Annotated in this window: 107 protein-coding genes and 1 tRNA gene (2 of these 108 only partly in view); 65 read left to right on the top strand and 43 right to left on the bottom strand. The window is 54.7% G+C overall.

Annotation, left to right across the window (positions count from 1 at the left end):
* The 6 genes from QLG09_RS07035 to ghrB all read left to right on the top strand — a co-directional run.
* Positions 1-636: the 3' portion of an OmpA family lipoprotein gene (locus QLG09_RS07035; protein WP_014168137.1), read on the top strand. It extends 27 nt beyond the left edge of the window; 636 of the gene's 663 nt are visible here — the last part of the coding sequence; its start codon lies off the left edge, out of view; its stop codon occupies positions 634-636.
* Positions 637-758: 122 nt separating this feature from the next.
* On the top strand, positions 759-1,775 hold the full coding sequence (locus QLG09_RS07030; protein ID WP_049023125.1) for a LacI family DNA-binding transcriptional regulator: 1,017 nt from the start codon (positions 759-761) through the stop codon (positions 1,773-1,775).
* A 103-nt stretch (positions 1,776-1,878) separates the two neighbouring features.
* On the top strand, positions 1,879-2,628 hold the full coding sequence (locus tag QLG09_RS07025; RefSeq protein ID WP_032679355.1) for a xylose isomerase: 750 nt from the start codon (positions 1,879-1,881) through the stop codon (positions 2,626-2,628).
* A 3-nt stretch (positions 2,629-2,631) separates the two neighbouring features.
* Entirely contained in the window at positions 2,632-3,570 is a 939-nt protein-coding gene (locus QLG09_RS07020) for a sugar kinase (RefSeq protein WP_014168134.1), read from the top strand.
* Between the two features lie 108 nt (positions 3,571-3,678).
* The gene (locus QLG09_RS07015) at positions 3,679-4,959 is read left to right on the top strand and encodes an MFS transporter (RefSeq protein ID WP_049023124.1); all 1,281 of its coding nucleotides are present in this window, start codon (positions 3,679-3,681) and stop codon (positions 4,957-4,959) included.
* A gap of 26 nt (positions 4,960-4,985) precedes the next feature.
* Positions 4,986-5,960: a glyoxylate/hydroxypyruvate reductase GhrB gene (gene ghrB / locus QLG09_RS07010; RefSeq protein ID WP_014168132.1), complete on the top strand. Its 975-nt coding sequence runs from the start codon at positions 4,986-4,988 to the stop codon at positions 5,958-5,960.
* A gap of 58 nt (positions 5,961-6,018) precedes the next feature.
* Here the strand turns inward: ghrB and cspA are convergent, their stop codons facing one another.
* Complete coding sequence (gene cspA, locus QLG09_RS07005) at positions 6,019-6,231, bottom strand: RNA chaperone/antiterminator CspA (RefSeq protein ID WP_014168131.1); 213 nt, start codon at positions 6,229-6,231, stop codon at positions 6,019-6,021.
* A 245-nt stretch (positions 6,232-6,476) separates the two neighbouring features.
* Complete coding sequence (locus QLG09_RS07000) at positions 6,477-7,187, bottom strand: DUF3053 domain-containing protein (protein WP_020882641.1); 711 nt, start codon at positions 7,185-7,187, stop codon at positions 6,477-6,479.
* A 331-nt stretch (positions 7,188-7,518) separates the two neighbouring features.
* Here QLG09_RS07000 and QLG09_RS06995 point away from each other — a divergent pair, with 331 nt between their 5' ends.
* Complete coding sequence (locus tag QLG09_RS06995; RefSeq protein ID WP_014168128.1) at positions 7,519-7,806, top strand: HTH-type transcriptional regulator; 288 nt, start codon at positions 7,519-7,521, stop codon at positions 7,804-7,806.
* A gap of 45 nt (positions 7,807-7,851) precedes the next feature.
* Here QLG09_RS06995 and QLG09_RS06990 read toward each other — a convergent pair whose 3' ends face one another.
* The 4 genes from QLG09_RS06990 to QLG09_RS06975 form a co-directional block, all read right to left on the bottom strand.
* On the bottom strand, positions 7,852-9,471 hold the full coding sequence (locus QLG09_RS06990) for an ABC-F family ATP-binding cassette domain-containing protein (protein WP_047954901.1): 1,620 nt from the start codon (positions 9,469-9,471) through the stop codon (positions 7,852-7,854).
* A 272-nt stretch (positions 9,472-9,743) separates the two neighbouring features.
* A complete protein-coding gene (glyS, locus tag QLG09_RS06985) occupies positions 9,744-11,813 on the bottom strand; it encodes a glycine--tRNA ligase subunit beta (protein ID WP_014168126.1) in 2,070 nt (689 codons plus the stop codon).
* Between the two features lie 9 nt (positions 11,814-11,822).
* Positions 11,823-12,734, bottom strand: a complete 912-nt coding sequence (gene glyQ, locus QLG09_RS06980) for a glycine--tRNA ligase subunit alpha (RefSeq protein ID WP_014168125.1) — start codon at positions 12,732-12,734, stop codon at positions 11,823-11,825.
* Positions 12,735-12,895: 161 nt separating this feature from the next.
* Complete coding sequence (locus QLG09_RS06975; protein ID WP_014168124.1) at positions 12,896-13,201, bottom strand: YsaB family lipoprotein; 306 nt, start codon at positions 13,199-13,201, stop codon at positions 12,896-12,898.
* 184 nt (positions 13,202-13,385) lie between these two features.
* Between QLG09_RS06975 and QLG09_RS06970 the strand changes: the two genes are divergently transcribed.
* Positions 13,386-14,381, top strand: coding sequence for an acyltransferase (locus QLG09_RS06970; RefSeq protein ID WP_014168123.1), 996 nt, complete (start codon positions 13,386-13,388; stop codon positions 14,379-14,381).
* Here QLG09_RS06970 and QLG09_RS06965 read toward each other — a convergent pair.
* From QLG09_RS06965 to xylA, 4 genes are all read right to left on the bottom strand, one after another.
* Positions 14,374-15,294, bottom strand: coding sequence for a helix-turn-helix domain-containing protein (locus tag QLG09_RS06965; RefSeq protein ID WP_282488788.1), 921 nt, complete (start codon positions 15,292-15,294; stop codon positions 14,374-14,376). The two genes, QLG09_RS06970 and QLG09_RS06965, sit on opposite strands and share 8 nt — an antisense overlap.
* Positions 15,294-15,833: an isochorismatase family protein gene (locus QLG09_RS06960; protein ID WP_047742815.1), complete on the bottom strand. Its 540-nt coding sequence runs from the start codon at positions 15,831-15,833 to the stop codon at positions 15,294-15,296. Before QLG09_RS06960 ends, QLG09_RS06965 begins: the two co-directional genes overlap by 1 nt.
* Before the next feature lie 103 nt (positions 15,834-15,936).
* Positions 15,937-17,391 (bottom strand): xylulokinase, encoded by a 1,455-nt coding sequence (gene xylB / locus QLG09_RS06955; protein WP_282488787.1) that lies wholly within the window; start codon positions 17,389-17,391, stop codon positions 15,937-15,939.
* A gap of 71 nt (positions 17,392-17,462) precedes the next feature.
* Positions 17,463-18,785 (bottom strand): xylose isomerase, encoded by a 1,323-nt coding sequence (xylA, locus tag QLG09_RS06950; RefSeq protein ID WP_086462926.1) that lies wholly within the window; start codon positions 18,783-18,785, stop codon positions 17,463-17,465.
* A gap of 371 nt (positions 18,786-19,156) precedes the next feature.
* Between xylA and xylF the strand changes: the two genes are divergently transcribed.
* From xylF to xylR, 4 genes are all read left to right on the top strand, one after another.
* Positions 19,157-20,149: a D-xylose ABC transporter substrate-binding protein gene (gene xylF / locus QLG09_RS06945; RefSeq protein WP_032679983.1), complete on the top strand. Its 993-nt coding sequence runs from the start codon at positions 19,157-19,159 to the stop codon at positions 20,147-20,149.
* A gap of 71 nt (positions 20,150-20,220) precedes the next feature.
* Positions 20,221-21,762, top strand: coding sequence for a xylose ABC transporter ATP-binding protein (locus tag QLG09_RS06940; RefSeq protein WP_079231518.1), 1,542 nt, complete (start codon positions 20,221-20,223; stop codon positions 21,760-21,762).
* A complete protein-coding gene (gene xylH, locus QLG09_RS06935; protein ID WP_014168116.1) occupies positions 21,740-22,921 on the top strand; it encodes a xylose ABC transporter permease XylH in 1,182 nt (393 codons plus the stop codon). The genes QLG09_RS06940 and xylH overlap by 23 nt, the downstream gene beginning before the upstream one ends.
* Before the next feature lie 33 nt (positions 22,922-22,954).
* Positions 22,955-24,133, top strand: coding sequence for a D-xylose utilization transcriptional activator XylR (xylR, locus tag QLG09_RS06930; RefSeq protein ID WP_020882649.1), 1,179 nt, complete (start codon positions 22,955-22,957; stop codon positions 24,131-24,133).
* Positions 24,134-24,180: 47 nt separating this feature from the next.
* On the opposite strand, the gene QLG09_RS06925 is transcribed toward xylR, so the two are convergent.
* Positions 24,181-25,005, bottom strand: a complete 825-nt coding sequence (locus QLG09_RS06925) for a protein bax (protein WP_020882650.1) — start codon at positions 25,003-25,005, stop codon at positions 24,181-24,183.
* Positions 25,006-25,319: 314 nt separating this feature from the next.
* On the opposite strand from QLG09_RS06925, the gene QLG09_RS06920 reads away from it, so the two are divergent.
* A complete protein-coding gene (locus tag QLG09_RS06920) occupies positions 25,320-27,350 on the top strand; it encodes an alpha-amylase (protein WP_049023119.1) in 2,031 nt (676 codons plus the stop codon).
* Between the two features lie 180 nt (positions 27,351-27,530).
* Positions 27,531-28,787 carry a valine--pyruvate transaminase gene (gene avtA, locus QLG09_RS06915; RefSeq protein ID WP_020882652.1) on the top strand — a complete coding sequence of 419 codons (1,257 nt, stop codon included), beginning with the start codon at positions 27,531-27,533 and terminating at the stop codon, positions 28,785-28,787.
* 4 nt (positions 28,788-28,791) lie between these two features.
* On the opposite strand, the gene QLG09_RS06910 is transcribed toward avtA, so the two are convergent.
* Positions 28,792-29,247: a 4Fe-4S binding protein gene (locus QLG09_RS06910; RefSeq protein WP_032679988.1), complete on the bottom strand. Its 456-nt coding sequence runs from the start codon at positions 29,245-29,247 to the stop codon at positions 28,792-28,794.
* Positions 29,248-29,250: 3 nt separating this feature from the next.
* Positions 29,251-30,069: an IclR family transcriptional regulator YiaJ gene (gene yiaJ / locus QLG09_RS06905; protein WP_020882654.1), complete on the bottom strand. Its 819-nt coding sequence runs from the start codon at positions 30,067-30,069 to the stop codon at positions 29,251-29,253.
* A 224-nt stretch (positions 30,070-30,293) separates the two neighbouring features.
* Here yiaJ and yiaK point away from each other — a divergent pair, with 224 nt between their 5' ends.
* Genes yiaK through araD form a run of 8 tightly spaced genes read left to right on the top strand, consistent with a single transcriptional unit; the run spans position 30,294 to position 37,843 of the window.
* Positions 30,294-31,292: a 3-dehydro-L-gulonate 2-dehydrogenase gene (gene yiaK, locus QLG09_RS06900; protein ID WP_014168108.1), complete on the top strand. Its 999-nt coding sequence runs from the start codon at positions 30,294-30,296 to the stop codon at positions 31,290-31,292.
* A 10-nt stretch (positions 31,293-31,302) separates the two neighbouring features.
* Positions 31,303-31,770 carry a YhcH/YjgK/YiaL family protein gene (locus QLG09_RS06895; protein WP_049023118.1) on the top strand — a complete coding sequence of 156 codons (468 nt, stop codon included), beginning with the start codon at positions 31,303-31,305 and terminating at the stop codon, positions 31,768-31,770.
* A 27-nt stretch (positions 31,771-31,797) separates the two neighbouring features.
* Positions 31,798-32,724 (top strand): DUF4862 family protein, encoded by a 927-nt coding sequence (locus QLG09_RS06890; RefSeq protein ID WP_047366260.1) that lies wholly within the window; start codon positions 31,798-31,800, stop codon positions 32,722-32,724.
* A gap of 43 nt (positions 32,725-32,767) precedes the next feature.
* Positions 32,768-34,087, top strand: a complete 1,320-nt coding sequence (locus QLG09_RS06885; RefSeq protein ID WP_014168105.1) for an MFS transporter — start codon at positions 32,768-32,770, stop codon at positions 34,085-34,087.
* A 48-nt stretch (positions 34,088-34,135) separates the two neighbouring features.
* Entirely contained in the window at positions 34,136-35,641 is a 1,506-nt protein-coding gene (locus QLG09_RS06880; RefSeq protein WP_049023117.1) for an FGGY-family carbohydrate kinase, read from the top strand.
* On the top strand, positions 35,638-36,312 hold the full coding sequence (ulaD, locus tag QLG09_RS06875; protein ID WP_014168103.1) for a 3-keto-L-gulonate-6-phosphate decarboxylase UlaD: 675 nt from the start codon (positions 35,638-35,640) through the stop codon (positions 36,310-36,312). The genes QLG09_RS06880 and ulaD overlap by 4 nt, the downstream gene beginning before the upstream one ends.
* Positions 36,294-37,154 (top strand): L-ribulose-5-phosphate 3-epimerase, encoded by an 861-nt coding sequence (locus QLG09_RS06870; protein ID WP_014168102.1) that lies wholly within the window; start codon positions 36,294-36,296, stop codon positions 37,152-37,154. Before ulaD ends, QLG09_RS06870 begins: the two co-directional genes overlap by 19 nt.
* Positions 37,148-37,843, top strand: a complete 696-nt coding sequence (gene araD / locus QLG09_RS06865; protein ID WP_032679343.1) for an L-ribulose-5-phosphate 4-epimerase — start codon at positions 37,148-37,150, stop codon at positions 37,841-37,843. Before QLG09_RS06870 ends, araD begins: the two co-directional genes overlap by 7 nt.
* Here araD and QLG09_RS06860 read toward each other — a convergent pair whose 3' ends face one another.
* Entirely contained in the window at positions 37,844-38,662 is an 819-nt protein-coding gene (locus QLG09_RS06860) for a helix-turn-helix domain-containing protein (protein WP_020882659.1), read from the bottom strand.
* Between the two features lie 224 nt (positions 38,663-38,886).
* Between QLG09_RS06860 and QLG09_RS06855 the strand changes: the two genes are divergently transcribed.
* Both QLG09_RS06855 and QLG09_RS06850 read left to right on the top strand, forming a co-directional pair.
* Positions 38,887-40,287 (top strand): MFS transporter, encoded by a 1,401-nt coding sequence (locus tag QLG09_RS06855; protein WP_049023116.1) that lies wholly within the window; start codon positions 38,887-38,889, stop codon positions 40,285-40,287.
* A 10-nt stretch (positions 40,288-40,297) separates the two neighbouring features.
* On the top strand, positions 40,298-42,253 hold the full coding sequence (locus tag QLG09_RS06850) for a glycoside hydrolase family 127 protein (RefSeq protein ID WP_020882661.1): 1,956 nt from the start codon (positions 40,298-40,300) through the stop codon (positions 42,251-42,253).
* 95 nt (positions 42,254-42,348) lie between these two features.
* Here QLG09_RS06850 and QLG09_RS06845 read toward each other — a convergent pair whose 3' ends face one another.
* Positions 42,349-43,089 carry a MipA/OmpV family protein gene (locus QLG09_RS06845; protein ID WP_014168097.1) on the bottom strand — a complete coding sequence of 247 codons (741 nt, stop codon included), beginning with the start codon at positions 43,087-43,089 and terminating at the stop codon, positions 42,349-42,351.
* Positions 43,090-43,206: 117 nt separating this feature from the next.
* Between QLG09_RS06845 and QLG09_RS06840 the strand changes: the two genes are divergently transcribed.
* The gene (locus QLG09_RS06840) at positions 43,207-44,172 is read left to right on the top strand and encodes a LysR family transcriptional regulator (protein WP_059305611.1); all 966 of its coding nucleotides are present in this window, start codon (positions 43,207-43,209) and stop codon (positions 44,170-44,172) included.
* Here QLG09_RS06840 and QLG09_RS06835 read toward each other — a convergent pair.
* The 6 genes from QLG09_RS06835 to QLG09_RS06810 all read right to left on the bottom strand — a co-directional run bounded on the left by QLG09_RS06835 (position 44,169) and on the right by QLG09_RS06810 (position 51,320).
* Positions 44,169-45,707: an aldehyde dehydrogenase family protein gene (locus tag QLG09_RS06835; protein ID WP_020882663.1), complete on the bottom strand. Its 1,539-nt coding sequence runs from the start codon at positions 45,705-45,707 to the stop codon at positions 44,169-44,171. The two genes, QLG09_RS06840 and QLG09_RS06835, sit on opposite strands and share 4 nt — an antisense overlap.
* Before the next feature lie 86 nt (positions 45,708-45,793).
* Positions 45,794-47,641, bottom strand: a complete 1,848-nt coding sequence (selB, locus tag QLG09_RS06830; protein WP_020882664.1) for a selenocysteine-specific translation elongation factor — start codon at positions 47,639-47,641, stop codon at positions 45,794-45,796.
* Complete coding sequence (selA, locus tag QLG09_RS06825) at positions 47,638-49,023, bottom strand: L-seryl-tRNA(Sec) selenium transferase (protein WP_020882665.1); 1,386 nt, start codon at positions 49,021-49,023, stop codon at positions 47,638-47,640. The genes selB and selA overlap by 4 nt, the downstream gene beginning before the upstream one ends.
* A gap of 103 nt (positions 49,024-49,126) precedes the next feature.
* Positions 49,127-49,735 (bottom strand): glutathione S-transferase, encoded by a 609-nt coding sequence (locus QLG09_RS06820; RefSeq protein WP_014168092.1) that lies wholly within the window; start codon positions 49,733-49,735, stop codon positions 49,127-49,129.
* Between the two features lie 89 nt (positions 49,736-49,824).
* Positions 49,825-50,961 (bottom strand): HlyD family secretion protein, encoded by a 1,137-nt coding sequence (locus QLG09_RS06815; RefSeq protein ID WP_014168091.1) that lies wholly within the window; start codon positions 50,959-50,961, stop codon positions 49,825-49,827.
* A 2-nt stretch (positions 50,962-50,963) separates the two neighbouring features.
* On the bottom strand, positions 50,964-51,320 hold the full coding sequence (locus QLG09_RS06810; RefSeq protein WP_014168090.1) for a DUF3302 domain-containing protein: 357 nt from the start codon (positions 51,318-51,320) through the stop codon (positions 50,964-50,966).
* Positions 51,321-51,975: 655 nt separating this feature from the next.
* On the opposite strand from QLG09_RS06810, the gene QLG09_RS06805 reads away from it, so the two are divergent.
* The 9 genes from QLG09_RS06805 (at position 51,976) to trmL (ending at position 62,075) form a co-directional block, all read left to right on the top strand.
* On the top strand, positions 51,976-53,883 hold the full coding sequence (locus QLG09_RS06805) for a PTS mannitol transporter subunit IICBA (protein WP_014168089.1): 1,908 nt from the start codon (positions 51,976-51,978) through the stop codon (positions 53,881-53,883).
* A 99-nt stretch (positions 53,884-53,982) separates the two neighbouring features.
* A complete protein-coding gene (gene mtlD, locus QLG09_RS06800) occupies positions 53,983-55,131 on the top strand; it encodes a mannitol-1-phosphate 5-dehydrogenase (protein ID WP_044858417.1) in 1,149 nt (382 codons plus the stop codon).
* Positions 55,131-55,718 (top strand): mannitol operon repressor MtlR, encoded by a 588-nt coding sequence (gene mtlR / locus QLG09_RS06795; protein WP_025206446.1) that lies wholly within the window; start codon positions 55,131-55,133, stop codon positions 55,716-55,718. The genes mtlD and mtlR overlap by 1 nt, the downstream gene beginning before the upstream one ends.
* Before the next feature lie 58 nt (positions 55,719-55,776).
* Entirely contained in the window at positions 55,777-56,139 is a 363-nt protein-coding gene (locus tag QLG09_RS06790) for a YibL family ribosome-associated protein (protein WP_014168086.1), read from the top strand.
* Positions 56,140-56,423: 284 nt separating this feature from the next.
* Positions 56,424-58,079, top strand: coding sequence for an L-lactate permease (gene lldP, locus QLG09_RS06785; protein ID WP_032680001.1), 1,656 nt, complete (start codon positions 56,424-56,426; stop codon positions 58,077-58,079).
* Positions 58,076-58,849: a transcriptional regulator LldR gene (gene lldR / locus QLG09_RS06780; protein ID WP_014168084.1), complete on the top strand. Its 774-nt coding sequence runs from the start codon at positions 58,076-58,078 to the stop codon at positions 58,847-58,849. Before lldP ends, lldR begins: the two co-directional genes overlap by 4 nt.
* The gene (gene lldD, locus QLG09_RS06775) at positions 58,846-60,033 is read left to right on the top strand and encodes an FMN-dependent L-lactate dehydrogenase LldD (protein WP_025206447.1); all 1,188 of its coding nucleotides are present in this window, start codon (positions 58,846-58,848) and stop codon (positions 60,031-60,033) included. The genes lldR and lldD overlap by 4 nt, the downstream gene beginning before the upstream one ends.
* Positions 60,034-60,215: 182 nt before the next feature.
* The gene (locus QLG09_RS06770) at positions 60,216-61,556 is read left to right on the top strand and encodes an aromatic acid/H+ symport family MFS transporter (RefSeq protein WP_025206448.1); all 1,341 of its coding nucleotides are present in this window, start codon (positions 60,216-60,218) and stop codon (positions 61,554-61,556) included.
* A 45-nt stretch (positions 61,557-61,601) separates the two neighbouring features.
* Positions 61,602-62,075, top strand: a complete 474-nt coding sequence (gene trmL / locus QLG09_RS06765) for a tRNA (uridine(34)/cytosine(34)/5-carboxymethylaminomethyluridine(34)-2'-O)-methyltransferase TrmL (RefSeq protein WP_049023114.1) — start codon at positions 61,602-61,604, stop codon at positions 62,073-62,075.
* Here the strand turns inward: trmL and cysE are convergent.
* The 5 genes from cysE to QLG09_RS06740 form a co-directional block, all read right to left on the bottom strand.
* Positions 62,072-62,893 carry a serine O-acetyltransferase gene (gene cysE, locus QLG09_RS06760; RefSeq protein ID WP_008502718.1) on the bottom strand — a complete coding sequence of 274 codons (822 nt, stop codon included), beginning with the start codon at positions 62,891-62,893 and terminating at the stop codon, positions 62,072-62,074. The two genes, trmL and cysE, sit on opposite strands and share 4 nt — an antisense overlap.
* Positions 62,894-62,971: 78 nt before the next feature.
* The gene (gene gpsA, locus QLG09_RS06755; protein ID WP_014168080.1) at positions 62,972-63,991 is read right to left on the bottom strand and encodes an NAD(P)H-dependent glycerol-3-phosphate dehydrogenase; all 1,020 of its coding nucleotides are present in this window, start codon (positions 63,989-63,991) and stop codon (positions 62,972-62,974) included.
* A complete protein-coding gene (secB, locus tag QLG09_RS06750) occupies positions 63,991-64,458 on the bottom strand; it encodes a protein-export chaperone SecB (RefSeq protein ID WP_014168079.1) in 468 nt (155 codons plus the stop codon). Before secB ends, gpsA begins: the two co-directional genes overlap by 1 nt.
* Before the next feature lie 32 nt (positions 64,459-64,490).
* Positions 64,491-64,742: a glutaredoxin 3 gene (grxC, locus tag QLG09_RS06745; protein WP_014168078.1), complete on the bottom strand. Its 252-nt coding sequence runs from the start codon at positions 64,740-64,742 to the stop codon at positions 64,491-64,493.
* An 11-nt stretch (positions 64,743-64,753) separates the two neighbouring features.
* Complete coding sequence (locus QLG09_RS06740) at positions 64,754-65,185, bottom strand: rhodanese-like domain-containing protein (protein ID WP_014168077.1); 432 nt, start codon at positions 65,183-65,185, stop codon at positions 64,754-64,756.
* 246 nt (positions 65,186-65,431) lie between these two features.
* On the opposite strand from QLG09_RS06740, the gene gpmM reads away from it, so the two are divergent.
* Genes gpmM through QLG09_RS06725 form a run of 3 tightly spaced genes read left to right on the top strand, consistent with a single transcriptional unit; the run spans position 65,432 to position 69,205 of the window.
* Positions 65,432-66,976, top strand: coding sequence for a 2,3-bisphosphoglycerate-independent phosphoglycerate mutase (gene gpmM, locus QLG09_RS06735; RefSeq protein WP_020882671.1), 1,545 nt, complete (start codon positions 65,432-65,434; stop codon positions 66,974-66,976).
* 33 nt (positions 66,977-67,009) lie between these two features.
* Positions 67,010-68,269, top strand: a complete 1,260-nt coding sequence (gene envC / locus QLG09_RS06730) for a murein hydrolase activator EnvC (RefSeq protein WP_025206449.1) — start codon at positions 67,010-67,012, stop codon at positions 68,267-68,269.
* A gap of 3 nt (positions 68,270-68,272) precedes the next feature.
* Positions 68,273-69,205 (top strand): divergent polysaccharide deacetylase family protein, encoded by a 933-nt coding sequence (locus QLG09_RS06725; RefSeq protein ID WP_044866024.1) that lies wholly within the window; start codon positions 68,273-68,275, stop codon positions 69,203-69,205.
* Between the two features lie 69 nt (positions 69,206-69,274).
* On the opposite strand, the gene QLG09_RS06720 is transcribed toward QLG09_RS06725, so the two are convergent.
* Positions 69,275-70,033, bottom strand: coding sequence for a glycosyltransferase family 2 protein (locus tag QLG09_RS06720; protein ID WP_044866025.1), 759 nt, complete (start codon positions 70,031-70,033; stop codon positions 69,275-69,277).
* Positions 70,034-70,357: 324 nt separating this feature from the next.
* On the opposite strand from QLG09_RS06720, the gene QLG09_RS06715 reads away from it, so the two are divergent.
* Positions 70,358-71,491: a glycosyltransferase family 9 protein gene (locus QLG09_RS06715; protein ID WP_231106630.1), complete on the top strand. Its 1,134-nt coding sequence runs from the start codon at positions 70,358-70,360 to the stop codon at positions 71,489-71,491.
* 39 nt (positions 71,492-71,530) lie between these two features.
* Here QLG09_RS06715 and tdh read toward each other — a convergent pair whose 3' ends face one another.
* Positions 71,531-72,556, bottom strand: coding sequence for an L-threonine 3-dehydrogenase (tdh, locus tag QLG09_RS06710; protein ID WP_020882675.1), 1,026 nt, complete (start codon positions 72,554-72,556; stop codon positions 71,531-71,533).
* Between the two features lie 9 nt (positions 72,557-72,565).
* Positions 72,566-73,762 (bottom strand): glycine C-acetyltransferase, encoded by a 1,197-nt coding sequence (kbl, locus tag QLG09_RS06705; protein ID WP_020882676.1) that lies wholly within the window; start codon positions 73,760-73,762, stop codon positions 72,566-72,568.
* A 215-nt stretch (positions 73,763-73,977) separates the two neighbouring features.
* On the opposite strand from kbl, the gene rfaD reads away from it, so the two are divergent.
* The 6 genes from rfaD to QLG09_RS06675 are packed head-to-tail and all read left to right on the top strand — an operon-like array spanning position 73,978 to position 80,101.
* Positions 73,978-74,910: an ADP-glyceromanno-heptose 6-epimerase gene (gene rfaD / locus QLG09_RS06700; RefSeq protein WP_008502707.1), complete on the top strand. Its 933-nt coding sequence runs from the start codon at positions 73,978-73,980 to the stop codon at positions 74,908-74,910.
* A gap of 2 nt (positions 74,911-74,912) precedes the next feature.
* Entirely contained in the window at positions 74,913-75,959 is a 1,047-nt protein-coding gene (gene rfaF, locus QLG09_RS06695) for an ADP-heptose--LPS heptosyltransferase RfaF (RefSeq protein WP_020882677.1), read from the top strand.
* Between the two features lie 3 nt (positions 75,960-75,962).
* Positions 75,963-76,946 (top strand): lipopolysaccharide heptosyltransferase RfaC, encoded by a 984-nt coding sequence (rfaC, locus tag QLG09_RS06690; protein WP_032679328.1) that lies wholly within the window; start codon positions 75,963-75,965, stop codon positions 76,944-76,946.
* Between the two features lie 3 nt (positions 76,947-76,949).
* The gene (locus tag QLG09_RS06685) at positions 76,950-78,044 is read left to right on the top strand and encodes a glycosyltransferase family 9 protein (RefSeq protein WP_049023113.1); all 1,095 of its coding nucleotides are present in this window, start codon (positions 76,950-76,952) and stop codon (positions 78,042-78,044) included.
* A 1-nt stretch (position 78,045) separates the two neighbouring features.
* Positions 78,046-78,951 carry a sugar glycosyltransferase gene (locus tag QLG09_RS06680; RefSeq protein ID WP_049023112.1) on the top strand — a complete coding sequence of 302 codons (906 nt, stop codon included), beginning with the start codon at positions 78,046-78,048 and terminating at the stop codon, positions 78,949-78,951.
* Positions 78,938-80,101: an O-antigen ligase family protein gene (locus QLG09_RS06675; protein ID WP_073397563.1), complete on the top strand. Its 1,164-nt coding sequence runs from the start codon at positions 78,938-78,940 to the stop codon at positions 80,099-80,101. The genes QLG09_RS06680 and QLG09_RS06675 overlap by 14 nt, the downstream gene beginning before the upstream one ends.
* A gap of 14 nt (positions 80,102-80,115) precedes the next feature.
* On the opposite strand, the gene QLG09_RS06670 is transcribed toward QLG09_RS06675, so the two are convergent.
* On the bottom strand, positions 80,116-81,078 hold the full coding sequence (locus tag QLG09_RS06670; protein ID WP_025206458.1) for a polysaccharide deacetylase family protein: 963 nt from the start codon (positions 81,076-81,078) through the stop codon (positions 80,116-80,118).
* A gap of 150 nt (positions 81,079-81,228) precedes the next feature.
* On the opposite strand from QLG09_RS06670, the gene rfaQ reads away from it, so the two are divergent.
* The 7 genes from rfaQ (at position 81,229) to coaD (ending at position 88,120) form a co-directional block, all read left to right on the top strand.
* Positions 81,229-82,296: a putative lipopolysaccharide heptosyltransferase III gene (rfaQ, locus tag QLG09_RS06665; protein WP_073970974.1), complete on the top strand. Its 1,068-nt coding sequence runs from the start codon at positions 81,229-81,231 to the stop codon at positions 82,294-82,296.
* On the top strand, positions 82,296-83,423 hold the full coding sequence (locus tag QLG09_RS06660) for a glycosyltransferase family 4 protein (protein ID WP_282488786.1): 1,128 nt from the start codon (positions 82,296-82,298) through the stop codon (positions 83,421-83,423). Before rfaQ ends, QLG09_RS06660 begins: the two co-directional genes overlap by 1 nt.
* Before the next feature lie 2 nt (positions 83,424-83,425).
* A complete protein-coding gene (locus QLG09_RS06655) occupies positions 83,426-84,523 on the top strand; it encodes a glycosyltransferase (RefSeq protein ID WP_032679322.1) in 1,098 nt (365 codons plus the stop codon).
* A gap of 14 nt (positions 84,524-84,537) precedes the next feature.
* On the top strand, positions 84,538-85,527 hold the full coding sequence (locus QLG09_RS06650; protein ID WP_020882686.1) for a glycosyltransferase: 990 nt from the start codon (positions 84,538-84,540) through the stop codon (positions 85,525-85,527).
* A gap of 65 nt (positions 85,528-85,592) precedes the next feature.
* Complete coding sequence (gene waaA / locus QLG09_RS06645) at positions 85,593-86,867, top strand: lipid IV(A) 3-deoxy-D-manno-octulosonic acid transferase (RefSeq protein ID WP_014168058.1); 1,275 nt, start codon at positions 85,593-85,595, stop codon at positions 86,865-86,867.
* The gene (locus tag QLG09_RS06640) at positions 86,867-87,637 is read left to right on the top strand and encodes a glycosyltransferase family 2 protein (protein WP_032679320.1); all 771 of its coding nucleotides are present in this window, start codon (positions 86,867-86,869) and stop codon (positions 87,635-87,637) included. The genes waaA and QLG09_RS06640 overlap by 1 nt, the downstream gene beginning before the upstream one ends.
* Positions 87,638-87,640: 3 nt before the next feature.
* On the top strand, positions 87,641-88,120 hold the full coding sequence (gene coaD / locus QLG09_RS06635; protein ID WP_014168056.1) for a pantetheine-phosphate adenylyltransferase: 480 nt from the start codon (positions 87,641-87,643) through the stop codon (positions 88,118-88,120).
* Between the two features lie 2 nt (positions 88,121-88,122).
* Here the strand turns inward: coaD and mutM are convergent, their stop codons facing one another.
* The 4 genes from mutM to radC form a co-directional block, all read right to left on the bottom strand.
* On the bottom strand, positions 88,123-88,932 hold the full coding sequence (mutM, locus tag QLG09_RS06630; RefSeq protein ID WP_049023110.1) for a bifunctional DNA-formamidopyrimidine glycosylase/DNA-(apurinic or apyrimidinic site) lyase: 810 nt from the start codon (positions 88,930-88,932) through the stop codon (positions 88,123-88,125).
* Between the two features lie 74 nt (positions 88,933-89,006).
* The gene (gene rpmG / locus QLG09_RS06625) at positions 89,007-89,174 is read right to left on the bottom strand and encodes a 50S ribosomal protein L33 (RefSeq protein WP_003024094.1); all 168 of its coding nucleotides are present in this window, start codon (positions 89,172-89,174) and stop codon (positions 89,007-89,009) included.
* Between the two features lie 22 nt (positions 89,175-89,196).
* Positions 89,197-89,433 (bottom strand): 50S ribosomal protein L28, encoded by a 237-nt coding sequence (gene rpmB / locus QLG09_RS06620; protein WP_002436699.1) that lies wholly within the window; start codon positions 89,431-89,433, stop codon positions 89,197-89,199.
* A gap of 217 nt (positions 89,434-89,650) precedes the next feature.
* Positions 89,651-90,316, bottom strand: coding sequence for a DNA repair protein RadC (gene radC, locus QLG09_RS06615; protein WP_020882690.1), 666 nt, complete (start codon positions 90,314-90,316; stop codon positions 89,651-89,653).
* Positions 90,317-90,488: 172 nt separating this feature from the next.
* On the opposite strand from radC, the gene coaBC reads away from it, so the two are divergent.
* From coaBC to slmA, 3 genes are all read left to right on the top strand, one after another.
* Positions 90,489-91,700, top strand: a complete 1,212-nt coding sequence (gene coaBC / locus QLG09_RS06610; RefSeq protein WP_152691344.1) for a bifunctional phosphopantothenoylcysteine decarboxylase/phosphopantothenate--cysteine ligase CoaBC — start codon at positions 90,489-90,491, stop codon at positions 91,698-91,700.
* Positions 91,678-92,136, top strand: coding sequence for a dUTP diphosphatase (gene dut, locus QLG09_RS06605; protein ID WP_014168052.1), 459 nt, complete (start codon positions 91,678-91,680; stop codon positions 92,134-92,136). Before coaBC ends, dut begins: the two co-directional genes overlap by 23 nt.
* Before the next feature lie 120 nt (positions 92,137-92,256).
* The gene (gene slmA / locus QLG09_RS06600; RefSeq protein ID WP_020882692.1) at positions 92,257-92,853 is read left to right on the top strand and encodes a nucleoid occlusion factor SlmA; all 597 of its coding nucleotides are present in this window, start codon (positions 92,257-92,259) and stop codon (positions 92,851-92,853) included.
* 39 nt (positions 92,854-92,892) lie between these two features.
* On the opposite strand, the gene pyrE is transcribed toward slmA, so the two are convergent.
* The gene (gene pyrE, locus QLG09_RS06595) at positions 92,893-93,534 is read right to left on the bottom strand and encodes an orotate phosphoribosyltransferase (RefSeq protein WP_014168048.1); all 642 of its coding nucleotides are present in this window, start codon (positions 93,532-93,534) and stop codon (positions 92,893-92,895) included.
* 68 nt (positions 93,535-93,602) lie between these two features.
* Positions 93,603-94,319, bottom strand: coding sequence for a ribonuclease PH (gene rph / locus QLG09_RS06590; RefSeq protein WP_013094888.1), 717 nt, complete (start codon positions 94,317-94,319; stop codon positions 93,603-93,605).
* Between the two features lie 125 nt (positions 94,320-94,444).
* Here rph and QLG09_RS06585 point away from each other — a divergent pair, with 125 nt between their 5' ends.
* Both QLG09_RS06585 and QLG09_RS06580 read left to right on the top strand, forming a co-directional pair.
* Entirely contained in the window at positions 94,445-95,308 is an 864-nt protein-coding gene (locus tag QLG09_RS06585) for a YicC/YloC family endoribonuclease (RefSeq protein ID WP_020882693.1), read from the top strand.
* A 251-nt stretch (positions 95,309-95,559) separates the two neighbouring features.
* The gene (locus tag QLG09_RS06580; RefSeq protein ID WP_049023108.1) at positions 95,560-96,177 is read left to right on the top strand and encodes a trimeric intracellular cation channel family protein; all 618 of its coding nucleotides are present in this window, start codon (positions 95,560-95,562) and stop codon (positions 96,175-96,177) included.
* A gap of 68 nt (positions 96,178-96,245) precedes the next feature.
* Here QLG09_RS06580 and ligB read toward each other — a convergent pair whose 3' ends face one another.
* Positions 96,246-97,916 (bottom strand): NAD-dependent DNA ligase LigB, encoded by a 1,671-nt coding sequence (gene ligB / locus QLG09_RS06575; protein ID WP_049023107.1) that lies wholly within the window; start codon positions 97,914-97,916, stop codon positions 96,246-96,248.
* Between the two features lie 251 nt (positions 97,917-98,167).
* Between ligB and gmk the strand changes: the two genes are divergently transcribed.
* From gmk to recG, 5 genes are read left to right on the top strand one after another with little or no spacing between them, the layout of a single operon-like run.
* Positions 98,168-98,791: a guanylate kinase gene (gene gmk, locus QLG09_RS06570; RefSeq protein ID WP_014168044.1), complete on the top strand. Its 624-nt coding sequence runs from the start codon at positions 98,168-98,170 to the stop codon at positions 98,789-98,791.
* Positions 98,792-98,845: 54 nt separating this feature from the next.
* A complete protein-coding gene (rpoZ, locus tag QLG09_RS06565) occupies positions 98,846-99,121 on the top strand; it encodes a DNA-directed RNA polymerase subunit omega (protein WP_000135058.1) in 276 nt (91 codons plus the stop codon).
* 19 nt (positions 99,122-99,140) lie between these two features.
* Positions 99,141-101,255 (top strand): bifunctional GTP diphosphokinase/guanosine-3',5'-bis pyrophosphate 3'-pyrophosphohydrolase, encoded by a 2,115-nt coding sequence (gene spoT / locus QLG09_RS06560; RefSeq protein ID WP_014168043.1) that lies wholly within the window; start codon positions 99,141-99,143, stop codon positions 101,253-101,255.
* Between the two features lie 4 nt (positions 101,256-101,259).
* The gene (gene trmH, locus QLG09_RS06555) at positions 101,260-101,949 is read left to right on the top strand and encodes a tRNA (guanosine(18)-2'-O)-methyltransferase TrmH (protein WP_014168042.1); all 690 of its coding nucleotides are present in this window, start codon (positions 101,260-101,262) and stop codon (positions 101,947-101,949) included.
* A 3-nt stretch (positions 101,950-101,952) separates the two neighbouring features.
* Complete coding sequence (gene recG, locus QLG09_RS06550; protein WP_020882696.1) at positions 101,953-104,034, top strand: ATP-dependent DNA helicase RecG; 2,082 nt, start codon at positions 101,953-101,955, stop codon at positions 104,032-104,034.
* Positions 104,035-104,036: 2 nt separating this feature from the next.
* Here recG and gltS read toward each other — a convergent pair whose 3' ends face one another.
* Complete coding sequence (gltS, locus tag QLG09_RS06545; protein ID WP_014168040.1) at positions 104,037-105,239, bottom strand: sodium/glutamate symporter; 1,203 nt, start codon at positions 105,237-105,239, stop codon at positions 104,037-104,039.
* Between the two features lie 225 nt (positions 105,240-105,464).
* Between gltS and xanP the strand changes: the two genes are divergently transcribed.
* A complete protein-coding gene (gene xanP, locus QLG09_RS06540) occupies positions 105,465-106,856 on the top strand; it encodes a xanthine/proton symporter XanP (protein ID WP_032679316.1) in 1,392 nt (463 codons plus the stop codon).
* 119 nt (positions 106,857-106,975) lie between these two features.
* Positions 106,976-108,679 (top strand): AsmA family protein, encoded by a 1,704-nt coding sequence (locus QLG09_RS06535; RefSeq protein ID WP_049023106.1) that lies wholly within the window; start codon positions 106,976-106,978, stop codon positions 108,677-108,679.
* Between the two features lie 60 nt (positions 108,680-108,739).
* On the opposite strand, the gene yicI is transcribed toward QLG09_RS06535, so the two are convergent.
* Positions 108,740-111,058, bottom strand: a complete 2,319-nt coding sequence (yicI, locus tag QLG09_RS06530; protein ID WP_282488785.1) for an alpha-xylosidase — start codon at positions 111,056-111,058, stop codon at positions 108,740-108,742.
* 12 nt (positions 111,059-111,070) lie between these two features.
* Complete coding sequence (locus tag QLG09_RS06525) at positions 111,071-112,462, bottom strand: glycoside-pentoside-hexuronide family transporter (protein ID WP_020882700.1); 1,392 nt, start codon at positions 112,460-112,462, stop codon at positions 111,071-111,073.
* Positions 112,463-112,748: 286 nt separating this feature from the next.
* Between QLG09_RS06525 and QLG09_RS06520 the strand changes: the two genes are divergently transcribed.
* Positions 112,749-112,843, top strand: a tRNA-Sec gene (locus tag QLG09_RS06520).
* 309 nt (positions 112,844-113,152) lie between these two features.
* Here QLG09_RS06520 and QLG09_RS06515 read toward each other — a convergent pair.
* Complete coding sequence (locus tag QLG09_RS06515) at positions 113,153-113,602, bottom strand: GNAT family N-acetyltransferase (protein ID WP_282488784.1); 450 nt, start codon at positions 113,600-113,602, stop codon at positions 113,153-113,155.
* A gap of 62 nt (positions 113,603-113,664) precedes the next feature.
* Here QLG09_RS06515 and QLG09_RS06510 point away from each other — a divergent pair, with 62 nt between their 5' ends.
* Positions 113,665-113,820 (top strand): hypothetical protein, encoded by a 156-nt coding sequence (locus tag QLG09_RS06510; protein WP_153852750.1) that lies wholly within the window; start codon positions 113,665-113,667, stop codon positions 113,818-113,820.
* Between the two features lie 76 nt (positions 113,821-113,896).
* Here the strand turns inward: QLG09_RS06510 and QLG09_RS06505 are convergent, their stop codons facing one another.
* Both QLG09_RS06505 and QLG09_RS06500 read right to left on the bottom strand, forming a co-directional pair.
* Positions 113,897-114,943, bottom strand: a complete 1,047-nt coding sequence (locus QLG09_RS06505) for a class I SAM-dependent methyltransferase (protein ID WP_020882703.1) — start codon at positions 114,941-114,943, stop codon at positions 113,897-113,899.
* Between the two features lie 77 nt (positions 114,944-115,020).
* On the bottom strand, positions 115,021-115,343 hold the 3' portion of the coding sequence (locus tag QLG09_RS06500) for a lipocalin family protein (protein ID WP_041162354.1). The gene runs 202 nt beyond the window's last position; 323 of the gene's 525 nt are visible here — the last part of the coding sequence; its start codon lies beyond the right edge, outside the window; the stop codon is at positions 115,021-115,023.

The following is a 115,343-nucleotide window of genomic DNA, read 5'->3' as shown; positions in this document are numbered from 1 at the left end:
GCTCTGGTGAGCGGTGCACTGGCTGTTTCTGGCTGCACAACAAACCCTTACACCGGTGAAAGCGAAGCAGGTAAATCCGGCATCGGCGCGGGTCTCGGCTCGCTGGTAGGGGCTGGTGTGGGCGCACTCTCCTCCTCCAAGAAAGACCGCGGCAAAGGCGCGTTAATTGGCGCAGCGGCAGGTGCAGCCCTGGGCGGCGGCGTGGGTTATTACATGGATGTGCAGGAAGCAAAACTGCGCGACAAAATGAAAGGCACCGGCGTGAGCGTGACGCGCAGCGGCGATAACATCATCCTGAATATGCCAAACAACGTCACCTTCGACAGCAGCAGCGCAACGCTGAAACCTGCAGGGGCGAATACCCTGACCGGCGTGGCAATGGTGCTGAAAGAGTACAACAAGACCGCGGTGAATGTGATCGGTTATACCGACAGCACCGGCAGCCAGGATCTGAATATGCGCCTGTCTCAGCAGCGTGCCGATTCTGTGGCCAGCTCGCTGATCACGCAGGGCGTTGCAGCAAACCGCATCCGCACCAGCGGCATGGGCCCTGCAAACCCTATCGCCAGCAACAGCACGGCGGAAGGCAAAGCGCAGAACCGTCGCGTTGAGATTACCTTAAGCCCAATTCAGTAAGGGCTGCCCCCTCTTCCAGGGGGAGAGGGGGATAGGGCGTCATGCCGCCACGTCGGCATGAACCGCTTGCCATCGCTAATTTTCCCGCTAAGGTGTTCTCACTCACTTCAGGGAATTCAGCGATGAGCAAACCAACACGGGCCACAATCAGCGACGTGGCGAAAGCCGCAAACACCGGTAAAACCAGCATTTCACGCTACCTCAACGGCGAGAAACACCTGCTGTCCGATGCGCTGCTCGCTCGTATTGAACAGGCCATTGCCGATCTCGACTACCGCCCGAGCCTTATGGCGCGCGGGCTCAAACGGGGTCGTACCCGTCTTATCGGGCTTATCATCGCCGATATCACCAATCCCTACTCCGTTAACGTATTGAGCGGAATTGAAGCCGCCTGTCGCGAAAAGGGCTTTACGCCGCTGGTCTGTAATACCAACAACGAAGTCGATCAGGAGCTGCATTACCTGGATCTGCTGCGCAGCTACCAGGTCGAAGGAATTGTGGTGAATGCCGTGGGCATGCGTGAAGAGGGCTTAAACCGCCTTCAGCAATCCTCCCTGCCGATGGTTCTTATCGACCGCAAAATCCCGGAATTCGCCTGCGATGTCGTCGGGCTGGATAACACTCAGGCTGCGACAACCGCCACTGAGCATCTGATTGAACAGGGCTTTGAAGCCATCCTGTTTCTGAGCGAACCTCTGGGCATGATCAACACCCGTCGTGAGCGACTGAGCGCGTTTCGTGCCACGCTGGAGCGTTACCCCGGCGTGATTGCCGAGAATGCCGAAACGCCCCTCCACGAAGCCGATCAGCTCGACAATACCCTGCGGCAGTTCCACACCCGCCATCGCGGAATGCGTAAAGCCGTTATCTCTGCCAACGGGGCGCTGACCCTGCAGGTCGCCCGCTCGCTTAAGCGCATTGGCCTGCACTGGGGAAGCGATATCGGTCTGCTGGGGTTCGACGAACTCGAGTGGGCAGAACTGGCTGGCGTCGGGATCACGACCCTCAAACAACCCACCTGGCAGATTGGCTATGCCGCTGTTGAACAAGTGGTTCGTCGTATTGAAGGCACCAGCGATGCCGTTCGCGAGCAGGTATTTTCCGGCGAGTTGATTGTCCGCGGCTCCACCGCCCGTTAATTTTCCCTTGTGATACCGATCATAAATTCAACATCCTGACCTTTTCTTTGGAACCGGTTCCATCTAGCGTAATAGTATTGATGTATTGCGATGGAGTCCGACGATGGGCAGAAAAATCATGGTGGTCACCGCCGCGTATGGCGCGGAACAGGTGCGACAGGCAGGTGGTCAACGGGCAATGCTGCCCGTCATTGCGGGCGCGGGTGCCGACGGCGTCGAGATCCGCCGCGAGCTGTTCAACAGCGAAGAGCTGCTGGCGCTGCCCGCGCTGGGTGAATCCATTGAGCTGCTGGGCCTGCTGGCATGTTACTCCGCCCCTGCGGCCCTGTTTATGCCCGATGGCACCCTCAACCCTGACCTTCCCCGTTATCTCAGCGAAGCCAGTACCCTGAATGCGCTGTGGCTCAAGGTCTCACTGGGTCATTTCAGCGACACCCAGCCGCTTCACGCCCTGCGTGCCCTGCTCGATGAAAGCGGTATGGCCCTGGTGGTGGAAAACGACCAGACCGACTGCGGCCAGCTTGCGCCGATGCAGCGCTTCAAAGCCGCCTGCCGGGACATGGCGCTGCCCGTCACGCTGACGTTCGACATGGGCAACTGGCTGTGGGTGGGCGACTCCCCGGAAGAAGCCGCGCGCCATCTGGCCTCTGCCGTGAGCTATATCCACGTTAAAGCCGCCGTGCCGCATAAAGAAAATTTCCGCGCCGTGGCGCCGGATCGGGCCGATGCGCGCTGGCTGGATCTGCTTTGCCAGCTGCCCGCCGATGCCCCGCGTGGTATCGAGTTCCCGCTGGAAGGGGCGGATTTAACCGCCGTCACCCGTCATTACGTAAACCTGCTGCGTGAGGAGTAAACCATGCACAAGACGCTGGATGTGATCACTATCGGCGAAGCCATGGCGATGTTTGTCGCCACCGAAACGGGCGACCTGAGTACGGTGGAGCACTTTATCAAACGCGTGGCGGGGGCTGAGCTGAACGTCGCGACCGGCCTGGCGCGCCTGGGTCTGAACGTCGGCTGGGTCAGCCGCGTGGGTGATGACAGCTTTGGCCATTTCGTTCTCGATTCGCTGAAAAAAGAGGGCATTGATGCTTCCGGCGTCACCCTTGATGGACGCTTCCCGACCGGTTTCCAGCTTAAATCGAAAGTCGAAAATGGAACCGATCCCATTGTGGAGTATTTCCGTAAAGGCTCTGCGGCGAGCCACCTCTCAGTCGAGGATTACCACGCCCACTATTTCGCCTCCGCACGCCATCTGCATCTGAGCGGCGTGGCGGCTGCGCTTTCAGCCAGCTCGTATGCATTACTGGATCATGCCGCAACCACCATGAAGGCTCAGGGGAAAACGATCTCATTCGATCCTAACCTGCGCCCGGTACTGTGGAAAAGCGAAGCGGAAATGGTCGAGAAGCTGAACCGTCTGGCGTTTCAGGCTGACTGGGTTCTGCCGGGTGTGAAAGAAGGCATGATCCTGACCGGTAAAAACACCCCTGAAGGGATTGCCGATTTTTACCTCAACAAAGGGGTAAAAGCGGTGGTGCTGAAAACCGGCGCCGATGGCGCCTGGTTTAAAACAGCTAACGGCGAGCAAGGCGCAGTCGCGGCCGTGAAGGTTGATAACGTGGTTGATACCGTCGGCGCTGGCGATGGTTTTGCCGTGGGGGTCATTAGTGCCCTGCTGGAAGGCAAACCGCTGCAGCAGGCCGTCGCCCGGGGCAATAAAATTGGCTCGCTGGCAATCCAGGTGCAGGGCGACAGTGAAGGATTACCGACCCGCGCGCAGCTGAACGAATAAATTCCGTTTCCCTCCCCCTCTCCTCAGGTAGGTCAGGGAGAAACAAAACAAACCACCGTGTACCCTACATACAACGGCGGTACAAACCTCAACAACAGAGGCAAGCCTATGAACAGTTCGACCAATGCAGTAAAACGCTGGTGGTACATCATGCCAATCGTGTTTATCACGTACAGCCTGGCGTACCTTGATCGTGCCAACTTCAGTTTCGCGTCCGCGGCAGGGATCACCGAAGACCTGGGGATCACCAAAGGTATCTCTTCGTTGCTGGGTGCCCTTTTCTTCCTGGGCTACTTCTTCTTCCAGATCCCCGGCGCTATCTATGCGGAGCGTCGCAGCGTCCGCAAATTGATTTTCGTTTGCCTGATCCTGTGGGGTGCCTGCGCCTCACTGACCGGCGTGGTGAATAATATTCCAGCGCTGGCAGCCATTCGCTTTATTCTTGGGGTCGTTGAGGCAGCGGTAATGCCCGCGATGCTGATTTATATCAGCAACTGGTTTACCAAATCCGAGCGCTCACGAGCCAATACTTTCCTGATCCTCGGTAACCCGGTCACCGTGCTGTGGATGTCGGTGGTTTCTGGCTACCTCATCCAGTCCTTCGGCTGGCGCGAAATGTTCATTATCGAAGGAGTGCCGGCGGTTATCTGGGCATTCTGCTGGTGGATGCTGGTAAAAGATAAACCTGCGCAGGCGAAATGGCTCTCCGAAGATGAAAAAGCCGCTCTGCAGGCGCAGCTGGATAAAGAACAGCAAGGCCTGAAAGCGGTGCGTAACTACGGCGAAGCATTCCGCTCGCGTAATGTGATTCTGCTCTGCGCCCAGTATTTCACCTGGAGCATTGGCGTGTACGGTTTCGTACTGTGGCTGCCATCGATTCTCCGCAATGCCGGTGAAAACCTTGGCATGGTGGAAGTGGGCTGGCTGTCGTCCGTGCCTTACCTCGCAGCCACAATCGCCATGATCATTGCGTCATGGGCATCGGACAAAATGCAGAACCGTAAGCTGTTTGTCTGGCCGCTGCTGCTGATCGCTGCCTTTGCCTTCATTGGTTCCTGGGCCATCGGCGCGAACCATTTCTGGGTCTCTTACACCCTGCTGGTGATTGCGGGCGCGGCAATGTACGCCCCTTATGGACCGTTCTTTGCGATCATCCCGGAGATGCTGCCGCGTAACGTGGCAGGCGGCGCGATGGCACTGATTAACAGTATGGGAGCGCTGGGCTCGTTCTGCGGCTCCTGGTTTGTGGGTTACCTGAACGGAGCAACCGGCAGCCCGTCCGCATCGTACATATTTATGGGGGTAGCGCTTTTCGCCTCCGTGTGGCTTACTCTGATTGTTAAGCCTGCTAATAATCAACAATTACCTGTCGGCGCACGCCACGCCTGAATCCTTAAAAATCAACGGAGATTAGCATGAAACCGTCCGTCATTTTGTATAAAGCACTGCCGGAAGATCTGCAGAAACGCCTTGAGGAACACTTCACCGTTACCCAGGTGAAGAACCTCAGCCCGGAAACCGTGGCACAGCACGCCGATGCGTTCGCCAGCGCCGAAGGTTTGCTGGGTTCAAGCGAAAAAGTGGATGTCGCCCTGCTGGAGAAAATGCCGAAGCTTCGTGCTACCTCTACCGTTTCCGTGGGCTATGACAACTTCGACGTGGATGCCCTTAACGCCCGCAAGATCCTGTTGATGCATACGCCACATGCGCTGACGGAGACCGTGGCCGACACGCTGATGGCGCTGGTCCTCAGCACGGCGCGTCGTGTGGTCGAAGTGGCCGATCGCGTTAAAGCTGGCGAATGGACAAAAAGCATTGGTCCGGACTGGTTTGGGGTGGATGTTCATGGCAAAACGCTGGGCATCGTTGGCATGGGCCGTATTGGCCTGGCCCTGGCGCAGCGCGCACATTTTGGTTTTAACATGCCGATTCTGTATAACGCGCGTCGTCATCACAGTGAAGCCGAAGAACGTTTTAACGCCCGCTACTGCGAGCTGGATACGCTGCTGCAGGAAGCCGATTTTGTCTGTTTGATCCTGCCGCTGACGGACGAAACCCGTCATCTTATCGGTAAAGAGGCGTTTGAAAAAATGAAGAAAACGGCCATTTTCATCAACGCGGGTCGTGGCCCGGTGGTGGATGAGAAGGCGTTAATTGAGGCTCTGCAACAGGGTGAGATCCACGCTGCCGGTCTTGACGTGTTTGAACAGGAACCGCTGCCGGTGGACTCACCGTTGCTTTCATTGCCCAACGTGGTGGCCCTGCCCCACATCGGCTCAGCAACCCATGAAACACGCTATAACATGGCTGCAACCGCGGTAGACAACCTGATCGCTGCCCTTAGCGGAAAGGTGGAAATCAACTGCGTTAACCCGCAGGTTCAGCGATAGAAATGAAAAAACCCGCCAGAAGGCGGGTTTTTAAAATTTGTGCTACTGGGTTGGAAGCTTACAGGCTTACAACGTTACCAGCTGCTGGGCCTTTAGCGCCGCTTTCGATGGTGAAGGAAACTTTCTGACCTTCATCCAGAGATTTGTAGCCTTCGTTCTGGATAGCAGAGAAGTGTACGAACACGTCTTTAGAGCCATCGTCAGGAGTGATGAAGCCGAAACCTTTATCAGCGTTGAACCATTTTACCAGACCAGTCATTTTAGCAGACATAGAATTACCTTAATTAACAAATATATTGTGCCTTCCGGCTTGATGGATTGTGTTACAGATTTTTAAGCGATGAAGGAAGGGTCACTACGAAGGGTATCTATGGATAACAATCTGGACTGCTTTACTAAACTGCTTTAGGTCTGTGTAACAAACCGACCTGTATAGTTATACCGATGTGGTAGAAGAATAACAAGCGTTATTTTCGCCCGGAATAAAAAACCCCGCCTGAGGCGGGGTTTTCCGATTTATTCTGTGGCAGCGACCGCTGCACTCCACGCCTGACTAAAGGCCTGGTGCTGGGAGGCCAGTGGCCCAATCAGCGCATTATACTGGCTTGCCTGCTGCGAGGTCGGGAACTGAATACCGTTGGCCACAAAGCTCACCTGAGTGCCCTGCTGGGAGATGAAGTCCCCCACCTGAACCAGCTGCTGCGTGAAAATTTGCGCGGCCGGGATCAGCGGTTGCATCGCTTCAGAAGGTTTCGACACCACTTTCTCATACACTTTGTCGAAGACCGGTTTGAGATCGTCGCCCTGCTTCAGCGCGGAACGTGACGCGTCCGCCTGCATTTTCGCATTCTGCAGCTGTTGGCTCAGCACGCCGAGCGCACCGTTGGACTGGCGCAGCGGTTCACGTTGCGTCATGTAATCCTGCGGGACGCGAATAGCGTTCACGCTATCCACAACCGGACGGATACCGGAATCCATCGCCTGGCTCACCTGCTGTGAATAACCATAAAGAATGGCGTAATCAGACACGAAGGGGCCAAACTGTTTTTTCTGATCCGCAGTCAGCGTCGGCAACCGTTCACCGCTGCGCATCACCGTATTCTGTAGAAAATCGATAAACGCTTTGCGCTGATCGCCTTCTTTATCAAAACACCCACTCAGGCTAACAACCATCAACAACGCCGCAATAGGCGCAAACCAGCGAGAGCAGGACTTTCCTGTCGCCATTTCATTACTCCTTTCACCCAAAAAAGCGCACACCGGCACATGCGTGCCCGACGCTGACAAGGATAGTCCAGGTCAGCCCTGCAAGATACTCTTTTCATGCAAAACGGCTATTGCCGTTTTATTTCTTACTATTTACAAAAAAATACCTGGCGAAGCCGACATAAGCGTAATCAGGTAATTAGTCTCACCCTGGCAACGGCTGAAACGCATAAAGCGATCGTTACCGCACGATTAATCACATCCGTGACGATCCGTCGTTTGTATTAGGGACTATTCTTAACAGGCTCTCTGATGTTCTTGATCCCGGTATGTGATTTAAGAGGAGTCCTCAATGGAATATAAAGATCCTGAGCTTGAGCTGCTGAGCAGCCTGGAACAGATTATTTTTAAAGATGTACCGCAGACGTTAACCCTGCAACAAAGATCCAATCCCTTTAAAGAATATGAGCAATTGCGCAAAGGGACTGGATTAAAAACTGAAGAATTCGCCAGAGCGATGGGTGTCAGCGTGGCTATGGTGCAGGAGTGGGAGTCAAAACGCGAAAAACCCACCCCAACCGAGCTAAAGCTGATGCGCCTGATTCAGGCCAACCCTGCACTCAGCAAGCATATAGCATGATGCAGTAAAGTGAGTTACCGCCCCCGCCTTTGCGGGGGCTTGTGTTTAAAGGGGGGCACACCGCCAACCCGCTTCTTCCCAGACCAGTTCATGCGTCAATGCTAACCCCCGCAAAAAAGCCTCATCGTGAGAAACCACCAGCAATGCCCCGGGGAAACCGGCCAGTGCGGCTTCAATCGCCTCGACCGAGGCCAGATCCAGATGGTTGGTCGGTTCATCCAGCAGTAAAAGCTGCGTAGCGTCTTCACGCCACAAGACACAGGCCAGAGCAGCCTTGAGACGTTCCCCGCCGCTCAGCTCAGCCAGCGGAAGCGCCACTTTGTCAGCGCCCAGCTGAAGCTGCGCTAAACGGGTTCGCAGCACACCCTCTTCCAGAGGTGTATGACTCAGATTGAGATGCGCCATCACCGACTGCGAAAGATCGAGCTGCGACAGATGTTGATCGAGATAAGCGCAGTTTACCGATACCTTACACGTTCCTGAGAGCGGAGCCACTTCGCCGAGAATGGCTTTTAAAAGCGTCGATTTACCGCAGCCGTTTGGTCCTTTTAGCGCCACGCGCATCGGTCCGTCCATTCGCCAGTTGGTCGGCGGGAGAGTGACGTGTGGCAGCACCAGCCCCTCCATCACCAGCACCTGTTTCCCCTCAGCAATCTGGCTTCCAGGCAACGTGAACATCACCGGATTCTCCTCTTCAACTCGCTCCCGGGCCTTGTTCACCGCGGCATTCAGCGCTTCATGTTGATCGCCATGCTGTTTTTTCCAGGTGCCAATGCGCTCTTTGGCGGCCATTTTGTATCTGACCCGCTCGAACGAGGCGATATTAAGGTTATCGACCGTACGTAACGTCTTCGCCGAACGCCGCTGGCTTTCGTCATGCTCTTTTTGCATCCGTGCGCGGGTGCGTTTGCGTTCTGTTGCCGCATGTTCCAGTGCCGCACGGGCTGCCTGCTGTTCGGCGTCCCGCTGATGCGTATAGTCGTCGTAACTGCCACCGTAGTGGCGAAGACCCGAGGCGCTCAGTTCAAGAATACGCGGTACCTTCGCCAGCAGTTCACGGTCGTGGGAGGCCACCAGCACGCCCCCCTGATAACGGGCGAGCTGGTCGTAGAACCACTCACGTCCCTGCCGGTCGAGATGGTTGGTGGGTTCGTCCAGCAGCAGATAATCCGCATCAGCCGTAAACGCGCCACAGAGCAACGCGCGAATGCGCTCGCCGCCGCTGAGTTCCATGGCTGATTTATCCGGGTCAAATGGTGGAAGCTTTGCGTGGAAAAACGCCTCGCTCAGGCGTTCTGCTACATCCCAGTGTCCGTCGAGTAGCGCCAAATCATCGGGCTGGTAGTCACCGCTGTCGATGCGCTTACGCGCCGCAAAAATCGCCTCATACCCCAGCAGCTCAGCAAGCGTGGTTCGCGGGGAGATATCGGGCTGTTGGGCCACATAAGCGTGCGTTGCAAAACGTTCGATATGACCGCTGGCAGGTTCATCACACCCCGCCAGCAAACGTAGCAGACGTGTTTTACCGCTGCCGTTGCGGCCAACCAGCGCGCACAGTGACGGCGCCAGAGAAAGATTCAGCGGACCAAAAAGGGTATCGCCCGTCGCAAACTGACAGGTCACCTGATGCAAAATAAAAGAAGGGGATTGCGCAAAATGAGCCATAAGCACTCCTGAATGAAATCAAAACATCCCCTGCCGACGCGGTCGCGTTTAGCAAGGATCGAAATTCATCAGTCGTGTTTGTTCATTTTCGGGATGCGCTCCAGAGGGAGAAATATAACGAGAAACAGGATAACGGTAATTTGCTGACCATTTCAAGGTGAATTTTTAGGCGATTGCACTGCGCTTACCTGGCTCACAAAAAACGAGACATAAAAAAACCCGCCGAAGCGGGTTTTTTCTCATCTGCTGGCCCGTCACCGGGCACATGCACGTTACTGCAGCAGCGAAATATCCGCCACGCGCAGGAACAGCTCACGCAGTTTTTCGAGCATAGAGAGACGGTTGATACGCAGCTCTTTATCTTCCACGTTCACCATCACTTTCTCGAAGAAGGCATCGATGACATCACGCAGTTCCGCCAGCTCCACCAGGGCTTCCTGGTAGCGGCCTTCGGCGAAATACGGCTCCAGCTTGTCACGCAGTACCACAACCTGCATCGCCAGGGCGATCTCTTCTGGCTCTTTCAGCGTCGCAGCGTTCACACGCTCGTTCAGCGTTTCGTCGGATTTCGCCAGAATGTTAGAGACACGCTTGTTAGCCGCGGCCAGTGCAGATGCCGCTTCCAGCGTACGGAAGTGGGAAACCGCCTTCATACGCGCATCGAAATCTGCCGGACGGGTTGGACGACGTGCCAGTACCGCCTGAATGGTATCGACGGTGTAACCTTCGTCCTGATACCACGCACGGAAGCGACCAAGCATAAAGTCGATCACATCATCGACCACGTTGGCGTTGGTCAGCTTATCACCGTACAGACGTACCGCTTCTTCAGTCAGGGTCTGCAGATCCAGGTTCAGGTTCTTTTCAACGATGATACGCAGCACGCCCAGGGCAGCACGACGCAGCGCAAACGGGTCTTTGTCGCCTTTTGGATGCTGGCCGATGCCAAAGATACCTGCAAGGGTGTCCATCTTATCGGCAATCGCGACCGCACAGGCCACCGGATTAGACGGCAGCGCGTCACCCGCGAAACGCGGCTGATACTGCTCGTTCAGGGCCACGGCCACATCTTCCGCTTCACCGTCGTGACGCGCGTAGTGCATCCCCATCACACCCTGGGTGTCGGTAAATTCGAACACCATATTGGTCATCAGGTCACACTTGGACAGTAAACCCGCGCGCGTTGCGTGGTTCACATCCGCACCGATTTCACGTGCGATCCAGCCAGACAGCTCCGCAATACGGTCAGTCTTGTCGCGCAGCGTACCCAGCTGTTGCTGGAACAGCACGGTCTGCAGACGTGGCAGGTGATCTTCCAGACGCTTTTTACGGTCGGTGTTGAAGAAGAACTCGGCATCCGCCAGACGTGGACGCACCACTTTCTCGTTACCGGAGATAATCTGGATCGGATCTTTTGATTCAATGTTCGCCACGAAGATGAAGTTTGGCAGCAGCTTGCCGTCGTTGGCGTAAACCGGGAAGTACTTCTGGTCACCCTTCATGGTGTACACCAGCGCTTCAGCCGGCACGGCCAGGAATTTCTCTTCGAACTTTGCGGTCAGTACCACTGGCCATTCAACCAGAGAGGTCACTTCTTCCAGCAGGCTGTCGCTCAGATCCGCTTTACCGCCAATCTTACGCGCCGCGTCTTCCGCATCCGCCTTGATTTTGGCTTTACGCTGTTCGTAGTCAGCAATAACTTTACCGCGCTCCAGCAGGATCTGCGGATACTGGTCAGCATTGTCGATGGTGAACTCAGGCTCGCCCATGAAGCGGTGCCCACGGATCACGCGATCGGACGCCACACCCAGGATGGTAGCCGGAATAACAGTATCGCCCAGCAGCAGCGTCACGGTGTGCACAGGACGCACGAAGTGCACGTCGCTTGCGCCCCAGCGCATCAGTTTTGGAATCGGCAGCCTGGCCAGCGACGTGGCGATCATGTCAGGCAGCAGCGCTTGCGCACTTTCACCTTTCACATGTGCACGGTACAGCAGCCACTCGCCTTTATCGGTGGTCAGACGCTCAGCCTGATCGACGGTGATACCACAACCACGCGCCCAGCCTTCAGCCGCTTTGCTTGGCTTGCCTTCAGCATCAAACGCCTGAGCAATCGCCGGGCCACGTTTTTCAACTTCACGATCCGGCTGAGACGCCGCCAGGTTCGCCACTTTCAGCGCCAGACGACGCGGAGCAGCAAACCATTCAATTTTACCGTGTGCCAGGCCAGCGTTATCCAGCTCAGCAGTCACGTTCGCAGCAAAAGATTCAGCCAGGCTGCGCAGGGCTTTTGGTGGCAGCTCTTCGGTGCCAATTTCCACCAGGAAAGTTTTCTCAGACATGGCCGCCTCTTATTTGTTTCGGTTGCACATCGGGAAGCCAAGGGCTTCACGGGACGCATAGTACGCTTCTGCAACGGCTTTGGTCAGGGTACGAATACGCAGAATGTAGCGCTGACGTTCAGTCACGGAGATGGCTTTGCGGGCGTCCAGCAGGTTGAAGCTGTGGGCGGCCTTCAGAATACGCTCGTAAGCAGGCAGCGGCAGCGGAGACTCCAGCGCCAACAACTGCTGCGCTTCTTTCTCGTACTGCTCGAAGCAGGTGAACAGGAAGTCCACATCCGCGTATTCGAAGTTATAAGTGGATTGCTCCACTTCGTTCTGATGGAACACGTCGCCGTAGGTGGTTTTACCCAGCGGGCCGTCGCTCCAGACCAGGTCGTAAACGCTGTCTACGCCCTGAATATACATGGCCAGACGTTCCAAACCGTAGGTGATTTCGCCGGTAATCGGTTTACATTCCAGACCGCCAACCTGCTGGAAGTAAGTGAACTGCGTCACTTCCATACCGTTCAGCCACACTTCCCAACCCAGACCCCAGGCACCCAGCGTTGGGTTCTCCCAGTTATCTTCCACGAAGCGGATGTCGTGAATGGTTGGATCCATACCCAGCTCTTTCAGTGACCCGAGGTACAGTTCCTGAATGTTGTCTGGCGATGGCTTAATCACCACCTGGAACTGATAGTAATGCTGCAGACGGTTCGGGTTTTCGCCGTAACGGCCATCGGTCGGACGACGTGAAGGTTGCACATAAGCAGTCGCCATTGGCTCCGGCCCCAACGCGCGTAAGCTGGTCATTGGGTGTGAAGTGCCTGCGCCTACTTCCATGTCCAAAGGTTGAACAATGGTACAGCCCTGACGAGCCCAGTAATCCTGTAAGGTCAGGATCAGGCCCTGGAAGGTCTTGGTATCAAACTTTTGCATAGTATGTCGTGCTGGATACGTGTGGTTTTAAATGGAAGGGACCAGTATACCCGCTGCCTGCAAGATATACAGTACGAAACGGGTTTGTTTAGGGAAAATTGGGGAAATAAGCCACCACGCCAGGCAGCTGCCGGCGTCTGGCTGTTGATTATGCGAGCGGCTTAGCGCATGGAGAGATGTAAAAACTGACCGTCTGCGTCAAACGAACAGACAAAGCCCTCTTTACGGGACGTATGGCCTTTCAGCTCATAACTCCCCTGGAATCGCTCAAATCCGGTGACATCAATGTTCTGCGCATCCGAGTTATAGCGGCGCGCAGCCTGATCCTTACAGAACTGCTCCATATTCAGGGAGCGTTCCGGGCTGATTTTTCCCTGCTGTGCTTTTTGCACGGGTGCAGAGGGTGGCGTACTGCATCCTGCCAGGATAAACAGCAGAAAGAGTGACGCCGCACGCTTCATCATCATTTTTATTACCGCCCTGTTCAGTGGCTGTTATTTTTAGTAGCAAAGCTTTTATAGATTATGCCCTGGCATTCTGCGAACCTCGCGGCTTTCAAACAAGGCTGCTCAATAAAACTCAGAATTTTCCAGAGAGAGGCTTCAATACAATCGCAGTCACACTGAATTTACAAGGGATGATGAGGAACTGATGTCGTCAAAAATTAGCTGGATTGATAATCTGCGAGGAATAGCGTGTCTGATGGTGGTCATGATCCACACGACGACCTGGTATGTCACCAATGCGCACAGTATCAGCCCTGTTAACTGGGATATAGCCAATATTCTTAACTCCGCGTCGCGGGTCAGTGTGCCGTTGTTCTTTATGATTTCCGGCTTTCTCTTTTTTGGCGAGCGTAGCGCGCAACCGCGTCATTTTATCCGCATCGCCGCCTGCCTGGGCTTCTACAGCGCCGTGGCCTTGCTCTATATCACCCTGTTCACCTCGATTAACGCCGGGCTATCTCTCAAATACCTTCTGCAAAAACCCGTCTTCTACCATCTGTGGTTTTTCTTCGCCATTATCGTTATCTATCTGGTTTCCCCACTGATTCAGGTGAAAACCGTGAGCGGGAAAATGCTGCTGGCGCTGATGGTGGTCATTGGCATCATAGCTAACCCGAATACGGTCTCGCAGAAAATTGATGGTTTTGAATGGTTACCGGTCAATCTCTATATCAACGGCGATACCTTTTACTACGTACTCTACGGCATGCTGGGGCGAGCTATCGGGATGATGGACACCCAAAAACGCGGCATGAACGGGCTATGTGCAGCGCTGTTTATCATCGGCGTGATCGTGATTTCGCGTGGAACGCTGCATGAACTGCAATGGCGCGGCAATTTTGCCGATACCTGGTACCTGTATTGCGGCCCGATGGTCTTCATCTGTGCCGTATCCCTGCTTACGCTCGCCAAAAACACCCTGAACGCACGCCCTCTTCCGGTGCTGAGCGTTATCTCCCGGCACTCGCTCGGTATATACGGTTTTCACGCGCTGGTGATCCACGCCCTGAGAACGAGAGGGGTCGAGTTCAAAAGCTGGCCGGTGCTGGATATCCTCTGGATTTTCACCGTCACGCTGATGGCGAGCCTGCTGCTGTCAATGCTGCTGCAGAAGGTCGACACCCGCCGCTTCGTCAGTTAACGCTGCGCTGTCGGGCACGATGATACTGGCGCGGGGAGGAAAATCCCGCGGCCAGTGAGGCCTGTTCCACGCCACGCCCTTGCAACAGCCACTGTTCAGCCACCGCCAGACGCAACTGCTCCAGATAGTCGCGAACGCTTATCCCTAAATGCGTCTGAAAAAGCCGCGTTAAATGGCGCGGGCTGACATGCGCCAGAGCGGCAATATCGGGTAAAGCCCAGGCTTTGTGCGGCTCGGTGGTAAGCGCATCCTGCGCACGATGAATGGCCGGGTGAAGATGATTGCGGTAGCGTAACCATGGCGACAGCTGGGGATCGTCCCCGGAGCGACGAAACCAGACCACCATTTCGCGCGCCACGGCCAGCGCTTTTTCTGCGCCACACAGACGGTTAATCATATGCAGCGCCAGGTCGATGCCCGAGGTGATGCCGGCGCTGGTCCAGATATTCTCATCCTGCACGAAGATCCGGTTTTCTTTGATGATTGCCGTCGGATCCGCCGTACGCAAACGGCTTATAACGTCATGATGCGTTGTGCACTGCCGGTGGTTCAGCAAGCCCGATTTTGCCGCCAGCAACGCCCCTGAACAGACGCACATGACGGTGATATCCTGACGATGAATGTGCGGCTGCAGGCGCATTAACCAGTGCTGGATCAGCTGCGCCTGCGGCGTTGAAAACTGAAAGCGGGAGTCGCTTACCCCCGGCAGCACCAGCAAACTGCCCTCAGGCAGGCTTTCCGGCAGCGGCTGAATACCGCCCATCATCAGACCAATCGACGTCGGAACCTCTGCCTGCGGACCAATGTAATGCAGGCGAAACGCGTCCCCTGCCAGCACAAAGGTCTCTGCCGGGCCCGTCATGTCTAATGACAGCACCCCGGGCAACATCACAAACCAGACGTCGATGCTCATTACAGTGACTCCAGCGTCTCCGCAACCGTTTTAATGTCGGCAAACCGCCCGGCCAGTACCGTCTCGGTACGATGGCGCAGTTCCTCTGCGCTCAGGGTTATCCCCTTGTGCGTCATTGGAAACGTGAGCGTTGCCTCGCTAACGAAGGTCACAGCATAGCCCAGATCGGATGCCACCCGCGCAGTGGTTTCACAGCATTGCTCCGTGCGAATACCGCACACGATGAGCTGATTAATGTCTCGCTCACGCAGCCAGCGGTCAAGCCCGGTATCCGTGAACGCATTATGGACGTGTTTCTGGAAGACCACGTCCGGCTGATGACGTAAAAAGGCCATCGGTTTGACATAGCCGCTTTGCAGTGTGAACGGACCGTCTTCATCTACATGGAAAATATCAACGACAGGAATGCCACGCGCCTGGCAGCCCTCAATCAGCCCCAGCATCGCCTGCTGAAAGGCAGGAATCTCGTTCTCCTGCCAGTAATCGCGGTGATGAAATGACTGCTGAGTATCGATGTTGATTAATGCAGTACGTGACATGTTGAATCTCCTCGCCAGTGGGTATGACACCATACTGGCAAGGAAATAAAGGCCCGCACAGACCAAAAAAGGACAACCTCATGCCTCTGACAGACAACCGTATTTACGACATCAGCGGCAGCAGCTGTTGGTAGATTTTGCGAAATACCTCGCGTCTTTGCGCATAACGCGCATGACGTGCCGCATCAGGCAGATGCGCCTGTTCCAGTTGAAGCTGCGGTAACAGCTGAGAAAGCGGCGTTTCCGGGTTCATGGCAATCTGTGCCAGTCGCGCTGCACCGAGCGCAGGCCCCACATCACCACCGGTACGAAAATCGAGCTGCAGTCCGCTGATATCAGACAGCATCTGGCGCCAGTAGCTGCTACGCGCACCGCCGCCAATCAGGGTGATACTCGCCGGCGTCACACCGCAGTCATGTACCACGTCCATTCCGTCCGCCAGGGCATATCCCACGCCTTCCAGAACGGCACGAGCCAGTTCCGCCGGACCATGCTGATGGGTTAACCCAAAGAATACCCCTTTCGCTTCCGGGTTGTTATGCGGCGTGCGCTCGCCGGAAAGATAGGGTAAAAACCAGACGGTACCCGCACTTTCATCCGCCTGCTGTGCAGCAGCAATCAGTGCCGGAACATCAGCCATCCCGATCAGTTTCGCGGCCCAGTCAAGGCAAGAGGCGGCGCTCAACATAACCGACATCAGATGCCATTTTCCCGGCAGCGCATGGCAGAAGCTGTGAACGGCACTTTCAGGATTACTGCGATAACCATCGCTGACCGCAAAATAGACGCCAGACGTTCCCAGCGAAAGCATCGCCTGCCCAGCTTCCACCATCCCGACCCCCACGGCACCCGCCGCGTTGTCACCGCCACCGGCCACCACCGGGACAGCAGGCATATTCCAGCGTTCTGCGACGGCAGGCTGTAAGGTACCCGTTATCTCACTGCCCTCATAGAGCGCTGGCATATGTTCGCGAGTCAGGTGGCAGGCATCGAGCATGGCCTCGCTCCAGTCACGTTTGGCCACGTCGAGCCACATCGTGCCGGCAGCGTCGGACATGTCGCTGGCGAAATCACCCGTCATGCGAAAACGCAGATAATCTTTTGGCAGTAAAACTTTCGCCACCTGACGGAAAATTTCCGGCTCATGGCGGTGTACCCACAGTAACTTTGGTGCGGTAAAACCGGGCATCATCAGGTTGCCGGTAATACTGCGGGAGGTGGGTACTCGCTCTTCAAGGAGTGCGCACTCTTCTGCACAGCGACCATCGTTCCAGAGAATGGCCGGTCGCAGAACGTGATGCTGACTGTCCAGTAACGTCGCGCCGTGCATTTGCCCGGCAATGCCGAGGGCTTTGACGTCACGCAGACTGTGCTGTTCACCTAGCGCTTTGATTGCACGATCCGTTGCCAGCCACCACTGCTCCGGATCCTGTTCCGACCATAGCGGATGCGGACGTGAGACCTGCAGCTTTTCTGTCTGCGTTGCTAACACGTCGCCCTGCTCGCTTAACAGGATGGCTTTCACACCCGATGTGCCAAGATCAATCCCGATATACATTCGGTGACTCCTTTAACAGAAATGCCCGGTGGCGCGACGCTTACCGGGCTTACGTTATTATCTACTCGCTGTTATTTATCGAACAGGTAGTGATTAACCAGGTTTTCCAGCAGCTCCTGATGCCCGCTCTGATGCTGCGGTGCCAGTTGATGTTGTTCAGCGTACTTCGCGACGTCCGCAAGCGATAACTGGCCTTTCAAAATTTGCTGACCCAGCTCACTGTTCCAGCCGCTATAACGCTTCGCGACACGTTTATCCAGTTCACCGTCTTCAATCATACGGGCGGCGACTTTGAGCGCCAGCGCCATGGTATCCATTGCGCCAATATGGCCGTAGAACAGGTCGTATTTGTCGGTGCTCTGACGGCGCACTTTGGCATCGAAGTTCAGCCCGCCGGTGGTGAAACCACCCGCTTTGATAATTTCATACATCACCAGCGCATTCTCTTCCACGCTGTTCGGGAACTGGTCGGTATCCCAACCCAGTTGCGCATCGCCGCGGTTAGCATCAACAGAACCGAAGATACCCAGCGCGATAGCAGACGCGATCTCGTGATGGAAAGAGTGGCCGGCCAGCGTGGCATGGTTGGCTTCAATGTTAACTTTGATCTCTTTTTCCAAGCCGAACTGTTTCAGGAAGCCGTACACGGTAGCAACGTCGTAGTCGTACTGGTGCTTAGTAGGTTCCTGAGGCTTCGGTTCGATCAGCAGCGTACCGCGGAAACCGATTTTGTGTTTATGGTCGACCACCATCTGCATAAAGCGGCCAATCTGCTCGCGCTCCTGACGCAGGTCGGTGTTGAGCAGGGTTTCATAGCCTTCACGACCGCCCCACAGCACATAGTTTTCGCCGCCCAGCTGATGCGTGGCGTTCATTGCGGTAACCACCTGCGTTGCCGCCCAGCTAAACACTTCCGGATCCGGATTGGTTGCCGCACCCGCGCCATAGCGTGGGTTGGTAAAGCAGTTGGCCGTGCCCCACAGCAGCTTCACGCCGCTTTGCTGCTGTTTAGCCGCCAGCACATCCACCATCTGCGCGAAATTGTTCAGATACTCTTTCAGTGAGGCGCCTTCCGGCGAGACATCCACGTCATGGAAGCAGTAGTACGGCACGTTCAGCTTGTGGAAGAATTCAAAGGCGACATCGGCTTTACGCTTCGCCAGCTCGATGGCCTCACCCGGCTGCTGCCATGGACGGTCAAAGGAACCCACGCCGAACATATCGGCTCCGTTCCAGCAGAAGGTATGCCAGTAACAGGCGGCAAAGCGCAAATGATCTTCCATGCGCTTACCCAGCACCAGCTCATCCGGGTTGTAGTGACGAAATGCTAAAGGATTGGTTGTTTTCGGGCCTTCGTAACGAACACGATCGAGTTGGTCGAAATAAGCTTGCATATTGAGCTCCATAATCAGGGTATGCGGCGAGTCGTTGATACAGGAGTAATAGTGAATAGACATTTTGGCTTGCTCAATTACGTTATTTCACACTGCTATTGAGAGAATGCACAACTGTGCGCTGGCTCGCAAAATAATGTGCAGGCAAACTATTTTCCGGTCCCTCTTCCATAATCAAATGTAATTAAGACGTTACGTATTTTAAAATTCGATCGCGGTCATAAATTCAGAAATAAACCAAATATCATAATGCGAAGATAAAAATCTGTAATTGCCAGCCCGCATTTCCCCGTTAAAAATTTGCTGCGTCCCAGCAGTGAATGTTTCTTTTATCTCAGCAACACATACCCCTACAAAAAGGCCCTATAATTATGAAGATAAAGAACCTGTCCCTTACTCTCTGCACTACGCTCCTCCTTGCTAGCTTTGCCGGACATGCCAAGGAAGTCAAAATTGGCATGGCGATTGACGATCTGCGCCTTGAACGCTGGCAGAAAGATCGCGATATTTTTGTGAAAAAAGCGGAATCACTTGGCGCGAATGTGTTTGTGCAATCCGCGAACGGCAACGAAGAAACGCAAATGTCGCAAATTGAGAATATGATCAACCGCGGCGTCGATGTGCTGGTCATTATCCCTTATAACGGCCAGGTATTAAGTAATGTCGTTAAAGAAGCCAAACAAGAAGGCATAAAAGTCTTAGCCTATGACCGCATGATTAATAATGCGGATATCGATTATTATATTTCGTTCGACAATGAAAAAGTGGGTGAATTACAGGCTAAAAGCCTGATCGACAAAGTACCTCAGGGCAATTATTTCCTGATGGGCGGCTCGCCGGTTGATAACAACGCCAAGCTGTTCCGCGAAGGGCAAATGAAAGTCCTGAAGCCGTATATCGACAGCGGTAAGATTAAAGTGGTCGGCGATCAGTGGGCGGATGGCTGGCTGCCAGAAAACGCGCTGAAAATCATGGAAAACGCCTTAACCGCCAACAACAACAAAATCGATGCTGTCGTCGCATCCAACGATGCCACCGCAGGGGGCGCAATCCAGGCACTCAGCGCCCAGGGGCTGGCAGGAAAAGTGGCTATTTCGGGTCAGGATGCCGACCTCGCGGGCGTCAAACGCATCATGGCAGGCACACAAACCATGACCGTCTACAAACCGATTACCCAGCTTGCGAATACGGCGGCGGAAATTGCCGTGGAGCTGGGAAATGGTAAGCAACCTAAGGCAGACGCGACGCTGAATAACGGGCTTAAAGATGTTCCGGCTCGTCTGCTCACCCCCATTGAAGTCAATAAAGACAACATTGACGCCACCGTCATTAAAGACGGTTTCCACAAGAAGAGTGAACTGTAATCCAGCGCGCCCCTGCTCTGCGGGGGCGCATCGAGTTGTACTGTTCTTCCCTCGGGTCATGTGGAGCAGTTATGCCTTATTTACTTGAAATGAAAAGCATCACCAAGCGCTTTGGCGCGGTGAAAGCGGTCGACAACGTCAGTCTGCGGCTCAATCCCGGCGAAGTGGTCTCGCTGTGTGGCGAAAACGGATCGGGCAAATCGACGTTGATGAAAGTGTTGTGTGGGATCTACCCGCACGGCAGTTACGAAGGCGAAATTGTCTTTGCCGGTGAAGTGATTCAGGCGACACACATTCGCGATACCGAACGCAAAGGCATCGCCATCATCCACCAGGAGCTGGCGCTGGTGAAGCACCTCACCGTGCTGGAGAACATTTTTCTGGGGGCCGAAATTTCACGTCATGGCGTACTGGATTACGACACCATGACGCTACGCTGTGAAAAACTGCTGGCCCAGGTAAGTCTCGCGATTTCCCCGGATACGCGCGTCGGTGATCTTGGCCTCGGGCAACAACAGCTGGTTGAAATCGCCAAGGCGCTGAACAAACAGGTAAGGCTGCTGATCCTCGATGAGCCAACGGCCTCCCTCACCGAGCAGGAAACGGCCGTCCTGCTCAATATCATTCGCGATCTGCAAAACCACGGCATTGCCTGCATCTACATTTCGCACAAGCTCAATGAGGTAAAAGCCATTTCGGACACCATCTGTGTGATCCGCGACGGTCAGCACATCGGCACACGTGAAGCTGCCGGCATGAGTGAAGATGACATCATCACCATGATGGTGGGGCGCGAGCTCACGGCGCTCTATCCAAACGAACCGCACACCACGGGTGACGAAGTGTTACGCGTGGAAAACCTCACCGCGTGGCATCCCGTTAACCGCCACATCAAGCGCGTTAATGACGTCTCGTTTTCCCTTCACAGCGGCGAAATCCTCGGTATTGCGGGGTTAGTCGGGGCCGGGCGCACTGAAGCCGTCCAGTGCCTGTTTGGCGTGTGGCCGGGCCGCTGGGAAGGCCGTATTTTTATCGACGGACAGCCGGTAAAAATCGAGAACTGCCAGCAGGCGATTGCCCACGGTATCGCCATGGTACCGGAAGATCGCAAGAAAGATGGCATCGTCCCGGTCATGGCGGTGGGTAAAAACATCACGCTTGCCGCTCTCAATAGGTTCTCCGGTGCGCTGAGCAGCCTCGATGATGCTGCTGAGCAGCAGTGCATTCTCCAGTCGCTCGCCAGACTCAAGGTTAAAACATCCTCCCCGGAACTGGCCATTGGACGTCTGAGCGGGGGCAACCAGCAGAAGGCAATCCTGGCGCGCTGCCTGCTCCTCAATCCACGCATATTGATCCTGGACGAGCCGACGCGTGGGATCGATATCGGCGCCAAGTACGAAATCTACAAACTGATTAATCAGCTTGTACAGCAAGGGATTGCCGTCATTGTCATCTCGTCTGAGTTACCCGAAGTGCTCGGCCTGAGCGATCGCGTGCTGGTCATGCACGAGGGAAAACTGAAAGCCAATCTGATTAACCAGAACCTGACGCAGGAGCAGGTGATGGAAGCCGCTTTAAGGAGCGAACGTCATGTCGAAAAGCAATCCGTCTGATATTAAAGTCGCTGTTCCGACGCCCGGCGCGTTTGCCGGTCTAAAAGCGTTGAACCTGCAGGTTTTCGTGATGATCGCGGCGATTATTGCCATCATGTTGTTCTTTACCTGGATGACCGATGGCTCGTACTTAAGCGCGCGTAACGTCTCTAACCTGCTGCGTCAGACTGCCATTACCGGCATCCTCGCGGTGGGCATGGTATTCGTGATTATCTCGGCGGAAATCGACCTGTCGGTGGGGTCGATGATGGGTCTGCTTGGTGGCGTGGCGGCCATTTTTGACGTCTGGCTTGGCTGGCCACTGCCGCTGACCATTGCGGTTACGCTGGTGCTGGGCCTGCTGCTGGGCGCCTGGAACGGCTGGTGGGTTGCCTACCGTAAAGTCCCGTCGTTCATTGTCACGCTGGCGGGGATGCTGGCCTTCCGCGGGATCTTAATTGGCATTACCAACGGCACCACCGTCTCCCCTACCAGTGCAGCCATGTCACAAATTGGTCAGAGCTACCTCGCCGATAGCGTCGGCTTTACGTTCGGTGTGATTGGGTTGCTGGCGTTTGTGGCCTGGCAGTGGCGTGGACGAATGCGCCGTCAGGCGTTGGGTCTGGCATCGCCAGCGTCAACGTCCACAGTCGGTCGTCAGGCACTCACTGCGGTCATTGTACTGGGCGCAATCTGGCTTCTGAACGACTATCGCGGTGTCCCGACGCCGGTATTGCTGCTGGCACTGTTGCTGCTGGCCGGGATGTTTATGGCCACGCGCACCGCGTTTGGTCGCCGTATTTATGCCATCGGCGGCAACCTTGAGGCTGCTCGCCTTTCAGGGATCAACGTCGAGCGCACCAAACTCGCCGTCTTCGCCATTAACGGCCTGATGGTTGCTATCGCCGGGTTGATCCTCAGCTCGCGTCTGGGGGCGGGTTCTCCCTCGGCCGGGAACATCGCCGAGCTGGACGCTATCGCCGCCTGTGTCATTGGCGGCACCAGCCTCGCAGGCGGTGTCGGCAGCGTGGCAGGCGCGGTGATGGGGGCATTTATCATGGCTTCGTTGGATAACGGGATGAGTATGATGGACGTCCCGACGTTTTGGCAGTATATCGTCAAGGGGGCCATTCTTTTGCTGGCAGTCTGGATGGACTCTGCAACCAAGCGACGAGCCTGATAACAATATTGTGACTTATTTGGGAAGTTAGCCATGTTTGAAAAGCGTCACCGCATCACGTTGTTATTCAATGCCAACAAAGCCTACGACCGTCAGGTGGTGGAGGGCGTTGGTGAATATTTGCAGGCGTCGCAATCCGAGTGGGATATTTTTATCGAAGAAGATTTCCGAACCCGTCTCGAAAACATCAAAGAGTGGCTGGGCGATGGGGTCATCGCTGACTACGACGACCCCGTCATTGAGCAATTGCTGACTGACGTCGACGTTCCGATTGTTGGCGTCGGCGGGTCTTACCATGCGCCCGAGCACTATCCGCCGGTTCACTATATCGCCACCGATAACCATGCGCTGGTTGAGACCGCCTTCCTGCATTTGAAAGAGAAAGGCGTCCATCGCTTCGCGTTTTATGGTTTACCGTCAACCAGCGGCAAGCGCTGGGCAGTTGAGCGCGAACATGCTTTCTGCCAGCTTGTCGCGCAGGAGAAGTACCGCGGCGTGGTTTATCAGGGGCTGGAGACCGCGCCGGAAAACTGGCAGCACGCGCAAAACCGACTGGCGGACTGGCTGCAAACCCTGCCGCCGCAAACCGGCATCATTGCCGTTACGGATGCTCGTGCCCGCCACGTTTTGCAGGTCTGCGAACATTTACACATTCCGGTGCCGGAAAAACTGTGCGTCATTGGCATCGATAACGAGGAGCTGACGCGTTACCTCTCTCGCGTGGCGCTCTCGTCCGTTGCACAGGGTACGCGTCAGATGGGCTATCAGGCGGCAAAGTTACTGCATCGTCTGCTGGATAAAGAAGCGTTGCCGCTTCAGCGCTTACTGGTTCCCCCTGTCCGTGTAGTCGAACGCCGTTCAACGGATTACCGCTCCTTAAGCGACCCGGCAGTTATTCAGGCCATGCACTACATTCGCAACAACGCCTGCAAAGGGATTAAGGTCGATCAGGTGCTGGACTCGGTGGGTATTTCCCGTTCGAATCTGGAGAAGCGGTTTAAAGAGGAAGTGGGCGAAACCATTCATGCCGTCATCCACGCCGAGAAACTGGAGAAAGCACGCAGCCTGCTGATCTCCACCTCATTGTCGATCAACGAAATCTCACAGATGTGCGGTTACCCGTCGCTGCAATATTTTTATTCGGTGTTCCGAAAGGAGTATGAAAGTACGCCAAAAGAGTACCGGGAGCGTCACAGCGAAGTGATGATGTAGAAAAAAGAGAAAAGAAAACGCCTTCCGATGGAAGGCGTTTTTTTGAATTACATATGTGCGGCGATTAATCGCTGGTTATCCTGGTACATCGCGAACAGATAGTTGTTATAGCTCTGTCCCTTGGTCGAATAACCTTTCAGCTTGTGGATCATCGTGCTGGCCGTCACTTCCTGATCCGCTTTACGCAACTGAGCGCGCGATTTACGGAACGATGAGTAGGCCGGATGCGTGTTCAGATTCACCACGTAGGCATTCACAGAATCTTTCACCGATTCAAACTGAGAATAGCCTTTCACCTTACCTGGTGCATTGTTACAACGCCCCTTGATACATTTCATACCAAACAGGTTGTTGTTATTACGCGCCAGTTTCGAGGTACCCCAGCCACTTTCGGCTGCAGCCATGGTCGCAACCATGCTCCCCGGGATAATGTCGACACGCTCTAAGAGAGAGTTCCACGGCACACGGCGCGTGTTACCGTTCCAGCTCACCTTGTAGCGTTTGGTGATATCTTTCAGACGCGCGCGTTCTGATGGCGACCAACGGCTGTCGTACTGTTTGGCAATCAACCAGTTACGATCCGCAGTAATCGCGGCGTTTTGACTTGTGATGTAAGGCATTACCGTCCGGAGAAACGCTTTTTTCCTTGGTGTTCCGGAAGGGTATTTTCGCAAATCAGGAAGTGAACTACTCTTTGCACTATTGCGAGAATACTCTTGTTTACTGCTAACCTTACTACTTGTCGTCTTTATTACGTGGGCTTTCTTACTCGTTGTATCCGTGTGCGTCTTCGCAAGCACCTCACCCGAAAATGCCATGGTGAGTAACATGAGTATCGCGGCCCCATATCGTCGAATGGGAGTCGATATCATTAGGTCTCCTGGTCGGATATAAACATTCCAACACCTTATTTTTTTCACAAATTTGAGAGCGGAATCTCAAATCCTAACAAAAATAGACTGCAAGAGCACGTATAGAAATAGTCCAATTCCGAAACTATGTCACCTGAAACCTGCTCACATAAGCATCAATTCTGAAAAATTGTGCGCGAACTCGCAGATAACTTCCTAATTTTGCGCGGGATCACTCATCCTCACGCGTCATCCTTGCAGAAAGCCCCGGGGGATGAGTTTTTACCCAACACCTGATGGCACACTGGTCAAAAATGCCGCGACAGGAAAATGGAATGAAACGCACCGCATTAGCTTTTCTGATGTTACCCGCACTGGCTCATGCTGACTGGTCATCACCGGGTTTCAACGCCTTTAGCGCCGAAGGCACCGGGATATTCACCAGCCAGGCAAAGCTTGCGAAGGGTACTCGCCCTCTTACGCTGAGTTTTGACAACACGTGCTGGCAGCCAACGGATGCAATAAAACTCAATGAGATGCTGTCGCTTAAAAAATGTGACGGCACGCCGCCGCAGTGGCGACTGTTCCGCGACGGCGAGTATCAGATGCGTGTCGATACCCGCTCCGGTACGCCCACACTGATGCTGACTATTCAGAGCGCAACGGAACCGTCGCTTGCAAACGTTACCCGCCAGTGTCCGAAGTGGGACGGTAAACCCCTGACGCTTGAAGTTGGCAACGATTTCCCGGAAGGATCGGTGGTCCGTGATTTCTACAGCAAACAGACTGCAACAGTGCAGAATGGAAAAATCACCCTGCAACCCGCCGCCAACAGCAACGGCCTGCTGCTGCTTGAACGCGCCGAAACCGACAAACCTGCGCCGTTTAGCTGGCAAAACGCCACCGTCTATTTCGTGCTGACTGACCGCTTTGTCAACGGCGATCCCTCTAACGATAACAGCTATGGACGCCACAAAGATGGCATGCAGGAGATCGGCACCTTCCACGGTGGCGATCTCAAGGGGCTTACAACCCGGCTCGATTATTTACAGCAGCTGGGCGTGAATGCGCTCTGGATAAGCTCCCCGCTGGAGCAGATCCACGGCTGGGTTGGCGGTGGCACCAAAGGTGACTTCCCCCACTACGCCTATCATGGCTACTACACCCAGGACTGGACCACGCTTGATGCCAACATGGGCACCGAAGATGATTTACGCCACCTTGTCGATGAAGCGCATAAACGCGGTATCCGCATCCTGTTTGATATCGTCATGAACCACACGGGTTACGCGACGCTCGCAGACATGCAGACGTTCCAGTTTGGGGCCCTTTATCTGCAGGGTGATGAACTGAAAAAAACGCTGGGCGAGCACTGGACGGACTGGAAGCCGGGAGCAGGCCAAAGCTGGCACAGCTTCAACGATTACATCAACTTCAGCGACAAAGCCGCCTGGGAAAAATGGTGGGGTAAAAAGTGGATCCGCACCGACATTGGCGATTATGACAATCCCGGCTTCGACGATTTAACCCTGTCGCTGGCGTTCCTGCCGGATCTGAAAACGGAGTCGACGACCCCTTCCGGTTTACCCAACTTCTACCAACATAAACCTGATACCCACGCGAAGACCATTTCGGGCTACACCCCGCGTGATTACCTGACCCACTGGCTCAGCCAGTGGGTACGTGACTATGGCATTGACGGTTTCCGTGTGGATACGGCAAAACACGTGGAACTCGAGGCCTGGCAGCAGTTGAAAGATCAGGCAAGCCAGGCGCTGGCAGCCTGGAAAGGCGCGAACCCCGACAAAAAACTCGACAATACCCCGTTCTGGATGACCGGCGAGTCATGGGGCCACGGCGTGATGCAAAGCGATTATTACCGCCACGGGTTTGACGCGATGATCAACTTTGATTATCAGGAGCAGGCAGCAAAAGCGGTCGGTTGTCTGGCGGACATCGACCTGACCTGGCAGCAGATGGCGGAAAAACTGCAAAGCTTCAATGTCCTGAGCTATCTCTCGTCGCATGACACACGCCTTTTCCGTGAAGGCGGCCAGCGTGCCGCAGAGCTGCTCCTGCTCGCCCCGGGCAGCGTACAAATTTACTACGGCGATGAATCCGAGCGGCCATTCGGACCGACAGGGTCCGATCCATTACAGGGCACCCGCTCGGATATGAACTGGCAGGACGTGACGGGCAAGCAGGCCTTAACCGTCGCCCACTGGCAGGTTCTGGGCCAGTTCCGCGCCCGTCATCCCGCAATAGGTGAAGGCAAACAAACCACGCTGTCGCTGAAAGAAGGCTACGGCTTCGTTCGCGAGCACAATGGCGATAAGGTCATGGTGGTGTGGGCGGGTAATCAATAATGACGCCAACCGGTTCCCTCTCCCCCTCCGGGAGAGGGATATTTCACCAGAACAATCCACTACCTAAATACCTTCCCACCACATAAAACAACAATCCCGACCGCATCTCTCGATTTGCACCAGCACGGTGCTAGCGTTATGGTTACCCACTTTCAAAATAAGCTCGACAGATCACCTGCTATGACGTTTTCACTTTTCGGCGACAAATTCACCCGCCATTCAGGCATTACTCGCCTGATGGAGGACCTCAACGACGGGCTGCGCACACCAGGCGCCATCATGCTCGGCGGCGGAAACCCGGCTCAAATCCCGGAGATGAACACCTATTTTCAGACGCTGCTGGCTCAGATGCTGGAAAGCGGGAAAGCAACCGATGCGCTTTGCAACTACGACGGCCCGCAGGGTAAAACCGAACTGCTGACGCTGCTTGCTGAAATGCTGCGCAAAGAGCTGGGTTGGGATATCGAACCACAGAATATTGCACTGACAAACGGCAGTCAGAGCGCATTTTTCTACTTGTTTAATCTGTTCGCAGGCCGTCGCGCCGACGGCACCACCAAAAAAGTGCTGTTCCCGCTGGCGCCAGAGTACATCGGCTATGCCGATTCCGGCCTCGAAGAGGATCTGTTCGTCTCGGCGCGCCCGAATATTGAGCTGCTGCCAGAAGGCCAGTTCAAATATCACGTCGACTTTGAACATCTGCATATTGGTGAAGAGACGGGCATGATCTGCGTATCACGTCCAACCAACCCAACGGGCAACGTCATCACCGACGACGAACTGATGAAGCTGGATGCGCTGGCGAATCAGCACGACATCCCGCTGGTGATTGATAACGCTTATGGCGTACCGTTCCCGGGGATCATCTTCAGCGAAGCACGTCCGCTGTGGAACCCGAACATCGTCCTGTGTATGAGCCTTTCAAAGCTGGGTCTGCCGGGCAGCCGTTGCGGGATCATCATCGCCAATGAAAAAATCATCACCGCCATTACCAACATGAACGGCATTATCAGCCTTTCCCCGGGGGGAATCGGCCCGGCGATGATGTGCGAAATGATCAAACGTAATGACCTGCTGCGCCTGTCGAACGAGGTTATTAAGCCGTTCTATTACCAGCGGGTACAGGAAACGATCGCCATTCTTCGCCGCTACTTACCGGAAGAACGCTGCCTGATCCACAAACCTGAAGGGGCAATTTTCCTGTGGCTGTGGTTTAAGGATCTGCCGATCACCACCGAGCTTCTCTACCAGCGCCTGAAAAAGCGCGGCGTGTTGATGGTGCCGGGTGATTACTTCTTCCCGGGTCTGGATAAGCCGTGGCCGCATACGCATCAGTGCATGCGCATGAACTACGTGCCCGATCCGGAGAAAATCGAAGCAGGCGTGAAAATTCTCGCCGAAGAGATTGAGTACGCCTGGCGCGAAGATAGCCAGTAACGCGTTACGCCAGATTATGCAGCCGTTCGGTGCGTAATCTGGCGGGGTCAACGCAGCGCAGCGCGTGGGTTGGGCACGCCTCCACACAGGCGGGTCCAGCCTCGCGATCTGCGCACAAATCACATTTCACCGCCTGAACGCGGTTCCCCACCCGCTGAACCTGCATCGCCCCAAACGGGCACGCTACCACACAACTTTTACAGCCAATACAGCGCGCCGGCTCCACCCGCCAGGCACCCGCGGTGTGGCGAATCGCCTGTGTCGGACAAACAGTGGCACAAGGGGCATCTTCACACTGATGGCAGCCCACAGCCGTAGTGAATGCACCGCCTTTGACCACCCGAATGCGGGGCGTAAACGCGCCTGCAGAAAGCATTCCCTGATGCGACACCACGCAGGCCACTTCGCAGGTACGGCAGCCAATGCATTTTTCCGTATCAGCCAGGATAAATCGGTTCATCTGTCACGCTCCGCGCACGTTAAAACCCAACTCTTTTGAGATAGCCTCTGCCGTTTCCCGCAGCGGTTTCAGCAGGTTTTTTTCACCAATTTGCTTCATGCGGGACGTCGAGAGCGAAATGGAGATCGCGTACGGCACGCGGCCATGAATATCAAACACCGGTACGGCAAGACAGGAGACGCCCAGCTCGTTCTCTTCTTTATCCATCGCCATGCTGTGCTCGCGGATTTCCGCCAGCTCGTCATACATCGCGCTCAGTTCGGTAATCGTGTTGCGGGTGAGCGGCTGGATCTGCTCCTGATGGCTCTGCCAGTAGCTCGCCACATAGTCCTGATGACCAAACGCCATGTAGATTTTGCCCATCGCCGAACAATAAAGCGGCATATGCTGACCGATGTAAGCGCGCGTGCGCAGCATACCGGTTGTGGGCTCCAGCTTATAAATCAGAATGGCGTGATCGTCCTCGCGGCTTGAGAAGTTCACCGTCTCACCGGTGGCGATATTCAGCGTCTCAAGGTGCGGGGCCGCCACGTGAATGATATTCAGCGACGACAGCGCCTTTTGCCCGACGGCGATAAATTTGGTGGTCAGGCGGTAGCTGCCCGCCGCAGGCGCCGGGGTAACGTACCCGCACGACTGTAACCCCTGCAGTAAGCGGTGCACGGTGCTTTTATTCAGCCCTGCCAGTTCCGATAAATGGGCCAACGGACACCCGTTCGGGTAGTTGCTGAGGATCTCAATCAGCATCAGGCCGCGAAACAAGCTCTGGCTACCTGCTGGCCTCTCTTTTTCTTGCGTCATTTCGCTCTCTTTCGTGCTCATCCAATGGCTCCTTTTTATCGCGTCCTGATGGTAGCGCAAAGTGTGGTTCAGTTCACGATCTCAACAGAAAAAACACAACCAGTTGATTTTAATCGATTTTGAAAATCATGAATGTCGTTGATCTGGCAAAATTTGATCGCTATATTTGAAATCAGATTTCGCATAGTGAAATTTAGCGATAAAAAAGCACTCGCACTTGCCCCGACAAAAACAGGAGAACAAGGATGAAAGTGACCTTTGAAGAGTTAAAAGCGGCGTTCAGGCGGGTCCTGGTCGATCGCGGCGTAAAAGCGGACACCGCCGACGCCTGCGCGGAGATGTTTGCCCGCACCACGGAATCGGGCGTCTATTCACACGGGGTTAACCGCTTCCCTCGTTTCATTCAGCAGCTTGATGCCGGCGACATCATTCCTGATGCCCAGCCAACACGGGTGACCTCGCTGGGTGCCATCGAACAGTGGGATGCCCGACGTTCCATTGGCAACCTGACGGCGAAAAAGATGATGGATCGCGCCACCGAACTGGCCGCCGACCACGGTATCGGCCTGGTGGCACTGCGAAACGCCAACCACTGGATGCGCGGTGGCAGCTACGGCTGGCAGGCCGCAGAGAAGGGGTACATCGGGATCTGCTGGACTAACTCCATTGCCGTCATGCCAGCCTGGGGCTCGAAAGCGTGCTGCATCGGCACTAACCCTCTGATCGTGGCGATTCCGTCTACGCCGATCACAATGGTCGATATGTCGATGTCAATGTTCTCCTACGGCATGCTGGAAGTGAATCGCCTGGCCGGACGCACGTTGCCGGTGGATGGGGGCTTTGACGATGAAGGGCATCTCACCAGAGAACCTGGTGTGATCGAGAAAAACCGCCGCATTCTGCCGATGGGCTACTGGAAAGGATCGGGCTTATCCATCGTCCTCGACATGATCGCAACCCTGCTCTCCAACGGATCCTCCGTTGCGGAAGTGACCCAGGACAACAGCGACGAATATGGCGTGTCACAAATCTTTATCGCCATCGAGGTCGATCGTTTGATCGACGGACCCACCCGCGATGCCAAACTGCAGCGCATCATGGACTTTATCATCAACGCCGAGCGGGCTGATGACAACGTCGCGGTTCGACTGCCGGGTCATGAATTCACACGTCTGCTCGAAGAGAACCGCCGCAACGGCATCACCATTGACGACAGCGTGTGGGCGAAAATCCAGTCTCTGTAAGGAGTGGGCCATGATTTTAGGACATATTTCGCAGCCAAATCCGTGTCGCCTGCCGCGGGCGATAGAGAAAGCGCTCGATTTTCTGCGCACCACGGATTTCACGGCGCTGGCACCTGGCGTGGTGGACATTGACGGACGTAACATCTTTGCTCAGGTGCTCGACCTCACCACCCGGACGTGGGATGAGAACCGTCCCGAAGTGCACCGTCGCTATCTGGACATTCAGTTTCTGGCATGGGGTGAAGAGAAAATCGGTGTCGCCATTGATACCGGCAATAACGAAATAAGCGAATCACTGCTGGAACAGCGGGATATTGTTTTTTATCACGGCAGCGAAAATGAATCATTTATAGAAATGACGCCCGGCACGTACGCCATATTTTTTCCGCAGGATGTTCACCGTCCTGCCTGTATTAAAAATAAGGTATCGGCAATTCGTAAAATTGTGGTGAAAGTAGCAATCAGCGAAATAGATTAATTTTCTGAACTCTATTGGGAATGCGAAATGACTAACACCGGTTTTATAATTGGTGCGTACCCCTGCGCACCCTCGTTTCACCAGCAAGGGGAACAAGAAGAGCAGGACTTCTGGCGAGCGCTTTCTGACACGCCAGATATTCGCGGGCTGGAGCAACCGTGTCTTGAGGATCTCCATCCGTTGGGTGACGAATGGCTGTTCCGCCATACGCCGGGAGACTGGCAAATGGTGGTTACCGCGGTGATGGAAACCATGCGCCGCCGCGGCACAAATGGCGCGTTTGGCCTGGCCTCTGCCGATGAAGAACAGCGCAAAGCCTGCGTTGACTATTACCGCCATCTGCTGCGAAAGATTGATGCCATCAATACTCGCTTTCCAGGCAAAATTATCGCTCTGGAGATGCAAGCCGCGCCGCAGGCGGGAAACCCGTCTGTTGAACAAGCTACCGCTGCGTTTTCCCGTTCTGTACGCGAAATCACCTCATGGGACTGGTCATGCGACCTGGTGCTTGAACACTGCGATGCAATGACCGGCCCCGCGCCACGCAAGGGGTTTTTGCCCTTAGCGCAGGTGCTTGAGGTGGTGAAAGAAACGGATATCAGCGTATGCATCAACTGGGCGCGGTCGGCTATCGAAGGACGCAATACCGCGCTGCCGCCTGAACATGTTAAAGCCGCACTTGAGGCCGGGAAGCTGGGCGCACTGATGTTCTCCGGGACCTCCGTTCGCGGAGCGTACGGCGAATGGCAGGATCTGCATGCGCCATTTTCCCCGTTCTGTGCCGACAGTTTAATGACCACCGAACAGGTAAAAGCACTTTTTACTGCGGCGAGCGCCGCAACATTGAAATTCTCCGGTATTAAATTACTGGAAATAAATGCTAATGCTAACGTCAGCCATCGCATCGCTATTTTGCGCGACGGCATTAGTGAAATGAAAAAAGCAACGCAATAACAATAAAAATCTTATTCCGGTTACATTCACTGAGATATTAAATATGAATATTTCTACTCATGCTCTACAAGCGGATATTCCGCGCCAGCGCTGGTTAAGAATCATTCCGCCTATTCTTATCGCCTGTATTATTTCATATATGGACCGCGTGAATATCGCATTTGCGATGCCAGGCGGTATGGATGAAGAGTTAGGTATCTCTGCCACCATGGCAGGCCTGGCGGGTGGGATCTTCTTTATCGGTTATCTGTTCCTGCAGGTGCCCGGCGGCAAGATTGCCGTGCATGGCAGCGGTAAGAAGTTTATTGGCTGGTCACTGGTTGCCTGGGCGGTGATTTCGGTCCTGACCGGCGTTGTGACCAACCAGTATCAACTGCTGGCACTGCGCTTCTTACTCGGTGTGGCAGAAGGCGGGATGCTGCCTGTGGTGCTCACGATGATCAGTAACTGGTTCCCGGACGCCGAACGCGGCCGCGCCAATGCGATTGTCATCATGTTTGTTCCCATTGCGGGGATCATCACCGCGCCCCTGTCGGGCTGGATTATCACCGCACTCGACTGGCGCTGGTTGTTCATCATTGAAGGGCTGATGTCCATTGTGGTGCTGGTGCTCTGGGTGTTCACCGTCTACGACCGCCCGCAGGAGGCTCGCTGGATCTCCGAGGCCGAGAAAAATTATCTGATACAAACGCTGGCCGCAGAACAGCAGGCTATTGCCGGAAAAGCGGTAAAAAATGCCTCGCTGAGTGCGGTTCTGTCCGACAAAACCATGTGGCAGCTGATTGCCCTGAACTTCTTCTACCAGACCGGGATTTACGGTTACACCCTCTGGCTGCCGACCATTCTCAAAGAGCTGACGCATACCAGCATCGGCCAGGTGGGAATGCTCGCCATCCTGCCTTATGTCGGCGCCATTGCGGGCATGTTCCTGTTCTCCTCACTGTCTGACCGTACCGGCAAGCGCAAGCTGTTCGTCTCCCTGCCGCTGATTGGCTTCGCGCTCTGCATGTTCCTCTCCGTGGCGTTGAAAGAGAACATCTGGCTGGCCTATGCCGCGCTGGTGGGCTGTGGCTTCTTCCTGCAGTCCGCTGCGGGTGTGTTCTGGACGATTCCGGCGCGCCTGTTCAGCGCAGAGATGGCCGGTGGCGCTCGCGGCGTGATTAACGCCCTGGGTAACCTCGGTGGGTTCTGCGGCCCTTACGCGGTGGGCGTGCTGATCACCCTCTACAGCAAAGATGCCGGGGTGTACTGCCTCGCGGTTTCGCTGGCGCTGGCCTCGCTGCTCGCCCTGATGCTACCGGCGAAATGCGATGCCGGAGCGGAACCCAACCCCGGCGTGAACCCGCATAAGCACGCAGCCTGATCCCCCCGCCCTCTCCTGAAGAGAGGGCGTAAGACAAGAGAGTCAACGATGAGTGAAAAAGAGCCCTTCTGGCTGGGTATCGATTGTGGCGGAACGTATCTGAAAGCCGGTCTGTACACCCGCCAGGGCCAGGAAGTCTGTATTGAGCGCCGCGCGGTTGCCACACTCAGCCCACACGCAGGCCACGCTGAGCGGGATATGCACCAACTCTGGCAGCAGTGCCACACCACCGTCGCCCTGCTGCTTAAGAAGGCCGACATCGGCGGCGCACAAATCAAAGGCGTCGGGATATCAGCTCAGGGTAAAGGACTGTTTTTACTGGACAAGTATGACCAGCCGCTCGGCAACGCCATGCTCTCCTCTGACCGCCGGGCGCTGGAGATTGTACAGCGCTGGCAGCAGGACGGTATTCCTGAAAAGCTTTATCCGCATACGCGCCAGACGCTATGGACGGGGCATCCCGCCTCCCTCCTGCGTTGGGTGAAAGAGAATGAACCGCACCGTTATCAGCAGATTGGCTGTGTGATGATGGCGCACGACTACCTGCGCTGGTGCCTCACCGGCGTTAAAGGGTGTGAAGAGAGCAACATCTCTGAATCCAATCTCTACAACATGAACACCGGGCAGTACGACCCGCAGCTCACACGCTGGCTCGGCATCGATGAAATTGACGGCGCACTGCCGCCGATCGTCGGTTCAGCAGAAATTTGCGGGGAAATCACCGCTCAGGCCGCCGCCCTGACCGGTCTCGCAGCGGGTACACCCGTTGTGGGGGGGCTGTTTGATGTGGTTTCCACCGCGATCTGCGCCGGGTTACATGACGACAGCACGCTCAACGCCGTGATGGGCACCTGGGCTGTCACCAGCGGGATCGCCAACGGTATAGGCCATAACGAGCCGTATCCCTATGTGTATGGGCGCTACGTTCATCCGCAGCACTACATCGTTCACGAAGCCAGCCCCACCTCGTCCGGTAACCTCGAATGGCTGACCACACAGTGGGGCGACATGTCATTCGATGCGATCAACCAGGCCGTGGCCAGCCTGCCGAAAGCCGGAAGCGATCTGCTCTTCCTGCCGTTCCTCTATGGCAGCAACGCCGGGCTGGAGATGACCTGCGGGTTTTACGGTATGCAGGCCCTGCATACCCGCGCACATCTGTTGCAGGCGGTCTATGAAGGTGTGGTCTTCAGCCACATGACCCATCTTAACCGCATGCTAGCGCGTTTCACGCACGTGCAGGCATTGCGCGTAACCGGCGGCCCTGCCCATTCAGATGTGTGGATGCAAATGCTCGCGGACGTCAGCGGTCTGGCAATAGAACTGCCGCAGGTCGAAGAGACCGGCTGTTCCGGCGCGGCGCTGGCCGCGCTGGTGGGTACCGGCGTTTATCCCGATTTCCGCACCGCGCAGCAGGCTGTCAGACATCACATTCGCGTCATCACTCCCGACAAGCATGCCCATGCGGCCTACCAGCGCAAGTATCAGCGCTACCAGTTACTGATTTCAGCACTACAGGGCTATCACGCCCATGTTAAGGAGCACGACCTATGAGCCGACCATTACTGCAGCTGGCGCTCGACCATACCTCACTTCAGGCCGCACAGCGCGACGTCGAGCGGCTTGCGGATCACGTCGATATCATCGAAGCAGGCACCATTTTGTGTCTCACCGAAGGGCTTAATGCCGTGCGCGCACTGCGCCAGCAGTGTCCGAAAAAAACGATCGTGGCTGACTGGAAAGTGGCCGATGCCGGAGAAACGCTGGCTGAACAGGCGTTTGGCGCAGGCGCGAACTGGATGACCATCATCTGCGCCGCGCCGCTGGCAACCGTCGAGAAGGGTCACGAGGTGGCTCTGCGCTGCGGCGGGGAAATTCAGATGGAGCTGTTTGGTCACTGGACGCTGGATGATGCGCGTGAATGGCACCGTATCGGGGTCACACAGGCCATTTATCACCGTGGGCGCGACGCACAGGCCAGCGGCCAGCAGTGGGGCGAGGCGGATCTCGCCAGCATGAAAGCCCTCTCGGATATCGGCCTGCAGCTCTCGATCACCGGCGGCATTACCCCCGCCGACCTGCCGCTGTTTAAGCAGATCAATGTGAAAGCGTTTATTGCCGGACGGGCACTGACAGGCGCTGCCAACCCACCGCAGGTGGCCCATGCATTCCATTCACACATCCGCGACATCTGGGGGGAGTCACCATGCGTCAGCATCCGTTAGGTATCTACGAAAAAGCGCTGCCGAAAGCGCTCACCTGGCCAGAGCGCCTGGTGCTGGCAAAAAGCTGCGGATTTGATTTTGTCGAGATGTCGATCGATGAAACCGATGAGCGTTTGTCCCGCCTTGAATGGAACACCGCGCAGCGCGCCTCTCTGGTTGAGGCGATGCTGGAAACCGGGGTCGCGATCCCGTCGATGTGTCTGTCTGCCCACCGCCGTTTCCCGTTTGGTAGCCGGGACGAGACCGTCCGCGAGCGCGCACGCGCCATCATGACCAAAGCCATCCGTCTGGCGCGCGATCTCGGTATTCGCACCATCCAGCTTGCCGGGTATGACGTCTATTACGAAGAACATGACGAAGGTACCCGGCAACGCTTTGCCGAAGGGCTGGCATGGGCCGTGGAGCAGGCCGCCGCCGCACAGGTCATGCTGGCAGTGGAGATCATGGATACCGCGTTTATGAACTCCATCAGCAAATGGAAAAAGTGGGACGAAATGCTCGCTTCGCCATGGTTCAGCGTTTATCCGGACGTCGGCAACCTGAGCGCGTGGGGTAACGATGTGGCCGCCGAGCTGACGCTGGGCATCGATCGCATCGCCGCCATCCACCTGAAAGATACCCAGCCCGTGACTGAACAAAGCCCCGGACAGTTTCGTGACGTACCGTTCGGTGAGGGGTGCGTCGATTTCGTGGGCATATTTAACACGCTGAATCAGCTCAATTATCGCGGTGCATTTTTGATTGAAATGTGGACCGAAAAAGCCAAAGAGCCGGTACTGGAAATCATCCAGGCACGCCGCTGGATTGAAGCCCGGATGCAGGAAGGAGGGATGACATGTTAGAACAACTCAAAGCCGAGGTCCTGGCGGCAAACCTGGCGCTGCCCGCCCACCAGCTGGTGACTTTCACCTGGGGCAACGTCAGTGCGGTGGATCGTGAACGCGGCCTGATGGTGATTAAACCCTCCGGCGTGGAGTATGACGTGATGTCCGCAGAGGATATGGTGGTGGTGGACATTGCCACGGGCCAGGTGGTCGAGGGGGTTAAAAAACCCTCTTCCGACACGCCAACCCACCTGGCGCTGTATCGCCGTTACCCTGAAATTGGCGGCATTGTGCATACCCATTCCCGTCATGCCACTGTCTGGGCGCAGGCAGGGCAGGATTTACCGGCATGGGGTACCACGCACGCTGACTATTTTTATGGTGCGATCCCCTGCACGCGGTTGATGACCCCGGCTGAAATTGCGGGTGAATACGAATACCAGACCGGTGAAGTGATCATCAAAACCTTTGAGGAGCGCGACGTAAACCCGATGCAAATCCCGGCGGTGCTGGTGCATTCTCACGGCCCGTTCACCTGGGGAAAAAATGCGGCCGATGCGGTACATAACGCTGTGGTGCTGGAAGAGTGCGCCTTTATGGGGCTGTTTTCACACCAGCTTGCGCCACAGCTACCGACGATGCAGCAGGAATTGCTCGATAAACATTATCTGCGCAAGCATGGAGCAAAAGCCTACTACGGGCAGTGATCACCCGGAATTAATATGCTCCTTACAGTACCGCCGTTTCCAGACGGCGGGCGTTAAGCCGGTATGCTTTGAAAATATCTGCCGGAAATACCCGACATCATTAAAACCGCAGCGGGTTGCCACTTCGGTCAGGGACGCAGAGTCGTTCAGCAACAGTTTTTCAGCCGCCCTGACGCGCTGGCGATGGATCGCTTCCGTCAGGGTTAAGTGAAAGGTCCGGCGAAATACGCGTCCCAGATAATCGGCATTGCAGTGCAAGGCTTTTGCCAGTTGCGATGTGGAAAGCGGCAGATGAAACTGCGTGCGAATAAGCTGTTTTGCCTTCCATGCCATGGCCGCGCCGGCTTCATCGGCTCTGTCTTCATAACCTGAGGAGATCGACACTTGCTGTAAAATCAGCAGCAAAATCATTTCCAGCGCCACGCTTCGCTGTAATTTTTCCTGCTCACTCAGGAATTGCCGGAATAGCGCAATCACATATTGAGCATCGCGCACGCAGCAATGTTGTTCAATGGCCACCGGAAAAGCATGTGGCAAAGGCGACGATTGCCCTTCGACCTCAAAATGCAGCCAGTAGAACCGCAGGTCCGCCGGGAAATCTTCTGTCCCCACGTGTCGACGCGCCGGCCAGAGCAGTAAGCTCTCTCCCGCTTTCACCTCAAAGAGCGTGTTTTCTTCCTGGATCGTTAATGTCCCTTTTTCAACGAAGATAATCTCCCACGAAGTTAATTTGCGCGCCGGATGCCGGCCCACGCCCCGGGAAATAAAGAGCCCACCATTTTGCACTTTAATCGGAAGCGCTATGGATAATTCAAGCATGGATATTCACCATTCCGCTCTGATTGCCATTAATATTCATCTTATGCTTTGATTATTAATGAATATCTTCCTGCCTTCCCGATCGAAATCACAAATTTATCATCAGGTCGGAATCGTCACCTTTTTATACTTTTCCCTTCCCTTGTTGGCCTGAGCGTTCGGTGCAGAATGAATGGGGTACCTTGCATAAATACGATAAAAATCGATTACCGAGGAGTTACCTCATGACTTCCACACCGATTACAGAATCACAGGTCGTACAAGGGGCTATGGATGACCGCCTGTCAGTCCGCGAAAAAATAGGCTACGGCCTGGGTGACGCGGGTGGCACGGTCATTACCTGCCTGATCATGAATTTTCTTACCTTCTTCTACACCGACGTTTTTGGTCTGACGCCTGCGCTCGTTGGCACGCTGTTTATTGCCCTGCGCGTGTTTGATGCCATTTCCGATCCGGTGATGGGGGTGATTGCCGACCGAACACAAAGCCGTTGGGGGCGTTTTCGCCCGTGGCAGCTGTGGGTGGCGCTTCCTGTCGGGGTTATCGGTGTACTGACCTTCACCGTGCCTGACGCCAGCATGGGGGTGAAAATCGCCTGGGCGTTTGGTACCTATCTGCTGTTGTCAGTGGGCTATACCGCCATCAACGTGCCCTACTGCGCGCTGATCAACACCATGACCACCCGCCACAGCGAGGTCATCTCCTGCCAGTCATGGCGCTTTGTGCTGTGCGGTGTGGCGGGCTTTTTGGTCTCTGTTGGCCTGCCGTGGCTGGTCGCAGCGCTGGGCGAGGGCAACGCTGCCCGAGGCTATCAACTCGGCGTTGGGGTGTTGTGCGCCATCGCCGTGGTGATGTTCCTCTGCTGCTTCTTCTGGGTGCGTGAGCGCGTCCCGCTGGCGCTGATGGGCAAATTCACCTTACGCGAGCACCTGGCCGGCCTGCGCAACAACGATCAGCTCCTGCTGATGCTGGTGATGTCATTCCTGCTGATCAACGTCTTCAACATTCGTGGCGGCGGCTACATGTACTTCATCACCTATGTGCTCCAGGGCAGTACCGCTTATACCTCGCTGTTCTTCACGATGGTGACCTTTGCGGCCATTCTCGGCGCGGTGATCGTGAATCCCCTTTCTCGCCGGAATGATACCGTCAAACTCTATTACTACACCAACCTCGTGCTGGCCGCGCTCGCGGCGGGAATGTGGTTTCTGCCAGGCGGTCCGGCTCATCAGATGCTCTGGCTGATCGTTATTCTGAGTAACGGCGTCATTCTCGGTTTTACCCTGCCCCTGCACTTCTCGCTGATGGCATTTGCAGATGACTATGGTGAGTGGAAAAACGGGGTACGTTCATCTGGCATGAACTTCGCTTTTAATCTGTTTTTCATCAAGCTCGCCTGGGCGTCCAGCGCCGGGATCATCAGCCTGGTGTTTATCGCCGTCGCCTACCAGCCGGGCGCGGGCAACCAGACGCCAGCCTCGTTACAGGGAATTACTGCGATGGAGACGCTGCTCCCCGCCCTTTTCCACCTGCTGCTGGCGGTCTCAATCCGCTGGTGCAGACTCAACAATCCCATGATGTCGCGCATTGCCACCGATCTGCGCCAGCGTCACGTATCGTCCTGAGGAGAATGACATGTCCATAATGGAAGCCGACCTGCACACACTGAACATCAACGACCCGTTTCTCGGCCAGTATCAGCGGCTGGTGCGTGATGTGGTGATCCCCTACCAGTGGGATGCGCTAAACGATCGCGTTACCGAAGCCGAACCGAGTCACGCCATCACCAACTTCCGCATTGCGGCAGGGCTGGAACAGGGGGAGTTCTATGGGATGGTGTTTCAGGACAGCGACGTGGCGAAATGGCTGGAAGCCGTCGCGTGGTCGTTGTGCCAGAAGCCCGACCCGGAACGTGAAAAAACCGCCGATGAGGTGATTGAGCTGATTGCGGCGGCGCAGTGTGACGATGGCTATCTCAACACCTACTTCACGGTGAAAGCACCCGGTGAGCGCTGGACGAACCTTGCCGAATGCCACGAACTGTACTGCGCCGGACATATGATTGAAGCCGGCGTGGCCTATTTTCAGGGGACCGGAAAACGCCGTCTGCTGGAGGTGGTATGCAAACTGGCGGACCATATCGACCGGGTCTTTGGCCCCGGCGAGGAGCAGCTTCACGGTTATCCGGGCCATCCGGAAATTGAGCTGGCGCTGATGCGGCTTTACGACGTCACTCAGGAACCGCGTTACCTGGCCCTTGTGAAATATTTTATCGACACGCGCGGCACGCAGCCTCATTTCTACGATATCGAATATGAGAAACGGGGCCGGACATCGCACTGGAACACGTACGGCCCGGCGTGGATGGTCAAGGACAAAGCCTATAGCCAGGCGCATCAACCGCTTGCCGAACAACACACCGCCATCGGCCACGCGGTTCGTTTTGTCTATCTGATGGCGGGCATGGCGCATCTTGCTCGCCTGAGTCATGACGAGGGTAAACGCCAGGACTGCCTGCGGCTGTGGAATAACATGGCCCAGCGACAGCTCTATATTACCGGCGGGATCGGCTCGCAAAGCAGTGGCGAAGCCTTCAGCAGCGATTACGATTTGCCTAACGATACGGTATATGCCGAAAGCTGCGCCTCCATTGGCCTGATGATGTTTGCCCGCCGGATGCTGGAGATGGAAGCGGACAGCCAGTACGCCGACGTGATGGAGCGTGCCTTATACAACACGGTACTGGGCGGCATGGCGCTGGACGGTAAACATTTCTTCTATGTGAACCCGCTGGAGGTACACCCTAAAACGTTGGCATTTAATCATGTTTACGACCACGTTAAGCCGGTTCGCCAGCGCTGGTTCGGCTGCGCCTGTTGCCCGCCCAATATTGCCCGCGTGCTCACTTCGCTGGGCCACTATCTCTATACCGTTCGCCAGGACGCGCTCTTTATCAACCTCTATGTGGGGAACGACGTCGCCATACCGGTAGATAAGGGCACCTTACAGCTACGGATTAGCGGTAATTATCCATGGCAGGAAGAGGTCAACATCGAGATCACCTCACCTGTCCCGGTGACCCACACGCTGGCGCTACGTTTACCGGACTGGTGCGCAAGCCCGGCCGTGTCACTGAACGGCGAAAGGGTCACGGGTGATGTCTCCCGGGGGTATCTGTACCTCACCCGCCGCTGGCAGGAGGGAGATACCCTTACGCTGACCTTACCCATGCCGGTCCGCCGCGTGTACGGTAACCCGCTGGTACGCCAGCAGGCCGGCAAAGTCGCGCTGCAGCGTGGCCCGCTGGTCTACTGCCTGGAAGAGGCCGACAATGGCGCGAACCTGCATAACCTCTCCCTGCCTGAGCAGAGCGAATTTCGGGTCTTTGAAGGAAAAGGGATCTTTGCGCACAAGATACTGATTCAGGCGGAGGGAATCGCGCGTCACGCTGATGAGGAAGGCACGCAGGCACTGTGGCAGTACGATCGCGCCCCGGTGCAGCGCCAGCCCCGGACGTTGACCTTTATTCCGTGGTTCAGTTGGGCAAACCGGGGAGAAGGGGAAATGCGGATTTGGGTGGATGAGGCCTGAAGACATCTGTCCTGTCAGCCTCACCCCAACCCTCTCCCACAGGCGCGGGAGATAAAAACCGAGGCCGGGTAAGGCAATCGCCACCCGGCTTTAGATCAGAAACGCCAGGACATGCCGGTCATCAGCGCGAAACTGTCTTCGCGGTCGATCATCGGACTGTTCTTCACGTCGTCAGGTAACACGGTATAGACCGCGCTGGCGTTGATGAACAGATTCTGGGTTAACTGATATTTCGCCGCGAGACCCACATACGGCGTCCAGCTATCACCTGCGGTGTATTCATTGAGGCCTGAGCGGCGAGACTCATTGCCGGATACACCGTAGTAGTAATCGTTATAGCTTTCGTCGCTGTAGAAAATACCTACCGATGGCGTCAGCGTCAGACGTTCCATCCGAACCGGACGGAAGTATGAGATTTCACCGATCACGCCGCCGCTCTCATCCATCGCATCACCCGAGACCGCCACTTTCAGCGAGCCCCAGTGTTCATGGCGGTAGTACGCCCCGCCGAGAAACGCTGATGCTTTACGCTCATCGAGGTGTTTCATCTGAGCGTCGTCGTTATCTTCAGGATCAAATCGCAGTGGCATCCACGATGCGGTCATGCTGAATTCATTTTTTTCGTCTTTCCACAGGATCCACCCGCCGGTGGTCTGGCGAATATAAAACCGGTCGCCTTCATAGCTAATTAACGGTACCGCTGTGGTATTTTCGTTATATCCTTTATAAGGCGACTCATTAAATACAGCCCCCGCCCCAAGTGAAAAGTCACCAGCCATTGCAGATGATGTTGCAAATAACGTGGCTGCGATGAGTAAATTGTATTTAATAGTCATTACATGTAATCCATTTAGACGCCAAACAAGCGAGGCGAATAATAATGGTTACAAATTTGCCAATGCAACGCTGCAGTTTATATAATATTATATATAAAAACATATAGATGGGTGCGCATGATGAATAAGTTCCAGCTAAAGCCACGCGAGTTAAAAATTATTTCCGTCATCGCAGCCACCCACAGTATTGGCGATGCCGCAGCCCTGCTGGGCATGGCACAGGCTAACGTCAGTAAATACCTTTCTGATTTTGAAACGCGTGTCGGTCTAAAAGTATTTGAGCGCACGACCCGTCAGCTTGCGCTAACCCAGTTTGGCGAAGCGTTACTCCCCTACATTGACGCCACGCTGGATAAAAATAGCCAGCTCATTAATTTCATTGCTGATTATAAGCATGAGAAGCGTGGAAAAGTGACCATTTACGCCCCAACGGGTATCGTGATGTATCTGGCGCGACATGTGATCCATCAGATTGAGGACATCGGTGATATCCGCATCTCGTTAAAAACATACAACCTGGATCGTAATGAATATTCCGAAGGGGTCTCGTTCCCCGATGATTGCGATATTCTCATTACCTATGCTCAGCCGAAAGATGAAAGTCTGGTCGCCAGTGTGTTAACGAAATATTCCGTCACGGCATTTGCCACAGAAGAATATTTGAAAAACCACCCCTTAACCGGACCTGAAGATTTAATGAATCACTCCTGTATTTTAATAGACTCGATGCTGGTGGATGAGGCGAACATCTGGCGTTTTCGCGTCCACGGTAGTGAGACCGTATATGATTACAGAGTGACCGGAAATTATATTTGCGACAATACGCAGACGGCGCTGGAACTGGCACGAAATAATCTCGGTATTGTTTTTGCGCCGAAAGAAAGCCTGAAAAAAGAGCTTAAGAGTGGTTCTCTGGTTCCCTGCTTCCCCCATCAGGAAGAGTGGTGGCTCGACCTGACGGCGATATTCCGCAAACGTGAATACCAGCCCTGGCGCGTGCAGTACATTCTGGACGGTGTACTGAACTGCCTGCGTCAGCAAATTGCTCAGGCTGCCCAGGGGCAGCCTGAGCTGGAGGGTTAGAACAGCCCCAGTGGTTTATCGGAATAACTCACCAGCAGGCATTTCGTCTGCTGGTAATGCTCCAGCATCATCTTGTGGGTTTCACGCCCAATGCCCGACTGCTTATAGCCCCCAAAAGCCGCGTGCGCCGGATAAGCATGGTAGCAGTTGGTCCACACGCGCCCGGCCTGAATGCCCCGCCCCATTTTATAAGCCAGATTACCGTTGCGGCTCCAGACGCCAGCCCCGAGGCCATACGGCGTATCGTTAGCAATCTCCAGCGCCTCTTCCATCGTTTTGAAGGTGGTGACGGCCAGCACCGGTCCGAAAATTTCCTCCTGGAAGACGCGCATGTTGTTTTTGCCGAACAGGATCGTCGGCTCCAGGTAATACCCGTCCTGCAGATCGCCGCCCAGCATTTTACGCCGACCGCCGGTCAGGACATCCGCCCCTTCTTTCTTGCCGATATCAATGTAGTTGAGGATAGTGTCCATCTGCCCGTGCGAGACCTGCGCGCCCATCTGGGTCACGTTATCAAGCGGGTTACCGCTGCGGATAGACTCGACGCGGCGAATGGCTCGCTCCATAAAGCGCTCATAGATAGACTCCTGCACCAGCGCGCGGCTTGGGCAGGTACAGACTTCACCCTGGTTAAAAGCAAACAGCGCAAAGCCTTCCAGGGCTTTATCGAAGAAGGCATCCTCTTCCTCCATGACGTCGGCGAAGAAAATGTTCGGCGATTTACCGCCCAGCTCCAGGGTCACTGGAATGATGTTCTGGGTCGCGTACTGCATGATCTGCTGACCCACTTCCGTCGACCCGGTAAACGCGACTTTGGCGATCCGTTTTGAGGTCGCCAGATATTCCCCTATCTCACCCCCCGCCCCGTTCACCACGTTAATCACGCCTGGCGGGAGAAGGTCGCCAATGACTTCCATCAGCAGCAGGACTGACAGCGGGGTCAGGCGGGCCGGTTTGAGCACAATGCAGTTACCCGCCGCCAGCGCGGGCGCCATTTTCCAGCTCGCCATCAGCAACGGGAAGTTCCACGGAATGATCTGCCCCACCACGCCCAGCGGTTCGTGGAAGTGGTAGGCCACGGTGTCGCTGTCTACCTCGCTAATTCCGCCCTCCTGAGCGCGAATACAGGAGGCAAAATAGCGGAAGTGGTCAATGGCCAGCGGCACGTCTGCCGCCATCGTTTCACGGATTGGCTTGCCGTTATCCCAGGTTTCCGCCGTAGCCAGCAGCTCCAGATTCTGTTCCATCCGGTCAGCGATTTTGAACAATATCGCCGCTCTGTCCTGAACAGAGGTATGCCCCCATTTGTCTTTGGCTTTGTGCGCGGCGTCCAGCGCCAGATCGATATCCCCCTTGCCGGAGCTGGCTATCTCACACAGCGGCTGGCCGGTAACGGGCGTCAGATTGGAATAGTATTCGCCGCCGACGGGTGCAACCCAGTCGCCGCCGATAAAGTTTTCATAACGGGGCTTCAGCTTGAGGGGAAAACCATACTCGCCAGGCTGGATACGCGATGAGGGAGGATTGTTTGTCATGACCGTCTCCTTGCTGTTGGTGTACAACAAGGGTAGTTCCGGCTGGCGATTTTCTCGCCAGCCGGTAACGGTGTTTACGACGGGGGTCACGGAGTTTCAGGAAATAATAACGAATCCCGCAATAAATGATCGTTGCCACGACGACGGGTAAAGCCGATGCGGTTGAAATATTCCAGGATCTGGATCGCCAGCTTGCGCCCGACGTTCAGCCGATCGCGGAAATCTGCTGCGCAGGTCGTGCCTCGCGCCTGATCCAGCTCGCGGATCAGGTTAGCAAACGCCACAATGCGATCGTTACGGTAATAACGATCTTTCACGATCGCGACGATTAATCCCTGCTGCGCCGCATGGCGCAATACCTGGCGCATCACCTGTTCGTCAGTATTCGTTTCACGTGCGAGATCGCGAACCCACCACGGCTCGTCGCCAAACAGCGGGGCTACTTTCTGCCATATCGCCTCTTGCCCGGCGTTGAACCCGGCTTTGTGATCCGGCAGATGCAGCCAGCCGTGGTGGCTTTTTATCAGCCCACTTTCGCGCATGTTTTCAATCAACAGCAGCACCAGCGCATCGTTTTCCATCGGCAGCGCCATGCGTCGCAGGCGTTCACGTCCCGGGCCGGGTTCATCCTGATGCTGTTCATGGTAAGTGGCGAGCGTGGTCAGTACCTTGCGCTGCCAGCATGCTGCGACCGGGGCATTCAGTAAATTGTTACCCGCCTGAATAAAACCGGGCTCCTGGGTCAGCAGGCGTAATCCTTCCGCGCTGAGCTGACGAGCCCATGCGAAATCGCTCAGATTGACGGCACCGCGCTCAAGATGAACAAGCAACGCGGCTTTATCATCCGCGGCCTGCGCCAGCGCTCCCAGCCATTGCAGATACTCCGGCTTGCGCTTGCCGCGACGCGGCGGGTTGAGCGCTACTACCCGCGCCCCGGCCAGCGTCTCCCGGGCCGAAATGTCACGCAGTACCAGACGGTCATTATCCGCGAGCCACAGTGGCGAATCGAAAACCAGTTCGGCAAGGTCGTTTTCCAGCAGTGACACGCGCCCGGTGATATGGCTGGCCGCGTGGTGGATATGCAGCGGCTGCCATTGGGTCAGCGGCACATGCGTCTGCAGGGCGACGATCGCCCGCTCAGAAGGCTCTGGCGGTACACCGGCCAGCAGCCAGTCGCCACGGTTAAGCTTCTCTTTTTCCGCATCGCCCGCAATATTGAGCGCGATGCGCTGCCCGGCATGGGCATGCTCTACGGGCTGGTTCTGCGCATGCAAACCGCGCACACGCATCGGGGCGTTGGCACCCGTGAGCCATAAGGTATCGCCCACGTTCACTTCACCGCTCAGCGCGGTACCGGTGACCACCAGCCCCGCGCCTTTAACGGTAAAGGCCCGGTCGATCGCCAGACGGAAACGATGATGGCTGGCATGCTCGCGTGAAGTAAGCTGCTGCAAATGGTGGCAAAGTTCGTCAATACCGCGCCCTTCTGTCGCCACGGTGACGAATAATGGCGCATCGGCAAATCCATACTCCCGCAAGGTCGCCTGCACGGTTTCGCGTACCCCGTTGAGTCGCGCCTCATCGACGCGGTCAGCTTTGGTCAGCGCAACGGTCAGCTGCGGGTTGCCCGTCAGCTGTAAAATTGCCAGATGTTCACGCGTTTGCGCCATCACGCCGTCATCACAGGCCACCACCAGCAGAGCATGATCGATGCCACCGACGCCCGCCAGCATGTTAGAAAGAAACTTCTCGTGTCCCGGTACATCAATAAAACCCAGCACCCGGCCATCAGGCTGAGGCCAGTAGGCATAGCCCAGATCGATGGTCATGCCGCGTTTTTTCTCTTCCGGCAGACGATCGGCATTCACCCCGGTCAGGGCCTGTAATAAGGTGGTTTTTCCGTGGTCGACGTGACCGGCGGTGGCAATAATCATTTCAACAGCATCTCCAGAAATCGCGCTTCATCTTCAAGACAGCGTAGATCCAGCCACATTCGGCCATCGTAAATGCGCCCGATAACCGGTGCTGGCAAGGCACGCCAGCGCGCCGACAAAGCGTCAAGCTGGCTGCCGCGCCCGTCACGGGGTGTAAACGTGAGCGCTGCGCTGGGCAGCCTGTCCACCGGCAGTGAACCGCTGCCGATCTGCGACTGACAAGCTTCAAGGCGCACGTCAAAATCGGGGTAGTGCGGCGCAACGTGTGGCAAGAGCAGCTCACCCTGGGCGCGAATTGAGGCGGCATCTCGGGCCAGCAGGCGCAGCGTGGGCAGACGTTCAGCCAGTTTTTCCGGGTGGAGATAAAGGCGCAGCGTCGCTTCCAGCGCGGCAAGCGTCATTTTATCGGCTCGCAGTGCACGCTTGAGCGGGTGCTGCTGCAGCTTCGCAATAAGCGCACGTTTACCCACGATAATCCCCGCCTGCGGGCCGCCAAGCAGTTTGTCGCCGGAGAAACTCACAAGACTGACGCCCGCCGCAATCATCTCCTGCGGCATGGGCTCTTTTGGCAGACCGTACTGGCTCAGATCGACCAGCGAACCGCTACCGAGGTCGGCCACCACTGGCACACCCAGCTCACGGCCCAGCTCCGCCAGCTCCGCCTCTTCAACGGTTTTGGTGAATCCGGCTATCTGGTAATTACTGGTGTGGACCTTCATCAGCAGCCCGGTATTTTCATTCACTGCCGCGCGATAATCTTTTGCATGCGTGCGGTTGGTGGTGCCCACTTCATGCAGGGTACAGCCCGCCTGGCGCATAACATCCGGAATGCGAAACGCACCGCCAATCTCGACCAGCTCGCCACGGGAAACCACCACCTCTTTACCGCTGGCGGTCGCTGCCAGCATTAACAGTACCGCCGCCGCGTTGTTATTCACAATGCAGGCATCTTCTGCGCCGGTCAGCTCGCAGAGCAGGTCCGCCAGCGCCCGATCGCGATGTCCGCGCCCTGCGCCGTCCAGATCGTACTCAAGCGTCACGGGGGAACGCATGGCCTGCACGACCGCAGCGACGGCCTCTTCTGCCTGTTGAGCGCGACCAAGGTTGGTGTGCAGCACGGTTCCCGTCAGGTTGATGACCGGGCGTAACGCGCTTTGTGCTTTCTCCTCGAGCCTCAGTTCCACTTCCAGCCCCCACGCCGCACACCAGTCCGGCAATGCATTTTCTGTCTGAATATGGCTGCGGGCTTCGTCCTGAAGCAGACGTAATATTTCAACCGTCGCGGTATGGCCGAACCGCGCAACGGCAGCATGCACGCGCGGCTCGCGAAGAAGACGGTCGGTTGCAGGGATCTGGCTGTACAGGGAGTGATGAGTTGTCATGAAAGCGCCTGGCGAGTAAATATCATCCCCCCTCCCGACGGGAGAGGGAGTCAACATAAGAAGGGATTGTACCGCCTCCTGCTGCGAAGTGTTATAACCCGCATCAAGCCTTTGGCGGTTCGGTACGGGCAAAGCTCTCGCGCTGAAAGAGCGTTTCTGCAAGCTTCACCAGCAATGGACGGTCGACGCACCAGCCGGGGGAAACGTGCCGGAAATTGAGATAACCGATGGCGCAGGCAATGGCTATCGTTGCCAGGTTCAGGCTATCGGGTTGAATTTTTCCCTCCCGGATAAGCTGTTCGCACCAGTCCAGGCTGCGGCTGATTTTTTCACGCTGGCGTAACAGTTCCGTTTCAGACTGCTGGGCGGCGGGTCTTGCCTGCTCGCGTACGGACGTTAACGCCGCATCCATAATACCGTCGGCCAGCGCTTCAATTTGCTTCATTGCCAGCGCCGCGTTTGGATCGGCCGGTAACATCGCCGGGGCCACGCCGAGCAGCTCGATGTACTCCGCAATAATGGGGGAATCAAACCAGTACTGGCCTTCGTCTGTTACCAGCGCCGGCACTTTTCCCAGCGGGTTGTACTGTGCCACACCGTTTTCAGCGTGATAAGGCTGTTCATTGACGAACTCGAATTCAATCCCTTTCTCCAGCAGGAGAATCGAGATTTTTCGCACGAAGGGACTGGTGTAGCTGCCGATAAGTTTCATTGCCTGATCCTTGATGCCGAAAAAAGTCAGTATGGATCAAGCGATGAAAAAAGGGCAGGTATGCGTGTCGCATTCCTGCCCTGAAGGGCTTAGTGATCGAGATAGAGGTAGTGCATCCAGCTGGTCATACGCAGCAGCACCTTACGCATTACCGAGACGTGAGCAAAGTGATCCGAATAGACCGCCACCTGAGCATAAATGCCGTCGGGCAGCGCATCGACATCAGCATTCGGCTCCAGCTCGATAGTGCCTAAAACACCATCGGTGCCAGGGATCACGGTCAGCGACTGCAGCGCACCCTGCGCCTGGTATGACCCCCCCGGCACCACCGGCAGAATACTGGTGAGCTTACCGGAGAAGACCTGGCCCGGCAGCGCGTTGAAGACCACTTCCGCTTCGTCGCCCGGCTTCAGACGCAGCAGCGAGTTCTGACGGAACTGGGCCACAATCTGGCGTTTCTGTTCAGGAATAAAGACCATGACCGGGCGCAGCGGCAGCGCGGCAGCATAGGTCCCCGGACGAATCAGCACCTGCGTGATATAGCCATTGCTCGGCGCACGCACCACGGTCTGATCCAGGTTGTATTTCGCTTCAGCAAGCTGAGCACGCAGGGAAGCAACCTGGGATTGCTCACCGTTGACCATACTGTCTAACTGACTTTGTATTTGCGTCTGTTCAGCCACCGAGCCTTTTACCAGCGCATCCTGCGCCAGATAGTTTTGCCGTGCGTTGTCGATATCGCTTTCAGAGAACGGGTTAACCTTTGCCCGGCTGCCTTTCAGGTAGCGCTGGTAATCTTTATACAGGCGATCACGTTCAGCGGACACGCGCGTGGTATTGGCGACCGCTTCCGCAAGCTGCGCTTTGAGATTGTCGATATTGTGCGTGGCGGTGACCAGGTCGGCCTGCAGTCTGTCGACGCGCGCCTGATAGCGGCCCGGATCAAGTTTAAATAACACTTCGCCTTTTTTAATTAGCTGGTTATTTTTATCGGTAACTTCACTCACTACCCCAGTAACCTGCGGCGTAATCGGAATGGAAATAACCGCTTTTTGCGCCGTAAAGGTATAGGGATGGTTATAGTTCATCAACAGGATAAGCCCGGCGACAATAAACACCCCACCTAATGTTGCGGTCGCGAGGGTCCACTGGTTTACCGGAATACGGAATATTTTAAAAATGGCCCAGGCAAAGGCCACATAGGTCAAAATAATCAGCAGATCCATGATTAGTGCTCCAGCGTGTTCTTGTCAGCCGTGGGAGGTACCGCTGCCAGTTTTTGTTCTAATTCGGCCACACGTTTAGTCAGAGCATCCATACCCGGGACCTCATCAGGTTTTGAGATGTGGTTCTGCATCCCCCAGCCGCGATCTTCGCGGTACAACGTGGCCCAAATCCACAGGAACGGCCAAATCGCATGGAGCGTAAACAGGCTAATCCATCCCGCCGTATGAATGGCATCCGCATGGGGATGATTCCGTTTTTTGGCCATATTATAAGGAATATCATGGATGGCGATGATTCCGTAAAAAAGAACCAGAAATACAAAAATCAATACGCCCAGCGCAAAATAGTTGAGAAACATATTCTCCTCACTTAAACAACGTCAACTCATTAAATTAATAAAACGGTACGCAACCTAATTAATTTTTTATAAATACGAGGTGTACTTATATTTCAGAGCCGGGGAGTATCGTTTTTTATAATATCTCCATGCAAGTTTATAAGCGTGTCAAAATATATCCTGAATAATAATAGACTTAACCTTACAATATGAGCGTAACGTACCTTATTGCTTTTCGCCATACCACACATGAAAAGTCATTTTTTAGCTTTATGTGTGACTTCATGACATCCTGGCGTTGGATCGCCAGGCAGAATTTGTCGCCGATCACATCCGGAGAATTCTGCATAAAAATTTTTTGTGAAATTAATCACAATCCAGAAACAAACTCACGACAATCAAGTGTGATTCATATCACAGAAGTGGGTGGTTTTTGCGTTATTTATCGCCATCGTATTTTTTTTATCCACCGTTTTTGTGACGAAGATCACTTCATTCATGTCTGCACCCCCTACATTTACGTGATTCATATCACACAAATTTCCATCGTCTGGACAGTTGAACGATTCAGTGCCAGATTTCACAGCATCAGAACAGGGCCCGGCTACCTCTGCCGCCTCATTAACAATAAACCTCGGGCCGCAAGCCTAAGCGTAAACAGAAGAAGGGGTGTTTTATGTCATCCGATTTCAAGATCAAAGTTCAAAGCTTTGGTCGTTTCCTCAGCAATATGGTGATGCCAAATATCGGCGCGTTTATCGCGTGGGGTATCATCACTGCGTTGTTCATTCCGACAGGGTGGTTGCCTAACGAAACGCTGGCGAAACTTGTTGGCCCAATGATTACCTACCTGCTGCCGCTGCTTATCGGGTTTACCGGTGGTCGTCTGGTGGGTGGAGACCGTGGTGGCGTTGTGGGTGCCATCACGACGATGGGGGTTATCGTCGGTGCGGATATGCCGATGTTCCTCGGTGCAATGATTGCGGGCCCTCTGGGCGGCTGGGCAATTAAGAAATTCGACGTCTGGGTTGATGGCAAGATCAAATCCGGCTTCGAAATGCTGGTGAACAACTTCTCTGCGGGCATCATCGGTATGATCCTCGCGATTCTGGCGTTCCTCGGCATTGGCCCTGCGGTTGAAGTGCTGTCCAAAGTTCTGGCGGCAGGCGTTAACTTCATGGTTGCGCACGACATGCTGCCGCTGGCGTCTATCTTTGTTGAACCGGCGAAAATCCTGTTCCTCAACAACGCCATTAACCACGGTATCTTCTCGCCGCTGGGTATTCAGCAGTCTCATGACCTCGGCAAGTCCATCTTCTTCCTGATTGAAGCCAACCCGGGCCCGGGCATGGGTGTTCTGCTGGCGTACATGTTCTTTGGTCGCGGCAGTGCGAAACAGTCTGCGGGCGGTGCAGCTATCATCCACTTCCTGGGCGGTATCCACGAAATTTACTTCCCTTACGTGCTGATGAACCCACGTCTGATTCTGGCCGTTATCCTCGGCGGTATGACGGGCGTGTTCACCCTGAGCGTGCTGGGCGGTGGTCTGGTTTCTCCGGCCTCTCCAGGCTCCATCCTGGCGGTCCTGGCGATGACCCCGAAAGGTGCCTATTTCGCTAACATCGCAGCCATCTGTGCGGCAATGGCCGTCTCCTTCGTGGTCTCTTCTATCCTGCTGAAAACCAGCAAAGTGAAAGAAGATGACGATATCGAAGCGGCAACCCGTCGTATGCATGACATGAAAGCCGAATCAAAAGGCGCAACGCCGCTGGCGGCGGGCGATGTCTCTAACGACCTGAGCCACGTACGTAAAATCATCGTGGCCTGTGACGCGGGTATGGGTTCCAGCGCCATGGGTGCCGGCGTGCTGCGTAAGAAAGTGCAGGATGCGGGTCTGACCAACATCTCCGTCACCAACAGCGCCATCAACAGCCTCCCTGCAGATGTTGACCTGGTGATTACGCACCGCGATCTGACCGAACGTGCGATGCGTCAGGTTCCTCAGGCACAGCACATTTCGCTGACCAACTTCCTGGACAGCGGCCTGTACACCAACCTGACCGAACGTCTGGTGGCCGCGCAGCGTCATGAAGATAACGAAGTCAAAGTCCGCGACAGCCTGAAAGACAGCTTTGACGCGAACGACAGCCACCTGTTCCGCCTGGGCGCAGAAAACATCTTCCTGGGCCGCACGGCGTCCCACAAGGAAGAGGCGATTCGCTTTGCCGGTGAACAGCTGGTGAAAGGCGGCTACGTGCAGCCTGAATACGTTGACGCGATGCTGGAGCGTGAAAAGCTGACCCCAACCTATCTGGGTGAATCCATTGCGGTTCCACACGGTACGGTTGAAGCGAAAGACCGCGTACTGAAAACCGGCGTGGTGTTCTGCCAGTATCCGGATGGTGTACGCTTCGGTGAAGAAGAAGACGACATCGCCCGCCTGGTGATTGGTATCGCCGCTCGCAACAACGAGCACATCCAGGTGATTACCAGCCTGACCAACGCGCTGGATGACGACTCTGTCATTGAACGTCTGGCCAACACCACCAGCGTGGAAGAAGTGCTGGCGCTGTTGAACAAGTAACGGAACCTCTTCCCTCTCCCCCTGTGGGGAGAGGGTTAGGGTGAGGGCAAAGCCTCACCCCAGCCCTCTCGGGTAAAAACATTGATTAAGGTTAATACTATGAAAGCATTACATTTTGGCGCAGGTAATATCGGTCGTGGCTTTATCGGTAAACTGCTGGCAGACGCAGGCATTACGCTGACATTCGCCGATGTGAATCAGGTAGTCCTGGATGCCCTGAATGCCCGTCATAGCTATCAGGTACACGTGGTAGGCGAAAACGAGCAGGTTGAGACGGTGTCTGGCGTTAATGCGGTAAGCAGCATTGGCGAAGACGTTATCGACCTCATCGCCAGTGTCGATCTGGTGACCACGGCCGTTGGCCCGGTGGTGCTTGAGCGCATTGCCCCTGCGGTGGCGAAAGGCCTGGCAAAACGTAAAGCGCAGGGCATCGACACACCGCTGAACATCATCGCCTGTGAAAACATGGTGCGCGGCACCACGCAGCTGAAAGGCCATGTGCTCGCCGCCGTCGCGGACGAAGATAAAGCCTGGGTGGAAGCGCACGTCGGCTTTGTGGATTCCGCCGTTGACCGTATCGTTCCGCCATCAGAATCCGCCACCCACGATCCGCTGGAAGTGACCGTGGAAACCTTCAGCGAGTGGATCGTCGATAAAACCCAGTTTAAAGGCGCACTGCCAACCATTCCGGGGATGGAATTAACCGATAACCTGATGGCCTTTGTCGAACGTAAACTCTTCACGCTGAACACCGGGCATGCTATAACCGCGTACCTCGGAAAATTGGCCGGTCATCAGACCATTCGTGACGCGATCCTCGATGAGAGCATCCGTGCGGTGGTTAAAGGGGCAATGGAAGAGAGCGGCGCGGTGCTGATCAAACGCTACGGTTTTGATGCTGAGAAACATGCAGCATACATCCAGAAAATCCTCGGTCGTTTTGAAAACCCGTATCTGAAAGATGACGTTGAGCGCGTAGGCCGTCAGCCACTGCGTAAACTGAGCGCGGGCGATCGCCTGATTAAACCGCTGCTGGGCACGCTGGAGTATGATCTTGCGCACGCCAACCTGGTGAAAGGGATTGCCGCCGCGATGCATTACCGCAGCGAACAGGATCCACAGGCGCAGGAGCTGGCTCAGCTGATTAACGATAAAGGCCCGCAGGGTGCGCTGGCGCAGATCTCTGGTCTGGACGCCAACAGCGACGTGGTTGTGGAGGCGGTGAACGCTTACAACGCAATCAAATGATGCAGAGTGCGGCGCAGGATAGCCTGCGCCCAAATAACAGATTGTCAGATATGCAGGCAATAATGGAACAAACCCAGGCCTTTGAAAATCGTGTGCTTGAGCGTCTGAATGCTGGCAAAACCGTACGAAGTTTCCTGATTGCCGCCGTCGAGTTGCTAACCGAGGCGGTGAATATTCTGGTACTTCAGGTGTTTCGCAAAGACGACTACGCGGTAAAATATGCTGTAGAACCGTTACTGGACGGAGACGGACCGCTGGGCGATTTATCGGTACGTCTGAAGTTGATTTATGGTCTTGGCGTGTTGAACCGACAAGAGTATGAAGATGCCGAGCTGCTGATGGCGCTGCGCGAAGAGTTAAATCATGACGGTAATGAGTACACCTTTACCGATGATGAGATCCTTGGCCCCTTCGGCGAGCTACACTGCGTCACCGCGCTTCCCCCTGCTCCCCATTTTGATAACAGTGACCCTGAGCTGTACGCGATGCAAAAGCTGCGTTATCAACAGGTTGTCCGTTCCACGATGGTCCTTTCCCTGACTGAGCTGATTTCCCGAATCAGCTTAAAAAAAGCGTTTCAGAAGTAAGCCTGCTCACATTGGTGTATCCTTCCCTGTAAATTCCCCGTTTTCAGAGTTATTTGTCATGAAAGAAGTCGAAAAGAACGAAATTAAACGCCTGAGCGACCGCCTGGATCTGATCCGCCACCAGATGGCTGGTCTCTCACTGGTTGAGTCCGCCGAGAAGTATGCCGAGCTGGAGAAAGAGAGTGAGAAGCTTGAAGCGGAAATCGAGCGTCTGCGCGAAGTCAAAGGCCAGAAGCTGAGCAACGAAGCCCAAAAGCTGTTGAGCATGCCGCACCGTCGCGCCATCACTAAAAAAGAGCAGGCCGACATGGGCAAGCTGAAGAAAAGCGTCCGTGGCCTGGTGGTGGTTCATCCCATGACCGAGCTTGGTCGCGAAATGGGTCTGAAAGAGATGACGGGTTTTTGTAAGACCGCGTTTTGATCGTCCCCCGCCCTCTCTCCCAGGCGAGAGGGCGAAAACCATACCGCGTCGCCCCCTCACCGCTTAAAATTGGCCCAACCAATCTCCCGGTAATCACTTTCCTGGTTCACAATTCCACTAATTCCCCTCACAAAATCATTGCCGACTCATAACAACTGGTTAACCATTTATTGTCATTCACCCTACAACACAATATTGGCAGGACCACTTTTACACAGTTTGTGACGCAGAGATGAGCGGAGACTCACCCGCTACGCAGACTGTCTGGTCCTCAGGAGACCTGCATGAGCCTCTGGCAACAAAACTACGATCCGGCTGGCAATATCTGGCTGTCGAGCCTGATCGCATCGCTTCCGATCCTGTTCTTCTTCTTTGCGCTGATTAAGCTCAAGCTGAAGGGATACCTGGCCGCGACGTACACCGTTGCCATCGCGCTGATGGTGGCACTGTTCTTCTATAAAATGCCGGTCGATCGCGCGCTGGCCTCCGTCGTCTATGGTTTCTTCTACGGCCTGTGGCCGATTGCGTGGATCATCATCGCGGCGGTCTTTGTCTACAAAATCTCGGTGAAAACCGGGCAGTTCGACATTATCCGCTCATCGATACTTTCCATTACCCCGGACCAGCGTCTACAGATGCTGATTGTCGGTTTCTCCTTCGGGGCTTTTCTGGAAGGGGCGGCCGGGTTTGGCGCACCGGTTGCCATCACCGCGGCGCTGTTAGTCGGGCTGGGGTTCAATCCGCTTTACGCTGCAGGTCTTTGTCTGATCGTTAACACCGCGCCGGTGGCGTTTGGTGCGATGGGGATCCCGATTCTGGTCGCCGGGCAGGTCACCGGTCTGGACAGCTTTGAAATTGGCCAGATGGTTGGCCGTCAGCTGCCGTTCCTGACCATCATCGTGCTGTTCTGGATCATGGCGATTATGGATGGCTGGCGCGGCGTGAAAGAGACATGGCCTGCGGTGGTCGTCGCTGGCGGCTCGTTTGCCATTGCCCAGTATCTCAGCTCGAATTTCCTCGGCCCCGAATTGCCGGACATTATCTCTTCACTGGTGTCGCTGGTCTGCCTGACGCTGTTCCTGAAACGCTGGCAGCCGGTACGCATATTCCGTTTCGCCGATATGGGTGCCTCACACGTCGATCAAACCCTGGCACGTACCGGTTATACCGCGGGACAAATCATTCGCGCATGGTCTCCGTTCCTGTTCCTGACCGCCACGGTTACGCTCTGGAGTATTCCACCGTTTAAGGCCCTGTTCGCACCGGGTGGCGCACTGTATGAGATGGTCATTAACATCTCCGTGCCGTTCCTCGACAAGATGGTCGCCCGTATGCCGCCCGTGGTGCACGCTGCCACGCCGTATGCCGCGGTGTATAAATTTGACTGGTTCTCAGCAACCGGCACCGCAATCCTGTTTGCCGCTATCCTGTCTGTGGTGTGGTTACGCATGAAGCCAGCGGCTGCAGTACAGACTTTTGCGGCTACCATTAAGGAGCTGATGCTGCCGATCTACTCCATCGGCATGGTGCTGGCGTTCGCGTTTATCTCGAACTATTCCGGCCTGTCATCGACACTGGCGCTTGCGCTGGCGCATACCGGCCACGCCTTCACGTTCTTCTCGCCGTTCCTCGGCTGGCTGGGGGTGTTCCTGACCGGTTCAGATACCTCATCTAACGCCCTGTTTGCGGCCCTGCAGGCGACGGCAGCCCAGCAGATTGGCGTGTCGGACATCCTTCTGGTGGCCGCCAATACTACCGGCGGCGTGACCGGCAAGATGATCTCACCGCAATCCATCGCCATTGCCTGTGCGGCGGTGGGACTGGTCGGTAAAGAGTCGGACCTGTTCCGCTTTACCGTGAAACACAGCCTGATATTCACCTGTATGGTCGGGGTGATCACGACCCTGCAGGCCTATGTCTTAACCTGGATGATCCCATGATAGTCATGCCCAGACGCCTGTCCGACGAGATTGCCTCTCGCGTACGGGCGCTGATTGAAGAACAACAGCTGGAAGCGGGCATGAAATTGCCCGCCGAGCGCCAGCTCGCCGCCCAACTGGGTGTATCTCGTAACTCCCTGCGTGAGGCGCTGGCGACGCTGGTCAGCGAAGGGGTACTGGTAAGCCGTCGGGGCGGCGGCACCTTTGTCCGCTGGCAGCACGATGACTGGTCCGAGCAAAACATCGTGCAGCCGCTTAAAACGCTGATGGAAAACGACCCGGACTACAGCTTCGACATCATTGAAGCGCGGCACGCCATCGAAACCAGTACCGCCTGGCATGCGGCCATGCGGGCCACTGAAGCCGACAAAGAGAAGCTCAAAGCCTGCTTTGACGCCACCCAAAGCAGCGACCCGGACATCGCCTCGCAGGCGGACGTGCGGTTTCATCTGGCGATTGCCGAAGCGTCGCACAACGTCGTTCTGCTCCAGACCATGCGCGGTTTCTTCGACCTGCTGCAATCCTCCGTGAAGCAGAGCCGCCAGCGTATGTATCTGGTCCCGCCGGTATTTGCCCAACTGACCGAACAGCACGAGGCGGTACTCAACGCCATTCTGGCCGGAGATGCTGAGGCCGCGCGCAAAGCGATGATGGCGCATCTGGGGTTCGTGCACACCACCATAAAACGATTCGATGAAGATCAGGCCCGACAGGCGCGTATTACCCGTCTGCCTGGCGACAGTGATATTTCCAGGGAGAACAAAGCATGATTATTTCAGCAGCCAGTGACTATCGCGCCGCGGCGCAGCGCATTTTGCCACCGTTCCTGTTCCACTATATCGACGGTGGGGCATATGCCGAATACACCCTGCGCCGCAACGTGGAAGATCTGTCGGAAGTGGCGCTGCGCCAGCGCGTGCTGAAAGATATGTCTGAGCTGAGCCTTGAGACAACGCTGTTTAACGAAACGCTTTCCATGCCGGTGGCCCTTGCACCAGTCGGTTTGTGCGGCATGTACGCCCGCCGGGGTGAAGTCCAGGCGGCAGCGGCGGCGGATGCCAAAGGTATTCCGTTTACCCTCTCCACCGTCTCCGTCTGCCCGATTGAAGAAGTGGCCCCGACCCTCCAGCGTCCGATGTGGTTCCAGCTGTACGTCCTGCGCGATCGCGGCTTTATGCGCAACGCGCTGGAGCGTGCCAAAGCCGCGGGCTGTTCAACGCTGGTCTTTACCGTTGATATGCCGACGCCTGGCGCCCGTTACCGCGATGCCCACTCCGGAATGAGCGGCCCAAATGCTGCCCTGCGTCGCTACTGGCAGGCGGTAACGCACCCGCAATGGGCCTGGGATGTCGGTGTGAATGGCCGCCCGCACGATCTGGGGAATATCTCGGCCTATCTCGGTAAACCCACCGGGCTGGAAGATTACATCGGCTGGCTGGCGAATAATTTCGATCCGTCCATCTCGTGGAAAGACCTGGAGTGGATCCGCGAATTCTGGGACGGCCCGATGGTGATCAAAGGGATCCTCGACCCGGAAGATGCCCGCGATGCCGTGCGCTTTGGCGCTGACGGTATTGTGGTCTCTAACCACGGCGGACGTCAGCTTGACGGGGTACTCTCTTCCGCACGCGCACTGCCGGCGATTGCCGATGCGGTGAAAGGTGATATCGCTATCCTCGCCGACAGCGGTATCCGCAACGGGCTTGACGTGGTGCGTATGATTGCCCTTGGCGCAGACAGCGTATTGCTCGGACGCGCATATCTTTATGCACTGGCTACGGCTGGTCAGGCAGGGGTGGCAAATCTGCTCAATCTGATCGAAAAAGAGATGAAAGTGGCGATGACGTTGACCGGCGCAAAAACGATTCGCGAAATCAGCAAGGACTCCCTGGTGCAGGAGTTGGGTAAATTACCCGCAGCACTGGCACCGCTTGCCCAAGGTGACGCAGCCTGACGCCCGTCTGATTCCCCTTCCCCTCTCCTCGCGTCCGAACTCCCCTCGGGCGCTTTTTTTTGTCAAAAATAACATCCAGGTAACATATTGGATAAGAAAATTTGACATACCTGTGCCGCACGCAATTGTATAGACAAGCAAATACAAGAACACAAAAACACCATCACATCAGAGGGGAGCGAATGAGATATTCAGGTCAGGTGGATATTCAGCAGGTGATCGACGACAGTCCCTTTTCCGGGTTTCACTGGGTGCTCATCGTGCTGGGCTTTTTGGTGCTGGCGATCGATGGTTTCGATACCGCAGCAATGGGCTACATTGCGCCCACGCTGTCGGCAGAATGGGGCATACACAAACAGGATCTGGGACCGGTACTGAGCGCAGCACTGCTCGGGCTGTCGCTGGGAGCGCTGGTCGCAGGCCCGGTATCGGACCGGATAGGCCGCAAGCGCGTACTGGTCTTTTCTTGTCTGTTCTTCGGCCTTTCAAGCCTGGGGACGGCCTGGGCACAAAGCCTTAACACCCTGACGCTATGGCGGTTTCTGACGGGCCTGGGGCTGGGTGCCGCCATGCCGAACGCCATCACCCTCATCTCAGAGTTTGCCCCTCAGCGCTGTCGCGCCATGGCGATTAATACCATGTACTGCGGCTTCCCGCTGGGCGCGGCCGGCGGTGGGGCGATATCATCCTGGCTTATCCCGCATCATGGCTGGCGAAGCGTACTGCTGACCGGCGCGATAGCACCGCTGATATTAACGCTGCTGCTGATGCTGTTTTTACCGGAATCGGTGAAATACCTGGTGCAGCGCGGGAAAGACATGATGCAGATCCGCCGTATCGCCAGCCGTTTCGCCCGCACGACCCTCGATGGTGTCACTGGTTTCTTCCTCGCAGAGGATCGGGTCGCCGCCAAAAAAGGGAGCGTAGCACAGCTGTTTTCACAGCCCTGGCTGCCCGGCACCCTGATGCTATGGGTAACCTATTTTATGGGGCTGGTGATTTATTACGTCCTGCTTAGCTGGATGCCGACGCTGATGCTGGGGATGGGCTATCCCCTCGCGGAATCCGCATGGCTCACCTCGCTGTTCACCTTCGGCGGTACCGCAGGCATCCTTCTCGCGGGCTGGATGATGGATCGCTGGGAGGCACACAAAGTGGTCGCAGGTGGCTTTGTCCTGACCATGCTGCTCATTCTGGCGCTCGGCATTGAACATAACCATATCGCCCTGTTTGGCGGCTTGATTTTCCTGATGGGGATCGCGATGAACGGCGCGCAATCGGGAATGCAGACGCTGGCAGCCACCTTTTATCCTACCGAGTGTCGCGCAACGGGCATTGCCTGGATGCAGGGCATTGGCCGCTTTGGTGGCGTGGCGGGCACCATGACCAGCGCGCAGCTTCTCTCCATGCAGTGGCAGGCAGACAGCATTTTGATGATCCTTAGCCTGCCCGCCCTGCTGGCGGCCGCGGCAACCTTCTACAAAATGCTGCGTTGCCGCTCGCAGGATCTCGGCGTCGCATAAGCGGCCCGGTTTCTGCTATTCTGCCCCCGCAATTAAGGGGGCAGCATGCTTAACATCGTTTTATTCGAACCAGAAATTCCGCCGAATACCGGCAATATTATCCGCCTGTGCGCCAACACCGGTTTTCGTCTGCATATCATCGAGCCGATGGGTTTTACGTGGGACGACAAACGTCTGCGCCGCGCGGGGCTGGATTATCATGAATTTACGGCCGTGGTTCGCCATCATGATTACGCCGCGTTTCTGGAAAGCGAAAACCCACAGCGCATGTTCGCCCTGACCACCAAAGGTACGCCGGCACATAGCGCCGTGCACTATCAGGACGGTGATTATCTGATGTTTGGCCCGGAAACGCGCGGCCTGCCGGCCACCATTCTTGATGCCCTGCCCGCTGAGCAGAAGATTCGTATTCCGATGATGCCGGACAGCCGCAGCATGAACCTGTCAAATGCGGTGTCGGTGGTGGTGTATGAAGCATGGCGCCAGCTGGGTTACCCGGGCGCCATTCTCAGAAGTTAAATACCGTCACCATACTCAAACGTATGGTGAATACCGTTGAAGTGCTGATCCATATCCATCGACGGTTTGTCGCTGTCTGGTTTACCGACAATACGTGCCGGTACGCCAGCGGCAGTCGTGTGCGGCGGAACAGGCTGCAGAACAACCGAACCGGCGCCAATCTTCGCACCACGACCCACTTCGATGTTGCCGAGGATCTTGGCGCCCGCGCCAATCATCACCCCTTCACGGATTTTCGGATGGCGATCGCCGCTGGTTTTACCGGTACCGCCTAACGTGACCGACTGCAGAATCGAAACGTCATCTTCAATCACCGCGGTTTCACCGACGACAATGCCGGTGGCGTGGTCAAGCATGATCCCGCGGCCAATTTTCGCGGCCGGGTGAATATCCACCTGGAAGGTCACGGAAACCTGGTTTTGCAGGAAGATAGCCAGCGCGCGGCGGCCTTCATTCCACAGCCAGTGGCCGATGCGATAAGCCTGCAAGGCATGAAAGCCCTTCAGATACAGCAACGGCGTAGAGTATTTGTCCACCGCCGGGTCACGCGTGCGCACGGCCTGGATATCACAGGCAGCAGAAGCGATCATTTCAGGGTCAGCGGCATAGGCCTCTTCTACCACTTCACGAATGGCGATGGCGGGCATAATCGAGGAAGCCAGTTTATTGGCGAGCATATAGCTCAGGGCGCTGCCGAGGTTTTCGTGCTTGAGTAGCGTCGCATGATAGAAACTGGCCAGCATTGGCTCGCAGTCAGCCAAAGCCCGGGCTTCAGCTTTAATATTGTTCCAGACGATATCCAGTTCTTCACACGGCATTGCTTACTCCAGACGACATGTTAATGACCGGCCAGTTCTGTGCTGGCCGGGTCATAGTGCTAACAAGAATCCCTGCGACTAGTTACTGCTGCGCTCATCCTTGCGCGAACGACCTAATAAGGTCAATGCTGCCTCGCGCGCATTTTTTCCGCAATACAATACCTGATAAATTTCCTCGGTTATTGGCATTTCGACACCAAAACGGTGCGCCAATTCGCGAACTTCTTTGGTATTGCGATAGCCTTCAACCACCTGACCAATCTTCTCCTGCGCGCCTTTCACATCCATGCCCTCACCGAGCATCATGCCAAAGCGGCGGTTACGGGACTGGTTGTCGGTACAGGTCAGCACCAGATCGCCCAGGCCCGCCATGCCCATGAAGGTGGTCGGATCGGCACCCAGTGCTGCGCCAAGGCGGGACATCTCGGTTAAGCCGCGCGTAATCAGTGCGGTACGTGCGTTGGCACCAAAACCAATCCCGTCGGACATTCCGGCGCCGATCGCAATCACGTTCTTCACCGCACCGCCCAGCTGTACGCCGATAAAATCGGGATTGCTGTAAACGCGGAAGCTTTTGCCGCAGTGCAGCAAATGCTGAAGATCGTCGGAGAAGGCCTGATCGGTTGATGCCAGCGAGATCGCCGTCGGCAGGCCAGCGGCCAGCTCTTTAGCAAACGTCGGCCCCGAGATAACCGCCAGCGGGATGTCATCACCCAGCGCTTCGCGGGCGACATCCTGCAACAGGCGTCCGGTTTCGGCTTCCAGCCCTTTGGTGGCCCATACAATGCGCGCATCAGGGCGCATCAGCGGCTTGATCTGACGCAGCACTTCGCCAAACACATGGCTCGGCACCACAATCAGAATGTTGCGGCTGGCCGCCAGCGCGGTCGCAAGGTCACTTTCAAGGTGCAGGGAGTCTGGGAACGGAACGTCCGGGAGGAACGCCACGTTGCAACGGTCGCGTTGCAGCGTCGCGATATGTTTTGGGTCGTGGCCCCAGAGAACCACTTCGTGACCATTTCTTGCCAGCGTGATGGCAAGAGCGGTGCCGTATGAGCCGGCACCGATCACAGTCATTGACGCATTAAGAGTGCTCATCAGGCATCCTGATGTTGTTCAGTACCTTCGCCAGCTTGCTGCTGCAGATAGTTCATGAACAGCGCATCAAAGTTAACTGGCGCAAGGTTCAGTTGCGGGAATGTACCGCGAGAAACCAGGCTGGTGATGCATTCGCGAGCATACGGGAACAGAATGTTCGGGCAGTATGCACCCAGGCAGTGCGCCATCTGGTTGCCTTCGATGCCGCCGATGGAGAAGATGCCGCCCTGCTGAACTTCACACAGGAATGCAGTCTCTTCGCCCAGAGAGGCAGTAACAGTCACACGCAGTACGACTTCATACACGTCATCCGCCAGTTGGGTAGATGCGGTATCAAGATCAAGTTTAACCTCTGGCTGCCAATCTTTCTGGAAAACGTGTGGCGCATTTGGCGCTTCGAAAGAGACATCCTTGGTGTAGATACGCTGGATCTGGAAAGTCATTTCGGTGTTGTTTTGTTCTGACATGGAAAAACCCTTTTTAATTGTCCTAAAGTCTCTTAGCTCAGCAGCGGATCGAGTCCACCACGGGCATCGAGCGCATACAAGTCATCACAGCCGCCAATGTGCTGCGCATCAATAAAAATCTGCGGAACCGTCGTACGACCACTACGTTGGATCATCTCTTCGCGTTTAATCGCGTCACCGTCAATCGGCAGTTCTTTGAACGCTACGCCTTTGCTGTTCAGAAGCGCTTTTGCACGGTGGCAGAACGGGCACGTTGCTTTGGTGTAGATCTCGATATTGGCCATTACTGAACTCCTTATTTACCGCGAACCAAAGGAAGATTTTCCCCGCTCCAGCCGGAAATACCTTCTTTCAGAACCGTTACGTTTTCGAAGCCTGCTTTATGCAGCGCGCTGGCAGATTCCTGCGCCTGCATACCGGTCGCGTCAACAACGATAATCGGCTGGGCTTTATGTTTCTCAAGCTCGCCAACGTTGTTCGCTTTGATTTCAGCAGGTAACAGGTTGATAGCACCAGCAATGTGACCTTTACGGAAATCGTCACGCTGACGCAGATCGACCACGACGGCATCTTCTTTGTTAATCAGACGCGTCGCTTCACCACGGGTGATAACCTTAATCTTAGACGTCAGGCCTTTAAATGTGGTGAACAGCACAGCAGCCAGCAGGCCAATCCACGCGATGCTCAGAACCGGATGGCGGCTAACGAATTGCATAATTTCTTGCATGGAGGGTAACTACTCCGACTTAGTGATTAAAAAAACCAGGACAGGAGTATACCTGTGCGTTGTGGCAAATACAGCCAGCGACCATAACCTAATCCATTTTCTGAGGCCTGCCACCTAAAAAATTGCCTCAAAAGCGTCCGCTAAGCACCTTGCCCCTGCGCTTTCTTTGATCTTCTGCGGCTATTTGATCGATTCAGCTGTAGTAAAATTACGCAAATTTTGACTCTTGAGCATGAGGTTGTCGCAATGTCGGTTTCTAAAAAACCTATGGTACTGGTGATTCTGGATGGCTATGGCTACCGTGAAGATCAACAGGATAACGCCATTTTCAACGCCAAAACGCCGGTGATGGACGCGCTGTGGGCAAAACGTCCCCACACCCTGATTGATGCGTCCGGGCTGGAAGTGGGTCTGCCAGATCGTCAGATGGGCAACTCCGAAGTTGGACACGTAAACCTGGGTGCAGGTCGTATCGTGTATCAGGACCTGACGCGTCTGGACGTTGAAATCAAAGAACGTACCTTCTTCAACAACCCAGTACTTTGCGGCGCGGTGGACAGAGCCGTGGCGGCCGGTAAAGCAGTTCATATCATGGGTCTGCTCTCCGCCGGTGGCGTACACAGCCACGAAGATCACATCATGGCGATGGTTGAACTGGCGGCTGAGCGCGGCGCAGAAAAAATCTATCTGCACGCTTTCCTGGACGGTCGTGATACGCCACCACGCAGCGCAAAAGGTTCACTGGCCTCCTTCGAAAACAAATTCGCCGCGCTTGGCAAAGGACGTGTGGCCTCTATCATCGGGCGCTACTACGCAATGGACCGCGACAACCGTTGGGATCGCGTTGAACAGGCCTATGACCTGATGACGCTGGCAAAAGGTGAATTCCAGTTCGCGACCGCGGTGGAAGGTCTGGAAGCCGCTTACGCGCGTGATGAAAACGATGAATTCGTGAAAGCAACCGTCATTCGTGCTGAAGGCCAGGCTGATGCCGCCATGGAAGACGGCGACGCGCTGATCTTCATGAACTTCCGTGCTGACCGCGCGCGTGAAATCACCCGTGCGTTCGTGAACAGTGATTTCGACGGTTTCACCCGTAAGAAAGTGGTGAAGATCGACTTTATTCAGCTGACCGAATACGCCGCTGACATCAATGCGCCATGCGCTTATCCACCCGCATCACTGGCCAATACCTTCGGCGAGTGGATGGCGAAGAACGACAAGACACAGCTGCGTATCTCCGAAACCGAGAAATATGCCCACGTCACCTTCTTCTTTAACGGCGGTGTTGAAGAGCCGTTCAAAGGCGAAGATCGCATTCTGATTAACTCACCCAAAGTAGCGACCTACGATCTGCAGCCAGAAATGAGCTCTGCCGAGCTGACTGAAAAACTGGTTGCGGCAATCGAAAGCGGCAAATACGACACCATCATCTGTAACTACCCGAACGGCGACATGGTGGGTCATACCGGCGTGATGGAAGCCGCCGTAAAAGCGGTTGAAGCGCTGGATCACTGTGTTGAGCAGGTCGCGAAAGCGGTTGAATCCGTTGGTGGCCAGCTGCTCATCACCGCTGACCACGGTAACGCAGAACAGATGCGCGACCCGGCAACCGGCCAGGCGCACACCGCTCACACCAACCTGCCTGTTCCGCTGATTTATGTGGGTGATAAATCACTGAAAGCAGTGGAAGGCGGCAAGCTTTCCGACATCGCGCCAACCATGTTGTCGCTGATGGGCATGGAGATCCCTGAAGAGATGACTGGTAAGCCGCTGTTCATCGTGGAATAATCGCTCCCCATGAGGGGAAAGGCGATTTTTTCAATCACATGGGTCGTGAAGCCGCTTAGGTTATCAGTCAGACCTCTGCTTTGCGCCAGCGCACTCAGCGCTGGCGTATTGCTGTGCGCCGCATCCGCCCACGCGGATGACCGTGACCAGCTGAAATCCATTCAGGCCGATATCGCCGCGAAAGAGCGTGCGGTACGCCAGCAACAGCAGCAACGCTCTGCTCTGCTCGCTCAGCTTAAGCAGCAGGAAGAAGCCATCTCCGCTGCCGCACGTAAATTACGTGAAACGCAAAACACCCTCGCCCAGTTGAATAAACAGATCGACGAAATGAACGCGTCGATTGCCAAACTGGAACGCCAGCGTGATGCCCAGGAACGCAACCTTGCCGCACAGCTTGATGCTGCTTTTCGCCAGGGTGAGCACACGGGCCTTCAGTTGATCCTCAGCGGTGAAGAGAGCCAGCGCGGTCAGCGTCTGCAGGCCTACTTTGGTTATCTGAACCAGGCGCGTCAGGAGACTATCGCGCAGCTGAAACAGACGCGCGAAGAGGTCACCACGCAAAAAGCCGAGCTCGAAGAGAAGCAGAGCCAGCAACAGACGCTGCTCTACGAACAGCAGGCGCAACAAGCGAAGCTCGAGCAGGCCCGCAACGAGCGCAAGAAAACCCTTTCCGGTCTCGAGTCCTCTATTCAGCAAGGCCAAAGCCAGCTGAGCGAAATGCGCGCCAACGAATCGAAACTGCGTAACAGTATCGCCCGCGCGGAAGCGGCGGCGAAAGCGCGCGCCGAAAAAGAGGCCCGCGAAGCGCAGGCCGTACGCGACAAGCAGCAGGAAGCCTCACGCAAAGGTACGACCTACAAGCCAAGCGAAAGCGAACGCTCCCTGATGTCACGTACCGGCGGTTTAGGCTCCCCTCGTGGTCAGGCTTACTGGCCCGTGCGCGGTACAATTCTGCATCGCTATGGCGAACAGCTGCAGGGTGAACTACGTTGGAAAGGGATAGTTATCGGTGCGTCTGAAGGTAGCGAAGTAAAAGCCATCGCCGATGGCCGTGTGATTCTGGCCGACTGGCTGCAGGGTTACGGGCTTGTGGTAGTGGTGGAACACGGTAAAGGCGATATGAGCCTTTACGGCTACAACCAGAGCGCACTGGTCAGCGTTGGTACTCAGGTGCGCGCCGGCCAACCCATCGCCCTCGTGGGCAGCAGTGGCGGTCAGGGCCGCCCGTCACTCTATTTCGAAATTCGTCGCCAGGGTCAGGCGGTCAATCCACAGCCGTGGTTGGGAAGATAAGTTTTGCTTCAATTTCGTCGAATTGTTCTCTCCTTCGCCAGTGCACTGGCGCTGGCAGCACCGGTCTACGCTGGCAAACTCGCGATAGTGATTGATGACTTCGGTTATCGTCCGCACACCGAGAATCAGGTGCTGGCGATGCCGGCCGCCATCTCTGTCGCCGTCCTCCCGAATGCGCCGCACGCGCGTGAAATGGCGATCAAAGCGCATAACAGCGGTCATCAGGTTCTCATCCATCTGCCGATGGCACCGCTCAGCAAGCAGCCGCTGGAAAAAGATACTTTGCGCCCTGATATGAGCAGCGATGAGATCGATCGCATCATTCGCGATGCTTACAATAAAGTGCCGTACGCCGTCGGGCTGAACAACCACATGGGCAGCGCGATGACCTCCAGCCTGTACGGGATGCTCAAAGTAATGCAGTCGCTGGAGCGCTATAACCTCTATTTCCTCGACAGCATGACCATCGGCAACAGCCAGGCGATGCGTGCCGCGCAGGGTACAGGCGTGAAGGTAATAAAGCGCAAGGTGTTCCTCGATGACACCCAGAACGACGCGGATATCCGCGGGCAGTTCAATCGCGCCGTACAGCTAGCCCGACGCAATGGCTCGGCTATTGCTATCGGCCACCCGCACCCGTCTACCGTTCGCGTTCTGCAGCAGATGCTGCCGACATTGCCCTCTGATATTACGCTGGTTCGTCCAGGCGATCTGCTGAATGAGCCACAGGTTGATACGTCGCGTCCTGGCAATGCACAGCCACCGGTAACACAGCCGCGCAATCCATTCAGGGGTGTGAAAATTTGCAAGCCTAAGCAGTCACCAGAGCCTGTATATGCTACTCGATTCTTTACCGTGATAGGGGAAAGTATCAGCCAAAGTTCCTTAGTGAAATATATGCAGCATCAATGGCAAGGCTGGGGTAAAAAAGCATAATTGGCCCGCCAACGCAGGCGGGCAGAGCATGGCAACGAGATGAGCGCCCGTATACTTCCTGCATGCGGGCTATTTTTTATCCTCAAACTGATACCAGGCTTTGAAATATTTGAGAAAACTGTATAGCGTTGCATAGAGTCCCGTCACGACGCCCACTTTCCCCTGCCGCCAGGCACCACTGAAAAGATACCATTTAAAAAACGCCCCAATGGCACTAATAAGGCCTCGTCCAATTGAAGGGCGGATCTTCTGATATTTGACCAACCTTGTTGTATAGCTATTGAGCTTATTAAACACTTCATTCAGGTCATAAAAGGTATCATGGCGTACTTGCCCAGCCATGATGAAAGCATTAAGTTCACCTTCCACCTTGTCATCAACTGGTCGGAGATTAAATCTTGCACAGGTGCGATTAAAAAGACGTACAGGGAAATCTGGCGACGATACTGGATAGATAGTACGAACTTCTTTTCCGAGTACGTACCAGTGTCGAGCAATACGCCAGGCATGATCTGGTGGAGGCTCAGCCCCACTCTTCAGATTCAGAATAAAGGATACAGTCAGGTCATCCAGGATTTCATCGCTATCCATGCATAACACCCAATCATGAGATGCAAGACTCACCGCATAGTTCATTTGGTCCCCATGCATCGTATATTGTCTATAGATAGGGCTTAAATTATAACTTTCACAAATGGATAGCGTGTTATCTTTACTTCCGGAATCAACAACAATCATTTCATCTGCAATTTTAAGAAGAGGAGGCAGAACATGGTTAAGAACCCTGGCTGAATTGCAGGTGAGTAAACAAACAGTTAACTTGAACATTCCCTTACTCTTTTCGAAAATGACCTACACAATTGTAGCAGGGAAAGTGTATTTAAGTGAATATCGAAACAATCAGCAAATAATAAATAAAATCGTCTTTTGTGACATCCATTCCATACTCTTCATTCCTTAAAGTAGGCCTGTAAACATACTTTTGCCTTTATCCAGGCACTAAAAAGTACTGTTTGACCAGTAGAGAGTGACCTGCACAGCGCGCCAAGCATTCTAACCCATTGAAATTATTAAACAAAAAATTAATTCCTCATTAAAATAGATGTTCACATTACTTATCATTATGCTTATACTGTTAGCAGAATGTTTAAAATGTGGTTTGTCAAACAAATGAAAAAAATCATCCTTTATTTTAAAGCACTTAATCGTCAACGAAATCATAAGACTCATGAATTAAAACGTCGGCTTAAACTCTATAAATTATCTAAAAACATTCCCGATAAAAGAGGCAAACCTTTCGATAGTTCCTCAGTAAAGCGGATCCTCTTTCCTTTTTTAGATTTAGGGATTGGTGATGCCGTTTGTCATACCGGAATGTGGAGAGAACTGAAAAAGGCTGGGTATATTGTCCAGATCGCGGCAGAAGAAAGAAACAGGGCTTTATTTGAAAAAATCGTTGATATTGATGAGATTTTTATCATTGATATCAATGAGTTAAACTCCATCTCACAAATAGAGACTGACCTGATCATTAATCCTTATGCATGGATGAAAAGAAAAGAGCTCTTTAGTGTACAACTGCTGCAGAAAACGCAATATAAATATGCGATGAGTTTTGGTGGCTGGCTTAATAAGCCCTACAATTTACAACTGCCAGCGGAGGGAGACTTTCACATTACTGATCCACAGAAAAAGATGCTTACTGCATTAAATATTCACACAAAACACTTATCTTACTCTTTACCAGCTTTACCGAGCCACGAAGAGACTATTAATGAGTATCTTCTTCCTTTTAAAGGAAAAAAGTGGATCGTAATCAACCCCTTTGCCAGTGTAGATGAGCGAAGTCTTAGTCGCGAGCAATTAGTAAGCCTGATTTCAAAAATTTCAGAACCAAAAAATAATCATATTTTCATTGTTGGTGAAAGAAAAAAGACTGAAAAATTAAACATTCAGGATCCTGCAGTTTCCGTATCTATTTTCCCGTCATTATGGGACACCGTTGCGCTAATCAAGCAGGCAGACCTTGTCATTTCAGTGGATACCGCTATTGTCCATATTGCCTGCGCTTTAGATAAAAAGCTCGTAGCTATATATTACTCAATGCTTCTTGATCATAATAAGAATTACGAAGGCAATAAAATATTCGGCCCGATAGGCGAAAATGCAAAACAACTTATTTTCAATAAATACGATAGAAAAATCGACATAAATTTAATTGCCACTGAAGCCAAGAATATTTTAGATGGCAAATGCGTTATAGAAGAAAAAGATAAATACCTGTGATGAAAGCCGGCCGGATTTAAATCCGGCCGACTTTTACTCTCAATCCCAGCTCAGGATAACCTTCCCGGACTGGCCAGAGCGCATCGCGTCAAAGCCTTCCTGGAACTCATCAATGGAGAAGCGATGGGTGATAATCGGAGACAGATCCAGACCAGACTGGATCAGTGCCGCCATCTTGTACCAGGTTTCGAACATCTCGCGGCCGTAGATACCTTTGATGAACAGCCCCTTGAAGATAACCTTGTTCCAGTCGATAGACATATCAGACGGTGGAATGCCCAGCATCGCAATACGCCCGCCGTGGTTCATGGTGTCCAGCATGGTGCGAAACGCCGGTGGTGCACCGGACATCTCAAGACCCACGTCAAAACCTTCGGTCATGCCCAGCTCTTCCATCACGTCGCTCAGGCTCTCTTTAGAGACATCCACCGCGCGGGTCACACCCATTTTGCGCGCCAGCGACAGGCGATACTCGTTCACATCGGTAATCACCACATTGCGGGCACCAACGTGCTTCGCCACCGCGGCCGCCATAATCCCGATGGGACCCGCGCCGGAAACCAGTACATCTTCACCGACCAGGTCGAAAGAGAGCGCCGTGTGTACCGCGTTGCCGAAGGGATCAAAGATAGAGGCCAGATCGTCAGAAATGTTGTCCGGGATTTTGAACGCGTTAAACGCCGGGATCACCAGGTATTCTGCGAAGCAGCCCGGACGGTTCACGCCCACGCCGATTGTGTTGCGGCACAGGTGCGTGCGTCCACCGCGGCAGTTACGGCAGTGACCACAGGTAATATGACCTTCACCCGAGACGCGGTCGCCAATGTTGAAGCCTTTTACTTCCTGACCCATGCCCACCACTTCGCCGACATATTCGTGGCCCACGACCATCGGTACCGGAATGGTTTTCTGCGACCACTGGTCCCAGTTGTAGATATGAACGTCAGTGCCGCAAATGGCGGTTTTACGAATTTTGATCAGCAGATCGTTATGACCGACTTCCGGCTCCGGCACGTCGGTCATCCAAATCCCTTCTTCCGCTTTCAGTTTGGATAACGCTTTCATCACACGTCCTCAGGCAATTACGCCCAGCTGTTTGCCGATGCGGGTAAAGGCTTCCACCGCACGTTCAATTTGTTCAGGCGAATGCGCCGCAGACATCTGGGTGCGGATACGCGCCTGGCCTTTTGGTACCACCGGGAAGAAGAACCCGGTAACGTAAATTCCTTCTTTCTGCAGCTCGCGGGCAAAATTCTGCGCCACAACCGCATCGCCCAGCATCACCGGGATAATGGCGTGATCGGCACCGGCGAGCGTAAACCCTGCGGCACCCATTTTTTCACGGAACAGGCGGGCGTTTGACCACAGACGGTCGCGCAGCTCAGCGCCAGACTCCACCATTTCCAGGACTTTAATGGATGCGGCAACGATCGCCGGCGCCAGCGAGTTGGAGAACAGGTATGGACGGGAACGCTGGCGCAGCCACTCAACCACCTCTTTACGCGCAGCAGTATAACCCCCTGACGCGCCGCCGAGCGCTTTACCCAGCGTACCGGTGATAATGTCCACGCGACCCATTACGTCACAGTATTCGTGAGATCCACGGCCGTTCTCACCAACAAAACCGACGGCGTGTGAATCATCAACCATCACCAGCGCATCGTATTTATCTGCCAGGTCGCACACGCCCTTCAGGTTGGCAATCACGCCATCCATAGAGAACACGCCGTCGGTGGCGATCAGCACATGGCGGGCACCTGCTTCACGTGCTTCTTTCAGGCGCGCTTCCAGTTCAACCATGTCGTTGTTGGCGTAGCGGAAGCGCTTCGCTTTACACAGGCGCACACCGTCAATGATAGAAGCGTGGTTCAGGGCGTCGGAGATAATGGCATCTTCTGCGCCGAGCAGCGTCTCAAACAGACCACCGTTGGCGTCGAAGCACGAGGAGTACAGGATCGCATCTTCCATCCCCAGGAAGTCCGCCAGCTTTTTCTCAAGCTGCTTATGGCTGTCCTGCGTACCGCAGATAAAGCGTACGGAGGCCATACCGAAACCGTGGGTGTCCATGCCTTGTTTTGCCGCGGCAATCAGTTCAGGGTGATTCGCAAGACCTAAGTAGTTGTTCGCACAAAAGTTGATCACATGGCTGCCATCGGCAACGGTGATGTCCGCCTGCTGAGCAGACGTGATAATACGCTCTTCTTTGAACAACCCTTCCGCACGTGCGGTGTCGAGGTCGCTGTTTAACTGTTTGTAAAAATCACCACGCATTGCAATTCTCCAGACTCGGCAAATTTTGGCACATATTACCCAACCCTGGCCGCCATGACGAGATGACACATTATCTCTTCTCGTTTTTGCAGCATAAATCACGTGTACCCTTGCGCTATGTCGGTGAATGGCTGAAGGGCAGCCATACTAATGATATGATAAGAACATTAGCGTCCGGGATTGTCCCCGGACTCCACACTTCAAAGGTTACAGTTATGATCATCGTTACCGGCGGCGCGGGCTTTATCGGCAGCAACATTGTTAAGGCCCTCAATGACAAAGGCATCACCGACATTCTGGTGGTGGACAACCTGAAAGACGGCACCAAGTTTGTAAACCTGGTGGATCTGAACATCGCTGACTATATGGATAAAGAAGACTTCCTTATCCAGATTATGGCAGGTGAAGAGTTCGGCGAGATCGAAGCCATCTTCCACGAAGGTGCATGCTCTTCCACCACCGAGTGGGACGGCAAGTACATGATGGACAATAACTATCAGTACTCCAAAGAGATCCTGCATTACTGCCTGGAGCGTGAAATTCCGTTCCTGTACGCCTCTTCTGCAGCAACCTACGGTGGCCGTACGTCAGACTTCATCGAATCCCGAGAATATGAGCAGCCGCTGAACGTCTATGGCTACTCCAAATTCCTGTTCGATGAATACGTGCGTCAGGTTCTGCCTGAAGCCAATTCCCAGATTGTGGGTTTCCGTTACTTCAACGTGTACGGACCGCGCGAAGGCCACAAAGGGAGCATGGCGAGCGTCGCGTTCCACCTGAACACGCAGCTGAACAATGGCGAAAGCCCGAAACTGTTTGAAGGCAGTGACGGCTTCAAGCGTGACTTCGTCTACGTAGGCGACGTGGCGGCAGTGAACCTGTGGTTCTGGGAAAACGGCGTCTCCGGTATCTTTAACCTGGGGACAGGCCGTGCGGAATCCTTCCAGGCCGTGGCGGACGCCACCCTGGCGTACCACAAAAAAGGCAGCATTGAATACATTCCGTTCCCGGACAAACTGAAAGGTCGTTACCAGGCCTTTACGCAGGCGGATTTGACCAACCTGCGTGCGGCGGGTTACGACAAACCGTTCAAGACCGTTGCCGAAGGCGTAACGGAATATATGGCCTGGCTGAACCGCGACGCGTAAGTATGAAAATTCTGGTGATCGGCCCGTCATGGGTGGGCGACATGATGATGTCGCAAAGTCTCTATCGCACGCTCAAGGCGCGTTATCCCCAGGCGATAATTGACGTGATGGCACCTGCCTGGTGCCGTCCGTTGTTATCGCGTATGCCGGAAGTTAACGAGGCGATCCCAATGCCGCTCGGCCACGGCGCGCTGGAAATTGGTGAACGTCGCAAGCTCGGCCATAGCCTGCGCGAAAAGCGCTATGACCGCGCCTATGTCTTGCCTAACTCCTTTAAATCCGCCCTGGTACCCTTCTTTGCGGGCGTCCCCCATCGCACCGGCTGGCGTGGAGAAATGCGCTACGGTCTGCTGAACGACGCGCGCGTGCTTGATAAAGACGCCTGGCCACTTATGGTCGAGCGCTACGTCGCGCTGGCCTATGACAAAGGCGTGATGCGCAGCGCAAAAGATCTGCCGCAACCGCTGCTCTGGCCCCAGCTCCAGGTCAACGACGGTGAGAAATCCCACACCTGCAACGCGTTTGGAATTTCATCAGAACGCCCCATGATCGGTTTCTGCCCGGGAGCAGAGTTCGGCCCGGCAAAACGCTGGCCGCATTATCATTACGCTGAGCTGGCAAAACAGCTGATCGATGAAGGTAATCAGGTCGTGTTGTTTGGCTCGGCGAAAGACCACGAGGCGGGTAACGAAATTCTGGCTTCGTTGAATACAGAACAGCAGGCATGGTGCCGTAATCTGGCAGGGGAAACCCAGCTGGAACAGGCGGTAGTTTTACTTGCCGCCTGTAAAGCCGTCGTCACCAACGACTCAGGCCTGATGCACGTCGCCGCTGCGCTCAACCGGCCGCTGGTTGCTCTGTATGGCCCCAGCAGCCCTGACTTTACGCCACCGCTTTCTCATAAAGCGCGCGTCATACGTCTGATCAGCGGTTATCACAAGGTGCGAAAAGGCGATGCGGCTGAAGGCTATCACCAGAGCCTGATCGACATCACGCCCGAGCGTGTCCTTGAAGAGCTCAACGAGCTGCTGTTGAGTGAAGAAGGATAACGGATGCGGGTATTGATCGTTAAAACCTCTTCCATGGGCGATGTCCTGCATACTCTGCCGTCGCTCACCGACGCCATGCAGGCCATTCCCGGCATTCGTTTTGACTGGGTGGTGGAGGAGGGCTTCGCACAGATCCCCACCTGGCATGAAGCAGTAGACCGCGTGATCCCGGTTGCTATCCGCCGCTGGCGTAAAGCGTGGTTCTCAGCACCGATTAAGGCTGAACGTCAAGCCTTCCGTGATGCGGTGCAAGCGCAGCGTTACGATGCCATCATTGACGCACAGGGTCTGGTCAAAAGCGCCGCGCTGGTCACGCGTCTGGCGCACGGCGTAAAGCACGGTATGGACTGGCAAACCGCCCGCGAGCCGCTGGCGAGCCTGTTCTATAATCGCCGCCACCATATCGCGAAACAGCAGCACGCCGTGGAGCGCACCCGCGAGCTGTTTGCGAAAAGCCTCGGCTATGCAAAACCAGACACGCAGGGTGATTACGCTATTGCGCAGCATTTTTTGCGCGATGCGAAGACGCACACGCCGCCCTATCTGGTCTTTCTGCATGCCACAACGCGCGATGATAAGCACTGGCCAGAATCACACTGGCGAAGACTCATTGAGCTAATGCAACCGACCGGCATCCATATTAAACTCCCGTGGGGCGCAGAACACGAAAGGCAACGCGCAGAGCGTTTGGCCGCGGGTTTTTCAAATGTGGAAGTGTTACCTAAACTCACGCTGGCTCAGGTTGCCGCGCAACTGGCAGGCGCCAATGCCGTCGTATCCGTGGATACCGGATTAAGCCATTTAACCGCAGCGCTGGACCGCCCCAATATCACCCTTTTCGGTCCGACCGACCCGGGGCTGATCGGGGGGTACGGTAAAAACCAGCATCAAATGGTCAGTCCGACGCAGCAGATGAGAGACATTACCGCAGATGCGATTTTTTCGTTTTTACAGGGCAGCCATCGGCTTTCTAACAGGGATATTTAACCCATGAGTTATGTATTTCTGCTGATTTTACTTTTTCCGGTGAAACTCATCCGGAAGCTGTTTCGCAAAGACACGGGCAGAAACCTTGTCATTCAGACAGCCAAAATCGGTGACTTTATCAATGCAACGCCTCTACTGGCGTATCTGCAAAAAAGCGATGTGCTGATCAGCCGCAGCGTTAACGCATTGGCTCAGCATGACGACAGTATCGAAGAGATCTTTTTTGTGGAGCAGCAAAAGCGCAACCTGTGGCGTAAGCTCTGCTTCGCCTGCCGGATCATGAATCGCTACGACAATGTCTATCTGCTGCAGCCCAACAGTGTGAATCTCTTTTTCGCCTCAGCCTGTAATGCACAAAACAAACAATTTTTAAGCACTTATACGCGCAGATGGTATCACGGAATTTTTTATGCCACGGCTGATGGTACCGTTGAGCATGCCAAAAAGACGCTGTCCGTCACTAACTATCTCAAGCTCGCCGATCGCGCGCTCACCTGGCAGGACTCACCCAAGCACGCCACAAAGCCCCTGTTCAAGCCTGCGGTTTACCCGCAAATTCTCGATAAACCCGGGGTTATCCGAATTGGTATCAGCATTTCTGCAGGCAATAAAGCAAAGACGGTTCCCCCGGTTATCTGGAAGCGTATTGTCGATCACCTTGCCGACCTGCCCTGCGAGTTTTATGTTTTTGGTGCACCGAACGAACAGCCGTGGATGGATGACATCACCCGCGCTTACGGTGAAATTCCCAATTTTATCAACCTCATTGGAAAAATATCGCTCGAAGAGCTCCCGTGGGCGATATCCAAAATGGATTGTTATATTGCGTCAGATTCAGGGAATATCTACATTGCCGATGCGGTGGGCGTCCCGGTGGTGTTGCTGTTTGGCCCTTGCTGCCATTATGAACAACGTCCGCTTGGCAAGGTATTGCTGATTGGGAATGATGAAAATATAAACTCTTACGTCTTTGAAACGCGTTACTACTTCAGCCAGCCGAAAGAAGAGCTCTTTGAGGTGACAGACGAAGATTTGGCGAGAATCAGTCATTTGTTGTCTACTGTTGCGCATAAAAATAGTGAAATCGAGAAGGCTTAAGATGGGCTCTCTGACTAAGCAGTTTTACCGTTATACCCATAAAAGAAACATGCGTCACAATGAAAATTTGTGGCCGTATGTGAAGATTGCGCGAAATGAAAGCGGCGAGATTTCTGATTTTGTCTATCGTGGTCAGCCCGTTCAACTTACAGCCCTTACTTCTCTCAAAAATGCATTTAGCGGAGAAGTGTTAATTACCGCCACTGGCCCCTCAGTCAAAAAAATAGATTTTTCAACATTACCCGTAGATGTCATTCGTACGGGGGTAAATGGGGCATGGCATCTTCATAACCAGCTTAATTTTAGCCATTACTTTATTGTTGACATGACTTTTATTGACCGGCAAACAGCGTTGTTAAAGCGTATCGTAGCCAATAAAAATTTGCTTCTGTTTACAACGGCTATGGGGGTGGTTAAGCTTATTGACCGTTTTTCATACGAAAATATCCACTGCCAGATAGCCATAATCGAAGATATTTGCTACGAAACGTATAAACCCTCAATCAAACGCGAAGCGCTTTTTGATACCCTCAAGGATCGTCCTGGGATCGTTTTTTCTGAAAATACGCCAAATAGCGCTTTTAGCCTCGATATTTGTCAGGGTATCGTTGATGCCGGTACAGTGGTTTACTGGGCATTGCAGGTCTTATATTACATGGGGTTCTCAAAAATCTATATTGCTGGACTGGATATGACACACTTCTCTCAACCGCGATTTTATGAGAAAGCCGAAACCATGCTGCCTTCGTTTCTGGAAGATAAAGTACAGGATATTGTTCTTCCTGCACTCTCTCTTGCAAGTAAGATTTTTGCTTCTGCAAACAAAGAGGTGATTAATCTTTCCCCTCAAAGTGCTATACCTTCTTCTGTTTTTGTCAGAAAGGATTTTACGGATGTTTTTAAATAGACTGCCGCGTATTACATTTTACCCTTTTGTAGCATTTATGTTTTTAAGCATGATATTCTGTGGGGTGTCTAAGGTAAATATTCTTTTCCACGTTTCCCTGGCCCTTTTTCTTATCACCATAATGATGGTAAAAAGCGCCAGAGAGCGGTTTATACATGACAAAGAATTTCTTCCAGCACTTGGGCTACTAACCCTATTTGTCCTTTATTTTTCACTCTCGAACCTTTGGGCCGAGACATCACACTTAAGTTCTGCTCTTACCCATTCATTTTACATCCTTATTTTCTTCTGCCTGTACCGGCAATGTGAGCTTGAAAACAAGAAGAAATACCTGATTGGTTCAGCTTATTTTGGAATTGTTACACTGACTTTACTGACATTAGTCTATGTTAATAAAACACATCTACTTATCGGACGCCTAAGACTTGCTTTTCCCTATGCACCCGACAACGTCATTGACCTGGGCGGATATATGGCATTGGGGATTATTTTAAGTGCGATTCTCGTGCGAGAAACCCGCAGCCTTTGGTATTATGTTCCGGTTCCGTTGTTGTTGAGTGGCTTATTACTGACGCAAAGCCGTGGACCATTATTGGCGTTAATGATAGCAACAGCTGTCGTATTCTGTATTAAACCAAAATGGAACAAGAAATTTGTGTTCTTGTCCCTGGCCACTCTGCTTATACTGGGCATTACACTTTATTACAGCGGCTTTTACGACCTGCTTATAAAGCGGTTTGAAGATTCTAACCAGGCTGGCTCCGTTCGTTTTGGCATCTGGCAGCATGCTTTTGAAGTAACAAAAGAAAGATTAGTATTTGGCTGGGGATTTAATAAAGATCTGTCATTCATTAATGGTTATAAACAGCATGTGACGACTACACACAGCCTCTACTTCGGTGCCTTTCTTAAGGGCGGAATCGTAGGGCTAACGCTGTTTTTAGCGATGATTGCCTACGCATTCAGGCAATGCCTGAGACACCTTGCTGTAGACCACAAAGCCGAGGTTGCGGTACTGATTTTCGCTCTCGTATTTTATTCCACTCAGGGGATGTTCGTTATCAGTAATCCGCGCGAATACTGGGTGTTATTCTGGATACCATTAGCCATCATATTTAGTACACCCGTGAAAAAAACCGTTCAGAGATAATCTTTAGGCGCCGGTTAACCGGCGCTTCTTTTACTCCGATAAAACTCCGCCAGCGTCATCCCCACCGTCTTGTCCGACAGCCATGTAAACAACTGTTCCAAATCCTGGTACAACCCTTCAATGGCCGCATCATCTTTGAACGTAGGACTTCCGCCGGGCATAAATTCTGAAGAATGGAGCATAAACTCCACATAATCATTGCCCTGCGACAAGCACTGTTGTGCGACCTTAATCATCTCAGACGCATTTCCACCGGACGGACGCAGCCAGTTAACTGACGGGGAACGGTATTTCCCACGCAGCCGATCGTAGCCCTGTTTAACGGTGTTTAGCCAGGCCGGGTGTTTATACTGAATACTCATCGGCACTTCGAGCAAAGGGCTCTTTCCCGGGCGGGAAATATCCTCTGTATCGATAAAGTAGGCATGGTCAGGGAAATGCTGATAATTCGTTCCTCCGTGACCCTGCGGCGCCCCTTTGGCATTTCGCCAGTTCACCCGTGGGGTGACGGAACAGTCAACCTGATAACCCAGCTCTATCAGCAAGTTTGCGTAGCGACGATCAAACGCCCAACGCCCGGCACGGTGGCTCAGCATTTTGGTCTGGAAGGTCTCTTCCAGTAAGTGCGTCATAAAAAGCACTTTCTCGCGCATAATTTCATCTGAAAACTCAATCAGATAAGGTTGCCAGCGCCAGTCATCACCGGTGAGGTCATGTTCAGGTGGGCTGTTCCACGCATGAAGATGCATGCCAACCTCGCCCTGGCCGCGGGCAATCACATCTTTTGCGAACTCAATGAAAACCGGTTCGATCGCCATCTCATAGTTGGTCAGCCAGACCGGCTTAAAACCAAAACGCTCGCATAGCGCCTGAAATCGTGCCAGGTAGCGTGCGTTTTCCGTTTTGATAACACGGTGGTTTTGCCAGAGATTATCGCCTTCTGTATCAATGGTGATGATAAACGCTGGTTTTTTCATAATGAGTCCGTAAGACGTAAGAGTGAGGGCTATGTTACGCACTCTGCGAAGCAGGAGTAAACCCTTCCAGGGAAATTCCTGACATTATGGAGAAAGAGTGCAAGTCGCCATCAGGTCTATTAGAATTGCTGACAGTATACCGCTGATAAGATGATGATGATTAACCTACTCGACACGCCTGATTTACGTATTTTACTTATCAAACTTCGACATCATGGCGACATGTTACTCACAACTCCGGTCATTAATTCGTTACGTCAAAAATGGCCCACGGCGCAAATCGATGTTCTTCTTTATGAAGAGACACGCGATATGCTCGCCGCGCATCCGGCGATCGGCACCATCTACGGTATAGATCGTAAATGGAAGCAGCTCGGCACCCTGAAACATCTGCAAAAAGAGTGGCAGTTACTCTGTGCCTTAAGAGCGCAGCGTTATCATCTGGTGATAAACCTTGCCGATCAGTGGCGCAGCGCCATTGTCACCCGTTTCACCGGCGCGCCAGTACGCCTCGGGTTCGCGTTTAACAAGCGAAAAAACGCGTTCTGGCGTTTTTGCCATACCGATTTGGTTTCCGTCGCCAATCACCCGTCTCTCCATACCGTTGAGCAAAATCTTTCTATTCTTTCACCGTTGCCCGTCCCGACTCAGCCAGCCGTCACTATGGCCTATCGCGCAGAGGACTGGGATCGTGCGCGCCAGCTACTGACGCAACAGGGTGTGGCTGATAACTACGTGGTGATCCAGCCAACGTCACGCTGGTTCTTTAAGTGCTGGGACGAAGGCAAGATGGCGCAAACCATCACGGCACTCCAGAAGGATGGCCACACTGTGGTTCTCACCGCAGGCCCGGATAAAAAAGAGCTGGCGATGATAGACCGCATTCTCGCCGCGGCGCCAAAAACGGGCGTAGTCTCTCTGGCCGGTCAACTCACGTTGCGCCAGCTGGCATCACTTATCGATCATGCGCGCCTCTTTATTGGCGTCGATTCTGTTCCGATGCACATGGCCGCCGCGCTTCAGACGCCGTGCATTGCTCTCTTCGGCCCGTCAAAACGGGTGTTCTGGTCGCCATGGCAGGTCAACGGTGAAGTCATCTGGGCTGGCGATTTTGGCCCACTTCCCGACCCGGACGCCATTGATACCAAAACAACTGAACGCTATCTCGACGCCATTCCCGTTGATGTCGTGGTCTCCGCCGCCAGGAGATACCTGTAATGAAACACCATCGTTTAGCGATTGTTCGCCAAAAATACCGACCTGATGGCGGGGCGGAACGCTTCGTTTCCCGGGCACTTACCGCACTGAGCAACCAAAACCTGGAGCTCAACGTCATCACGCGTGAGTGGCAGGGGGAGAAGCAGGACGACTGGCATATCCATATTTGCGACCCGCGTAAATGGGGCCGAATCAGTCGCGAACGCGGGTTTGCACATGCCGCGCGTGCGCTGTGGGAACAGCAGCAGTTTGACATTGTGCAGAGCCACGAGCGTATTCCTGGCTGCGATATTTACCGCGCAGGGGATGGCGTGCACCGGCGTTGGCTGCTGCAGCGTGCGCGCATTCTACCTGCCTGGCGTGCACAACTTTTGATGCACGATCGCTACCATCGCTACGTCATGCTCGCTGAACGTGAAATGTATCAGGCTCCTGAATTGAAAGCCGTTATCTGCAATGCGGAGATGATCAAACGCGAAATCATCGAAGACTTTGATATTGACGCAAAAAAGATACATGTGATTTATAATTCAATAGATTCCAGCCGCTTCGTTCCGGCAACCGAAGGACTGCGCGCTGCACTGCGTCAGCAGCTCGGATTGCCTGTCGATGCCGTGGTGTTGTGTTTCGTCGGGTCAGGTTTTGAACGTAAGGGACTGGCCAGCGCTATCCGCGCTATTGCGGGCACACCCGCGTGGCTGATTGTGGTTGGACAGGATAAAGCAGAAAGTCGTTACCGTGACCTCGCCCGTTCATTGGGCTGTGAGGGGCAAATTCGCTTCCTGGGGATGCAAAAAGAGACACTGCCATTTTACCAGGTATCCGATGGATTACTGCTGCCAACGCTGTATGATCCTTTTCCAAACGTCATTCTTGAAGCGATGGCCTGCGGTTTGCCCGTCATTACTTCAGTGAGTTGCGGTGGTGCAGAGTTTATTGAGCAAGGTCAGAATGGCTTTTACTGTGATGCACTTGATATCAGCAGATTGAAGGAGGCAGTCATGACCCTTCCATCTTTGGATAAGAATAACGATATGGGGCGGGCAGCGCGTGAGCGCGTAAAAGAAGCGACCCCAGAAAAATTATCAAGTCAGCTTATTTCGCTTTATCAAAAATTACTGGATTAAAAATGCGCATCCTAATGATTATTGATGGTTTGCCCGGTGGAGGAGCCGAAAAAACGGTTCTCACCCTCTCCAGCGGATTGATAGAAATGGGGCATCAGGTCTCCCTTTTCTCCCTGCGAAAGGTGTGCGACTACGCCATCCCGGCAGGCATTGATTATCAGGTCATTCAGGATACGTGTAAAAAGCCCTGGAGAAAGCTCACCGAGATCCCGCGCCGGGCGCAGCTGCTGGACAATGCCATTGAACAGGCTGAGCGCAGCGGGAAGTTCGACGTCATATTCTCGCACCTGCATAAAACCGATCGTATTGTGGCGCACAGTCGTGCGCTGGATCGCGATAAGGTCTGGTTCTGCGTGCATGGCATGTTCTCATTCTCCTACCTGCGTCATCGCCACGGCCTTTCACGCTGGTTTAAGCATTACAAAATTCGTCATACCTACGAAAACCGAAACGTTGTCGCCGTCTCCGCCGCCGTGCTGAAAGATCTCTCAGAGACGCTGTCCATCGACCTTCGTCGCAAAGCGGTTATCCATAATCCCTTTGATATTCCTGAAATCCAGCGTCTGGCGGATGCGCCTTTTGAGATGCAGGGGCAGGATTACATTATTCACGTGGGTCGTTTTCATGAACATAAACGCCACGACCGCCTTCTGCGTGCCTATGCGCAGAGCAAAATAGACGCATCGCTGGTGATGATGGGCAACGGTTCTGACACCAAAATTCAACAGCTTAAACAGTTAGCGAAAGAACTCGGGATCGAAGACAAGGTTATTTTCCGCCCCTTCGAGTCCAACCCTTATCCGTGGATTAAAGGCGCACGGCTTTTAGTGTTAAGTTCTGACTGTGAAGGTTTTGGTAACGTACTGGTAGAATCCATCATCTGCCAGACGCCGCCTGTCAGTACGAACTGTCCTGGCGGGCCCGCTGAAATCCTCACGGGTACGTTGGCGCGCGGGCTGTCGGAGATGAATGACGAATCACTGGCGAAAACACTGGCCGATCTCTATACCTCCCCGCCTGTCGTTGATAGCGCAACGATCGCGTCGTTCGGGATAAATGCCATTTGCCAGCAATATGTTGCGTTGGTAGACAATCAATAATAATCAGGTTTCTTATGCAAAATTCAGCGCCATTATTAAGCGTAGTGGTTGCCGTTTATAACGGCGAAGCTTTCCTGGATCAGTTCTTTACCTGCCTTGCGAATCAACAGATCGACAGTATGGAAGTCATCATCGTCAATGATGGCTCCACGGACAGTTCGATGCAGATAGTCGAAACCTGGCGTGAAAAACTGCCGCAAATGCAGGTTATTGAACAGGAAAATCAGGGTGTATCCATTGCGCGCAATACCGGTCTAGCCGTCGCTACCGGCCAATATCTCTCTTTCCCGGATATTGATGATGTCTTTAAGCCCGGCATGTATCAGCGCTTGCTTGATATGGCCGTCACGCAGAATCTGGATGTCGCCACCTGCAACGGAAACTACGTCTGGGAAAACAATAAGAAGCCTTCACGGCCGATTTTCCCGGAAGACAAGCTGGCCTCGACAGGCGTCATGACCGGTGCGGCCTGGTTAAAAAAAGCGCTCGACTCACGCAAGTTTCTGCATGTGACCTGGCTGAATATCTATCGCCATGACTTTATTCGTCAGAACGGTTTTCGTTTTGAGCCCGGCCTGCGCCATCAGGATATCCCGTGGACTACCGAAGTCTTGCTCGCAGCTGACCGCGTGCAGTACACCAGTGAACGTTTTTACGACTATTACATTCACTCCGCATCGGTTTCCCATATGCCGGACAATGATGACACGCTGATTCGCTCGGCGCGCCATTACATGAAAATTCTGCAGATGCTGGATGCCATCAACCAGCGTTACCCGGAAAAAGTGAAAGATATCCCCGCCTGCCACTGGCAAATCGCCAAAGAGGGGCTTGGGATCATTCATACCTTCGACAATATGAAGGATGTGCAGAAGAAGTCGATGATAATAAAAGAGTTCTTCGACACGGGTATCTGGAGGCTTATCTGGAAAAGTGCCAAAAGCCCCCGTTTGCGCTGGCGCCTGGGCCGACGCTACTTCCGTTTAAAACGGTATCTGGCATAAGAGATAGCTTTACCCGGCTTAAATGCTTAGAATTTCCCCGCCGAAACTAAAAAACGGATAATCGCTTGGAATTGTTGTATACCGCCCTGCTCTACATCATCCAGCCACTAGTGTGGCTGCGACTGTTGCTTCGTAGCCGTAAAGCGCCTGCGTATCGTAAACGCTGGGCTGAACGCTATGGTTACTGCCGCAATAAAGTCGTGCCGGACGGTATTTTGCTGCATTCCGTTTCTGTTGGCGAAACGCTGGCGGCGATCCCGCTGGTTCGCGCCCTTCGTCACCGCTATCCGTCACTGCCGATCACGGTCACGACCATGACGCCGACGGGATCTGAACGCGCATTATCGGCGTTCGGTAAAGACGTTCAACACGTCTATTTGCCTTATGACCTGCCTTGCGCCATGAACCGCTTCCTGAATACCGTTCGCCCGAAACTGGTGATCGTCATGGAAACCGAGCTGTGGCCAAATATGATTTCCGCCCTGCATGCCCGTAAAATTCCGCTGGTGATTGCCAACGCGCGCCTTTCAGAGCGCTCGGCGAAAGGTTACGGCAAGTTAGGTAAATTTATGCGCCGCCTGCTCAGCCGAATTACGCTGATTGCCGCGCAGAACGAAGAAGACGCGGCGCGCTTTCTCGCTCTGGGCCTGAAACGCAACCAGCTTGCGGTGACGGGTAGCCTGAAGTTCGATATCTCCGTCACGCCTGAACTCGCCGCCCGTGCGATTACGCTACGTCGCCAGTGGGCACCGCGCCGCCAGGTATGGATTGCAACCAGCACCCATGACGGCGAAGAAGCCATTATCCTGCAGGCCCATCGTAAGCTGCTGGAAAAATTCCCCGATTTGCTGCTGATTCTGGTCCCCCGTCACCCCGAACGTTTTAAAGATGCGCGTGAGATGGTGCAGAAAGGCGGCTTCAGCTTTACCCTGCGCAGCAGCGGTGAGATCCCCTCCGGCAGCACTCAGGTTGTGATTGGCGATACAATGGGTGAGCTGATGCTGCTTTACGGCATTGCCGATCTGGCTTTTGTCGGCGGCAGCCTTGTGGAGCGCGGCGGCCATAATCCGCTTGAGCCGGCCGCACACGCCATTCCGGTGCTGATGGGCCCACACACGTTTAACTTCAAAGATATCTGCGCTAAATTGCAGCAAGCCGACGGGTTAATTACCGTGACCGACGCGGACTCGGTGGTCAAAGAGGTCTCAACCCTTCTGACCGACGAAGACTACCGCCTCTGGTATGGTCGCCATGCTGTCGAAGTGCTGCATCAGAACCAGGGCGCACTCACTCGTCTGCTGCAACTTCTGCAACCTTATCTGCCTCAGCGGAGCCACTAATGTCAACGCGTCTGTCGGTCGTGATGATCGCCAAAAACGCCGCCGACCTGCTTCCGGACTGCCTGGCCTCCGTCGCCTGGGCTGACGAAATTGTCCTTCTCGACTCCGGCAGCGAGGACAACACGGTGGATGTCGCCCGTGCCGCGGGTGCAAAGGTCTTTATCGATACCGACTGGCAAGGCTACGGCATCCAGCGACAGCGCGCGCAGCGCTATGCTACTGGCGATTACGTGCTGATGCTGGACACTGACGAGCGCATTACACCAGAGCTCCGCCAGGCCATTCAGGCGGTGCTGGCAGCACCTCAGCCTGGCGCGGTATACAGCATTGCACGTCGCAACTATTTTCTTGGCCGCTTTATGCGCCACAGCGGCTGGTATCCAGACCGCGTAATGCGCCTCTACGAGCGTGAGCGATATCAGTACAACGATAATCTGGTCCATGAATCCCTGGCATGCGACAGCGCCCCCGTCATTCCTCTGACGGGCGATCTGCTGCATCTGACCTGCCGGGATTTCGCCAGCTTCCAGCGCAAACAGCTTAACTATGCCACCGCATGGGCACAGGAGCGCCACCTGCGCGGCAAGAAGGCCACGCTGACCGGTATTTTCACCCACACGCTGGGGGCATTTCTGAAAACACTGCTGCTGCGAGGCGGCGTGCTGGACGGTAAACAGGGGTGGTTACTGGCGGTGGTGAATGCCCAGTATACTTTCAACAAATACACCGAGCTGTGGGCGCTTTGCCGCGGCTACTCAGAGAAAACGTGAGCCATGAGCACAAAAGCGATTTATCCGGGTACCTTTGATCCCATCACCAACGGTCATCTTGACATCATCACCCGTGCGGCATGCATGTTTGATAAGGTGATTCTGGCGATCGCCGCCAGCCCCAGTAAGAAACCCATGTTCGACCTCAATGAGCGCGTTGCCCTTGCCACTGACGCTATCTCACATCTGCCAAACGTCGAGGTGGTGGGCTTCAGCGATCTGATGGCCAACTTCGCCCGTGCCCGGCAGGCTAACATTTTGATCCGCGGGTTACGCGCGGTGGCTGACTTCGAATACGAAATGCAGCTGGCGCACATGAACCGCCACCTGATGCCAGAGCTGGAGAGCGTGTTCCTGATGCCCTCAAAAGAGTGGTCGTTTATCTCTTCTTCGCTGGTCAAAGAGGTGGCGCGTCATCACGGTGACGTGACCCATTTCCTGCCGGCTAACGTCCATCAGGCGTTGATGGAAAAATTAAAGTAGCCCTATTTCTGGCACTGACGGCAATAGAACGTGGCGCGCTGGGCGTGCTTCGTTGCAATAATCGGTGTCCCACAGACTCTGCACGGCTCACCCTTACGGCCATATACCTGAAGCTCCTGAGCAAAATAGCCGGGTTTACCGTCGCTCTGCAGGAAGTCCTTCAGGGTGGTCCCCCCTTGCTCAATAGAACGCAACAGCACCGCTTTAATCACCCGGACCAGCAGTTCACACTCCAGGGATGACAGCGACGAGGCCAGCCGATCGGGATGGATCCCGGCGGCAAACAGCGATTCGCTGGCATAAATATTCCCTACTCCCACCACCAGCTTATTGTCCATCAGCCACGGTTTGATCGGGGTTTTCTTCTTTGCACACTTCGTTTTCAGGTATTCCGCGTTAAACGCCTCAGAAAGCGGCTCTGGCCCCAGATGCGCCAGAACGCTGTGTTCTTCAAGCTCTTTGGTCCACAGCCATGCGCCAAAGCGTCGTGGGTCGGTGTAACGCAGCACTTTACCGTTGCTCATCACCAGATCGACATGGTCATGCTTTTCCGCGGGCAGTTCTTCGGTAAGGATGCGCAGACTACCAGACATACCGAGATGGATGATAATCCAGCCGTCGGGCAGCTCCAGCAGCAGATATTTGGCGCGACGCTGGACGCTGAGAATCGGTTTATCGCTTAACGCATGGATTTCATCGGACACCGGCCAACGCAGGCGACCGTTGCGAACGATAGCATGAAGAATAGTCGCGCCGACCAGATGCGGCTCAATACCGCGGCGGCTGGTCTCTACCTCAGGTAATTCAGGCATGGTTCCTCCGGAGTAAGATGCAGAATGCAAAAAACCCCGCAGTTGCGGGGTTTTTCAATACAAGGAGGCTAAAATTATTTGATTTTAGCTTCTTTGTACAGTACGTGCTGGCGTACAACTGGATCGAATTTTTTCAGTTCCAGTTTTTCCGGCTTAGTACGTTTGTTCTTCGTGGTGGTGTAGAAGTGACCTGTACCAGCAGAAGAAACCAGCTTGATTTTCTCGCGAATACCTTTAGCCATGATTTATTTCCTCTTTAAGTACTTAGTACTTTTCGCCACGGGCACGCAGTTCGGACAGAACTGTATCAATGCCTTTCTTATCGATTACACGCATACCTTTAGCAGATACGCGCAGGGTGACAAAACGCTTCTCGCTCTCAACCCAGAAACGGTGAGAGTGCAGGTTCGGCAGGAAACGGCGTTTAGTCGCGTTCAGTGCGTGGGAACGGTTGTTACCGGTCACCGGACGCTTGCCAGTAACTTGGCAGACTCGGGACATGTCTATTCTCCAAAAATCAAATTAGCTCGAGCTTCGTATGGGGTATCGGCGCCTCGTCAGGCTTTACAGCCCGGTCATCGCATAGTTCTATTGAACTCTCGATTGCCAGGCCCAAATGCCAAACCCGAGATTCTCAAAGGTGGCGTAGTATACGCTGACTCGGCGGTGTGCTCAAGTCCCGAACAGACAAAGATCCCGATGGATCGCGAGAAATAGCCTAAATCCAGCCATGTTCTGCAAAAGAAATGTACTCGCCGCGACCAATTATCAGATGGTCGAGCACACGAATGTCCATGAATTGGCAGCATTTGATAATGCGTTCGGTCATCTCTTTGTCAGCTCTGCTTGGTTCTGCACAGCCAGAGGGGTGATTATGCGCGAGTATCACGCCGGCTGCATTCACTTTTATCGCTTCCCGCACAATTTCTCGCGGATGAACCTCAACGTGGCTCAGTGTTCCGGAAAAGAGACGGCTATGTTTTAGTACCCGGTTCCTGTTATCAAGAAAGATCACCATAAAGATCTCACGTTCCAGATCTGATAGCTGGCTCTGGAGAAATACGCGTGTCATATCCGGGGTGAGTATGGGATCTTCCTCTTCCATACGGACGTCGTAAAAACGGCGGGCCAGTTCAGCAATCCCCCTCAGTTGGGCGAACTTCGCCACGCCAATTCCTTCGACGTGCCTGAATTCCGTCAGATCTGCCGTCAATAAGCCATACAGCGAACCAAAATGGTCGATGAGCTCTTTTGCCAGCGTAAATACCGTTTTGCCGGGCGTTCCGGTGCGTAAAAAGAGTGCCAGCAACTCGTCGTCCTTTAACAACGTGACGCCATAGCGCAGCATTTTTTCACGCGGTAGCAGCAGTTCAGTCTCTTCCATGCCTGTCTCCTTCGATTTGCCATCATGCTGCCACAGCCACCCCCGGCGCTCGACGCCCACTTTTCATTCCTGCGTAACGCCTCGCAAACTGGCCGAAGGACAAAATCACCCCCTTTTTGGGATTGTGATAAAATGCCCGCTCTCTGGTGAAACCCAACAGGAAAGAATCATGATGAGCCTGGCCGGTAAAAAAATCGTTCTTGGCGTGAGCGGCGGTATTGCTGCCTATAAAGCGCCGGAGCTGGTGCGTCGTTTGCGCGAGCGCGGGGCGGATGTGCGGGTCGCGATAACGGAAGGCGGCAAAGCCTTTATCACGCCTCTGAGCCTGCAGGCCGTTTCAGGGTACCCCGTCTCTGACAGCCTCCTTGATCCGGCCGCCGAAGCCGCGATGGGCCATATTGAGCTGGGAAAATGGGCAGACCTGGTTATCCTTGCCCCCGCCACAGCAGATTTAATTGCCCGCGTAGCAGCCGGCATGGCAAACGATCTGGTCTCGACCATTTGCCTGGCCACGCCCGCACCTGTTGCCATCGTCCCCGCGATGAACCAGCAGATGTACCGCAACGCCGCCACCCAACATAATCTGACGACGCTGGCCTCACGCGGCCTGCTCATCTGGGGGCCGGACAGCGGTAGCCAGGCGTGTGGTGATGTGGGTCCTGGTCGTATGCTTGACCCGCTGACCATCGTTGAGCTGGCCGCCGGCCATTTTTCGCCTGTCAACGATCTGCAACATCTCAACATCATGATTACCGCGGGTCCAACGCGCGAGCCGCTGGACCCGGTGCGTTACATTACCAACCATAGCTCCGGTAAAATGGGCTTTGCCATTGCTGCCGCGGCGGCAAAACGCGGTGCAAAGGTCACGCTGGTGAGCGGCCCGGTCTCGTTACCGACACCGCCATTTGTGCAGCGTATTGATGTCACCACCGCCCTGGAGATGGACGCCGCCGTACAGGCGCATGCGCAGAACCAGCAGATTTTTATCGGCTGTGCGGCTGTTGCAGATTACCGTGCCGAAACCATTTCCGGGTCAAAAATTAAAAAGCAAGGCGATGAATTAACACTAAAAATGGTGAAAAATCCGGACATTGTTGCGGGTGTCGCCGCACTGAAAAGCCATCGTCCTTACGTTGTTGGGTTTGCCGCAGAAACAAATAATGTGGAAGAATATGCCCGGCAAAAACGTACCCGCAAAAACCTCGATTTGATTTGCGCGAACGACGTATCGCTGGCCACGCAAGGATTTAACAGCGACAGCAACGCACTGCACCTTTTCTGGCAGGATGGAGATAAAGTCTTACCGCTTGAGCGCAAGGAACTCCTGGGCCAACAATTACTGGACGAGATCGTTACCCGTTATGATGAAAAAAATCGACGTTAAGATTCTGGACCCGCGTGTTGGTAAGCAATTTGCGCTGCCAACCTATGCCACCTCCGGCTCTGCCGGTCTTGACCTGCGCGCCTGTCTCGATGACGCCGTAGAGCTGGCTCCGGGTGCAACCACCCTGATCCCAACCGGCCTGGCAATCCACATTGCTGACCCGTCGCTGGCAGCGGTGATCCTGCCGCGTTCTGGTCTGGGTCATAAGCATGGAGTGGTACTGGGTAACCTGGTCGGCCTGATCGACTCTGACTACCAGGGTCAACTGATGGTTTCCGTCTGGAACCGTGGTCAGGACAGCTTCACCATTGAACCGGGCGAGCGTATAGCACAGATGGTCTTTGTACCGGTGGTACAGGCAGAATTTAACCTGGTGGAAGACTTTGACGCCACCGACCGTGGCGAAGGCGGCTTCGGCCATTCCGGGCGCAAATAACCGCCCGACCGACACGTATCTCACAGCGCCATAATGCAATAACAAACCGCAAACGTCAGTTTGCGGTCGCTGTGTGGATGCCAGCCTGGCAAGTGCTTATTTTCAGGGGTATTTTGTAACATGGCAGAAAAACAAACCGCGAAAAGGAACCGTCGCGAAGAAATACTTCAATCTCTGGCGCTGATGCTTGAATCCAGCGATGGTAGTCAACGCATCACCACCGCAAAACTGGCCGCCTCCGTGGGCGTGTCTGAAGCGGCGTTGTATCGTCATTTTCCGAGCAAAACCCGGATGTTTGACAGTCTGATCGAATTTATCGAAGACAGTCTGATCACTCGCATCAACCTGATTCTAAAAGACGAAAAAGACACGACTGCGCGTTTGCGTCTGATTGTGCAGCTCATTCTGGGCTTTGGTGAGCGCAATCCGGGCTTAACCCGTATCCTGACTGGCCACGCGCTGATGTTCGAGCAGGACCGATTGCAGGGCCGTATTAACCAGCTCTTCGAGCGTATTGAAGCACAACTGCGCCAGGTACTGCGCGAGAAAAAAATGCGTGAGGGTGAAGGTTACAGCACCGATGAAACGCTGCTGGCAAGTCAGATCCTGTCGTTTTGCGAAGGCATGCTCTCCCGCTTTGTTCGCAGCGAGTTTAAATACCGTCCAACGGACGATTTTGACGCCCGTTGGCCGTTAGTGGCGGCACAACTGCAATAATCTTCAGGCCCGGTAAGCAGAACGCCACCGGGCTTGATATTACACGCCGAAAGCTTCGCGATACCCACGTACCGCAGCCAGATGATCCGCCATCTCAGGCTTCTCTTCCAGATACGCAATCAGGTCTTTCAGGGTGATGATCGACGTCACTTTACAGCCATAATCGCGCTCAACTTCCTGAATAGCAGAGATTTCGCCACGCCCGCGTTCCTGACGATCCAAAGAGATCAGCACGCCAGCAAGCGTAGCGCCGTTGGCCTGAATAATCTCCATCGATTCGCGAATAGCGGTACCGGCGGTGATCACATCGTCCACCAGCATCACGCGACCCTGCAGCGCGCTGCCTACCAGATTACCGCCTTCACCGTGGGTTTTAGCCTCTTTACGGTTAAAGCAGTACGGTACGTCGCGGTCGTGGTGTTCCGCCAGCGCAACCGCAGTGGTAGTGGCAATCGGAATGCCTTTATAGGCTGGGCCAAACAGCAGGTCAAAATCAATGCCGGAGTCCACCAGCGCTTCGGCATAGAAACGGCCTAACAATGCCAGATCGCGCCCGGTATTAAACAGTCCGGCGTTGAAGAAATAGGGGCTCTTACGCCCGGATTTCAGCGTAAACTCGCCAAATTTCAGGACCTGCTTGTTAAGCGCAAACTCAATAAACTCACGCTGCCAGGATTTCATGGGCTTACTCCTCCGACTTTTGCTTTTGTACGAACAAAAAAAAGGCGACTCATCAGTCGCCTTTAAAATCAATTTTCTAACGCCGCCTTCTGCGTCGTTACGATAGATTCAATTCCCCCTCGGGCCAACGCCAGCAAGGTAAGAAGTTCTTCATGGGTGAACGGCTCACCTTCTGCCGTGCCCTGCACCTCAATGATGCGACCGTCTTCAGTCATCACCACGTTCATGTCAGTCTCGGCAGCGGAATCTTCAACGTATTCCAGATCGCAAAGCGCTTCACCGTTAACGATACCCACGGAAACAGCCGCGACCATCCCTTTCATCGGATTCGTTTTCAGCTTACCGGCTGCAACCAGCTTATTCAGGGCATCAGCCAGCGCCACACATGCACCGGTAATCGACGCCGTACGCGTACCACCGTCTGCCTGAATGACGTCGCAGTCCAGAGTAATGGTAAATTCACCCAGTGTTTTCAGATCAACGGCGGCGCGCAGCGCACGTGCGATCAAACGCTGGATTTCCATGGTACGGCCGCCCTGCTTGCCTTTTGCCGCTTCGCGGGCGTTACGGGTATGGGTTGCACGCGGCAACATGCCATATTCCGCAGTGATCCAGCCCTGGCCCTGACCTTTCAGGAAGCGTGGAACGCCCTCTTCGATGGACGCGGTGCACAGCACTTTGGTGTCACCAAACTCAACCAGTACGGAGCCTTCTGCGTGTTTTGTATAGTTACGGGTCAGGGTGACGGGACGCACCTGATTGGCGCTACGACCTGCTGGACGCATGATGAAATCTCCGGCTTGAAACGAATGTGGCTGCGCATTATACGGATAAAGGACGCTTATTCCTATCCTGAGAAGCCCCCGAAAGCTATAATCCCCCCATCTCTCCTTTAAAAACGGGAATGTCTATGATCCGCAGTATGACCGCCTACGCCCGGCGTGAAATCAAGGGTAGCTGGGGTAGCGCTACATGGGAAATGCGCTCGGTAAACCAGCGCTACCTGGAAACGTATTTCCGTATGCCGGAGCAGTTCCGCAGCCTTGAACCTGTTGTACGCGAGCGTATCCGTGCTCGTCTGACGCGCGGTAAAGTGGAATGTAACCTGCGTTTTGAGCCTGATGCCAGCGCCCAGGGTGAGCTGATCCTCAACGAAAAACTGGCGAAACAGCTAGTCACTGCAGCGAACTGGGTCAAGATGCAAAGCGATGAAGGGGAAATCAACCCGGTCGATATTCTGCGCTGGCCTGGCGTCATGGCCGCCGGTGAGCAGGATCTGGACACGATTGCCGCTGAAATTCTCAGTGCCCTCGACAGCACGCTGGATGACTTTATCATTGCCCGCGAAACTGAAGGCCAGGCCCTCAAAGCGATGATTGAGCAGCGTCTGGAAGGCGTGACCACCGAAGTGGCTAAAGTCCGTACCCATATGCCTGCGGTCCTGCAATGGCAGCGTGAGCGCCTGGTGGCCAAACTGGAAGAAGCGGAAGTTCAGCTGGAAAATACCCGTCTGGAACAAGAACTGGTGCTGATGGCACAGCGCATTGACGTTGCCGAAGAGCTGGATCGTCTGGAAGCGCACGTTAAAGAGACTTACAACATCCTGAAGAAGAAAGAAGCCGTAGGGCGTCGTCTCGACTTTATGATGCAGGAGTTCAACCGCGAGTCGAACACCCTGGCCTCTAAGTCGATCAATGCTGAAGTGACCAACTCCGCCATTGAACTGAAAGTGCTGATTGAGCAGATGCGCGAGCAGATCCAGAATATCGAGTAACGCTTTATTCAAGCCGCTTTCTCATCATGGCCCCGTTCAGGGGCCATTTTTTTATCGGAACAGGCTATCGGCGGCAAACGCCTATAACATGAATAATTGTAATGTGAAAATTACCGTTTATCGCCATCACACCCAGCCAAACAACGTTCAGTCATTATCAAAATTAAGGATAATGCCCTCACACAAGAAAAACTAAATCGTGACAGACCGCACAAAACGCTACCCTGTTGCCCTCAATATCGGGGGAACACATGCTGCTACATATCCTTTATCTCGTCGGGATCACTGCCGAAGCCATGACCGGTGCACTCGCTGCCGGACGCCGTCGTATGGATACGTTTGGGGTCATCATTATTGCTACCGCCACCGCGCTGGGAGGCGGATCGGTACGCGATATCCTGCTGGGGCATTACCCTCTCGGCTGGGTTAAGCACCCCGAGTACATCATCATTGTGGCTGTCGCCGCAGTGCTGACCACTATCCTTGCTCCTGTAATGCCCCATCTTCGACGTCTGTTTTTAGTGCTTGATGCTCTGGGCCTGGTCGTGTTCTCCATCATCGGGGCACAAATTGCGCTGGATATGGGCGAAAGCCCGGTGATTGCCACTATTGCCGCAGTCGTGACGGGCGTATTTGGCGGCGTACTGCGCGATATGTTCTGCAAACGCATTCCTCTGGTCTTTCAAAAAGAGCTCTACGCTGGGATATCCTTTGCATCAGCCGTTCTGTATATCGCTTTACAGCATTATGTTTCCAGCCATGACGTCGTGGTCATCGCCACCTTGTTATTTGGCTTCACGGCTCGCTTGCTTGCGCTGCGCTTGAAACTGGGACTGCCCGTGTTTCATTACCCTCAGGACACCCACTGACTGGCCGCCATCTATTCTCCCCGATAAAGTGGCGGCATTTATCCGCGATAAGCGACAGCAAGCTCACGTCAGAATCCTTGCACTCCCTGCTTGCCGAGCCAGGCAACCAGGCCGGCAATGCCAGGATCATGAATAAACGCAACGAGCTGCCGGGCTTTCTCCTTTCCTGTGCCGGGAAGTGCCTGCCAGTCTGCTGCGTTACGCTCACGCATTTTCTGCCACGTCAGGTCTCCCATAGCGTTTAGCGAGGCCTGCGTCAGCGGAACACCCAATGCCATGATCCAACGAATAAAGGGGCGCTCACGTACCAGATTAAAGCGATGCCAGAGCGCCAGCCCGCGTGCTGCGGAAAACCCCGGGGTAGACTCCAGCTGCGCCTGCGTTAATGTCAGCCAAGAGAAGATATGTTCAAAATGATGCGCCTGATGCAGCGCCCGCCAGCCTGACTCACCGACTCCTTCAATATTCAGCACGTGCTTTGAACTGAGCCACTTCAGGCGGGCAAAGAACTGCTCCATACACGCCGGCGAGGCGTAAAAACAGCTCTGCGCATGATAATGCGAGGCCGGGGGTGTGAGCTTTTGTCTCTCTTCCCCCCGCCAGACCACCTTATCGAACCGCGGGATACCCTGCCCGGCCAGACTGACCTGTATCTGATCACCCGTCGCAATATCCAGCCTTTGCCAGCGTTCAACGGACCCAAGACTGACCCGTTGTACCTGCTTATCATCCAGCAGGACAGGGACCAGCGCCGCCACGACCGAGATTTTTCCCGTGCGCCCCACGGCAAAATAAATATCTCTTACTTCGGCAATCTGTGCGACCGGGGGGTATTTCCATGCGACGACCCAGCTGCCTTCTCCGGGCAACCAGTTTTCGCCGGGAGGAGCATCCGCGGACCGCACCACAATGCCGTCCGTGGCAAAGGGTAATGCCGTGTTGTGCCACGTCGAGCGCTGTTTCTCGACTGCATCAACAGACTGTACAGGCAGGGTATAACGGGCCGTCAGGGAAAAGCCGGCTTTAGATAACTCAGACAGCGCACTCGACATCACTTTCGGCCCATCCGGCCAGGCCCAGATAAATATCCCTGTCTGGCTCAGAAGCGGACTGTCCTTTTGCCGCATCATCGCGCCCGCCACTTTTGCCCGTGCGTTCATTCCCCCCATCTGTCGCTGAAGATGGTTGTCGCGTAACCAAAAAAGCTCTCCCTGTAAGACGCTGTTGGCCAGCGCACCGGTCACTTTTTTGGGCACTGCGGGAATTAAATACACTTGTGCAGTCCAGTCTTCACCTTTAAGCCCATCACCACGACTGATAGCCTGGGTTAACTTTCCGTCGCGATACACCAGCGTCACTGCCACCCCGTCGACTTTTGGCTGCATCCAGAGAGTGTCACGACCACGCATCCACTGGCGTAGCTCTTCTTTACTGGCCGCTTTATGCACTCCAGTATGGGCAACAGGATGTCTTACGCTCCCCGTTAGAACCGGTAAGGCCTCCTCAGAAGGTATATCGCCGAAGCAGCGCTGCCACTGCTTTAAACGGCCATTGAGCTGGTCATAGACGTCGTCATTCACCTCGCTCACGCCCTGCTTCCAGTAGGCATCATCCCAGCGTTTGACTTGCGCACTCAACGTCGCAATCTCTTTCTCTGCTTTTGCCTGAGACCACACGGGACACACCGCCGCACCATAGCCGCACCACAACAGCATTAATCCGCTCATCCATCGCCACATCGCCACCCCTCCTTTGCGTTGGTGGAGGTATAACCCGACGCGGAAAACCGTGCTAATGGCAATCTTTCACTCTGCGAGGCGTTGTCAGAGGTTTATTTTTATTGCTACAAAACAGCTGTAAAACCTGAAAACGGCGCGCAAAATTCAATAATGCAGGGGAAAAAGTGTGACAAAGGCTACGTCACACAGCGGCGACGTGTATAATAAGCCCGTATGTAGGACTTCTTCGTTAACACATACAAAAGACTCTCATGGCTCAAGGCACGCTTTATATTGTTTCTGCCCCTAGTGGCGCGGGTAAATCCAGCCTTATTCAGGCACTGTTAAAAACCCAACCGTTGTACGACACACAGGTTTCTGTTTCTCACACCACGCGTAAACCGCGTCCGGGTGAAGTGCACGGTGAACACTATTTCTTTGTTGATCACGATGAATTCAGAGCGATGATTGGCAGAGACGCGTTTCTTGAACACGCAGAAGTTTTCGGTAACTACTACGGCACTTCGCGTGAAACCATTGAGCAGGTTCTGGCCACGGGCGTAAATGTGTTCCTGGATATCGACTGGCAGGGCGCACAGCAGATTCGCAAGAAAATGCCTGATTCACGCAGTATCTTTATTTTACCGCCATCGAAAGATGAGCTGGATCGCCGACTGCGTGGCCGCGGTCAGGACAGCGAGGAAGTGATCGCCCGGCGTATGGAGCAGGCAGTTGCAGAAATGAGCCATTACGCGGAATATGATTACCTTATTGTGAATGATGATTTTGATGCCGCGCTGAGCGATCTCAAAACCATTCTTCGCGCAGAACGCTTGCGTATGAGCCGCCAGAAGCAGCGACATGACGCATTAATCACCAAACTGTTGGCAGACTGAACCCACTTTCAGTATCATGCCCAGTCATTTCTTCACCTGTGGAGCATTTTAAGTATGGCACGCGTAACTGTTCAGGACGCTGTAGAGAAAATTGGTAACCGTTTTGACCTGGTGCTGGTCGCCGCGCGTCGCGCTCGTCAGATGCAGGTAGGCGGTAAAGATCCGCTGGTACCGGAAGAAAACGATAAAACTACCGTTATTGCACTTCGCGAAATCGAAGAAGGTCTGATCAACAATCAGATCCTCGACGTACGTGAGCGCCAGGAGCAGCAAGAGCAGGAAGCCGCAGAACTGCAGGCCGTAACCGCCATTGCTGAAGGTCGTCGTTAATTAAACCTGCGGGTCGCCCTTGTATCTGTTTGAAAGCCTGAATCAACTGATTCAAACTTACCTGCCTGAAGACCAGATTAAGCGTCTTCAGCAGGCGTATCTCGTTGCACGTGACGCTCACGAGGGCCAGGCACGTTCAAGCGGTGAACCCTATATCACGCACCCGGTAGCGGTGGCCTGTATTCTGGCCGAGATGAAACTCGACTACGAAACGCTGATGGCCGCCCTGCTGCATGATGTGATCGAAGATACCCCTGCCACCTACCAGGATATGGAACAGCTGTTTGGCAAAAGCGTTGCCGAGCTGGTGGAAGGGGTCTCTAAGCTTGATAAGCTGAAATTCCGCGACAAGAAAGAGGCGCAAGCCGAAAACTTTCGCAAGATGATTATGGCGATGGTGCAGGATATCCGCGTCATTCTTATCAAACTTGCTGACCGTACCCACAATATGCGCACGCTGGGCTCACTTCGCCCGGACAAACGTCGCCGCATTGCCCGTGAAACCCTCGAAATCTACAGTCCGCTGGCGCACCGTTTAGGTATCCACCACATTAAAACCGAGCTGGAAGAGCTGGGTTTTGAAGCGTTATACCCGAACCGCTATCGCGTGATTAAAGAGGTGGTGAAAGCCGCACGCGGCAACCGTAAAGAGATGATTCAAAAGATCCTCTCTGAAATTGAAGGACGTTTACAGGAAGCGGGAATTCCGTGCCGCGTCAGCGGTCGCGAAAAACATCTGTACTCCATCTACTGCAAAATGGTGCTCAAAGAGCAGCGTTTTCATTCGATCATGGATATCTACGCGTTCCGCGTGATCGTCCACGACTCTGATACCTGCTACCGCGTGCTGGGCCAGATGCACAGCCTGTACAAACCGCGTCCAGGGCGCATGAAAGATTACATCGCCATTCCAAAAGCGAACGGCTATCAATCTTTGCACACCTCGATGATCGGTCCACACGGCGTGCCTGTTGAAGTGCAGATCCGCACCGAAGACATGGACCAGATGGCGGAGATGGGTGTGGCTGCACACTGGGCTTATAAAGAGCACGGTGGCGAAAGCAGTACAACCGCACAAATCCGCGCCCAGCGCTGGATGCAAAGCCTGCTGGAACTGCAGCAGAGTGCGGGTAGCTCGTTTGAATTTATCGAGAGCGTTAAATCCGATCTCTTCCCGGATGAGATTTACGTTTTCACCCCAGAAGGCCGCATTGTCGAACTACCTGCAGGCGCTACGCCGGTCGACTTTGCTTACGCCGTGCATACCGATATCGGCCACGCCTGCGTGGGCGCGCGCGTCGACAGGCAGCCTTATCCGCTCTCTCAGCCGCTTTCCAGCGGCCAGACGGTGGAAATTATTACCGCACCGGGCGCACGCCCGAACGCGGCCTGGCTGAACTTTGTCGTGAGTTCCAAAGCACGCGCCAAAATTCGCCAGTTGCTGAAAAACCTTAAGCGCGATGATTCTGTCAGCCTGGGGCGTCGTCTGCTCAACCATGCGTTGGGTGGTAGCCGTAAGCTGGCTGAGATCCCGAAAGAGAACATTCAGCGTGAGCTGGAGCGCATGAAGCTCGCCTCGCTTGATGACCTGCTGGCAGAAATCGGCCTCGGCAACGCCATGAGCGTGGTCGTGGCGAAGAACCTGCAGCAGGGTGATACCACGGCGATCCCGACGACGACGCAAAGCCACGGTCATCTGCCGATCAAAGGCGCGGACGGCGTACTTATCACCTTCGCGAAATGTTGCCGTCCTATCCCGGGTGACCCGATTATTGCGCACGTCAGTCCGGGTAAAGGGCTGGTTATCCACCACGAATCCTGTCGTAACATCCGCGGCTATCAAAAAGAGGCGGAGAAGTTCATGGCAGTCGAGTGGGATAAAGAGACGGCACAGGAATTTATCACCGAAATTAAGGTGGATATGTTCAACCACCAGGGTGCCCTGGCGAACCTGACGGCAGCAATCAATACGGCCTCTTCCAACATTCAGAGCCTGAATACGGAAGAGAAAGATGGCCGCGTCTACAGCGCCTTTATTCGTCTGACCGCCCGTGACCGCGTGCATCTGGCGAACATTATGCGCAAGATCCGCGTGATGCCGGACGTGATTAAAGTCACCCGTAACCGAAACTAGACTTATGAATTCAAAACGTTACGAGCGTATCTGCGAAATGCTCGCCAGGCGTCAGCCTGACCTGACGGTCTGCATGGAGCAGGTCCACAAACCTCATAACGTCTCTGCAATTGTCCGTACCGCAGACGCCGTAGGCGTGCATGAAGTGCACGCCGTCTGGCCGGGTGCCCGCATGCGAACCATGGCTTCAACTGCCGCAGGCAGTAACAGCTGGGTGTCCGTCAAAACCCACCAGACTATTGGCGAAGCCGTATCGCACCTGAAAGGTCGCGGTATGCAGGTCCTGGCCACTAACCTGTCCGCAAAAGCCGTCGATTTTCGTGAGATCGACTACACCCGCCCGACCTGTATTTTGATGGGTCAGGAGAAAACCGGGATCACCCAGGAAGCACTGGATCTGGCGGATCAGGATATCATCATCCCCATGATCGGCATGGTGCAGTCTCTCAATGTCTCCGTGGCCTCTGCGCTCATTCTCTATGAAGCGCAGCGCCAGCGTCAGAACGCGGGCATGTACAAGCGCAGCAACAGCATGCTGCCGGAAGAGGAGCAGCAGCGCCTGCTGTTCGAAGGTGGTTACCCGGTGCTGGCTCGCGTCGCGAAACAGAAAAAACTGCCTTACCCCCACGTCAACGCGCAGGGCGAAATTGAAGCCGATGCCGAGTGGTGGGCCACCATGCAGTACGCAGGATAACCGATGAAAGGCCGTCTGCTGGATGCCATACCGCTCAATAGCCTGACGGGCGTAGGTGCGGCGCAAAGCAGTAAACTGGCAAAAATTGGCCTGCATACCGTGCAGGATCTCCTGCTCCATCTCCCCCTGCGTTATGAAGACCGCACCCAACTCTATAAGATTGGCGATCTGCTGCCTGCCATTTACGCCACCGTTGAAGGCGAAGTACTGAACTGCAATATCACCTTTGGCGGACGCCGGATGATGACCTGTCAGATCAGCGACGGCACCGGCATTCTCACCATGCGCTTTTTCAACTTCAATGCGGCCATGAAAAACAGCCTTGCGACCGGTCGCAGGGTGCTGGCCTATGGTGAAGCCAAACGCGGGAAATACGGCGCAGAGATGATCCACCCGGAGTATCGCGTTCAGGGAGATCTAAGCACGCCGGAGCTGCAGGAGACCCTGACCCCGGTTTATCCGACGACCGAAGGCATCAAGCAGGCAACGCTGCGTAAACTCACCGACCAGGCACTGGAACTGCTGGATACCTGCGCCATTACCGAGCTACTGCCGCCTGAGCTGGCTCAGGGTATGATGAGTCTGCCCGAGGCGCTGCGCACCCTGCACCGCCCGCCGCCAACCCTGCAGCTTAGCGACCTGGAAAGCGGCAAACACCCCGCTCAACGGCGTCTTATCCTTGAGGAATTACTGGCTCATAACCTGAGCATGCTGGCGGTACGGGCGGGCGCGCAGCGTTTTCATGCCCAGCCCTTAAGCCCGCGAGATGAACTCAAAGATAAGCTGCTGGCCTCACTGCCGTTTAAACCCACCGGTGCACAGGCACGCGTCACGGCCGAGATTGAACGCGATATGGCGCTTGATGTGCCCATGATGCGCCTGGTTCAGGGGGATGTGGGTTCCGGTAAAACGCTGGTTGCAGCCCTGGCTGCCCTGCGCGCAATTGCCCACGGCAGGCAGGTGGCGCTAATGGCCCCCACCGAACTGCTGGCTGAACAGCACGCTAATAACTTCCGCGCGTGGTTTGCCCCGCTTGGGATTGAAGTGGGCTGGCTTGCCGGGAAGCAAAAAGGTAAAGCGCGTCAGGCACAACAGGACGCCATTGCCAGCGGTCAGGTACAGATGATTGTCGGCACGCACGCGATTTTCCAGGAGCAGGTACAGTTTAATGGTCTTGCCCTGGTGATTATCGACGAACAACACCGCTTCGGTGTACACCAGCGTCTGGCGCTGTGGGAGAAAGGGCTGCAGCAGGGCTTCCACCCGCATCAGCTGATCATGACTGCCACACCTATCCCGCGCACCCTGGCAATGACCGCCTACGCCGATCTCGATACATCGACCATCGACGAACTGCCGCCGGGCCGTACACCGGTCACCACGGTCGCCATTCCGGACACACGCCGCAGCGATATCATCGACCGCGTGCGCAACGCCTGCACTCACGAAGGCCGTCAGGCCTACTGGGTCTGCACGTTAATTGAAGAGTCTGAACTGCTTGAAGCGCAGGCTGCGGAAGCGACGTGGGAAGAGCTGAAGCTGGCGCTGCCCGAGCTGAACGTGGGTCTGGTTCACGGGCGGATGAAGCCTACTGAGAAACAGGCGGTGATGCAGTCGTTCAAACAGGGTGAACTGCATTTGCTGGTTGCCACAACGGTGATTGAAGTGGGCGTAGACGTCCCCAACTCCAGCCTGATGATCATCGAAAACCCGGAACGTCTTGGCCTTGCGCAACTCCATCAGCTGCGCGGCCGCGTTGGCCGCGGTGCTGTCGCCTCTCACTGCGTGCTGCTCTACAAAGCACCGCTCTCGAAAACCGCACAGATGCGTTTGCAGGTGCTGCGCGACAGTAACGACGGTTTTGTGATTGCACAAAAAGACCTGGAGATCCGCGGCCCAGGCGAACTGCTGGGCACGCGTCAGACGGGTAATGCCGAATTCAAAGTGGCAGATTTACTGCGCGATCAGGCCATGATCCCCGAAGTTCAGCGCCTCGCACGCCATATTCATGAGCGCTACCCCGAACAGGCGGCAGCGTTAATTGAGCGCTGGATGCCGGAAACTGAACGCTATTCCAACGCCTGATCTCAGGCAAACATCGGCAGCATCAGGTAAAGCTTGATCACCAGCGCGTTGACGATATCAATGAAGAACGCCCCGACCATCGGGACCACCAGAAACGCCATATGCGAAGGCCCAAAACGTTCGGTGATCGCCTGCATGTTGGCGATAGCCGTCGGCGTTGCCCCCAGACCAAACCCACAATGCCCGGCCGCCAGCACTGCTGCATCGTAGTTTTTACCCATCATGCGCCAGGTTACAAACATGGCATAGAACGCCATAAACAGTGCCTGAACGGCCAGAATAGCCACCATCGGCAGCGCCAGTGAGGCCAGCTCCCAGAGCTTGAGGCTCATCAGGGCCATCGCCAGGAACAGCGACAGGCAGACGTTGCCAAGCACCGATACGGCACGTTCAAATACGCGGTAGAAACCCATCAGCGCCAGACCGTTACTCAGCAGCACCCCAACAAACAGCACGCACACAAACGTCGGGAGCTCGAACGCTGAACCTGCCAGCCATTGCGCAACCACTTTGCCCACCGTCAGGCAGATGGCAATCATCGCGATAGTTTCAATCAACACCAGCGAAGTGATGGTGCGCCCGACGTCGGGTTTTTCAAAGGCAGTGGGTACCAGCTCATCGTCCGGTCTTCCGTCTGGCGTACCAGAGTGCTTCACCAGATACCGCGCCACCGGCCCGCCGATCAGGCCGCCCAGCACCAGACCGAAGGTGGCGCAGGCCATCGCCACTTCGGTGGCGTTTTCAAAGCCGTAGCGCTCAGTAAACAGCTTGCTCCACGCCGCCCCGGTACCGTGGCCACCAGAGAGGGTGATTGATCCGGCCAGCAGCCCCATCAGCGGATCCAGCCCCAGCAGCGTAGCCATCCCGATACCAATGGCGTTTTGCATCACTAGCAGCCCTACCACCACGATCAGAAATACGCCGAGCACTTTGCCACCCGTCCGCAGGCTCGCCAGGTTGGCATTCAGGCCAATGGTGGCAAAGAAGGCCAGCATCAGCGGATCTTTCAGGGACATATCAAAATCAATTTCCCAGCCCATGCTTTTCTTCAGCACCAGCAGGGCCAGCGCCACCAGCAGTCCGCCGGCAACAGGTTCAGGAATGGTGTATTTCTTCAGAAGGGAAACGCTGTGTACGAGCTTACGGCCAAGCAGTAAGACCAGCGTTGCGGCAACAAGGGTCGACAACGTATCGAGATGAATCATAAAAGGCTCCTGTTATGCGCGTGTTCCATACACACGCGGCGTTATCCTGGGCCGGCTTGCGCTCGTCATGAGCCGCCGGCGCAAAAAGTGTAATTTTTTTTCCCCATGGGTTGTAGAAAACCTGCTCACAGCGGCAGATTTTCTTGTCTTTTTTTGTTGGCAATCGTTTGCTTTTACCAGGTGGTCAGATAAAATGCCCGCTTTTCCACCGTGGGATTGCCGCCGATGTCCGTTAACACCCTTGAGTCTCCCGATGCGCAACCGATTGCGCAGAAGCAAAATAGCGAACTGATTTACCGCCTTGAAGACCGTCCGCCTCTTCCTCAGACGCTCTTTGCCGCCTGCCAACACCTGCTGGCTATGTTCGTTGCGGTGATCACCCCGGCGCTGCTGATCTGCCAGGCGCTTGGTTTACCGGCTCAGGATACACAGCACATCATCAGTATGTCCCTCTTTGCCTCCGGCGTGGCGTCCATTATTCAAATTAAAGCGTGGGGCCCGGTGGGGTCTGGATTGTTGTCGATCCAGGGCACCAGTTTTAACTTCGTCGCACCGCTGATCATGGGCGGTACAGCCCTCAAAACCGGCGGCGCGGATGTTCCGACCATGATGGCGGCGCTGTTTGGCACGCTGATGCTGGCCAGTTGCACCGAGATGGTGATCTCCCGGGTACTGCACCTGGCGCGTCGCGTGATCACGCCGCTGGTATCCGGCGTGGTGGTGATGATCATTGGCCTGTCGCTGATTCAGGTTGGCCTGACCTCCATCGGTGGCGGTTATGCGGCAATGAGCGACCACACTTTTGGTGCACCGAAAAACCTGCTGCTGGCCGGCGTGGTACTGGCAATCATTATTCTGCTTAACCGTCAGCGTAACCCGTATCTGCGTGTGGCATCGCTGGTGATCGCCATGGCGGCCGGTTATCTGCTGGCCTGGGCGCTGGGTATGCTACCGGAGAATACCCCGCAGACCAACAGTGCGCTGATCACCATTCCAACACCGCTGTACTACGGCCTGGGCATTGACTGGGGTCTGCTGCTGCCGCTGATGCTGGTCTTTATGATCACCTCGCTGGAGACGATTGGCGATATCACCGCCACGTCTGATGTCTCCGAGCAGCCGGTCTCCGGCCCGCTGTATATGAAACGCCTGAAAGGCGGCGTGCTGGCGAACGGCCTGAACTCGTTTGTCTCTGCGGTCTTCAACACCTTCCCGAACTCCTGCTTCGGCCAGAACAACGGCGTGATCCAGCTGACTGGCGTTGCCAGCCGCTACGTCGGTTTTGTGGTGGCGCTGATGCTGATCGTCCTCGGCCTGTTCCCAGCGGTAAGCGGTTTTGTGCAGCATATACCTGAACCGGTGCTGGGCGGCGCAACGCTGGTGATGTTCGGGACCATCGCGGCTTCCGGTGTACGTATCGTCTCCCGCGAACCGCTGAACCGCCGCGCCATAATGATCATTGCCCTGTCGCTGGCCGTGGGTCTGGGTGTTTCACAGCAACCGCTGATCCTGCAGTTTGCCCCGGACTGGGTGAAAAACCTGCTCTCTTCCGGCATTGCGGCAGGCGGTATCACTGCGATTGTTCTGAACCTCGTTTTCCCGCCTGAGAAAAATTGATCGCCCTCACGGCAGGCTGTCAACGCCTGCCGTGACATCTCTTTACACCATTCCCGCCTTGAGCATTGCGCATAAATCGTGCATAACTCCCTTATGTGCGTTTCGCGGGATGGAAGACCATGAAATTTATTGGAAAGGTACTCGTCTATCTTCTGGTGGCCCTGCTCATTGTGGTGCTGGCGCTCTATATTCTGCTCCAGACCCGCTGGGGAGCATCTCAGGCCAGCAACTGGGTAACGGTGAATACCGATTACGAACTCAATTTCGACCTGATGGATCACCGCTTTTCGTCACCTTCCCACATCATTCTGGAAAACGTCACGTTTGGCCGCGACGGTAAACCCGCCACGCTGGTGGCCAGGAAAGTCGATATCGGTCTGAGTAGCCGACAGGTCACCGATCCGCTGCACATGGACACCATTGCCCTGTTCGATGGCACGCTTAATCTTTCTCCTCAGACGGCACCGCTCCCGTTCCAGGCGGACCGTTTGCAGTTGAACAACATGGCCTTTAACAGCCCCAATACGGAATGGGATCTCAGCGCACAGAAAGTGACGGGCGGCGTCAGCCCGTGGCAGCCAGAAGCAGGCAATGTGCTGGGTAAAAACGCACAGATCCAGGTGAGCGCAGGCTCGCTTACCCTGAACGGCGTGCCGGCCACCAACGTGCTGATCCAGGGGCAGCTCAACGGCAAAGAGGTGGTGCTGAACACCATTGGTGCCGATATGGCGCGCGGTTCGCTCACCGGGTCCGCCCTGCGCAACGCTGACGGCAGCTGGATTATCGACACCATGCGTCTGAATGAGATCCGCCTGCAAAGCGATAAGTCGCTGGTGGATTTCTTCGCGCCTCTGACCACCATTCCCTCGCTGCAGATTGGCCGTCTGGAAGTGACTGACGCACGCCTGCAGGGGCCGGACTGGGCGGTGACCGATCTCGATTTAAGCCTGCGCAACCTGACACTCAGCAAAGGCGACTGGCAAAGTCAGGAGGGGCGTTTGTCCATGAACGCCAGCGAGTTTATTTATGGCTCTCTGCATCTGTTCGACCCGATCATGAATGCGGAGTTCTCCCCGCAAGGCGTGGCGCTGCGCCAGTTTACCTCCCGCTGGGAGGGCGGCATGGTTCGCGCTTCCGGCAACTGGCTGCGCGAAGGTAACGCGCTGGTGCTGGACGATGTCGCCATCGCCGGGCTGGAATACACCCTGCCGCAGAACTGGAAAACGCTGTGGATGGAGCCGTTACCGGAATGGCTGAACAGCCTGACGCTGAAAAAATTCGGCCTGAGCCGCAACCTGGTTATCGATATCGACCCGGCCTTCCCGTGGCAAATCACCTCTCTTGATGGCTATGGCGCGAACCTGCAGCTGGCGAAAGATCGCCAGTGGGGCGTATGGGGTGGCAGCGCAACGCTGAACGGCGCGGCGGCGACCTTTAACCGCGTGGACGTGCGTCGTCCGTCGCTGGCGCTGAACGCTAACGCCTCAACGGTAAACATTACCGACCTGAGTGCTTTCACCGAAAAAGGCATTCTGGAAGCCACGGCGACGGTTTCACAGCTTCCGCCACGGCAGACCACAATCAGCCTGAACGGACGCGGCGTGCCGCTCAACGTGCTGCAGGCGTGGGGCTGGCCGGCGCTGCCCATTGGCGGTGATGGCAATATCCAGCTAACCGCCAGCGGCAGCGTGCAGGCCAACGCACCGCTGAAGCCGACGGTTAACGGGAAACTGAATGCGGTAAATATGGATAAACAGCAGGTGCAACAGACGATGATGGGGGGAGAGGTGTCGACACTATCCTCGCCCCGGCCCTCTCCCTGAAAGGAAGAAGGAGCAAACCCTTCCCTCCCCCCGTTGGGGAGAGGGTCAGGGTGAGGAAAATTAAAGGTGTACCACCACCTCATTACCCTCCGCTTTCACCACCACGCCCCACTCGCTCCCGGCCTCTGAGCCGCCTTTTACACCACTCAGTTTCTGCACGTTGCGCAAGCAGACCGACCAGTTTCGCGCGTCACCTGTGCCGGTAATGGTCACGGTGTCGCCGCTGCGTGTGGCTTTCAGCGTAAATGCCACAGAACCGTCCGCCGCAGGCACTTCGCTCACCGCCATCGCGCCATCGCCCAGGTTAAACAGCTGGAATGCTGTCCCTTCGTTCCAGGCGTAGTCCGGTTTCTGTTGATTGTTGCCCAACGCCAGCAGGGTGTTATCGCGCACATAGACCGGCAGGCTGCGGAAATCATGCTGCTGTTTATGCCAGCGGCTGCCCTCGATTTCATCGTTATGCCAGAGATGGGTCCAGCGCCCTTCCGGCAGATAAAACTGCACGTCACCGGCCTCAGAAAACACCGGGGCTACCATCACCGACTCCCCCAGCATGTACTGACGGTCGAGGTAATCGCATGCCGGATCGTCCGGGAACTCCAGCATCATCGCCCGCAGCATCGGTGTGCCATACTCGCGAGCCAGGGCAGCCTGGCGATAGAGATACGGCATCATCTGACATTTCAGCTGAGTGAAGTGACGCACCACATCACAGGACTCATCATCGTACGCCCACGGTACGCGGTAAGATTTGCTGCCATGCAGGCGGCTGTGGCTGGATAACAGCCCAAACGCGCACCAGCGTTTGTAGACGTGTGCCGGCGCGGTGTTCTCAAATCCACCGATGTCATGGCTCCAGAAGCCAAAGCCGGACAGACCAATCGACAGCCCGCCGCGCAGGCTTTCCGCCATCGACTCGTAGTTGGCGTAACAGTCGCCACCCCAGTGCACCGGGAACTGTTGCGCACCTACCGACGCCGAGCGGGCAAACAGCACCGCCTCATCCGCGCCCACCGTTTCTTTCAGTACGTTCCACACCAGTTCGTTATAAAGGTATGCGTAGTGGTTGTGCATCTTCTGCGGATCGGAACCGTCAAACCACTGGACGTCCGTCGGGATGCGCTCGCCAAAGTCGGTCTTAAAGCAGTCGACGCCACTATCCACCAGGCCTTTCAGCTTGTCGGCATACCACCGACACGCGTCCGGGTTAGTGAAGTCATAAATCGCCAGGCCGGGCTGCCATTTGTCCCACTGCCACAGGGAACCGTCCGGACGCTTGAGCAGGTAGCCCTTCTCTTTCAGTTCGCGAAATACCGGCGACTTCTGGCCGATGTACGGGTTAATCCACACGCAAACCTTCAGCCCTTTCTCCTTCAGGCGGCGGATCATCCCTTCCGGATCCGGGAAGGTCACCGGGTCCCACTCAAAATCACACCACTGGAAGGCCTTCATCCAGAAGCAGTCGAAGTGGAAGACATGCAGCGGCAGATCGCGCTCCGCCATGCCATCAATAAAGCTGTTCACCGTGGCTTCATCGTAGTTAGTGGTAAACGAAGTCGTGAGCCACAGGCCGAAGGACCACGCCGGGGGCAGTGCCGGACGCCCGGTGAAGCGCGTATAACGGTTCAGGACCTCTTTTGGCGTCGGGCCGTCGATCACGAAGTACTCCAGATACTCCCCTTCGACGCTGAACTGCACTTTGGAGACTTTCTCCGAACCCACTTCGAACGAGACGTTTTCCGGGTGATTCACCAGCACGCCGTAGCCGCGGTTGGTCAGATAGAACGGGATATTTTTGTATGACTGCTCGGTACTGGTGCCGCCGTCGCGGTTCCACGTTTCGACCGTCTGGCCGTTGCGCACCAGGGCGGTAAAGCGCTCGCCCAGACCGTAGACCGTTTCACCTACGCCCAGATCCAGACGCTCAAAAACATAATTACGATCGGTACGGGTATCCTGCACGTAACCGTTGTTTTTCAGCTGACTGCCGGTAATGCGCTGGCCGTTGCGCAGGAAGTCCAGCGCCCAGCACTCGCCTTTGGTGACGCGCACGCTGAGGTGACCGCTTTTCAGCTCAGCAAATTCGGCATTGTTTTCAATCTCAACGTTCATCTCTTTGATGACATTCAGAGGATAGTGCGGACCGTTGTTCAGCGCGCCATGGAAGTGCTCGATACGCACGCCGACAATCCCTTCCTGCGGGGAGAAAAGACGGACGGTGAACATCAGGGTATCAAGCTGCCAGGTACGTTCTCGTACATCACGCGGCGCCACGTACACCACAAGGTCATTGCCCTGCTGCTCTACATCGAACACCTGAACCGGGCAGGTGACGTTCAGGCCCGGTTGAATGAGCCAGTTTCCATCACTGATTTTCATACTCTCGTCCTCTTAGTTCTGTAATTCTTTACTGACCGGCAGGTTGTCAAACTCCTGCTGATTGCGGCGCGCGCCGTGTGCCAGCTCGCTCATGATTTTGGTCAGGAAAGGTGTTTTCAGGGTGTAGTAGCGTTTGGCGATGATGGCGCTCAGCACGTAGCAGACCGCCGGGGCCAGGGTGAACAGGCCGATAATGATGCTGATGGTCGCGCTGTTCTGGGTTTTAGCTGCGGCGTCATAACCCCCCCCTGCCAGCATCCAGCCGATCATTGCCCCGCCCAGCGCCAGGCCGAGTTTCAGCACAAACAGCGTGCCCGCGAAGCTGATGCCGGTAAGACGTTTGCCGTTGGTCCATTCGCCGTAGTCGACGGTATCGGACATCATGACCCACTGGATCGGCGTCACCAGCTGATGCAACACCCCAATCACAAAGATGAAGGTGAACATCACCACCGTGGCATGCATGGGAACGAAGAACATCGCCACGCTGACCACTGCCAGGGCGGCGTTGGTCCACCAGAAGATGCTGACCTTGCATTTCCAGTCGGTGAGCGGTTTCGCCAGCGCAGAGCCAATCAGGTTGCCGACACAGTAGGTGGTGAGGAACGCGACAAAGATTTCCGGTGAGCCCATGATCCAGGTGCAGTAGTACATCATCGCGCCGCCACGCACGCAGACGGCGAGGATATTGAGAATGGTCAGTACACCAACAATACGCCACTGGTCGTTGTGCCAGATATCTCGCAGGTCTTCGCGCATGGAGGTGGTGCTCGGCGGCACCTGGATGCGCTCTTTGGTGGTGAAGAAGCAGAACGCCAGCATCAGGAACGCGACCACCGACAGCACGGCGATCCCGCCCTGGAAACCGAACGCTTTGTCATCGCCACCAATCAGGTTAACCAGCGGCATCATCAGTACCGTCGAGAGCATGCCGCCCGCGGTCGCCAGCACAAAGCGCCAGGACTGCAGGGAGATACGCTGCGTCGGGTCGTTGGTGATCACACCGCCCAGGGCGCAATAAGGGATGTTAACCACGGTATAGAGCAGCGTCAGCAGCGTGTAGGTAATGGCGGCATAAATCATTTTGCCGTTGAGGCTGAGGTCCGGCGTGGTGTAGGCCAGCACGCAGACAATGCCGAACGGGATAGCACCGAACAGTATCCACGGCCGGAATTTACCCCAGCGGCTGCGGGTGCGGTCGGCGATCAGGCCCATGCACGGGTCCGAAATCGCATCCAGCGCACGTGCCAGCAGGAACATCGTGCCGACAAACCCGGCAGGAATGCCGAAGATATCGGTATAGAAAAACATCATGTACAACATAACGTTATCGAAGATGATGTGGCTGGCGGCGTCACCCATGCCGTAGCCAATCTTCTCTTTTACTGACAATACGTCGCTCATTTTTTTATCCTTCACGCTGTAGGGGCGCTGAGACCGGTTACAGATTTTTAAACCATTGTTTCAGGAGCGGGTATTGCGTTTTCTGGTTAGCTGGTTACGTTTCTTGTTTTTTGTGATCGCGGTAAATATTGACGAGCACGAAATGCTAACCTGAGGATTTTCTTAGGAATTAACTGAAACAGGGGTGTTAAGGTCAAAAGAGAGGTGAAAAAAGTGTGCCGGGGTATGTGGTAAATGCCTGAAAGTAGCTATAATGCGCCCCGCCTCCATGTAGCAATGCAGGCGCGGAAGATCGTCATCTCCGGTGAGGTGGCTGGACTTCAAATCCAGTTGGGGACGCCAGCGTTCCCGGGCAGGTTCGACTCCTGTGATCTTCCGCCAAAATTCTTTGAAGAGATTATTCTCATATTTGTTCCACCATTAAACCCAAATAATAATCAAATCTATTCACTAAAATTTTTTATGTGACTCTTCTGCTTTTCAGTAATTTTTAAGTCATCCTTTTTCGTTTTCTCACCCACAAATATTCAGGCATTAAACTTTACCCATGTGTTTTACTAATTAATTACGTTGATATTGATTTGTTCGGTTATATTACGGATATCATAATAGCCAAACTTTAATCGTAAGGTATAATTCCTGAACGGCAAAACGCGTTTCATTTCATATCTAACGAGTAGGATATCTGCGTTAAGTTAGCATTAACTCACCCAACCGCATATGCAGCAACGGAAACGCATTCCCCTGTCCGTCGCGTTCTGAGCGCCCCACCTGCACAAACCCCATATGCTGATAAAACGCAACGCCCTGCGGGTTTTGCTCGTTTACATCCACTTCATTCGCACCAAAATGCGCAATGGCATAGTTCAGCAGCAATTTCCCTACGCCTTTTCCCCGGCTCGTCGCATCAACAAACAGCATTTCAATGCGGTTTTCATCCACGCCTAAAAAGCCATGAATAACACCCGCTTCATCGCGGGCAATCATAACCTTGAGATTGGGCAGATAGGCATTGAGCAATAACGGGCGCAGGGCCGCAATATTGCTTTCCTGTAAAAAGTGATGGGTGGCACGAACGGAAGACTCCCAGATCGCGACCAGGCGTTCGAAGTGTGAGGGGTGTGCGGTATCTATTTTCATGAGGGGGATCATTATAGAGCGCAGCGATTAAATCAAGTATCCAGAAGCATGGAGGCAATAAAATGAAGACCTTAAATGAAGTAATAAACTCTCGAACCTGTGAAAGTCGAGAGCGTATCAAGGAAATGGCCCGGAAGTTGGTTCAGGAGACTGGCCAGCAGATAGAGCATGAAAAGCAAGAATCCCCAACAGACATTGAGAATAAAGAAACCAGCTAATCCTTCATGGTAGTTGTTCGGGTAAACCGAACAACTGAGGAACGGTAAATATTCTAGCGCCCTGTCCCCCCTCACCCTAGCCCTCTCCCTCAGGGAGAGGGAACTGACCGTGCGGTTTGTTATCCCCCACCTTAATCTCCATCACTGCATATACCCCGTCTTTCGGGACCACCACGGTGACATTTTCCACCGGCACGCCTGCCGCGATATGAATATCCTGCAGCTGCCGGAGCGTCCGCGGGTAAATATCCTCCCAGCCGATACAGCGCAAAATAAAATCGATTTGTGGGCTGCTGGCCAGCATATTCGAGACAATCACCGCCCCGCCGGGCTTTATCAGCCGCAGCGCACGCTGGAGAAAAATCACCGCATCGGCATCGTTGAAATAGTCGAAAATTCCCAGCGCATCCACCAGTTCGGCCTGATGCTCGCCCAGCTCATGCAATAAATCTTCGTTACGCACCAGCGTATGGAGCAAGTTGCGCCTGAGCAGGGTCAGCTGTTCACCCACGATAATGCCTTCCTGCGCCGCCATGGTTTCGGCCCAACTGAGCGCCACAGGGTCTTTATCCACCAGCGTCAGATACACCTGCTGGCCGTCGAGCTTCGCCTCGCGCAGCGCCTCCAGCACGGGGATTGCAGCCCCGCTTGCCAGGCTCACCCAATTGTTATCGTTCCCGTTGCGGATGTATTTATCCACCATCGCAGCCAGTACTTTTGCACGGGAGCGCACACCAATGGCATCGTTCGCATGGATAAACCACTGGCGGCTGTCGCTGTCCATTCGGGTTCCGTCTGGCAGGCGCTCCTCCAGCGGGTTTTGCACCACAAAAAGCGCCAGCGCAGAGGGAACCAGCCGGGTACGCCACGCGGTGAGCGCCGGACGATTGCGGTAGGCTTGCCCGGAATAACGGTTCTGTGGGACAAGCACGGCCTGTCCCCCCTCTTCGTATTCAATCAACGGAGGACGAAGCGCCGGGTCGGCTTTCAGCGCCCGGTTAATCGAATTGATCTCACGGGCAGTGTCGTCTTTCATCGGCCACTGGTCGCTAATATCCGGAAATGACGCACTGAAAATGGTCATATTTTCCGGTGCGTCGCCGCGAAAAGGCTGCCAGTTCATGTCGTCGTCTCCCGTTGAGCTTTTAACGGAAGTCTATCCAGGCGAGCCAGTAAAACCCTACGAAGAAAGCACGATCTTCACTGCTTAACCCACACCAGCTGATCAACCTTGAAGCCCAGACTGCGTGCGGTATTCAGGTAGTCCTGTTTCACGGCATCCGGAATCCTCGGCGTACGAGACAGGATCCACAGATAGTCGCGGTTCGGCCCGCTCACCAGCGCATACTGGTACTTATCGTCCAGCTTGATCACGTTATAGCCGCCGTAGAAGGGGCCGAAGAACGACACCTTCAGCGCTGCCGTCGTCGGTTCGCCGGTAAAGTACGCTTTGCCTTCACTCTCATTCCACTTGTTTTTAACCGGGTCGAAACCCCGGTTAAGCACGCTGATGCCACCGTCGC

The organism is Enterobacter sp. V89_11 (genome assembly GCF_029967775.1).
In the GTDB taxonomy this organism is placed as follows: domain Bacteria; phylum Pseudomonadota; class Gammaproteobacteria; order Enterobacterales; family Enterobacteriaceae; genus Enterobacter; species Enterobacter ludwigii.
The sequence above is the reverse complement of the archived record's forward strand: the minus strand, read 5'-3'. Positions and strand labels throughout refer to the sequence as shown.

Bases quoted from the DNA above. Each gene is read 5' to 3' on its own strand.
- QLG09_RS07030 (WP_049023125.1), top strand. From the start codon at position 759: ATGAGCAAACCAACACGGGCCACAATCAGCGACGTGGCGAAAGCCGCA.
- QLG09_RS07025 (WP_032679355.1), top strand. From the start codon at position 1,879: ATGGGCAGAAAAATCATGGTGGTCACCGCCGCGTATGGCGCGGAACAG.
- QLG09_RS07020 (WP_014168134.1), top strand. From the start codon at position 2,632: ATGCACAAGACGCTGGATGTGATCACTATCGGCGAAGCCATGGCGATG.
- QLG09_RS07015 (WP_049023124.1), top strand. From the start codon at position 3,679: ATGAACAGTTCGACCAATGCAGTAAAACGCTGGTGGTACATCATGCCA.
- ghrB (WP_014168132.1), top strand. From the start codon at position 4,986: ATGAAACCGTCCGTCATTTTGTATAAAGCACTGCCGGAAGATCTGCAG.
- cspA (WP_014168131.1), bottom strand. From the start codon at position 6,231: ATGTCTGCTAAAATGACTGGTCTGGTAAAATGGTTCAACGCTGATAAA.
- QLG09_RS07000 (WP_020882641.1), bottom strand. From the start codon at position 7,187: ATGGCGACAGGAAAGTCCTGCTCTCGCTGGTTTGCGCCTATTGCGGCG.
- QLG09_RS06995 (WP_014168128.1), top strand. From the start codon at position 7,519: ATGGAATATAAAGATCCTGAGCTTGAGCTGCTGAGCAGCCTGGAACAG.
- QLG09_RS06990 (WP_047954901.1), bottom strand. From the start codon at position 9,471: ATGGCTCATTTTGCGCAATCCCCTTCTTTTATTTTGCATCAGGTGACC.
- glyS (WP_014168126.1), bottom strand. From the start codon at position 11,813: ATGTCTGAGAAAACTTTCCTGGTGGAAATTGGCACCGAAGAGCTGCCA.
- glyQ (WP_014168125.1), bottom strand. From the start codon at position 12,734: ATGCAAAAGTTTGATACCAAGACCTTCCAGGGCCTGATCCTGACCTTA.
- QLG09_RS06975 (WP_014168124.1), bottom strand. From the start codon at position 13,201: ATGATGATGAAGCGTGCGGCGTCACTCTTTCTGCTGTTTATCCTGGCA.
- QLG09_RS06970 (WP_014168123.1), top strand. From the start codon at position 13,386: ATGTCGTCAAAAATTAGCTGGATTGATAATCTGCGAGGAATAGCGTGT.
- QLG09_RS06965 (WP_282488788.1), bottom strand. From the start codon at position 15,294: ATGAGCATCGACGTCTGGTTTGTGATGTTGCCCGGGGTGCTGTCATTA.
- QLG09_RS06960 (WP_047742815.1), bottom strand. From the start codon at position 15,833: ATGTCACGTACTGCATTAATCAACATCGATACTCAGCAGTCATTTCAT.
- xylB (WP_282488787.1), bottom strand. From the start codon at position 17,391: ATGTATATCGGGATTGATCTTGGCACATCGGGTGTGAAAGCCATCCTG.
- xylA (WP_086462926.1), bottom strand. From the start codon at position 18,785: ATGCAAGCTTATTTCGACCAACTCGATCGTGTTCGTTACGAAGGCCCG.
- xylF (WP_032679983.1), top strand. From the start codon at position 19,157: ATGAAGATAAAGAACCTGTCCCTTACTCTCTGCACTACGCTCCTCCTT.
- QLG09_RS06940 (WP_079231518.1), top strand. From the start codon at position 20,221: ATGCCTTATTTACTTGAAATGAAAAGCATCACCAAGCGCTTTGGCGCG.
- xylH (WP_014168116.1), top strand. From the start codon at position 21,740: ATGTCGAAAAGCAATCCGTCTGATATTAAAGTCGCTGTTCCGACGCCC.
- xylR (WP_020882649.1), top strand. From the start codon at position 22,955: ATGTTTGAAAAGCGTCACCGCATCACGTTGTTATTCAATGCCAACAAA.
- QLG09_RS06925 (WP_020882650.1), bottom strand. From the start codon at position 25,005: ATGATATCGACTCCCATTCGACGATATGGGGCCGCGATACTCATGTTA.
- QLG09_RS06920 (WP_049023119.1), top strand. From the start codon at position 25,320: ATGAAACGCACCGCATTAGCTTTTCTGATGTTACCCGCACTGGCTCAT.
- avtA (WP_020882652.1), top strand. From the start codon at position 27,531: ATGACGTTTTCACTTTTCGGCGACAAATTCACCCGCCATTCAGGCATT.
- QLG09_RS06910 (WP_032679988.1), bottom strand. From the start codon at position 29,247: ATGAACCGATTTATCCTGGCTGATACGGAAAAATGCATTGGCTGCCGT.
- yiaJ (WP_020882654.1), bottom strand. From the start codon at position 30,069: ATGAGCACGAAAGAGAGCGAAATGACGCAAGAAAAAGAGAGGCCAGCA.
- yiaK (WP_014168108.1), top strand. From the start codon at position 30,294: ATGAAAGTGACCTTTGAAGAGTTAAAAGCGGCGTTCAGGCGGGTCCTG.
- QLG09_RS06895 (WP_049023118.1), top strand. From the start codon at position 31,303: ATGATTTTAGGACATATTTCGCAGCCAAATCCGTGTCGCCTGCCGCGG.
- QLG09_RS06890 (WP_047366260.1), top strand. From the start codon at position 31,798: ATGACTAACACCGGTTTTATAATTGGTGCGTACCCCTGCGCACCCTCG.
- QLG09_RS06885 (WP_014168105.1), top strand. From the start codon at position 32,768: ATGAATATTTCTACTCATGCTCTACAAGCGGATATTCCGCGCCAGCGC.
- QLG09_RS06880 (WP_049023117.1), top strand. From the start codon at position 34,136: ATGAGTGAAAAAGAGCCCTTCTGGCTGGGTATCGATTGTGGCGGAACG.
- ulaD (WP_014168103.1), top strand. From the start codon at position 35,638: ATGAGCCGACCATTACTGCAGCTGGCGCTCGACCATACCTCACTTCAG.
- QLG09_RS06870 (WP_014168102.1), top strand. From the start codon at position 36,294: ATGCGTCAGCATCCGTTAGGTATCTACGAAAAAGCGCTGCCGAAAGCG.
- araD (WP_032679343.1), top strand. From the start codon at position 37,148: ATGTTAGAACAACTCAAAGCCGAGGTCCTGGCGGCAAACCTGGCGCTG.
- QLG09_RS06860 (WP_020882659.1), bottom strand. From the start codon at position 38,662: ATGCTTGAATTATCCATAGCGCTTCCGATTAAAGTGCAAAATGGTGGG.
- QLG09_RS06855 (WP_049023116.1), top strand. From the start codon at position 38,887: ATGACTTCCACACCGATTACAGAATCACAGGTCGTACAAGGGGCTATG.
- QLG09_RS06850 (WP_020882661.1), top strand. From the start codon at position 40,298: ATGTCCATAATGGAAGCCGACCTGCACACACTGAACATCAACGACCCG.
- QLG09_RS06845 (WP_014168097.1), bottom strand. From the start codon at position 43,089: ATGACTATTAAATACAATTTACTCATCGCAGCCACGTTATTTGCAACA.
- QLG09_RS06840 (WP_059305611.1), top strand. From the start codon at position 43,207: ATGATGAATAAGTTCCAGCTAAAGCCACGCGAGTTAAAAATTATTTCC.
- QLG09_RS06835 (WP_020882663.1), bottom strand. From the start codon at position 45,707: ATGACAAACAATCCTCCCTCATCGCGTATCCAGCCTGGCGAGTATGGT.
- selB (WP_020882664.1), bottom strand. From the start codon at position 47,641: ATGATTATTGCCACCGCCGGTCACGTCGACCACGGAAAAACCACCTTA.
- selA (WP_020882665.1), bottom strand. From the start codon at position 49,023: ATGACAACTCATCACTCCCTGTACAGCCAGATCCCTGCAACCGACCGT.
- QLG09_RS06820 (WP_014168092.1), bottom strand. From the start codon at position 49,735: ATGAAACTTATCGGCAGCTACACCAGTCCCTTCGTGCGAAAAATCTCG.
- QLG09_RS06815 (WP_014168091.1), bottom strand. From the start codon at position 50,961: ATGGATCTGCTGATTATTTTGACCTATGTGGCCTTTGCCTGGGCCATT.
- QLG09_RS06810 (WP_014168090.1), bottom strand. From the start codon at position 51,320: ATGTTTCTCAACTATTTTGCGCTGGGCGTATTGATTTTTGTATTTCTG.
- QLG09_RS06805 (WP_014168089.1), top strand. From the start codon at position 51,976: ATGTCATCCGATTTCAAGATCAAAGTTCAAAGCTTTGGTCGTTTCCTC.
- mtlD (WP_044858417.1), top strand. From the start codon at position 53,983: ATGAAAGCATTACATTTTGGCGCAGGTAATATCGGTCGTGGCTTTATC.
- mtlR (WP_025206446.1), top strand. From the start codon at position 55,131: ATGCAGAGTGCGGCGCAGGATAGCCTGCGCCCAAATAACAGATTGTCA.
- QLG09_RS06790 (WP_014168086.1), top strand. From the start codon at position 55,777: ATGAAAGAAGTCGAAAAGAACGAAATTAAACGCCTGAGCGACCGCCTG.
- lldP (WP_032680001.1), top strand. From the start codon at position 56,424: ATGAGCCTCTGGCAACAAAACTACGATCCGGCTGGCAATATCTGGCTG.
- lldR (WP_014168084.1), top strand. From the start codon at position 58,076: ATGATAGTCATGCCCAGACGCCTGTCCGACGAGATTGCCTCTCGCGTA.
- lldD (WP_025206447.1), top strand. From the start codon at position 58,846: ATGATTATTTCAGCAGCCAGTGACTATCGCGCCGCGGCGCAGCGCATT.
- QLG09_RS06770 (WP_025206448.1), top strand. From the start codon at position 60,216: ATGAGATATTCAGGTCAGGTGGATATTCAGCAGGTGATCGACGACAGT.
- trmL (WP_049023114.1), top strand. From the start codon at position 61,602: ATGCTTAACATCGTTTTATTCGAACCAGAAATTCCGCCGAATACCGGC.
- cysE (WP_008502718.1), bottom strand. From the start codon at position 62,893: ATGCCGTGTGAAGAACTGGATATCGTCTGGAACAATATTAAAGCTGAA.
- gpsA (WP_014168080.1), bottom strand. From the start codon at position 63,991: ATGAGCACTCTTAATGCGTCAATGACTGTGATCGGTGCCGGCTCATAC.
- secB (WP_014168079.1), bottom strand. From the start codon at position 64,458: ATGTCAGAACAAAACAACACCGAAATGACTTTCCAGATCCAGCGTATC.
- grxC (WP_014168078.1), bottom strand. From the start codon at position 64,742: ATGGCCAATATCGAGATCTACACCAAAGCAACGTGCCCGTTCTGCCAC.
- QLG09_RS06740 (WP_014168077.1), bottom strand. From the start codon at position 65,185: ATGCAAGAAATTATGCAATTCGTTAGCCGCCATCCGGTTCTGAGCATC.
- gpmM (WP_020882671.1), top strand. From the start codon at position 65,432: ATGTCGGTTTCTAAAAAACCTATGGTACTGGTGATTCTGGATGGCTAT.
- QLG09_RS06720 (WP_044866025.1), bottom strand. From the start codon at position 70,033: ATGTTCAAGTTAACTGTTTGTTTACTCACCTGCAATTCAGCCAGGGTT.
- QLG09_RS06715 (WP_231106630.1), top strand. From the start codon at position 70,358: ATGTGGTTTGTCAAACAAATGAAAAAAATCATCCTTTATTTTAAAGCA.
- tdh (WP_020882675.1), bottom strand. From the start codon at position 72,556: ATGAAAGCGTTATCCAAACTGAAAGCGGAAGAAGGGATTTGGATGACC.
- kbl (WP_020882676.1), bottom strand. From the start codon at position 73,762: ATGCGTGGTGATTTTTACAAACAGTTAAACAGCGACCTCGACACCGCA.
- rfaD (WP_008502707.1), top strand. From the start codon at position 73,978: ATGATCATCGTTACCGGCGGCGCGGGCTTTATCGGCAGCAACATTGTT.
- rfaF (WP_020882677.1), top strand. From the start codon at position 74,913: ATGAAAATTCTGGTGATCGGCCCGTCATGGGTGGGCGACATGATGATG.
- rfaC (WP_032679328.1), top strand. From the start codon at position 75,963: ATGCGGGTATTGATCGTTAAAACCTCTTCCATGGGCGATGTCCTGCAT.
- QLG09_RS06685 (WP_049023113.1), top strand. From the start codon at position 76,950: ATGAGTTATGTATTTCTGCTGATTTTACTTTTTCCGGTGAAACTCATC.
- QLG09_RS06680 (WP_049023112.1), top strand. From the start codon at position 78,046: ATGGGCTCTCTGACTAAGCAGTTTTACCGTTATACCCATAAAAGAAAC.
- QLG09_RS06675 (WP_073397563.1), top strand. From the start codon at position 78,938: ATGTTTTTAAATAGACTGCCGCGTATTACATTTTACCCTTTTGTAGCA.
- QLG09_RS06670 (WP_025206458.1), bottom strand. From the start codon at position 81,078: ATGAAAAAACCAGCGTTTATCATCACCATTGATACAGAAGGCGATAAT.
- rfaQ (WP_073970974.1), top strand. From the start codon at position 81,229: ATGATGATGATTAACCTACTCGACACGCCTGATTTACGTATTTTACTT.
- QLG09_RS06660 (WP_282488786.1), top strand. From the start codon at position 82,296: ATGAAACACCATCGTTTAGCGATTGTTCGCCAAAAATACCGACCTGAT.
- QLG09_RS06655 (WP_032679322.1), top strand. From the start codon at position 83,426: ATGCGCATCCTAATGATTATTGATGGTTTGCCCGGTGGAGGAGCCGAA.
- QLG09_RS06650 (WP_020882686.1), top strand. From the start codon at position 84,538: ATGCAAAATTCAGCGCCATTATTAAGCGTAGTGGTTGCCGTTTATAAC.
- QLG09_RS06640 (WP_032679320.1), top strand. From the start codon at position 86,867: ATGTCAACGCGTCTGTCGGTCGTGATGATCGCCAAAAACGCCGCCGAC.
- coaD (WP_014168056.1), top strand. From the start codon at position 87,641: ATGAGCACAAAAGCGATTTATCCGGGTACCTTTGATCCCATCACCAAC.
- mutM (WP_049023110.1), bottom strand. From the start codon at position 88,932: ATGCCTGAATTACCTGAGGTAGAGACCAGCCGCCGCGGTATTGAGCCG.
- rpmG (WP_003024094.1), bottom strand. From the start codon at position 89,174: ATGGCTAAAGGTATTCGCGAGAAAATCAAGCTGGTTTCTTCTGCTGGT.
- rpmB (WP_002436699.1), bottom strand. From the start codon at position 89,433: ATGTCCCGAGTCTGCCAAGTTACTGGCAAGCGTCCGGTGACCGGTAAC.
- radC (WP_020882690.1), bottom strand. From the start codon at position 90,316: ATGGAAGAGACTGAACTGCTGCTACCGCGTGAAAAAATGCTGCGCTAT.
- coaBC (WP_152691344.1), top strand. From the start codon at position 90,489: ATGAGCCTGGCCGGTAAAAAAATCGTTCTTGGCGTGAGCGGCGGTATT.
- dut (WP_014168052.1), top strand. From the start codon at position 91,678: ATGATGAAAAAAATCGACGTTAAGATTCTGGACCCGCGTGTTGGTAAG.
- slmA (WP_020882692.1), top strand. From the start codon at position 92,257: ATGGCAGAAAAACAAACCGCGAAAAGGAACCGTCGCGAAGAAATACTT.
- pyrE (WP_014168048.1), bottom strand. From the start codon at position 93,534: ATGAAATCCTGGCAGCGTGAGTTTATTGAGTTTGCGCTTAACAAGCAG.
- rph (WP_013094888.1), bottom strand. From the start codon at position 94,319: ATGCGTCCAGCAGGTCGTAGCGCCAATCAGGTGCGTCCCGTCACCCTG.
- QLG09_RS06585 (WP_020882693.1), top strand. From the start codon at position 94,445: ATGATCCGCAGTATGACCGCCTACGCCCGGCGTGAAATCAAGGGTAGC.
- QLG09_RS06580 (WP_049023108.1), top strand. From the start codon at position 95,560: ATGCTGCTACATATCCTTTATCTCGTCGGGATCACTGCCGAAGCCATG.
- ligB (WP_049023107.1), bottom strand. From the start codon at position 97,916: ATGTGGCGATGGATGAGCGGATTAATGCTGTTGTGGTGCGGCTATGGT.
- gmk (WP_014168044.1), top strand. From the start codon at position 98,168: ATGGCTCAAGGCACGCTTTATATTGTTTCTGCCCCTAGTGGCGCGGGT.
- rpoZ (WP_000135058.1), top strand. From the start codon at position 98,846: ATGGCACGCGTAACTGTTCAGGACGCTGTAGAGAAAATTGGTAACCGT.
- trmH (WP_014168042.1), top strand. From the start codon at position 101,260: ATGAATTCAAAACGTTACGAGCGTATCTGCGAAATGCTCGCCAGGCGT.
- recG (WP_020882696.1), top strand. From the start codon at position 101,953: ATGAAAGGCCGTCTGCTGGATGCCATACCGCTCAATAGCCTGACGGGC.
- gltS (WP_014168040.1), bottom strand. From the start codon at position 105,239: ATGATTCATCTCGATACGTTGTCGACCCTTGTTGCCGCAACGCTGGTC.
- xanP (WP_032679316.1), top strand. From the start codon at position 105,465: ATGTCCGTTAACACCCTTGAGTCTCCCGATGCGCAACCGATTGCGCAG.
- QLG09_RS06535 (WP_049023106.1), top strand. From the start codon at position 106,976: ATGAAATTTATTGGAAAGGTACTCGTCTATCTTCTGGTGGCCCTGCTC.
- yicI (WP_282488785.1), bottom strand. From the start codon at position 111,058: ATGAAAATCAGTGATGGAAACTGGCTCATTCAACCGGGCCTGAACGTC.
- QLG09_RS06525 (WP_020882700.1), bottom strand. From the start codon at position 112,462: ATGAGCGACGTATTGTCAGTAAAAGAGAAGATTGGCTACGGCATGGGT.
- QLG09_RS06515 (WP_282488784.1), bottom strand. From the start codon at position 113,602: ATGAAAATAGATACCGCACACCCCTCACACTTCGAACGCCTGGTCGCG.
- QLG09_RS06510 (WP_153852750.1), top strand. From the start codon at position 113,665: ATGAAGACCTTAAATGAAGTAATAAACTCTCGAACCTGTGAAAGTCGA.
- QLG09_RS06505 (WP_020882703.1), bottom strand. From the start codon at position 114,943: ATGAACTGGCAGCCTTTTCGCGGCGACGCACCGGAAAATATGACCATT.